This is a genomic window from Streptomyces sp. NPDC093261 (genome assembly GCF_044753645.1).
In the GTDB taxonomy this organism is placed as follows: domain Bacteria; phylum Actinomycetota; class Actinomycetes; order Streptomycetales; family Streptomycetaceae; genus Streptomyces.
In genome coordinates this window covers 1-115,343 of record NZ_JBIVNO010000016.1, presented here as the reverse complement: position 1 = coordinate 115,343, position 115,343 = coordinate 1, and the positions used below count along the sequence as shown (strand labels likewise).

Annotated in this window: 77 protein-coding genes, 2 pseudogenes and 1 riboswitch (1 of these 80 running past the window's edge); of the genes and pseudogenes, 32 read left to right on the top strand and 47 right to left on the bottom strand. The window is 71.3% G+C overall.

The annotated features are described in order from the left end of the window. On the bottom strand, positions 1–3,291 hold the 5' portion of the coding sequence (locus ACIP94_RS28380; RefSeq protein ID WP_402431598.1) for a type I restriction endonuclease subunit R. The gene continues 279 nt to the left of window position 1, outside the view; the window shows 3,291 of its 3,570 coding nt (coding positions 1–3,291); it begins with the start codon at positions 3,289–3,291; the stop codon falls past the left edge of the window. Positions 3,292–3,405: 114 nt separating this feature from the next. Next, on the bottom strand, positions 3,406–3,942 hold the full coding sequence (locus ACIP94_RS28375) for an ATP-binding protein (RefSeq protein ID WP_402431595.1): 537 nt from the start codon (positions 3,940–3,942) through the stop codon (positions 3,406–3,408). 256 nt (positions 3,943–4,198) lie between these two features. On the opposite strand from ACIP94_RS28375, the gene ACIP94_RS28370 reads away from it, so the two are divergent. Further along, positions 4,199–5,050, top strand: a complete 852-nt coding sequence (locus ACIP94_RS28370) for a Scr1 family TA system antitoxin-like transcriptional regulator (RefSeq protein WP_402431592.1) — start codon at positions 4,199–4,201, stop codon at positions 5,048–5,050. Positions 5,051–5,052: 2 nt separating this feature from the next. Beyond that, a complete protein-coding gene (locus ACIP94_RS28365; protein WP_402431589.1) occupies positions 5,053–5,259 on the top strand; it encodes a DUF397 domain-containing protein in 207 nt (68 codons plus the stop codon). A gap of 15 nt (positions 5,260–5,274) precedes the next feature. Here ACIP94_RS28365 and ACIP94_RS28360 read toward each other — a convergent pair whose 3' ends face one another. The 8 genes from ACIP94_RS28360 to ACIP94_RS28325 form a co-directional block, all read right to left on the bottom strand. Beyond that, entirely contained in the window at positions 5,275–6,339 is a 1,065-nt protein-coding gene (locus ACIP94_RS28360; RefSeq protein WP_402431586.1) for a restriction endonuclease subunit S, read from the bottom strand. Between the two features lie 124 nt (positions 6,340–6,463). Then, entirely contained in the window at positions 6,464–9,073 is a 2,610-nt protein-coding gene (locus ACIP94_RS28355) for an N-6 DNA methylase (protein WP_402431583.1), read from the bottom strand. A 101-nt stretch (positions 9,074–9,174) separates the two neighbouring features. Beyond that, on the bottom strand, positions 9,175–9,966 hold the full coding sequence (locus ACIP94_RS28350) for an RloB family protein (protein WP_402431580.1): 792 nt from the start codon (positions 9,964–9,966) through the stop codon (positions 9,175–9,177). Next, positions 9,963–11,243, bottom strand: coding sequence for an ATP/GTP-binding protein (locus ACIP94_RS28345; RefSeq protein ID WP_402431577.1), 1,281 nt, complete (start codon positions 11,241–11,243; stop codon positions 9,963–9,965). Before ACIP94_RS28345 ends, ACIP94_RS28350 begins: the two co-directional genes overlap by 4 nt. A gap of 159 nt (positions 11,244–11,402) precedes the next feature. Continuing rightward, positions 11,403–12,527: a tRNA 2-thiouridine(34) synthase MnmA gene (mnmA, locus tag ACIP94_RS28340; protein ID WP_402431574.1), complete on the bottom strand. Its 1,125-nt coding sequence runs from the start codon at positions 12,525–12,527 to the stop codon at positions 11,403–11,405. Positions 12,528–12,616: 89 nt separating this feature from the next. Continuing rightward, positions 12,617–13,780, bottom strand: a complete 1,164-nt coding sequence (locus tag ACIP94_RS28335) for a cysteine desulfurase family protein (protein ID WP_402431571.1) — start codon at positions 13,778–13,780, stop codon at positions 12,617–12,619. A 99-nt stretch (positions 13,781–13,879) separates the two neighbouring features. Beyond that, the gene (locus ACIP94_RS28330; RefSeq protein ID WP_402431760.1) at positions 13,880–14,092 is read right to left on the bottom strand and encodes a DUF4190 domain-containing protein; all 213 of its coding nucleotides are present in this window, start codon (positions 14,090–14,092) and stop codon (positions 13,880–13,882) included. A gap of 162 nt (positions 14,093–14,254) precedes the next feature. Next, on the bottom strand, positions 14,255–14,422 hold the full coding sequence (locus ACIP94_RS28325) for a hypothetical protein (protein ID WP_402431568.1): 168 nt from the start codon (positions 14,420–14,422) through the stop codon (positions 14,255–14,257). A 133-nt stretch (positions 14,423–14,555) separates the two neighbouring features. Here ACIP94_RS28325 and ACIP94_RS28320 point away from each other — a divergent pair, with 133 nt between their 5' ends. Further along, positions 14,556–15,182 carry a TetR family transcriptional regulator gene (locus tag ACIP94_RS28320; RefSeq protein ID WP_402431565.1) on the top strand — a complete coding sequence of 209 codons (627 nt, stop codon included), beginning with the start codon at positions 14,556–14,558 and terminating at the stop codon, positions 15,180–15,182. Here the strand turns inward: ACIP94_RS28320 and ACIP94_RS28315 are convergent. Further along, positions 15,179–16,159 (bottom strand): helix-turn-helix transcriptional regulator, encoded by a 981-nt coding sequence (locus ACIP94_RS28315; RefSeq protein WP_402431562.1) that lies wholly within the window; start codon positions 16,157–16,159, stop codon positions 15,179–15,181. The genes ACIP94_RS28320 and ACIP94_RS28315 overlap by 4 nt on opposite strands. Before the next feature lie 101 nt (positions 16,160–16,260). On the opposite strand from ACIP94_RS28315, the gene ACIP94_RS28310 reads away from it, so the two are divergent. Next, on the top strand, positions 16,261–16,845 hold the full coding sequence (locus ACIP94_RS28310) for a TIGR03086 family metal-binding protein (RefSeq protein ID WP_402431559.1): 585 nt from the start codon (positions 16,261–16,263) through the stop codon (positions 16,843–16,845). 75 nt (positions 16,846–16,920) lie between these two features. Here the strand turns inward: ACIP94_RS28310 and ACIP94_RS28305 are convergent, their stop codons facing one another. Beyond that, positions 16,921–17,781 carry a thioesterase family protein gene (locus ACIP94_RS28305; RefSeq protein ID WP_402431556.1) on the bottom strand — a complete coding sequence of 287 codons (861 nt, stop codon included), beginning with the start codon at positions 17,779–17,781 and terminating at the stop codon, positions 16,921–16,923. A 218-nt stretch (positions 17,782–17,999) separates the two neighbouring features. On the opposite strand from ACIP94_RS28305, the gene ACIP94_RS28300 reads away from it, so the two are divergent. Further along, positions 18,000–19,226 carry an alpha/beta hydrolase gene (locus tag ACIP94_RS28300; RefSeq protein ID WP_402431553.1) on the top strand — a complete coding sequence of 409 codons (1,227 nt, stop codon included), beginning with the start codon at positions 18,000–18,002 and terminating at the stop codon, positions 19,224–19,226. Here ACIP94_RS28300 and ACIP94_RS28295 read toward each other — a convergent pair. From ACIP94_RS28295 to ACIP94_RS28250, 10 genes are all read right to left on the bottom strand, one after another. Continuing rightward, positions 19,135–19,791 (bottom strand): trimeric intracellular cation channel family protein, encoded by a 657-nt coding sequence (locus ACIP94_RS28295; RefSeq protein WP_402431757.1) that lies wholly within the window; start codon positions 19,789–19,791, stop codon positions 19,135–19,137. The genes ACIP94_RS28300 and ACIP94_RS28295 overlap by 92 nt on opposite strands. A 68-nt stretch (positions 19,792–19,859) precedes the next feature. Next, positions 19,860–21,251: a M1 family metallopeptidase gene (locus ACIP94_RS28290; protein WP_402431550.1), complete on the bottom strand. Its 1,392-nt coding sequence runs from the start codon at positions 21,249–21,251 to the stop codon at positions 19,860–19,862. A gap of 195 nt (positions 21,252–21,446) precedes the next feature. Then, positions 21,447–23,072, bottom strand: coding sequence for an ABC transporter ATP-binding protein (locus tag ACIP94_RS28285; RefSeq protein ID WP_402431754.1), 1,626 nt, complete (start codon positions 23,070–23,072; stop codon positions 21,447–21,449). 23 nt (positions 23,073–23,095) lie between these two features. Further along, on the bottom strand, positions 23,096–24,193 hold the full coding sequence (locus ACIP94_RS28280) for an ABC transporter ATP-binding protein (protein WP_402431548.1): 1,098 nt from the start codon (positions 24,191–24,193) through the stop codon (positions 23,096–23,098). Continuing rightward, the gene (locus ACIP94_RS28275; RefSeq protein WP_402431545.1) at positions 24,190–25,188 is read right to left on the bottom strand and encodes an ABC transporter permease; all 999 of its coding nucleotides are present in this window, start codon (positions 25,186–25,188) and stop codon (positions 24,190–24,192) included. Before ACIP94_RS28275 ends, ACIP94_RS28280 begins: the two co-directional genes overlap by 4 nt. A 111-nt stretch (positions 25,189–25,299) precedes the next feature. Continuing rightward, positions 25,300–27,090, bottom strand: a complete 1,791-nt coding sequence (locus tag ACIP94_RS28270; protein ID WP_402431542.1) for an ABC transporter substrate-binding protein — start codon at positions 27,088–27,090, stop codon at positions 25,300–25,302. Between the two features lie 76 nt (positions 27,091–27,166). Next, entirely contained in the window at positions 27,167–28,174 is a 1,008-nt protein-coding gene (locus tag ACIP94_RS28265; RefSeq protein WP_402431539.1) for an ABC transporter permease, read from the bottom strand. Positions 28,175–28,515: 341 nt separating this feature from the next. Further along, positions 28,516–29,316, bottom strand: coding sequence for an enhanced serine sensitivity protein SseB C-terminal domain-containing protein (locus tag ACIP94_RS28260; protein ID WP_402431536.1), 801 nt, complete (start codon positions 29,314–29,316; stop codon positions 28,516–28,518). A gap of 279 nt (positions 29,317–29,595) precedes the next feature. Beyond that, on the bottom strand, positions 29,596–30,387 hold the full coding sequence (locus ACIP94_RS28255) for an enhanced serine sensitivity protein SseB (RefSeq protein ID WP_402431533.1): 792 nt from the start codon (positions 30,385–30,387) through the stop codon (positions 29,596–29,598). A gap of 620 nt (positions 30,388–31,007) precedes the next feature. Further along, complete coding sequence (locus ACIP94_RS28250; RefSeq protein ID WP_402431751.1) at positions 31,008–31,691, bottom strand: AAA family ATPase; 684 nt, start codon at positions 31,689–31,691, stop codon at positions 31,008–31,010. 171 nt (positions 31,692–31,862) lie between these two features. Beyond that, positions 31,863–31,974: riboswitch (glycine riboswitch) on the top strand. 183 nt (positions 31,975–32,157) lie between these two features. On the opposite strand from ACIP94_RS28250, the gene gcvT reads away from it, so the two are divergent. The 4 genes from gcvT (at position 32,158) to ACIP94_RS28230 (ending at position 36,494) form a co-directional block, all read left to right on the top strand. Beyond that, the gene (gene gcvT, locus ACIP94_RS28245; protein WP_402431530.1) at positions 32,158–33,279 is read left to right on the top strand and encodes a glycine cleavage system aminomethyltransferase GcvT; all 1,122 of its coding nucleotides are present in this window, start codon (positions 32,158–32,160) and stop codon (positions 33,277–33,279) included. A 109-nt stretch (positions 33,280–33,388) separates the two neighbouring features. Further along, positions 33,389–33,766, top strand: a complete 378-nt coding sequence (gene gcvH / locus ACIP94_RS28240) for a glycine cleavage system protein GcvH (RefSeq protein WP_402431527.1) — start codon at positions 33,389–33,391, stop codon at positions 33,764–33,766. Positions 33,767–33,778: 12 nt separating this feature from the next. Then, the gene (glyA, locus tag ACIP94_RS28235) at positions 33,779–35,041 is read left to right on the top strand and encodes a serine hydroxymethyltransferase (RefSeq protein ID WP_402431524.1); all 1,263 of its coding nucleotides are present in this window, start codon (positions 33,779–33,781) and stop codon (positions 35,039–35,041) included. Between the two features lie 85 nt (positions 35,042–35,126). Continuing rightward, a complete protein-coding gene (locus tag ACIP94_RS28230) occupies positions 35,127–36,494 on the top strand; it encodes an L-serine ammonia-lyase (protein ID WP_402431521.1) in 1,368 nt (455 codons plus the stop codon). Between the two features lie 7 nt (positions 36,495–36,501). On the opposite strand, the pseudogene ACIP94_RS28225 reads toward ACIP94_RS28230, so the two are convergent. The 4 genes and pseudogenes from ACIP94_RS28225 to ACIP94_RS28210 all read right to left on the bottom strand — a co-directional run. Further along, a pseudogene (locus tag ACIP94_RS28225) lies at positions 36,502–36,777 on the bottom strand (sugar phosphate nucleotidyltransferase); the annotation flags it as partial. Between the two features lie 1,160 nt (positions 36,778–37,937). Beyond that, positions 37,938–38,117, bottom strand: coding sequence for a hypothetical protein (locus tag ACIP94_RS28220; protein ID WP_402431518.1), 180 nt, complete (start codon positions 38,115–38,117; stop codon positions 37,938–37,940). A gap of 425 nt (positions 38,118–38,542) precedes the next feature. Next, positions 38,543–39,007 (bottom strand): phage tail protein, encoded by a 465-nt coding sequence (locus ACIP94_RS28215; RefSeq protein ID WP_402431515.1) that lies wholly within the window; start codon positions 39,005–39,007, stop codon positions 38,543–38,545. A gap of 429 nt (positions 39,008–39,436) precedes the next feature. Further along, positions 39,437–41,125, bottom strand: coding sequence for an LCP family protein (locus tag ACIP94_RS28210; RefSeq protein WP_402431512.1), 1,689 nt, complete (start codon positions 41,123–41,125; stop codon positions 39,437–39,439). Between the two features lie 343 nt (positions 41,126–41,468). Between ACIP94_RS28210 and ACIP94_RS28205 the strand changes: the two genes are divergently transcribed. Continuing rightward, on the top strand, positions 41,469–42,569 hold the full coding sequence (locus ACIP94_RS28205; RefSeq protein ID WP_402431509.1) for a TerD family protein: 1,101 nt from the start codon (positions 41,469–41,471) through the stop codon (positions 42,567–42,569). A 690-nt stretch (positions 42,570–43,259) separates the two neighbouring features. Next, positions 43,260–43,469, top strand: a complete 210-nt coding sequence (locus tag ACIP94_RS28200; protein WP_402431507.1) for a hypothetical protein — start codon at positions 43,260–43,262, stop codon at positions 43,467–43,469. A gap of 165 nt (positions 43,470–43,634) precedes the next feature. Here the strand turns inward: ACIP94_RS28200 and ACIP94_RS28195 are convergent, their stop codons facing one another. Further along, positions 43,635–43,865, bottom strand: coding sequence for a phospholipase domain-containing protein (locus ACIP94_RS28195; RefSeq protein ID WP_402431504.1), 231 nt, complete (start codon positions 43,863–43,865; stop codon positions 43,635–43,637). A gap of 315 nt (positions 43,866–44,180) precedes the next feature. Between ACIP94_RS28195 and ACIP94_RS28190 the strand changes: the two genes are divergently transcribed. Then, on the top strand, positions 44,181–45,203 hold the full coding sequence (locus tag ACIP94_RS28190; protein ID WP_402431501.1) for a phosphatidylinositol-specific phospholipase C domain-containing protein: 1,023 nt from the start codon (positions 44,181–44,183) through the stop codon (positions 45,201–45,203). Positions 45,204–45,290: 87 nt separating this feature from the next. After that, positions 45,291–45,848, top strand: a complete 558-nt coding sequence (locus ACIP94_RS28185) for a glycoside hydrolase family 25 protein (protein WP_402431498.1) — start codon at positions 45,291–45,293, stop codon at positions 45,846–45,848. Between the two features lie 96 nt (positions 45,849–45,944). Here the strand turns inward: ACIP94_RS28185 and ACIP94_RS28180 are convergent, their stop codons facing one another. After that, the gene (locus ACIP94_RS28180; RefSeq protein ID WP_402431495.1) at positions 45,945–46,607 is read right to left on the bottom strand and encodes an NADPH-dependent F420 reductase; all 663 of its coding nucleotides are present in this window, start codon (positions 46,605–46,607) and stop codon (positions 45,945–45,947) included. 191 nt (positions 46,608–46,798) lie between these two features. Continuing rightward, positions 46,799–47,011, bottom strand: coding sequence for an EF-hand domain-containing protein (locus ACIP94_RS28175; protein WP_402431492.1), 213 nt, complete (start codon positions 47,009–47,011; stop codon positions 46,799–46,801). Positions 47,012–47,146: 135 nt separating this feature from the next. On the opposite strand from ACIP94_RS28175, the pseudogene ACIP94_RS28170 reads away from it, so the two are divergent. After that, positions 47,147–47,488 (top strand): annotated as a pseudogene (locus ACIP94_RS28170) (GNAT family N-acetyltransferase); the annotation flags it as partial. Here ACIP94_RS28170 and ACIP94_RS28165 read toward each other — a convergent pair. The 6 genes from ACIP94_RS28165 to ACIP94_RS28140 all read right to left on the bottom strand — a co-directional run bounded on the left by ACIP94_RS28165 (position 47,455) and on the right by ACIP94_RS28140 (position 54,437). Next, on the bottom strand, positions 47,455–48,624 hold the full coding sequence (locus ACIP94_RS28165) for a hypothetical protein (protein WP_402431489.1): 1,170 nt from the start codon (positions 48,622–48,624) through the stop codon (positions 47,455–47,457). The pseudogene ACIP94_RS28170 and the gene ACIP94_RS28165 sit on opposite strands and share 34 nt — an antisense overlap. After that, positions 48,624–49,463: a polysaccharide deacetylase family protein gene (locus ACIP94_RS28160; RefSeq protein ID WP_402431486.1), complete on the bottom strand. Its 840-nt coding sequence runs from the start codon at positions 49,461–49,463 to the stop codon at positions 48,624–48,626. The genes ACIP94_RS28165 and ACIP94_RS28160 overlap by 1 nt, the downstream gene beginning before the upstream one ends. A gap of 318 nt (positions 49,464–49,781) precedes the next feature. After that, positions 49,782–50,285: an ATP-binding protein gene (locus ACIP94_RS28155; RefSeq protein ID WP_402431483.1), complete on the bottom strand. Its 504-nt coding sequence runs from the start codon at positions 50,283–50,285 to the stop codon at positions 49,782–49,784. Between the two features lie 344 nt (positions 50,286–50,629). Then, positions 50,630–51,397: an enoyl-CoA hydratase/isomerase family protein gene (locus tag ACIP94_RS28150; RefSeq protein ID WP_402431480.1), complete on the bottom strand. Its 768-nt coding sequence runs from the start codon at positions 51,395–51,397 to the stop codon at positions 50,630–50,632. Positions 51,398–51,480: 83 nt separating this feature from the next. Further along, entirely contained in the window at positions 51,481–52,752 is a 1,272-nt protein-coding gene (locus tag ACIP94_RS28145) for an Ig-like domain-containing protein (protein ID WP_402431477.1), read from the bottom strand. A 479-nt stretch (positions 52,753–53,231) separates the two neighbouring features. Beyond that, entirely contained in the window at positions 53,232–54,437 is a 1,206-nt protein-coding gene (locus tag ACIP94_RS28140) for an Ig-like domain-containing protein (RefSeq protein ID WP_402431474.1), read from the bottom strand. Between the two features lie 274 nt (positions 54,438–54,711). Here ACIP94_RS28140 and glgX point away from each other — a divergent pair, with 274 nt between their 5' ends. The 6 genes from glgX to ACIP94_RS28110 all read left to right on the top strand — a co-directional run bounded on the left by glgX (position 54,712) and on the right by ACIP94_RS28110 (position 64,140). Beyond that, positions 54,712–56,988, top strand: a complete 2,277-nt coding sequence (gene glgX / locus ACIP94_RS28135; RefSeq protein WP_402431471.1) for a glycogen debranching protein GlgX — start codon at positions 54,712–54,714, stop codon at positions 56,986–56,988. A gap of 313 nt (positions 56,989–57,301) precedes the next feature. Further along, entirely contained in the window at positions 57,302–59,113 is a 1,812-nt protein-coding gene (locus ACIP94_RS28130; protein ID WP_402431469.1) for an ABC transporter ATP-binding protein, read from the top strand. Beyond that, positions 59,110–60,978: an ABC transporter ATP-binding protein gene (locus ACIP94_RS28125; protein WP_402431466.1), complete on the top strand. Its 1,869-nt coding sequence runs from the start codon at positions 59,110–59,112 to the stop codon at positions 60,976–60,978. The genes ACIP94_RS28130 and ACIP94_RS28125 overlap by 4 nt, the downstream gene beginning before the upstream one ends. A gap of 352 nt (positions 60,979–61,330) precedes the next feature. Further along, a complete protein-coding gene (locus tag ACIP94_RS28120; RefSeq protein ID WP_402431463.1) occupies positions 61,331–62,080 on the top strand; it encodes a thioesterase II family protein in 750 nt (249 codons plus the stop codon). Next, positions 62,077–62,835: a 4'-phosphopantetheinyl transferase family protein gene (locus ACIP94_RS28115; RefSeq protein ID WP_402431460.1), complete on the top strand. Its 759-nt coding sequence runs from the start codon at positions 62,077–62,079 to the stop codon at positions 62,833–62,835. The genes ACIP94_RS28120 and ACIP94_RS28115 overlap by 4 nt, the downstream gene beginning before the upstream one ends. A 57-nt stretch (positions 62,836–62,892) precedes the next feature. Continuing rightward, on the top strand, positions 62,893–64,140 hold the full coding sequence (locus ACIP94_RS28110) for an ATP-grasp domain-containing protein (protein ID WP_402431457.1): 1,248 nt from the start codon (positions 62,893–62,895) through the stop codon (positions 64,138–64,140). Positions 64,141–64,184: 44 nt separating this feature from the next. On the opposite strand, the gene ACIP94_RS28105 is transcribed toward ACIP94_RS28110, so the two are convergent. Further along, positions 64,185–65,144, bottom strand: coding sequence for a hypothetical protein (locus ACIP94_RS28105; RefSeq protein ID WP_402431454.1), 960 nt, complete (start codon positions 65,142–65,144; stop codon positions 64,185–64,187). 110 nt (positions 65,145–65,254) lie between these two features. After that, positions 65,255–66,580 carry an acetyl-CoA carboxylase biotin carboxylase subunit family protein gene (locus tag ACIP94_RS28100; RefSeq protein WP_402431451.1) on the bottom strand — a complete coding sequence of 442 codons (1,326 nt, stop codon included), beginning with the start codon at positions 66,578–66,580 and terminating at the stop codon, positions 65,255–65,257. A gap of 191 nt (positions 66,581–66,771) precedes the next feature. Here ACIP94_RS28100 and ACIP94_RS28095 point away from each other — a divergent pair, with 191 nt between their 5' ends. Genes ACIP94_RS28095 through ACIP94_RS28085 form a run of 3 tightly spaced genes read left to right on the top strand, consistent with a single transcriptional unit; the run spans position 66,772 to position 69,443 of the window. Next, positions 66,772–67,722 carry an ABC transporter ATP-binding protein gene (locus ACIP94_RS28095; RefSeq protein ID WP_402431448.1) on the top strand — a complete coding sequence of 317 codons (951 nt, stop codon included), beginning with the start codon at positions 66,772–66,774 and terminating at the stop codon, positions 67,720–67,722. A gap of 1 nt (position 67,723) precedes the next feature. Then, complete coding sequence (locus ACIP94_RS28090; RefSeq protein ID WP_402431445.1) at positions 67,724–68,560, top strand: ABC transporter permease; 837 nt, start codon at positions 67,724–67,726, stop codon at positions 68,558–68,560. Position 68,561: 1 nt separating this feature from the next. Then, entirely contained in the window at positions 68,562–69,443 is an 882-nt protein-coding gene (locus ACIP94_RS28085) for an ABC transporter permease (RefSeq protein WP_402431442.1), read from the top strand. 72 nt (positions 69,444–69,515) lie between these two features. On the opposite strand, the gene ACIP94_RS28080 is transcribed toward ACIP94_RS28085, so the two are convergent. The 9 genes from ACIP94_RS28080 to ACIP94_RS28040 all read right to left on the bottom strand — a co-directional run bounded on the left by ACIP94_RS28080 (position 69,516) and on the right by ACIP94_RS28040 (position 101,078). Beyond that, a complete protein-coding gene (locus ACIP94_RS28080) occupies positions 69,516–70,691 on the bottom strand; it encodes a YqcI/YcgG family protein (RefSeq protein WP_402431439.1) in 1,176 nt (391 codons plus the stop codon). Positions 70,692–70,699: 8 nt separating this feature from the next. Next, positions 70,700–72,442, bottom strand: a complete 1,743-nt coding sequence (locus ACIP94_RS28075; protein ID WP_402431436.1) for a carbamoyltransferase — start codon at positions 72,440–72,442, stop codon at positions 70,700–70,702. Between the two features lie 21 nt (positions 72,443–72,463). Further along, the gene (locus ACIP94_RS28070; protein ID WP_402431433.1) at positions 72,464–73,600 is read right to left on the bottom strand and encodes a glycine amidinotransferase; all 1,137 of its coding nucleotides are present in this window, start codon (positions 73,598–73,600) and stop codon (positions 72,464–72,466) included. A gap of 82 nt (positions 73,601–73,682) precedes the next feature. Then, a complete protein-coding gene (locus ACIP94_RS28065) occupies positions 73,683–74,708 on the bottom strand; it encodes an isopenicillin N synthase family dioxygenase (RefSeq protein WP_402431430.1) in 1,026 nt (341 codons plus the stop codon). After that, positions 74,705–75,730: an isopenicillin N synthase family dioxygenase gene (locus ACIP94_RS28060; protein WP_402431427.1), complete on the bottom strand. Its 1,026-nt coding sequence runs from the start codon at positions 75,728–75,730 to the stop codon at positions 74,705–74,707. Before ACIP94_RS28060 ends, ACIP94_RS28065 begins: the two co-directional genes overlap by 4 nt. A gap of 42 nt (positions 75,731–75,772) precedes the next feature. Beyond that, entirely contained in the window at positions 75,773–81,859 is a 6,087-nt protein-coding gene (locus tag ACIP94_RS28055) for an aminotransferase class III-fold pyridoxal phosphate-dependent enzyme (RefSeq protein WP_402431748.1), read from the bottom strand. Between the two features lie 122 nt (positions 81,860–81,981). Then, the gene (locus ACIP94_RS28050) at positions 81,982–88,539 is read right to left on the bottom strand and encodes an SDR family NAD(P)-dependent oxidoreductase (protein ID WP_402431424.1); all 6,558 of its coding nucleotides are present in this window, start codon (positions 88,537–88,539) and stop codon (positions 81,982–81,984) included. Between the two features lie 331 nt (positions 88,540–88,870). Then, entirely contained in the window at positions 88,871–93,628 is a 4,758-nt protein-coding gene (locus ACIP94_RS28045; RefSeq protein ID WP_402431422.1) for a type I polyketide synthase, read from the bottom strand. After that, on the bottom strand, positions 93,621–101,078 hold the full coding sequence (locus ACIP94_RS28040; protein WP_402431419.1) for an amino acid adenylation domain-containing protein: 7,458 nt from the start codon (positions 101,076–101,078) through the stop codon (positions 93,621–93,623). The genes ACIP94_RS28045 and ACIP94_RS28040 overlap by 8 nt, the downstream gene beginning before the upstream one ends. Before the next feature lie 545 nt (positions 101,079–101,623). On the opposite strand from ACIP94_RS28040, the gene ACIP94_RS28035 reads away from it, so the two are divergent. The 7 genes from ACIP94_RS28035 (at position 101,624) to ACIP94_RS28005 (ending at position 110,047) form a co-directional block, all read left to right on the top strand. Next, positions 101,624–102,493 (top strand): 3-hydroxyacyl-CoA dehydrogenase family protein, encoded by an 870-nt coding sequence (locus tag ACIP94_RS28035; protein ID WP_402431416.1) that lies wholly within the window; start codon positions 101,624–101,626, stop codon positions 102,491–102,493. Positions 102,494–102,511: 18 nt separating this feature from the next. After that, positions 102,512–102,763, top strand: a complete 252-nt coding sequence (locus ACIP94_RS28030) for an acyl carrier protein (RefSeq protein WP_402431413.1) — start codon at positions 102,512–102,514, stop codon at positions 102,761–102,763. Between the two features lie 42 nt (positions 102,764–102,805). Beyond that, on the top strand, positions 102,806–103,990 hold the full coding sequence (locus ACIP94_RS28025) for a hypothetical protein (protein ID WP_402431410.1): 1,185 nt from the start codon (positions 102,806–102,808) through the stop codon (positions 103,988–103,990). 1 nt (position 103,991) lies between these two features. Beyond that, entirely contained in the window at positions 103,992–105,125 is a 1,134-nt protein-coding gene (locus ACIP94_RS28020) for an acyl-CoA dehydrogenase family protein (protein WP_402431408.1), read from the top strand. A 399-nt stretch (positions 105,126–105,524) separates the two neighbouring features. After that, positions 105,525–107,567, top strand: a complete 2,043-nt coding sequence (locus tag ACIP94_RS28015) for a M4 family metallopeptidase (protein WP_402431405.1) — start codon at positions 105,525–105,527, stop codon at positions 107,565–107,567. 244 nt (positions 107,568–107,811) lie between these two features. After that, on the top strand, positions 107,812–109,473 hold the full coding sequence (locus ACIP94_RS28010; RefSeq protein WP_402431403.1) for a M4 family metallopeptidase: 1,662 nt from the start codon (positions 107,812–107,814) through the stop codon (positions 109,471–109,473). A 67-nt stretch (positions 109,474–109,540) separates the two neighbouring features. Beyond that, positions 109,541–110,047 carry a DUF1990 family protein gene (locus ACIP94_RS28005; protein ID WP_402431400.1) on the top strand — a complete coding sequence of 169 codons (507 nt, stop codon included), beginning with the start codon at positions 109,541–109,543 and terminating at the stop codon, positions 110,045–110,047. A gap of 178 nt (positions 110,048–110,225) precedes the next feature. On the opposite strand, the gene ACIP94_RS28000 is transcribed toward ACIP94_RS28005, so the two are convergent. Further along, positions 110,226–112,850 carry a glycosyltransferase family 1 protein gene (locus ACIP94_RS28000; RefSeq protein ID WP_402431397.1) on the bottom strand — a complete coding sequence of 875 codons (2,625 nt, stop codon included), beginning with the start codon at positions 112,848–112,850 and terminating at the stop codon, positions 110,226–110,228. 280 nt (positions 112,851–113,130) lie between these two features. Here ACIP94_RS28000 and ACIP94_RS27995 point away from each other — a divergent pair, with 280 nt between their 5' ends. Continuing rightward, on the top strand, positions 113,131–114,333 hold the full coding sequence (locus ACIP94_RS27995; protein WP_402431394.1) for a S8 family peptidase: 1,203 nt from the start codon (positions 113,131–113,133) through the stop codon (positions 114,331–114,333). Between the two features lie 230 nt (positions 114,334–114,563). Beyond that, the coding region (locus ACIP94_RS27990; protein ID WP_402431391.1) for a maltotransferase domain-containing protein at positions 114,564–115,343 on the top strand (780 nt) is incomplete at its 3' end.

Genomic DNA, 115,343 nt, shown 5'->3' with positions numbered 1-115,343 from the left:
CGGGTAGTCACGACCCAACAGCCCGTGGATGGGCTGCTCGGTCCACGGGTCGAGACCGCCGGCCCCCGTCGCGTTCCCGCTTTCGGCGTCCCTCACCTCGCAGGCCAGGTTCTCCAGCGCTTCCGCCGCCTGTTCGAAATCCTCCCCCATCCGGCGGATGACCTCTTCCAGCCGCTCGCTGAACCGCTCGTAGCGGGCTCGGTCGGCGTTCAGGCGCGCGGTGATGTGGGTGCTCAGGCGGCTGCGCAGGTACGACACCCGGGCCCGGGGGTCCCGGTTCGCCCGGACGCGCTCCAGGAAGTCGTCGGCGGTGAGCTGAACGGGCGGCACCCGCTCATCGATCCCCGAGGCGATGATGTGCCGGGCAATGAGGTCACGCACCTTGGCCCCGTACCGCCGCGGGCTGAACTCGTCCCGACCATCGAGCCGGCGGGCCCGCACCAGGTACTGCAGCACGCCCACCTCATGCGCGAACGTCTCGTGCGCCAAGGCCTCCGGACGCGGGAGTACGGCGTTGAGGGCGGTGAGGAAGCCGCGGACCCGTTCGTCGAACTCCCCGCACAGCAACGGGTCGTCGTCCAGCCGGGCCAGCAGGTCCTCGCGCTCTTGTTCGTCACCGGGATCGGTGAGACCGAGCCTCCCGAGAAAGTCGGTAAGTCCTCGGTTACGGTCGGCAAGGAGGGCGTCGGCGGCCGCGTCGGCCTGGAGCCACAAGCGGTCGCGTGTGGGCTGGGGGCCGACGTGTTCCGGATCCAGATGGTCGAGCGAGAGATCCTGGTAACCGAGAACGGCCCGCAGGTGCGCCGCCTCGTACTCGGCGAAGGAGCGGGCGAGTTCGGGACCCACGCCGACGTAGTCCACGACAAGGCCGAAGTCCTTGGCGGGGTAAGGCCGGTTCGTACGGGCGATGCCCTGGAGCAACCCGGCGCCCGTCAGCATCCGGTCCAGGTACAACACCTGTTCGGGCGGGGCGTCGAAACCGGTGAGCAGCATGGAGTTGACCACCATGAAGGCGATGGGCACGCCGTTGCCCGCGCTGCCCGAACCCGTCGGCGCGGCAGTGGGCCGGGGAGTGTCGTTCCAGGCACCGGTACTGGTGACCGCCCGACGCCGGTGCGTGGAGCGCCGCGCATCGGTGTTCCAGGGCTGCCTAACACCGGGATCTCGTGCTGGCACCCCCTGCTTGAAGCGCTCGATGTGGTCGTCCTGGCACCGCTTGTCCGTCCACGGTTCCCACGCGCGGTCATCTCCCCGGCGCCCCGAGATGACGGCCGCGATCTCGATGCGGGCGAGCAGGCCGCGGTAGCTCGCGAGGCGGATCAGCTCCCGCCGCTCGGGGTCCGTCTCCCGCTCCTCGGCCTCCGGGTCGTACCGGAGGGCACCGAGCGCGTCGATCCGGCGGACGAGTCGGTCCCGAGCGGCGGTCAACTCCTGCTGGTAGAGGACGGCGGCCCGCCGGGAGACCGCGACGACCTGGGCGCTGAGACCGTCTCTCATCGCGGTGGTGGCCCAGTGCCACATCATGTGCTCGGCCTTGACCCGGATGACGGACGGGGACTGGAGGATCTCCTTGCGCCGCCCGAACTTCCGCAGCGCCCGGCGGCGCCGGTCCGGGTCGGCGGGGATTCGCTCGTCGAACCCGGCGTCCAACCGGGCCTTGTCCAGCACGTCCAACGACACGCTCTCGGCCGCGTACCGCACGGGCACGACGGCGCGGTCACGCTCGGCGTCACGCAGCGTGTAGGTGTCGAGGAACGGGCCGAAGACCTCCTCGGTGGTCTTGTGAACCCGGCTGATGAGAGGGGTGCCGGTGAAGCCGACCATCACGGCGTTCGGCAGCATGGCCCGCAGCCGGGCGTGCTGCCAGGCGTACTGACCCCGGTGGGCCTCGTCCACCAGGACGACGATGTCGTGCCCGCCGTTGGCCATATGGTTGTGGACGTGGTCGGCGCCGCCGGGCTCGGTGGCCAGGAACTCCTCACGCCCGTCGAAGGCGGTGTCGTCACGGCGCGCCTTCTGCAGCATGACCAGGACGACGTCGGGCACGTCCACCGCCAGGTAACGGCGGGCCTGCCGAACGTTCCGTGACCGGTAGATCCGCTCGTTCGCGGCGGCAAGGCTGCGGCGGATCTGCTTCTCGAGGTCGCGCCGGTCGGTGATGACGACGACCTTGTGCCCCGACAGCTCCGGCGTACTGCGCAGGTGGCGTACGAGGAACGCCATGGTGAGGCTCTTGCCGGAGCCCTGGGTGTGCCATGTCAGGCCGCCGCGGTGGTGGGTCTCCTTCCCGGCGGCATGGGCTTCCCGGCGCTCGCGCAGCATGCGGGCGATCCGGTGCACGGCGCGGAACTGCTGGTAGCGCCCGATGACCTTGACGGTACAGGGCCCGCGCCCGGCCTGCGTGGTGAAGTCCCGTACGAGACAGAGCAGGTGGGCCGGGCGCAGTACACCGGCGACGAGGATCTCCTGCGCGGTGAGCTTCCGCCCCTCGGACGCGCCCAGCTCCGCACGGACGTCCTGCTCACGGGCCGGGTAACAGGTGCGCCAGGCGGCGAAGTCGGCCGGCTCTGCGGTGACGGTGCCGATCTCGGCGTGGGTTCCGTCGGTCGCCACGAGAACCTGGGCGAATCGCGTGAACTCCGTTACGGCGTCGGCTTGGTCGGCACCGGCGTACCCGACGACCTGGCCGACGGCGGCGTCCAACGCGATCCGGCTCTCCGGGCTCGCCAGGACGGGCGCCTTGCACTCGATGACGGCCCAGGGCAGGCCGTTGACGAACAGAACGAGGTCCGGGGTAGCCCTTGGCAGTCCTCCGCGCTCGACGCGGAACTGCGAGACCGCCAGCAGGTCATTCCCGCGCGGATCGCTGTCGCTGCGGCGGACGGGCTGCTCCCAGTCGACGAGGCGTACGTGCTCGGGCTGCCCCTTCCGCCAGCCCGGCAGCGTACGGGCGTTGACGCCCTCGCGGAGCACGGCGGTCACGTGCAGATTCCCGGCGACCCCACGGGAGGCGTGGGGGTCCTGTCCCTGTCCACGCCCCATGAGCCGGTCCAGGATGAACCGCAACTGCTCATTGCCGAGCCAGGGTTCGCCGTCCGGTCCGGGGTTGAGACGGGACACGGCATCGAAAAACCGCTGCTCGTAGACCACCTCCTGAAAGGAGGCACGGCCCGAGTCGGCGGGGCCGGCGGCCGGCGCGCCGGGCGGCGCCCCCTCACAGTGCGTCCACCCCATGGCGACGAGCTGGTCGATCAGAGGTTTCTCGACCAGCTCGTACTCCGGCTGCGCCATCCCCGGAACTCCCGCCCCTCGTCACTCGGCCCGCCCCTGTGCGAACAGGGGTAGGAGCTGAGTCTAGTGACCGGGACCGACAGTGGGGGCGTGCAGCGAACAGCCGTCCGGGACTCAGGCGGCGAGCGCGGGTGGTTCGGGCTCCGGCGGGTTGAGGCGCAACTCGAACCAGATCGTCTTGCCGCCCTCGCCGCTCCACGGGCCCTCATGCGTCGCGCGGCCGCCCCACCGGTCCGCGAGCGCGTCGAGGATCAGCAGTCCGCGCCCACCGTCCGCGTGCGGCCCGACGGGCGCGGGGCGCGCTCCGGCGACCAGGGGCAGGTCCGGGCAGCTGTCGCACACGCTGACGCGCAGGACGGGATGCAGCCACTGGAGTCGGACGGATGCGGACCCCTTGGTGTGCCGTACCGAGTTGGTGGCCAGCTCGCAGGCCAACAGTTCTGCCCGATCAATCAGTTCGTCGAGCCCATGCGCGCCGAGGACCGCCCTGAGGGTGACGCGGGCGACACCGGGGCCTCGCGGGTCGCGAGGGAAGTGCAACTCGTAGTGCCAGGGCGCGGTGAAGGCGAGGGGCGGAGGGTGCGGGACTCCGGTGAGCGGGGCGAGGCACGGGAGGAGGAGGGGGTCCGAGTTCTGTTCCGTGTTGCTCACGTGGCACCTCCTGGGTGCGCGGTGGTGATGGTCAAGTGGGCTTGCGCCACGGGCATTCCGCCTACGGCCGGTGGCTCCGCCGCACGCCTGAGGCTGATGCGGTGCACTTCCGCGCTGGGGAGTGGTGGCGCGCATCACAAAGTAGCGTTGCCATTTAACCCGTGCCAGTACTTACACCTATACGAGTTAAATCCTCAATTGGGAGTGGAGCGAAGCCCAAGGCGCCCGGCACACTGTGCGCCAGCGAGGAGGACGCATGGCACCTGGAAACATCCCAACGATCCGTCAGCGACGATTCGGCTTGGAACTACGGCGATTGCGGGAGGCGGCCGGGATGTCAGCTCCGGCCGCAGCCGCTGCGTTGGGCACTGATCGGACAAACATCTCCAACATCGAGGCGGGCCGTTACGGCATCAGCGAGGAGCGGCTCCGCCGACTGGCGAGCATCTACGAGTGCAACGATCAAGCGCTCATCGACACACTCGCCTCGATGACGGGAGGGCGAAAAACAGGATGGTGGGACGAGTACCGGGGCAAGGTCCCGCCAGGGCTGCTCGACATCTCGGAGCTTGAGCACTACGCGACTCGCCTGCGCACCATGCAGACGTCCCACCTGCCGGGTCTTTTCCAGACCGAGGACCACGCCCGAGCGATGTTCGAACTGGTCGTTCCCAAACTGCCCCGTCTGGAGGTGGAACTCCGTGTCGCTCACCGCCTCGGCAGGCAGCGAGTCATCTCCGGGGACGCACCTGTGCCTTACCTGGGCATCATCCACGAAGCCGCTCTGCGCATGCAGTTCGGCGGCAGGGACGTGGCACGAGCCCAGCTACGGCACCTCCTCGAAGAGAGTGAACGCGACAACGTAACGCTGCTGGCCATCCCGTTCGCCAATGGCGGGTTCCCCATGGCAGGCGAGTCGATCCTGTACGCAGAGGCAGAGAACCCTCACTTGGACACCGTCCACATGGACTCACCCGCCGGCCCGCTCTTCTTCGACCTCCCCACCCAGCTTGAGAACTTCCGCGTGCGACTGGACTTGGCCGAGCGTGTGGCGTTGACTGCGAAGCAGTCCGTGGAGTTCATCCGCTCGATCCTCAAGGAGATGTAAGGGTGCACGTGTTGTCCGAGGCGGAGTGGCGCAGGTCGTCCTATTCGGGAGACGGCGGGAACAACTGTGTCGAGGTCGCCGTGATACCACACGGCATAGCCATACGCGACAGCAAGCGCCCCTCCCCGATCCTGACGTTCAACCCGAAGGCGTTCACAGCACTCGTACATGGTGTCGCCACAGGCCCACTCGGACCACCGACCGAGTGACCTTCCGACGCGTCCTCAGGCGGCACCGGCTGCGACTCGGGCGTCGAGCAAGTCTTCCACCACAGCTTGTTGAATGGTCCGGAGTTTGGCGATCTGCCGTTCCAGGGCGCGAGACCGCGATTGCACAGCACGAACCGGTTCGAGGTTCCGTCGCTGCTCCTCGATCGGCGGGACCGGGACCACCATGTCTTTGACCTGTGTTGAGTTGATCGACGCCAGATTGGTGGTCTGTTTGCCAACGCGCTGAAAATAGGCCCGTCCCTCGGCTGAGCCCGTGTACAAAGCCAGGAAGTCGGGGTCCATCCTGCTGCCGCAGCGCACCCGGAAAACATGGTTCTGGTGCAGACAGGGCGCGATACGGCCGTCCCAAACTGCACCTCTGCCGAGCTTATCCAAGTCGCCACCTTCGGTCAGGAGGAGGTCTCCCCGGCGCAGGGCGTACCGCTCCAGTTGGGTGCTGACAATGCGCACAGTCTTCAGATCGCCGGTATCGATGCGGCCGTCCAGAACATTGGCCACTCGCAGATACGGCAACTCCAAGGTTCCTTCGCCCACTGGCTCGGCACCGAGGGTAACTCCCGCCGCGACGTCCGCGATCGACTCGATCGTAGCTCGCTTCCAGTACGGCCTGGGCTCCAGTGCCTTGGCTGACAGTGCCTGCTCTGAAATGCTGAGCTTCGCTAGGACCCGCTTGAGCGCCCCGATCCGCCGCTCGAACGCGGCGTGGGCGGCGGCGATTCGATGCTGCTCTTCCAACGTAGGCAACGGGATCTCGATGTCTTCCACGAATGAGGCGCTGATCTTCACCATGCTGTCGCTGGTTCCTCGCGCCCCGGCGTGAATTTCACTGCGGACGGTGCTCGAACGCAAAACAATCTCCAGATAGGCGCCGCTGCACCGGCGCTCGTCCGGAAAAAGCCGCATCATCAGATCCGGGTAGATGCACGGCACCCCATCGCTTGCGTACCGACCGACCATTCCTACGAGGTCACGTGTATTGGCACGGCTAATAAGCAGGTCACCGTCCGCAAGAAGAAACCTGCGGGCATGCTCGCTGTCAGGGACGTTCTTGAGCTGCACTGGACGGTAGCCCGTCGGCGTCAGACATCCAAGACCCAGCGTCCGAAGCCCGGTCCACTCGGGGACGTCTTTGGGGGAGTACCCATTCCTCGGGCTCTTAAGAAGCACCTCCCCCAGCCGAATATCACCCCGCATACCCAAGCTCCCTAAGCCACCGCCCCAGCTCCCCCGCCGCCGCCCCGCTCTCCCCCTCAAGAGCGTCCAGCGAGAGCTCGTACTTCGCAGCCCACGACCGAAAAGCCGCAACCAGCTCGCGCCGCCCCGCCGCCACCGCCGCGTCCAGGCGGTCGGATAGCCCGGCGCCGAAGACCTCCAGAGCGACCCGGCGGGCGCCGTTCTCCTCCGCCTTGGCCAGGTCTGCCGCCGCCTTCAGGTCCTTCAGGAAGCGGTCGTCGAGGGCCGAGCGGCGGCGGGAGGCCACCGTGCGGTCCTTGCGCAGGCGGGCGACCTTCTTCTCCAGGCGCTCGATCTCGGCCGGATCGGCCTTCTCCTCGTCCTCGACCGTCCCCTCTTCGCTTTCCTCCTCGGCGCCATCAGCGGGCACTTCCACCGCCGCAAGTTCCGCCTGCGCCTCCTTCAGCGCCGCGTCCGCCTTGGCCAGTTCCGCGTCCGCTCGGGCCACCTCGTCCAGGAACTCCGGAATCAGCGCCCGTACGACCGGCTGGTCCAGCGCCCGGCGCCGGTCCGCCGTCGTGACCGACGGCTTGCGGCTCTTCCTGCGGCCGGTACCGCCGTTGCCCGCGTCGTCGTTCTGGTCCTCGTCTGGCAGAACCGGGTCGACCATGTTCTCCACGGAGTCGATCCAGCCGTCGAGGACCCGGTCGTACCCGCCGGCCGCCAGGGCCTTGAGGTCGTACCGCACGGCCATCCACCAGTCGGCGACGATGCCCGCCGCCTCGTAGCGGTCCAGGACACCGACGCCCCGGACAGCCTCGGTGAAGCCCTCGACCAGACGGGCGCGCAGCGGCAGAAGGGCGTTGTGGCCGACGAGAGCCGTGAAGTGAGACGCCTGCCACCCCCACCACTCCTCGAAGGTGCGGCGGACCTCCGCCTCCTTCGGCGCGGCCAGGTCCGGGATACGAGCCGCCGTCGCCTCGGGGCCCTCGGGCAGGAAGTCGACGTACGCCGGGTCGTCGTCCCTCGGGGCAAAGAGGTCGGTGATCTCCACCCCGTACGCGCCGAACGCCTTCGCCTTCGCCTCGACCTCCGCGACCGGGACACCGCCGTACAGGTGGGCCCGTACGTCCTGGGGTTCGGGCGGTGGGGAGTTGTCCACCCAGCGGCGGATGTTGAGGTTGGCGTCGGCGGCGAGCAGGGCGTCGACGTCCACGACGGCGGAGTAGCCGGGTTCCTCGCGCCACTCGCGGTAGACCGTGACGATCTTCTCGGCGTGTTCCTCGCCCAGCTCGTTCTGGTTGCGGGCCGCCCGGAACTCCCGGTCGGCGTTGATGAAGAGGACCTTTCCGGCCCGCCTGGGTGCCTTCCGGCCCGGTCTGCGCAGGACCAGGATGCAGCCGGGGATCCCGGTGCCGTAGAAGAGGTTGGGGCCGAGGCCGATCACGGCCTCGACGCAGTCGGCCTCCAGAAGCCCGACGCGGATGTCGCGTTCCTTGCCGCCCCGGAAGAGGACACCGTGCGGCATGACCGTGGCGGCCACGGCCTCCTGGTTCTCCTCCAGCACCGCGATCATGTGCTGCACGAACATCAGGTCGGCCTTCTTGCCGCTCTCGGGGGCGTATCCCCAGCGCATGCGGCGGCCGTGGTCCTCGTCGGCCTTGTTCACCAGTTCGGCGTCGTAGTTCAGGGAGAACGGCGGGTTCGACAGGACCTTGGTGAAGGTGTCCAGGCGGCCACCGGTGAGGTGCAGGGGCTCGGTGAGGGTGTCGCCGTGCTGGAGGTCGAACTCACGGATGCCGTGCAGCACCATGTTCATGCTGGCCATGGCCCAGGAGGGGCCGCTCTTGTCCTGGCCGTTGACCGACAGGTCGTCCGGCCCGCCGCCGCTCTCCTCCACGTACTCGTGCGCGGCGATCAGCATGCCGCCGGAGCCCGCGCAGGGGTCGTAGACGCTGTCGCCCGGCTTGGGGTCGACGAGGCGGACCATCATGCGCACGACCTCGCGGGGCGTGTAGAACTCGCCGCCGCGCTGGCCGGCGCTGTCCGCGAACCGGGCCAGCAGGTACTCGTAGGCCGCCCCCAGCATGTCGGGGAACTCGAAGTCCTCGTTGCGCAGCCGGTAGAGGCTGAAGTGCCGGATGAGGGTGCGCAGTTCCTTGTCGGTGAAGCGGGGCCTGGTGCCGACGACCTCGTTGAAGCTGATGTGGCTGGCGATGCCGCCGAGCTTGTCGTTGCTCTCCTGGATCGCCGCGAGCGCCTGGTCGAGGGCCTCGCCCACCCGCTCGGTGAGGGCGGAGATGCCCGGTGCGGGGCTGCCGGGGGTCGCGGGGTCGATGTGCGGGCCCTTCCACCAGCGGGCCCTCGGCGGAACGTAGAAGACGCGGGGGTACTTGTCCGGGTCGTTCGCCCGGGCCAGGGCCTTCCGCTCGTCCTTCTCCCGGTCCAGGGTCTGGGCGTGCACCCGCTTCCACTCCGGTTCGAACTCGTCGGAGGCCCGCTTCAGGAAGAGCATCCCGAAAATGAAGTCCCGGTACTCCGAGGCGTCCATCCGGCCGCGCAGGATGTCGGCGGCGGAGAAGAGATGCCGCTCCAGCTGGGGCAGGGTGATACGGGCCAAGGTGAGCCAGTCCTTCGTACGTGAGCAGTCACGGTGGTGAACCCAGGCAGCCTAGTCGGAGTGGCGGGGTCGGCGGAAACCGTTCGTCCGGTGCCCTTCCATTACCGGCTTTCGTCCGCTCCGATGCCGAGGCTGACCAGCAGGCGCCACACATCGGACGAAGGATCGCGCTCGGCCGGATCGCAGCCGAGTGCGTGCCCCGTACGTCTGGTCCATGCGTCGTACGGCTCATTCGGCTCGGGGATGGGTACCACCGTGAGGCCGCGGGCCGAGCAGCCGCCGTGCGGGTGCGGGCACTGCCGGACCAGTGCACGCGCGTTTCGGATCGCGGTGCCCTCCCGGCGGAGCAGGGCTTGGCCGCGTCGGCCCCCGAGGCTCTTGCCCCGGTCGCCCGACTGGGTGTCGTAGTCGGCGTACCCGTCGGCGTCGGGGTGTCGGCGCAGCTTGTCGATGACGACGGCGTTTCGGCCGTTCTCGGGGCTGGTGTGCTGCTGGAAGTGGAGCAGGAGCCACAGCTCGAAGGACGGGTGGGAGAGGGCCACCTGCACTCCGTGCCGGGCGGCGAGCCGCATCGCATCCCGGATCTCTTGCGCGGTCTTGTCGCCTGAGTCGCGATCGAAGAGCGCCCACATCTCGGCGCCGGTTCCGCGCGCCGCCTCGACGACCGTCTCGACGACCTCCTTCGGTCGCAGGCCGTTGCGGTCGGGATGCGGGCAGAACCGCAGGAAGAAGCCGTTGTCCCTGGCGTAGACGTCGTTGAGGAGCTTGACGTAGTCCTGCTCTGTCCTGGCCCCCTCCGTGGCCACGTACACCACACGCTGAGAGAGGTCCCGATAGGAGGCCGGGGAGCGACGGACCGCTCCGCCCGCCTGCCGCTGTCGTCTACTGCTCACGCCGTGGCCTTCAGCCCCTCTTCGAGCAGGGCGAGCTGCCGGGCGACCTCTCCGCTGGTCAGACGGGGCACGCCCCCGTAGCTTCCCTGCAGGTAGCGGCGGACGAGGTTCTCGTCGTTGCGGACCTTGCGGGCGGCCGTGAGCGGGTACAGCTCGGTCTCCCCGGTGCGATTCTTGAGTGTGATCCACACCTGGTCGCGGTCCAGGGGCCGCTCGGCGACCGTGGGGCCGAGCAGAGTCGCGTCGTGTGTGGTGAAGACGAGCTGGGCCGAGCGCGGATTGACCTCGGGGTCCTGGAGGATACGGATGACCTCGGCGGCCAAGAGCGGGTGAAGACTGGAGTCCAGTTCGTCGACCAGGAGTGTGCCGCCCCTGTCCAGGACATGCAGCAAGGGGCCCAGGAAGGCGAACCAGGCGTGTGTGCCGAGCGACTCCTCGGTCCAGAAGTCGAGGGGCTTGCTTCCTCCGTCGGCGGCCTGGTGAAGAAACACCGGGTCGCCGGTCTCAGGGTCGACCGTGAGGTCAGCGATACCGAGGTCCGCTGCCCGTAGCCAGGTGGCGAAGCGATCCCTGAGATCGGAGTCCGCTCCGCCGATCAGTTCCCTGGTCCAGTGGGTCCGTTCCTCCACGTCCTCACCGCCGGCGACGAGCCACAGGTTGTCCTGGAACCAGCGGTGGATCGCCGACAGCTGCGGGTGGTTCATGGCGGCGGCCACCGTCAGGAAGAGGGAGTCCGGCCGGGTGAGGCTCACATAGGCCTCTTTGGCCCCGCGCAGCCCGCGGCTCGGAAACCTGATCTCGCCGCCGTCCTCAGCAGGTCGGTCCGCCTCTCGGTCGAACCACACCTGGCGGCGCCCACTGGGATAGGCGTGCAGCCACTCGGCTTCCACACGCTCGTCCGACAGTTCGAAGCCGTAGGTGTAACGGATCCGCTCGCCTCCCGTCGGCAGCAGCAGATCAACCTCGAACAGGCTGGTGTCCTGGCGTGCACGGGGATCCAGTGTGAAGGGCTCACGGGGCACGCCGGGATCCTTGCCCCATTCGGCGAAGGACTCGCGGACGGCCCTGCGCATGAAGTGCATCGCCAGGAGCACGTTCGACTTGCCGGAGGCGTTGGCGCCGAAGATCCCGACCACGGGCAGGGTCTTCAGCTCCTTGCCGCGTGAGCGGACGCCGGTGTCCCGGGCGAAACGGCCGTCCAACTCCGACGCCGCCAGCGACAGCTCCATCTCGTCTCTGATCGACCGGTGGTTGGCCACGCGAAAGCTGAGCAGCACAGCTAATGGCTTCCTTTCCGGTGGGAGAGCGTCCGATTGATCTGTTGCTTCACGCCTTTTTGCACGGGTAACCCGTACGAGTCAGCTTATGACGAGCGGCGGGGTGTGGCCAGAGGGCGTCAGCGCATGCTGACGGCAGGATTGGTGAGTTTGGCCGAGTCAGAGGGCGGCAGCCGTCGCCCGCACCGTGGTCGCGATCGTCGCCGAGCCGACGACACGCGTGCCGTCGTACAGGACGATCGCCTGGCCGGGGGCCACCCCGCGGACCGGCTCGGTGAAGCGCACCCGCAGTTCGCCGTCGACCAGTTCCGCCGTCACCTCCGTCTCGCCGCCGTGGGCGCGGAGCTGGGCCGTGTAGGTGCCGGGGCCGGCCGGGGCGGTGCCGCACCAGCGGGGCTTGACGGCGGTCAGCGCGTCGACGTCCAGGGAGGACGCCGGGCCCACCGTCACGGTGTTGGTGACCGGCGAGATGTCGAGGACGTAGCGCGGCTTGCCGTCGGGCGCCGGGGTGCCGATCCTGAGGCCCTTGCGCTGGCCGATCGTGAAACCGTAGGCGCCCTCGTGGCTGCCGATCCTGCTGCCGGACTCGTCGACGATGTCACCCTCGGCCTTGCCGAGCCGCTCGGCCAGGAAGCCCTGGGTGTCGCCGTCCGCGATGAAGCAGATGTCGTGCGAGTCGGGCTTCTTGGCGACCGCGAGGCCACGGCGCTCGGCCTCCGCCCGGATCTCGTCCTTGGTGGTGACCGTGTCGCCGAGCGGGAACATCGCGTGGGCCAGCTGCTTCCCGTCGAGCACGCCGAGGACGTACGACTGGTCCTTGGCCATGTCGGAGGCGCGGTGCAGCTCGCGCGTGCCGTCGTCGAGGGTGACGACCTTGGCGTAGTGGCCGGTGCAGACGGCGTCGAAGCCGAGCGCGAGGGCCTTGTCGAGCAGCGCCGCGAACTTGATCTTCTCGTTGCAGCGCAGGCACGGGTTGGGGGTGCGCCCTGCCTCGTACTCGGCGATGAAGTCCTCGACCACGTCCTCACGGAACCGTTCGGCGAGGTCCCAGACGTAGAACGGGATGCCGATGACGTCCGCGGCGCGGCGCGCGTCGCGCGAGTCCTCGATGGTGCAACAGCCGCGCGCGCCCGTGCGGAAGGACTGCGGGTTCGCGGACAGCGCGAGATGGACGCCGGTCACGTCGTGGCCCGCTTCGGCGGCGCGGGCGGCGGCGACGGCGGAGTCGACTCCGCCGGACATCGCGGCGAGGACGCGGAGGGGGCGCTGCGGGGTGTCAGTCATAGCCCTTCAAGAGTACGGGGCGTCCGGTGCCCCCGGCTCGCGAGTATCCGCCGCCGTGCGCGCGGGGCCGGAGGGCGGCTCGGGCCGGCTCAGGTCAGCCCCGCGCTGCGCGCCCGCTCCACCGCGGGGCCGATCGCCTTCGCGACCGCCTCCACGTCCGCCTCCGTGGAGGTGTGGCCGAGGGAGAAGCGGAGCGTGCCGCGGGCGAGGTCGGGGCCGGCACCGGTGGCGAGGAGGACATGGCTCGGCTGGGCCACCCCGGCGGTGCAGGCCGAGCCCGTGGAGCACTCGATGCCCTGCGCGTCCAGCAGCAGGAGCAGGGAGTCGCCCTCGCAGCCGGGGAAGCTGAAGTGGGCGTTGGCCGGGAGCCGGTTCACCGGGTCCCCACCGAGAAGGGCGTCCGGAACCGCCGTACGGACCGCGGTGATCAGGGAGTCCCGCAGCGCGCCGATCTCCCGGGCGAACCACTCGCGCTGCTCGGCGGCGAGCCGTCCGGCGACCGCGAAGGAGGCGACGGCCGGCACATCGAGGGTGCCGGAGCGCACATGGCGCTCCTGGCCGCCGCCGTGCAGCACGGGCACGGGGCTGTACTCGCGGCCCAGGACCAGCGCGCCGATCCCGTACGGGCCGCCGATCTTGTGGCCGGAGACCGTCATGGCGGCGAGGCCGGACGCCTCGAAGTCGACCGGAACCTGACCGAAGGCCTGGACCGCGTCTGAGTGCAGCGGGACACCGAACTCGGCTGCCACGTCGGCGAGTTCACGGACCGGCATGATCGTGCCGATCTCGTTGTTGGCCCACATGACCGTGACCAGGGCGACATCGCCGGGGTTGCGCGCTATGGCCTCGCGCAGGACCTCGGGGCGGACGCGGCCGTAGGAGTCGGCGGGCAGGTACTCGACCGTGGCGCCCTCGTGTTCGCCGAGCCAGCGGACCGCGTCGAGGACCGCGTGGTGTTCGACGGGGCTGGCCAGCACCCGGGTGCGGGCCGGGTCGGCGTCGCGCCGGGCCCAGTACAGGCCCTTCACGGCGAGGTTGTCGGCCTCGGTGCCGCCGGAGGTGAAGACGACCTCGCTGGGGCGGGCGCCGAGGGCCTCCGCGAGGGTCTCGCGGGCCTCTTCGACGGTGCGCCGGGCGCGGCGGCCGGATGCGTGCAGCGAGGAGGCGTTGCCGGTGAGGGCGAGCTGGGCGGTCAGTGCCTCTGCCGCCTCGGGGAGCATCGGGGTGGTCGCGGCGTGGTCGAGGTAAGCCATGGTGGGCCAATTCTATGGCCGGTGGTTTTGCGGGCGGGGCGCGCCCCGTTCCCGGGCGGCGGGCGCCGGGCCTTCCGGCCGCCGCGCCGTACCGCCCCCTCAGAAGCTCCAGGACACCGTGTGGTCCATCTGCATCACGCTCACCAGGACCACCAGGTCCGCGATGCCGAGACCGAGGCCGAGATAGGCGCGGCCCCGGCGCTGCGTGCCGCGCCACAGGGCGACGGCGGCGAGGACGATGGCGAGCGGGCCCAGGAAGACATTGAGGACCAGCAGGCCGAGGAGGCCCAGGATGAAGGACGCCACGGCCATGCCCTCGGCGTCCCGCGTGCCGGTGCGGGGTTCCGGAGCCGTGGTGTTCCGGCGCGCCGGAGTCGTGGTGCTCCCGCCGGCCGGAGTGGTGGTGCTCTCGTTGCGTGTCGCGGTGAGGTTCATGATGCGGTCATCTCCCGACGGTCGGATGGCGTACGGCGATCAGTGGGCCGATGGGCGCCGGCGGCGTCCGTGCCGCTCACGGACCGCGAAGATCAGGAGCCAGACGGCGATACCGGCCGCGGCCACGAGGGTGACGGGCAGCGGGGCATGGGCGACGGTGCCGAGGACGGTCCCCAGCAGCAGAAGTGCGGCGACGAGGAACAGCATGAGTGAGATCCCCCTCCGAGAGGCCTCTCGTGACATTTCGGTGAACGCTTGTAGTTACACTCGTTCACTGACTACCCAGTCTAACGTGTCCGATGGCTTTGCAATTCCAGAGAACAGTTGTTAACTGCATGGCATGAGTCACACCCTCGGGATCCGGCAGGCCCAGAAGCAGAAGACCCGGCAGGCCCTCCTGGACGCGGCGCTCGGGCTGCTGGAGGAGCAGAGCCTGAGCAGTCTCGGCCTGCGCGAGGTCACCCGTGCGGTGGGCGTCGCCCCCACCGCCTTCTACCGGCACTTCCGGTCGACGGCGGACCTCGGCGTGGAACTGGTCGAGGCGGCCCTCGGCAGCCTCCACCCGATGATCGACTCCACGGTCGCCGCGGCCGGCGACAGCGAGGAGCGCATCGCGCGCGCCGTCGACCTGATCGCCCGCCATGTCGACGCGTACCCCGCACACGTACGGTTCATCGCGCGCGAGCGGCACGGCGGTGTCCAGCCAGTGCGGGAGGAGATCCGGCGTCAACTGGCCCGATTCGCCCGGGAGGTGCAGGTCGCGCTGGCCGGGCACCCCGAGTCCGCGGGCTGGAGCGAGGAGGATCTGCTGATGCTCGCCGGCCTGTATGTCGACCAGATGCTGGCGACGGCCTGCCAGTTCCTGGAGGCGATGGAGGGCCCGCCCGATGAGCGGGACCGGGTGGCCAGGATGGCGACCCAGCGGCTGCGGCTGATCAGCATCGGCCGCCATCACTGGAAGTCCTAGCGGCCCGCCCCCGCGGCGCGCCGCCGGTACAGCTCCATGACGGAGGCCGCCGCCCGCGCCAGTTCCTCGCGCGCCTGCGGCGGCGTCAGCACCTCGAGCCGGTCGGCGAAGACCAGGAGCGCGCGCACCTCGCGCAGGACGCGATACGACAGCCGGGCGGTGACCCAGGCGCCGTCGCCGTCCTCCTCCGGCGGTGCCACCAGCGCGGCGGCGGCCAGGCGACGGAACATGTCGGCGTGTTCGCGGCGCACCCGGACGGTCACCTCCACACCGCCCGGCCGCTCCTCCACCTCCCGCCGCAGGACCTCCCAGGCGTCGGCGAGTTCGACCCCGGGGCGCCGCCGGACGGGATCCGTCAGCAGGGTCGCCGCACGCACCCGGTCCGCGCGGAAGAGCCGCGGCCGGCCGCGCCGGTCGGCGACCAGGTACCAGACGCCCGCCTTCGAGACCAGCCCATAGGGGTCGACGGTGTACATGTGCGGCTCGGTGTCCCCGCTGTGCCGGTAGCACAGCCGCAGCCGGCGGTCGCTGAACACCGCGTCGTGCAGGGTGTCCAGGTCGACGGCGGCCTGCGGACCGCCCTTCCAGCGCGTCGCGTCGACGAGGATGCGGCGGCTGGTGGCCTCGGCGGCGGGCCGGTGCGGTACGGGCAGAGCCGCCATCACCTTGCGCAGCGCGGAGCCGAGGGCCGCGTCCAGACCGAGCGCGGCGTGCGCGCCCTGCGCGGCCAGGACGAACAGGGCGCGGGACTCGTCGGCGGTCAGCCCCGTGACGTCCGTACGGAATCCGGCGAGCAGTTCGATGCCACCGTGCCGTCCCCGCTCGGCGTAGACGGGCACTCCGGAGGCCGACAGGGCCTCGACGTCGCGGTAGATGGTGCGCACCGACACCTCGAGCCGCTCGGCGAGTTCGCGGGCCCGAACGCGTCCGCGGGTCTGGAGCAGCAGCAGGATCGACAGCAGGCGGTCCGACTTCACCGTCCCAGCATCGCGGCGGCGCGGGGCTCTCCACAAATGTTGACGGCAACTGTCAGGTTTGAGGGGGAACCTCGGGGCACCGACTCACCGAGAGGACCGTTATGAACATCGATCCCCGTCCCGTGTACGCCCGCGCGGCCGAGCAGGCCGCCGCGCTGGTGGCGACCGTACGACCGGAGCAGCTCTCCGGTGCCACGCCGTGTACCGGGTTCGATGTGCGGACGCTGCTGTCGCACATCGTCGGCGGCACGCGCCGGATCGCCGTGGTCGGCGCGGGAGGCGACGGGCTGGCCGTGCGCCCGTTCGTGGACGGCGTCGCGGACGACGGCTGGGCCGCCGCGTACGACGCGGCCCGCAGCGAGGTCCGGCGCGCCTGGGCGGACGACGCCCGGCTGGAGGCGGCGGTGCGGGTGCCGTGGGGCGAGACGCCGGGGCGCAACGCGCTGTCGGGGTATGTGATGGAGACGGCCACGCACACCTGGGATCTGTGGGAGGCTCTCGGCCGGCCGCTCGAACTCGATCCGGAGGTGGCCGAGTTCGCGCTCGCCGTCGCCCATGCCGTTCTGCCGGAGCCCGAGCGCGGCGACGACGTTCCCTTCGACTCGGCCCGTCCGGCTCCCGAGGGGGCCGACGCCTACGGTCGGCTGGCGGCCTGGCTCGGCCGCCGGCCGACCGAGGCCCGCTGACCGCGCGCGACCAGGCCGCGGAACGTCCGGGACCGCATCCCGCACCAGGGTGCGGTCCCGCTTCCGTGGGTGCGCTCAGCCCAGCCTGACCCGCGCCAGCTGACGGGACTGCGCGACCAGGCGGTCCCGGCTGTCCCAGACCTCGGCGTCCTCCTCGAGGAAGCCGCCGGCGAGATTGCGCGTGGTGATCGACACCCGCAGCGGTCCCGGCGCCGGACGGCACCGCACATGCACGGTCAGCTCGACGGTGGGCACCCAGCCCGAGATCCCCATCTCGAAGGCGGTGGGCGGCAACGCGTCCACCGCGAGGAGCAGCGACAGCGGGTCCGCGTCGCGGCCGTCGGCGAGCCCGAACCACGCACGCATCTCGCCCTTCCCGGAGGGCGCCCCAAGGGCCCAGCCCAGGGTGGCCGGGTCCAGCTTGAGCATCAGCCGCTCGGTGATCGCCGAGCTGCCGGAGACGGGCGCCGGGCCGTCCTCGGGGCCGAAGCACCGGTCCATGGGCGGGAAGAGGGGCGGCTGCGCGGTCGTCCGCACATCGTCGGGCAGGGAGTCCAGATCGCCGTACGAGGCGAGGACGCGGATGCGCTCGATCTCGCGGCCCTCGTCGTCGTACTGGAACAGGGACGCCTGGCCGGTCGAGAGGGTACGGCCGGTGCGCACCACGTCGGTGCGGATCACCGCGGGTCCCGGCTGGGAGGCGGTGAGGTAGTGGGCGGAGATCGTGAACGGGTCCGCGTGCGGCAGGGCGTCCGCGAGGGCGCGGCCGAGGACGGCCAGCAGATAGCCGCCGTTCACGGCGCTGATGATGGTCCAGCCGGCGGAGAGGTCGATGTCGTAGACGCCGGGTTCCCGGAGGGTGACCGCGGTGTCGCGGTCGAACTCGCTGTCGCCGATCGTGGCCGTCACGGCCTGCGCGGTAGCTGCTTCTGGCATGCCGAAACGGTACAACAGCAAACTACTAAGCGGTAGCTTTGCCCTGTGTCGAACGCGTGACACCCTCGGGAACACCCGTACGGATCCAGCCATTCTCAGGTGAGGTTTTGGCAATTTCTCGGTAAGTGTCCGCACTCGTCCGTGACCGAGCGCCCCCCGCTCCCCTCTGAGAAGACGTACAGCCAGATCCGCCCGTTCACAGGAAGACCACCACGCCGATGAGTCTGACCGGGACGCCGTTCCTCCTCACGTCGATCGTCCTTGTGGCGGTCGCCCTCGTCCTGCCTCTGGTCCTGTGGTCCCGGATCCGCGGCCCGGTGCTCCTGCGCCACGCCGCCAGAGTGATGATGCTGCTGTTCGCGCAGGTCACCGCGGTCACGCTGGTCTTCGTCCTGGTGAACAACGCGAACAGTCTCTACGACAACTGGTCCGACCTGCTCGGCACGGGCAACCATGTGCGCCAGGCCGCCGACCTGGGCAAGGACGGCACCGGCGGCATCCAGATCAAGGCCCTGCCCAAGATCCACCAGACGTTCACCCCGGCCGACGGGCCGGGTATGCGCGCGGCCGGAGGCGTGCGCGTCACCCAGCTCAAGGGCCAGGTGTCGGGCGTCGACGCCGAGGTCTACGTCTGGCTGCCGCCGCAGTACGACGACCCCGCCTACAAGAACAAGAAGTTCCCCGTAGTGGAACTGCTCTCCGGCTACCCGGGCTCGGCGAAGGCGTGGTTCGGCTCCCTCAAGGCGCACGAGCAGCTGCTGCCGCTGATGCGCACCGGGCAGGTGGCGCCCTTCATCCTGGTGGCGCCGCGCACGAACCTCATCGCCAAGGTCGACACGGGCTGCGCGAACATCCCCGGCGTGGTGAACGCCGACACCTGGCTCAGCATCGACGTGCCGAAGATGGTGATGGACAACTTCCGCGCCGAGTCAGCGCCGAACGGCTGGGCGGCGGCCGGCTACTCGGCCGGCGCACACTGCGCCGCGAAACTCGTGACCGCACACCCCGACCGCTACCGGGCCGCGATCAGCCTGTCCGGCTACAACGACCCGATCGGCGAGCGCAAGTCGCTCGCCGCGCGCAGCGCCTCGCTGCGCCGGGCGAACAACCCCTACTTCCTGCTGAAGGGCCGGCACACCCCGCCGCGCATCTCCCTCTACCTCTCCGGTCAGCTCGGTGACGGCTACCAGGCGGCCGCCGCGCTGGAGCAGATCGCCAAGCCCCCGACCGTGGTACGCGCGGTGCTGATCCCGCGCAGTGCGGGCGGACACAGCATGGCCCTGTGGCGGCCACAGATCCCGTATGTGTTCACCTGGCTCACCCAGCAGATGAGCGGGAAGGACGCCGCCGCGACTACTCCTCGGCAACCGTTGACCGGCGATTCCAGGCGCGCGGCGCTCGCCAGTGGAACCGCATCGCCAAAAGGCGTAGTACGAAAGCGGTGACGACCGCGAGCCCGGTCGTCAGCGGGGTCAGCGCGTGGTAGCGGATGCAGAGCACGACCATGGCGGAGCCGACGATCGCCGGAACCGCGTAGAGGTCGCGGTCCCAGCGCAGCAGTGAGGGCACCTCGTTGGCGAGGACGTCGCGCAGGACGCCGCCGCCCACCGCCGTGGCGAGCCCGAGGGCCGCGCTCGCGGTGAGGCCCAGCCCGTAGTCGTAGGCCTTGGTCGTCCCCGCGACGCAGAAGAGGCCGAGGCCGGCCGCGTCGAAGACGTTGACCGCCGCCTGGATCCGCTCCACCTGCGGGTGGAGGAAGAAGACCAGGAGGGCGGCGAGCAGCGGGGTCAGGAAGTAGCCCAGGTCCGTGAACGCGGCCGGCGGCACGGAGCCGATGATCACATCCCGGAACAGCCCTCCGCCCAGCGCCGTGACCTCGGCGAGCACGGCGATGCCGAACACGTCGAAGTTCTTGCGGACGGCCAGCAGCGCACCGGAGATCGCGAAGACGAAGATGCCGACGAGATCCAGCGTGTGCTGGACGGAGGGGCTGAACAATTGCTGGAGCACCTTTACATTCTCACCCATTCAGGTGAATGCACCTTGCAAAGCAAGGCCAGGTCTCCGGAGGGTCGAGGTTACAAGGCCGGGCGTTCCGTGCTGTAGATCCACTTCTGGAACAGGTCGTCCAGCGGCTGCCCGGAGATCCTCTCCGCGAGCCGGACGAAGTCCGCGGTGTTCGCGTTGCCGTAGCGGTGGAGCCTCGTCCAGGCGGGCAGGAGCCTGAAGAACGCGGTGTCGCCGATGCGTTCGCGGAGCGCCTGGAGGGCCATCGCACCGCGCTGGTAGACCGCGGAGGCGAACATGGTGTCGCGCTGCGGGTCGGCCACTTCGGTCTGCCAGAACGGGTTGTCGGCCGGGCGGGCGTTGTACGCCGCGAGGAACGAGTCGTGCGCGGAGCGGGTGCCCTTGTGCTCCGCCCACAGCCACTGGGCGTAGGTCGCGAAGCCCTCGTTGAGCCAGATGTCCTTCCAGCGTTCCACGGACACCGAGTCGCCGAACCACTGGTGGGCCAGCTCGTGCACGATCGTCGACTCGGAGCGGACGGCCGAGTACGCGGGCTTGGACTGGACCTCCAGCGAGAAGCCGGCCTCGGGCATGTCGTCGACGATGGCGCCGGTCTCCTCGAAGGGGTACGGGCCGAAGACCTTCGACCAGTAGTCGGTCGCCTCGGCGGTGACGGCGTACACGTCGACGGAGTTGCCGTTCGCGAGGGTGGGGTCGATGGCGACGTAGATCGGGATTCCCGAGGGCATCCTGCCGGTGCGCACATCGAACCTGCCGATGGTGGCCGTCGCCAGGTAGGTGGCCATCGGCCGCGACTCCCGCCAGTGGGTGATCGTCTTGTCGCCCTTGTCGTACGTCGACACCAGCCGGCCGTTCGACACGGCGGTCAGGCCCTTCGGCGCCTTGACGCGGATGTCGTAGGTGGCCTTGTCGGAGGGGTGGTCGCTGGAGGGGAACCAGGTGGAGGCGGCGTTGGGCTCGCAGGCGACGAAGACGCCGTCGGCCGTCTTCATCCAGCCGTACCGGGAGCCGAAGACGATGGGGCCGCCGAGCGGCTCAGGGACCCCACCGTAGGTGACGGTGACCGAGAAGTCCCTGCCCCGGGGAAGGACGCCGCGCGGGGTGATCCGGATCTCGTCGCCCTCGCGCGTGAACGCGGCCCGTCTGCCGTTCACCTCGATCCGCGTGACCTGAAGCTTCTGAAGGTCCAGATCGAAGGAGGTGAGGTTCTGCGTGGCCCGGGCCGTGAGCGTCGTACGGCCGTCGAGACGGCCGCTGCCCGGGTCGTACGCCACGTCGAGGGCGTAGTGGCGGGCGTCGAAGCCGCCGTTGCCGAGCTCCGGGAAGTAGGAGTCGCCGATTCCGGGGGCCCCGGGCGAGGGGGCGGAGGAGGCCGCGATGACGAGGAAGGAGGCCGCCGAGACGGCGAGGGCTCCCAAGCGTGCCGAACGGGAGAGTGCCATGAGTCATCCCTTCGAGCGTGCTGTCGATCAGACGGACACGCCAGACTCTGCGCTCTCTCGTTCGGGCATGTACATGACTTTACCGATCCGTCATGTGCCATCCCTCGCGTTGCCCCTGACGAAACGGGTATGCCCCGGTGACCGTCCCTCGGTCACCGGGGCATACCCGTGGGTGCGGCAGCGGCTGTCCGCTCGCTACTTCCCGCCGTCGGCCTTCGGCCGCTTCGCGGACTCCGACGACACCGGGGTCTCGTCGGAGGCGGCTTCCGCGGGCTCATCGGAGGCGGGCTCGGCCGACTCCTCGGGGGCCGCGGACTCGGCCTCCGCGGGCTCCTCGGAAGCAGCCTCCGCGGTCTGCGCGGTCTCGGCCTCCGCAGGCTCCTCGGAAGCAGCCTCGGCCGGCTCGTCGGCAGCGGTCTTCTCCGCCGTAGCCTCCGCCGGCTCCTCGGAAGCCGCTTCCGCCGACTCCTCCGGGGCAGCCTCCGCGGGCTCCTCGGTGGAAGCCTCGGCCGGCTCCTCGGCAGCGGCCTCCTCAGCCTCGGCGGTCTCTGCCGCCGCCGGCTCCTCGGAAGCAGCCTCCGCGGTCTGCGCGGTCTCGGCCTCCGCGGCCTCCTCCGCCGGCTCCCCGGAAGCAGCCTCCGCCTGAACCTCCGCGGCCACCGCCGCCGACGTCTCCGCCGACTCCTCGAGAACCGCGTCCGGCACCAGCTCCGCCGCCTCCTTGGCGTCGGACAGCAGCACGGTGTCCTGCGGGGCCTGGTCCTCGAAGTTCTCCGGGTGGTGGCACGCCACACGCTGACCGGGCTTCAGCTCCAGGAGCAGCGGCTCGGTGGTGCGGCAGATCTCCGTCGCCTTCCAGCACCGCGTGTGGAAGCGGCAGCCGCTCGGCGGAGAGATCGGCGAGGGGACGTCGCCCTTGAGCAGGATGCGCTCGCTCTTCGCGTCCTTGCGCCTCGGGTCCGGGATCGGCACCGCCGACATCAGCGCCTTGGTGTACGGGTGCATCGGCGCCTTGTACAGCGAGTCCCGGTCGGCCAGCTCGACGATCTTGCCCAGGTACATCACCGCGATCCGGTCCGACACATGCCGGACGACCGAGAGGTCGTGCGCGATGATCACGTACGTCAGGCCCAGCTCCTGCTGGAGGTCGTCCATGAGGTTCACGACCTGTGCCTGAACCGACACGTCCAGCGCGGAGACCGGCTCGTCCGCGACGACCAGCTTCGGCTTCAGGGCCAGCGCCCGGGCGATGCCGATGCGCTGGCGCTGACCGCCGGAGAACTCGTGCGGATAGCGGTTGTAGTGCTCGGGGTTGAGACCGACCACCGACAGCAGCCGCTGCACTTCCTTCTTGATGCCGCCCTCGGGCTCGACGCCCTGCAGCCGGAAGGGAGCGCCGACGATCGTGCCGATGGTGTGGCGCGGGTTCAGCGACGAGTACGGGTCCTGGAAGATCATCTGCACATCGCGGCGCAGCGGACGCATCCCGCTCACCCCGAGGTGCGTGATGTCCTTGCCCTCGAACTCCACCTGGCCGGCGGTAGGTTCGAGCAGCCGGGTGATCAGTCGGCCCATCGTCGACTTGCCGCAGCCCGACTCGCCCACGACGCCCAGGGTCTCACCGGCCCGCACCTCGAAGTCGAGGCCGTCGACCGCGCGCACCGCCCCGACCTGCCGCTGGAGCAGGCCCTTCTTGATGGGGAAGTGCTTCTGCAGCCCGGTCACCTTCAGCAGGACCTCGCCGGGAGCGGCGTCCTTGTCGAGGGTGGCCGTGCCGGAGGCCTTGTCCTCGGCGCCGTCGCTCTGGGCAGGGATGCTCACTGCCTTGTCCTCTGCGTTCTCGCTCACAGCTTCGGCGCAATCTCTTCGGTCCAGATCCGCTCCCGCTGCTCCTGCGACATGTGGCAGGCGGCCCAGTGCTTGCTGCCGACCTCGGTCAGCTCGGGGCGGACCGTGCGGGTGACGTTGTCCTTCGGGATGTCCGCGTACGGGCAGCGCGGGTTGAAGGCGCACCCGGACGGGATGTTGATCAGCGAGGGCGGGGAGCCCTTGACCGGGATCAGGCGCTCCTGCTGCTCGCGGTCCAGGCGCGGCATCGAGCCGAGCAGGCCCCAGGTGTAGGGGTGGCGGGGCTCGTAGAACACCTTCTCGGCCGGCCCGCGCTCGACGCAACGGCCGCCGTACATCACCAGGATGTCGTCGGCGAGTTCGGCGACGACGCCCAGGTCGTGGGTGATGATGATGACCGCGGAGCCGAACTCCTTCTGCAGGTCCCGGATCAGGTCGAGGATCTGCGCCTGGACGGTCACGTCCAGGGCGGTCGTCGGCTCGTCCGCGATGAGCAGTTCGGGGTTGTTGACCAGCGACATCGCGATCATCGCGCGCTGGCGCATACCGCCGGAGAACTCGTGCGGGTAGTTGTCCACCCGCTTGTCCGGCTGGGGGATCCCCACACGGTCGAGCATCTCGATCGCCCGCTTGCGGGCGGTCTTCTTGTCGACGTCGTGGTGGATGCGGTACGCCTCCACGATCTGCTGGCCGATCGTGTAGTACGGGTGCAGCGCGGACAGCGGGTCCTGGAAGATCATCGACATCTGACGGCCGCGCAGCTTGCGTACGTGGTCCGGGTCGGCAGACAGCAGCTCGGTGCCGTCCAGCCAGATCTCGCCGGAGATCCGCGCCTTGCGCTTGCCGTACTGGCCGGCGGTGTGCAGGCCCATGATGCCGAGCGAGGTCACCGACTTGCCCGAGCCCGACTCGCCCACGATGCCGAGGGTCTTGCCCTTCTCCAGCTGGAAGCTGAGTCCGTCGACGGACTTGACCAGGCCGTCGTCGGTCGGGAAGTGCACCTTCAGGTCGCGTACTTCCAGGAAGGAGGCGGGCGCGGGCGAGGCGCTCGTGGGCTCGCTCACGGCCGCTCCCGTCTTGCTGAGTTCGGTCATGACAGCCTCACTCGGGGGTCGATCACGGCGTACAGGACGTCCACCACGAGGTTGGCGATGAGCACCGCGAGGGAAGTGATCAGGGTGACGCCCAGGATGATGGGCAGGTCCTGGTTCTTGATGGCGGTCAGCACGGCCTGGCCGAGGCCCGGGATGCTGAACGTGGTCTCGGTCAGGATCGCGCCGCCGATCAGGGCGCCGAGGTCCATGCCGAGCATGGTCAGGATCGGGGTCATCGTCGAGCGCATGGCGTGCTTGCCGATGACGACCTGCTCCTTGAGGCCCTTGGCGCGGGCCGTACGGATGTAGTCCTCACCGAGGATCTCCAGCATGGTGGCGCGGGTGATCCGGGCGTACATCGCCGCATAGAGGAAGGCGAGGGTGATCCAGGGCAGGATCATGCCGCCGAACCAGCCGCCGACGCTCTGGCTGAGGGGCACGTACTGGCCGTTGATCCAGTTCAGTCCGTAGCTGAAGATCGCCAGCGACAGCAGGCCGGTGAAGTAGATGGGGAGGGACACACCGCTGAGCGCGACGACCATCGCACCGCGGTCCCACAGGCTGCCCCGCTTGAGGGCGGAGAGGACACCCGCCGCGACACCGAGGACCAGCCACAGCACGGCGGCACCGAGCGCCAGGCCCAGGGTCACCGGGAAGCGGTCGGTGAGCACCGGCCAGACGGCCTGCTCGCTGCGGAAGGAGTAGCCGAAGCACGGCGCGGCGCAGTGGGTGACATCGCCGCCGGCCGCGTAGGTGCGGCCCACGAAGATGCCCTTGAAGAAGTGCCAGACCTGCGAGTAGATCGGGTCGCTCAGACCGAGCTTCTCGCGCACCGCCTCGACGGCGTGCGGGTCGGCCTGCTTGCCCACGAAGCTCGTGGCGATGTCCACGCCCGCCCACTTGGGGACGAGGAAGAAGATGCTGAAGACCACCAGGATGATGACCACGAGCATCACTGCGGCGGCGAACAGCCGCCTGATCAGGTAAGCGAGCACAGCTTACGGCCCGCCGCGGACCGCGGGCCACCGGAGGTCTTCCGGTGGCCCGCGATCACGCCGCGCCGGCCTTCACCTGCCTTTCGTGCCGTACGGCGGGTGTGCCGGGGTTTACTTCGTGGACTTCAGGCCGAGGTTGACGAAGTCGTAGTAACCGCTGTACGCGTTCGTCGTGTACACGTTGGCCAGACGCGAGGAGCGGATGTTGAGCAGCCGCTCGAAGGTGAAGGGCAGGTAGTACGCGCCCTCCATGATCTTGTGGTTGATCTCGGTGGAGATCTGGGTCTTCTTCGACTCGTCCAGCGTGGTGCTGTACTGGTCGAACAGGCCGTCGATCGTCTTGTCCTTGATCAGGGCGTAGTTGTTGTTACCGCTCTGCAGGATGGCCTTGCTGTCCCACAGCGGGTAGCCATAGCCCTGGACGGTCGGGAAGTCCGGACCCCAGCCCATGATGACGATGCCGAGCTTCTTCTTCGCGACGTTCGAAGGGCTGCCGATGATGCCGGCGATCTGCGAGCCGTCGTACTGGTAGATGTCGGCGTTGATGCCGACCTTCTTCAGCGCGGCCTGCAGGGACTCGGCGGTGGCCACTTCCTGCGACTTGTTGTTGCGGACGGCGATCGTGGTGGAGAAGCCGTTCGGCTGACCGCAGGCCTTCAGCTCCTGCTTGGCCAGGTTCACGTTGCCGTTCTTGTTGGCACCGGCGATCTGATACGGGTCGTACTTCTGGCCCTCGCCGCCGGCGACCGACGGCGGGAGCATGTTGGTGCCGATGTCACCACCGGCGATGGGGCCACCACGCGCGGTCTGCAGCGACACGTGGTCGGCCGCGTAGATCACGGCCTTGCGGCAGTGGACGTTGTCGAACGGCTTGACGCTCGTCGGGAAGGTCGCGTAGCGGATGAAGCCGGAGACCGGGTTGTCCAGGTTGGCCTTGTGCTCCTTCAGGGCGATCTGGCGGCCCTGCGGGCCCAGGCCGGTCTGGCTCGCGTCGATGTCGTAGTCGCCGTTGATCAGACGCTGGTCGGAGTCGGCCTGGTTGGTCGAGATGTCCAGCGTGATCTTGTCCGGGTAGGCCTTGCGGACCGGGTCCGAGGAGGCCTTCCAGTCGGTGTTGCGGACCAGGACCAGGCTCTTGCCCGGGGCGTAGGACTGGAACTTGTACGGACCCGAGGAGAACGGGTGCAGGCCGTACTTGGACTTGGTGTCCTTGTCCTGGCGGACCGGGGAGGACACGACCATGGCGAGCACCTGCAGGAAGTCCGAGTTGGCCTTCGGGAGGTGGAAGACGATGGTCTTGGCGTCCGGCGTCTCGACCGCCTTCAGGCCCAGGTGGTCCTTCGAGGAGTCCTTGTAGGGCCCCTTGTAGGTGTTGTTCGGGTCCAGCATCGCCTGGAGGTAGGGCGGACCGCCGGAGAGGACGTCCTGCGCCCAGGAACGCTCGATGCCGTACTTGATGTCCTGCGAGGTGATCGGCTTGCCGTCCTCCCAGGTGACGCCGTCGCGCAGGTGGAACGTGTAGGTCTTGCCGCCGTCCGTGACCTGGCCCATGTCGGTGGCGAGGTCCGGGGTGAGCTGGGCACCCTCGGCACCCGGCGCGGTCTTGTAGGTGATCAGCTGACGGCTGTAGTAGCGGGAGAAGTCCCACATGAAGCCGTAGTAACCGCGCGTGGTGTCCCACGAGTCGGCGTCCTGCGTGCTCACGAACTTCAGAGTGCCGCCCTTTTTGACCTGGTCGGCTTGGGCGACCTTGTTGACCGCCGCGTTGAAGCCGGCCGCGCCGTTCTTCGAGCCGCTGTCACCGTTGCCACCGCCGCACGCCGCCGTGGTCAGCAGCCCGGCGACCACTGCGGCAGCGGCAAGGGCCTGCTTGCGCCGCCCTGAGGTGCGTTGGGTAGTCACGATCTCGGATCCTCCGGATTAGATGAGAGACCCCGTGGGAGAGCTCACGGGACGCTTTGGGTAAGGCACTTCGGCCTCAGCGGGAACCCTTCGGGTCGAGCGCGTCCCGCACGCCGTCGCCGAACAGGTTGAAGGCAAGAACCGTGATGAAGATCGCCACGCCCGGGATCACCATGTACATGGGGTCCGTGTCGTAGTAGTCGATCGCGTTCGAGAGCATCTGCCCCCAGGAGGCGGTGGGCGGCTTGACCCCCACGCCCAGGAAGCTGAGTGCCGCCTCGGTCAGGATGTTCGTCGGGATCATCATCGTCGTGTACACGATGATCGGCGCGACGAGGTTGGGCAGCAGCTCCTTGAAGAGGATGTAGAACCGCCCGGCGCCGAGCGAGCGGGCCGCCTCGACGTACTCGCGCTCACGCAGCGACAGCGTCTGACCGCGCACGACACGTCCGATGTACGGCCAACCGAAGAAGCCGATGACCAGGATCATCACGAAGATGCGCACCGACGAGCCGCCCAGGCCCAGCATCTCGTTCGGCATGACCGAGACCAGGGCGATGATGAACAGCAGCTGCGGGAAGGCGAGCAGACCGTCCATGACGCGGCTGATGACCGAGTCCACCCAGCCGCCGAAGAAGCCGGCCAGAATGCCGAGGACCGTGCCGAGCACGACGGCCACCAGGGCCGACAGGAAGCCGACGAGCAGCGAGATCTGGGCGCCATAGAGGATGCGGGCGAAGATGTCGCGGCCGTTGACCGGTTCGACACCGAGCAGGTGGTCGCCACTGATGCCGCCCAGCGAGCCCTTGGGGGTACTGAACAGCGGGTCGACCAGGTCCTGGTGGTAGACGTCCGGGTCCTGCCCGACGAGGTTCGAGATCACCGGGGCGAGCAACGCGATCACGATGAGGACGAGCACGACGACGCCACCCGTCAGGGCGAGCTTGTCCCGCTTGAGGCGCTCCCAGGCGATCCGGCCCAGGGAACGTCCCTGTACAGCCTTCGCGTCAGCACTGGCTACGGCCGCTTCCTCGGCAGCACTCGGTGCCGCTTCCGCGGTCGGCTCGTGCAATGGTGCCGTCATCTGGCAGGGACCCCTCTCAACCGGCGGTGACCGGCCCGCACTTGCCGCTGTGGCGGCATGATCAGTCCGTCGTACATCAGGGGCGGAACCCCTTGAAGCCGGAGTCTTCAACGCGACGGCGATCAGTTGCCAGACTTGACGGTGAATGGATGCGCAAACGTGATACGGCTAGGAGGGTTCCGTTATCCGGACGCGGGGTAACGGGGTGCGGACATGCACCAACCGGGGCACATCACACGAGACTTGGATCATCCACCCGGATCTACGCGCGAAGACGGCCTTCCGGCACTGCTTGACCAAGGCCCGCCAGCCCGGGACGGGTCACCCCGCGCGGTCCATGGTCAGTACGCCCCGCGCACCGGCGGATAGCCGTACCCCCCGGCCGCCTGGGCCTGGGCCGGGGCGGCGTGGGCCTCGCGGTCGTAGAACGGACGGGCGCGGGCGCGGAGCCACATCGCGACCGGGTCGTACTCGTCGGACATCGCGACGGTGGACACGGGCAGCCCCTCCGGGACCGCCACGACGGACTGCTGCATCATCGCGCGCACCGAGTCGACGGCGGGCGGCGAGGTGTCGTAGACGTCCAGGCCGATGGCCAGATAGGGGGCGCCGAGGGCGGGCTGCACCCAGGCGCGGCGCAGCGAGCGCACCGCGGGCGTGCGGTGCGCGTTCTGCGTGAGGACGGCGTAGAACTGCGGGATCTCGATGACCGGCTCCGCGAGCCGGAGCGGGCCGGCGGGCTGGCGCTCCAGGCCGGTCGCTATACGGCGCAGATCCAGCCAGGGGATGCCGACGCCGCCGCCCGGCGCATGCGGGTTCAGCCACAGGCCGTAGTGGTCCGAGTAGAGGGTACGGGCCACGTCGAGGGCGTCGACCACCTCGTACGAGCGGTTCCAGCCGCTGGCCGAGAGTTCCTGGGCGGAGGTGACACAAGGCGCGTAGCCGTAGCCGTTCACCTGCATGTTTCCGTACTGGGCGTCGGGCGAGCCGGCCTGGCCGTGCCACAGCAGCATCCAGACCTGGCCCGAGGACGGGGTCGCGAGTACGCGCAGCAGCGCCTCGTAGGCGTCGTAACGCCCGGGCGTCACCTGGCGCAGCATCTGCTCGACCTGTCCGGCCGCGGCCGTGCCCGACGCGCTCACCCTCTACCGCCCCTTCACGACAAACCTGACAACCTCGACGGAGGTCTTCGGTGCGTGGTGCACGGATTTTCAGCCGCGCCACCCCGACCGAGCCATTCTCTCCTGTCCGCGGGACACCGCACTCCCCCGCGGCCGCGCCGGGGCCGGGCCCCCGCCCCGGGCCGGAAACCGGCTTGTTCCGTCCCGGCCATGAAACCAGGTTAAGGCGCCATACTGACAGCACCTTGACGCATGCCACCCCACATCGCCTCGGCATCGCGGGCCGCGTCCACGGGCGGCTCAGTAACCGTGCTGGTAGAAGGGCCGCACCTGTTCCCGCAGCCACTCCCCGACCGGGTCCTGCGCCACATCCAGGAAGACCATGTTCACGGGCATGCCGACCGGCACCTTGCCGAGCGCCCGGCCGAGCGCGTCCAGCGGGAGCGTGCGTATATCAACCTCCGGGCCCGCCAGTTCGACGCCGATGAACATCACCGGGTCGGCGGTCTCGATCGCGGCCAGGCAGCGGCGGGCCGTGAGCACCACCCCGGTCGCGGCGAACTCGGCCGACGCCGCGGCGAGGAAGTCCACCGGGTCGTCCTGCCAGTCGGGCTCGAAGAGCCGGACGCGTCCGCCGCTCACGGGGCCGTCCAGCGGGGTGCGCCCGCCGCGGCACAGCTCGGCCACCGCGTCCGGCGGCAGCGGCACGCCGACCACCCCGCCCGGGTTGACCGCGATGCCCGCCTGCGGGGGCAGGCCGCGGGCGAACTCGACGGCGGGCGCGATCGTGTACGACATGTGGTTGCCGACGACCTGGCGGAACTGCTCCTCCGAGCTGAACACCGGCACGAACGCCTGCCCCTCGATCTCCAGCGTGGGCAGGTCGAGCGGGCCGGTGTGCGGGCCCCCGCCGTTCGGCAGCGGCACCCACAGGAAGCTGCGTCCGAGGACCTCCACGATCCGACCGCCGGCCGAGGGGATGCCGAGCGACGCGGAGAGCACCTCCTCCAGTTCGTTGCCCGGCCATCCACCGTGCGGATGAGGGTGTGCCTGCGCGGGGAAGTCCGCGGGAAGGTTCGCCGGGAAGTCCATCTGCCACCGCCTGCGAAAGAGCTGAGAAACCACTGCTGAGACCCGAAGGCTAGCGGGTACGGGGGCCGCACCCCGCAGGCGGCGAAAGTCGCCCTCGGCACGCGTGGGCCCCGTCCGCACTTCGGCCTCGGTCCGCACTTCGGCCTCGGCACACACATCAGCGTCGGTCCGCACTTCGGCCTCGGCACGCATATCCGCCTCGGCACACATCAGCGTCGGTCCGCACTTCGGCCTCGGCACGCATATCCGCCTCGGCACACACATCAGCGTCGGTCCGCACTTCGGCCTCGGCACGCAGATCCGCCTCGGCACACACATCAGCGTCGGTCCGCACTTCGGCCTCGTCCGCCCATCGGAGCCCCGGTCCGCGATCGGCCTCGGTCCGCGAAGTCGGCGTCAGTCCCCCGCGGGCCGCTTTGGGCCCGCCAGGACAGCGCCGGTCCCCGAACCGGCCTCCGTCCGCACATCCGCCGACCCGCGAAGACGGCGCCAGTCCCCGTCGGCGTCAGTCCCCCGCGGGCCGCTTCGGCCCGCCAGGACAGCGCCGGTCCCCGAAATCGGCATCACTCCGCGAAGACGGCTACGGCCCCCGAAGACGGCGTCAGGCTGCGGCGGCTGGGTCAGTCCGTGAAGCCGATTCGGTGGAGAACGTCCGCCGCCTCCCGATCCAGGAGGACCACCGAGCCGCAGCCGTCCGGGACGGTGCCCCGCTCGACCAAGGCCAGCAGGCGCCGGGTGGCCCGGCGGTGCCTGAGGAAGGCGTACCGCGAGACGCCCCGGCCGCGCTCGCGCTGCCCCGTCAGGGCCGCGTCCGCCGTGACGTCGAGCACGAGCAGATGGAGGGTGCCGCCGCGGCGGCGGGCCGCGCGGGCCAGCCAGGCGCGCACCCAGCTGTGCGTTCCGCAGTCGTGGACGACGACCCCCGTGCCGGTGCGCAGGGCACGGCGGAGTCCGGCGTAGTGCGCGAGGCGGACGAGGGGGCGGTAGACCGCGTACGGCAGGAAGCGGGCGAGGCGCTCGTCCCAGCGGTCCCGGACGTCCTGGGAGTCGACCCGCAGCCCCTCCACGGCACGGCGCATGAGGGTGGACTTGCCGCTGCCGGGCAGCCCGGTGATCACGACGACATCGCCCGCGTCGAAGGTGAGCCCCCGGGGGCCGCGGCCGGCCCGGTCGCGCAGGTCCCTCACTCCGGCACCCCGGGCCGCCCGCGGCCGTCGGCGGGCCTGACGGGCGGGGGCGGCCTGCCGGCCGGGCACCGCGAGGCCCGAGGTCGTCGCGTACACCGTCGTCCTGTTCACCGTGATCGTCCTCCCCTGGGTGGTCAGGAAGTCCCTCCCCGTCGAGCGTAAAGAGAAGGTAATGCGCGGTGTCTCGTGATTCCGTCGCCGTAGCGCCACAAGCCGGTCACGGATGCGGCCCTGCCATGATCGGACGAGGCGTGCAATGATGTGCCCGCCAACTGCATACCGGCCGCTTGAATCCGCGCGGGAGAGTCCCGGGTCCGTACGTCCGCCGTACGTCCGCCCGGGCGCCGAAGGAGCAAGTCCCTCCCTTGAATCTCTCAGGCCCCGATACCGCGCGGGCGAGGCACATCTGGAAAGCGGGCCGCTTCAGGTGGCTCCACCCAAGGTGCAAGCCGTGACGCCCGCCCGCGGGGTCATGGCGAACCTCTCAGGTTCCGATGACAGATGGGGAGGAAACGACCTCGCCCTCCCCCATGCCCGGCTTCGCTCGCGCGAGGGGGACCCCATCGCCCTGGGAGCACAACCGATGAGCAGTAGCAGCCCCCTGCGCCGTACCGCGCTCGATGCCCTGCATCGTTCGCTGGGCGCCACCATGACCGACTTCGCCGGCTGGGACATGCCCCTGCGGTACGGCTCCGAGCGCGACGAGCACCTCGCCGTCCGGACGAAGGCGGGCCTCTTCGACCTCTCGCACATGGGCGAGATCACGGTGACCGGTCCCGAGGCGGCCCGGCTCCTCGACCACGCCCTGGTCGGCAACATCGGCTCGGTCGGCGTCGGCCGCGCCCGCTACACCATGATCTGCCAGGCGGACGGCGGCATCCTCGACGACCTGATCGTGTACCGGCTCGGTGAGCGGGAGTACATGGTCGTCGCCAACGCCTCCAACGCCCAGGTCGTGCTGGACGCGCTCGTGGAGCGGTCCGCCGGCTTCGACGCCGAGGTGCGCGACGACCGGGACGCCTACGCGCTCATCGCCGTCCAGGGCCCGGAGTCCCCCGGCATCCTGAAGTCCCTCACGGACGCCGACCTGGACGGCCTGAAGTACTACGCGGGCCTGCCCGGCACGGTCGCCGGCGTCCCGGCGCTGATCGCCCGCACCGGCTACACCGGCGAGGACGGCTTCGAGCTGTTCGTCGCCCCCGAGCACGCCGAGAAGCTGTGGCAGGCGCTGACCGAGGCGGGCACCCCCGTCGGCCTGGCCCCCTGCGGTCTGTCCTGCCGGGACACGCTCCGCCTGGAGGCGGGCATGCCGCTGTACGGGCATGAGCTGACCACCTCCCTGACCCCCTTCGACGCCGGTCTCGGCCGGGTCGTGAAGTTCGAGAAGGACGGCGACTTCGTGGGGCGCGCGGCGCTCCTGGAGGCCGCCGAGCGCGCGGCGCAGAACCCGCCGCGTGTCCTGGTCGGCCTGGTCGCCGAGGGCCGGCGTGTGCCGCGGGCCGGGTACGCCGTCGTCTCCGGCGGCGAGGTGATCGGCGAGGTCACCTCCGGCGCGCCCTCTCCCACGCTGGGCCGGCCGATCGCGATGGCGTACGTCGACGCCGCGCACTCCGCGCCTGGCACGGCCGGGGTCGCGGTGGACATCCGGGGCAGCCACGAGCCGTACGAGGTCGTGGCGCTGCCGTTCTACAAGCGCCAGAAGTAGACACTGGGCCGGGGCCGGACACGGCACCGCCCCCGTCCGCCCCGCTCACGAGCGTCTTCAGCAGTCCCCCCTTCACCAGCACTCCCGCGCGTACAGGAGAATTCAGGCCATGAGCAACCCCCAGCAGCTGCGTTACAGCAAGGAGCACGAGTGGCTGTCGGCCGCCGAGGACGGCGTCGCGACGGTCGGCATCACGGAGCACGCGGCGAACGCGCTCGGCGATGTCGTGTTCGTCCAGCTCCCGGAGGTCGGCGACTCGGTGAGCGCGGGTGAGACCTGCGGCGAGCTGGAGTCGACCAAGTCGGTCAGCGACCTCTACTCCCCTGTCTCCGGCGAGGTCACGGAGGTCAACGAGGACGTGGTGAACGACCCGTCGCTGGTGAACTCCGCCCCCTTCGAGGGTGGCTGGCTGTTCCGGGTGCGTGTGTCGGAGGAGCCCGCCGACCTGCTCACCGCGGACGAGTACACCGAGTTCTCCGGCAGCTGAGGAACCGTATCCATGTCGCTTCTGAACACCCCCCTGCACGAACTCGACCCGGATGTCGCCGCCGCCGTCGACGCCGAGCTGCACCGCCAGCAGTCCACCCTCGAGATGATCGCCTCGGAGAACTTCGCTCCGGTCGCGGTCATGGAGGCCCAGGGCTCGGTCCTCACCAACAAGTACGCCGAGGGCTACCCGGGCCGCCGCTACTACGGCGGCTGTGAGCACGTCGACGTGGTCGAGCAGATCGCCATCGACCGCGTCAAGGCGCTCTTCGGCGCCGAGCACGCCAATGTGCAGCCGCACTCGGGTGCGCAGGCCAACGCGGCCGCGATGTTCGCGCTGCTCCAGCCCGGCGACACGATCATGGGTCTGAACCTGGCGCACGGCGGGCACCTGACCCACGGCATGAAGATCAACTTCTCCGGCAAGCTCTACAACGTGGTCGCGTACCACGTGGGTGACGACGGCACCGTCGACATGGACGAGGTCGAGCGCCTCGCCAAGGAGAGCCGGCCGAAGCTGATCGTCGCGGGCTGGTCGGCCTACCCGCGGCAGCTGGACTTCGCCGCCTTCCGCCGGATCGCGGACGAGGTCGGCGCGTACCTCATGGTCGACATGGCGCACTTCGCCGGTCTGGTCGCGGCGGGTCTGCACCCGAACCCGGTCCCGCACGCCCACGTGGTGACCACCACCACCCACAAGACGCTGGGCGGTCCCCGCGGTGGCGTGATCCTCTCGACGGCCGAGCTGGCCAAGAAGATCAACTCCGCGGTCTTCCCCGGTCAGCAGGGCGGTCCCCTGGAGCATGTGATCGCCGCCAAGGCGGTCGCCTTCAAGGTCGCGGCGAGCGAGGACTTCAAGGAGCGGCAGCAGCGGACGCTGGAGGGCGCCCGCATCCTGGCCGAGCGCCTGGTCAAGGACGACGTCAGGGCCGTCGGCGTGGACGTCCTGTCGGGCGGCACCGATGTGCACCTCGTCCTGGTCGACCTGCGGAACTCCGAGCTGGACGGCCGGCAGGCCGAGGACCGCCTGCACGAGGTCGGCATCACGGTCAACCGCAACGCGATCCCGAACGACCCCCGCCCCCCGATGGTCACCTCGGGCCTGAGGATCGGCACGCCCGCCCTGGCGACCCGCGGCTTCACGGCCGAGGACTTCGCCGAGGTCGCGGACGTCATCGCCGAGGCGCTCAAGCCGTCCTACGACGCCGAGACGCTCAAGGCCCGGGTGAAGGCCCTGGCCGACAAGCACCCGCTCTACCCGGGTCTCGCCCAGTAAGTCACCTTCCGGCCGGCGCCGCGCACACTGGAAAGCGGCGCGGTGCCCGGCCGGCCCCTGCACCACCCCGTATTGAGGAGTCCCCGTGGCCATCTCGGTCTTCGACCTGTTCTCGATCGGCATCGGCCCGTCCAGCTCCCACACGGTCGGCCCGATGCGCGCGGCACGCCTGTTCGCCCTCCGCCTGCGCAACGAGGGCCTGCTGGAATCGGTCGCGTCCGTGCGCACCGAGCTGTACGGCTCGCTGGGCGCCACCGGCCACGGCCATGGCACGCCCAAGGCGGTGCTGCTCGGGCTCGAGGGCGCCTCGCCGCGCACCGTGGACGTGGAGGGTGCCGACCAGCGGGTGGAGGACATCAAGGGCTCCGGCCGCCTGCGGCTGCTCGACGAGCACGAGATCGCCTTCTCCTTCGACGACGACCTGGTGCTGCACCGCCGCAAGGCGCTCCCGTACCACGCGAACGGCATGACCCTGTGGGCGTACGACGCCTCGGGGACCGAGCTGCTCACCAAGACGTACTACTCGGTGGGCGGCGGCTTCGTCGTCGACGAGGACGCGGTCGGCGCGGACCGCATCAAGCTCGACGACACGGTGCTGAAGTACCCCTTCCGCACCGGGGACGAGCTGCTGCGGCTGACCAGGGAGACGGGTCTGTCGATCTCCTCGCTGATGCTGGAGAACGAGCGGGCCTGGCGCACCGAGGAGGAGATCCGCGGGGGCCTGCTGGAGATATGGCGGGTCATGCAGGGCTGTGTGGCACGCGGACTGTCCCGTGAGGGCATCCTGCCGGGCGGCCTGAAGGTGCGCCGCCGCGCGGCCGTCACCGCGCGCCAGCTCCGCGCCGAGGGCGACCCTCTTGCCCGCGCGATGGAGTGGATCACCCTCTACGCGATGGCGGTGAACGAGGAGAACGCGGCCGGCGGCCGGGTGGTCACGGCCCCGACGAACGGCGCGGCGGGCATCATCCCGGCGGTGCTGCACTACTACATCAACTTCGTGCCCGGCGCGGACGAGGACGGCGTGGTCCGCTTCCTGCTCGCCGCGGGCGCGATCGGCATGCTCTTCAAGGAGAACGCGTCGATCTCCGGCGCGGAGGTCGGCTGCCAGGGCGAGGTCGGCTCGGCCTGCTCGATGGCGGCGGGCGCGCTGGCGGAGGTCCTGGGCGGCACCCCCGAGCAGGTCGAGAACGCGGCCGAGATCGGCATGGAGCACAACCTCGGCCTGACCTGCGACCCGGTCGGCGGTCTGGTCCAGATCCCGTGCATCGAGCGCAACGGCATGGCAGCGGTCAAGGCGGTCACGGCGGCCCGCATGGCGATGCGTGGCGACGGCTCCCACAAGGTCTCCCTCGACAAGGTCATCAAGACCATGAAGGAGACCGGCGCGGACATGAGCGTGAAGTACAAGGAGACGGCGCGGGGCGGGCTCGCGGTGAACATCATCGAGTGCTAGGAAAACAGGCCACGGCCACCGGGTGGGCCAGCCCCAGCGGCCGCTCCTGGTGGATGTACGTGAGGTGCAGGCCGAACCGTGATCCGTCGCCGACGGCGGCGGCGATCTCCTGGGCCGTGTCCCCGACGATCACACCGACGTCGGTGAGACCGGCCTCGGCGATCGCTTCCAGCACGTGGAACAGCACCGGCTTGCCCGCCACAGGCACCAGTTGTTTGGCGGAGGAGTGGGTGATGGGGCGCATGCGGGTGCCGGACCCGCCGGCGAGGACAAGGGCTTTCACTGTGCCTTCTCACTGTGACGGCCCTCGATGAGGGCGCGAGCGGCCGCGGCATCGGCAAGGGGCACCAGGATGCTGGTGACCGGCCGCGGAACACCCAGGCGGAAGGGACCTCGACGGGTTCGTCGAGGCGGAGCGCCAGGACGTTCGACGCCCGGCCCGGCACCCGGAAGCCGTCCTCGGCCGGCCGGTTGTCGAGCCGGCCCGCGACCTGGACGCGGTTGACAAGGGCGAGGGGGATCTGCGCGCTGTGGTGCAGGCCCCACCGCAGGACGAGGTCCTCCTGGCCCAGAGTGTGCGGTCGCACCCTGCCCGCTACGGCGAAGGCGGCGGCGGCTGCGGCCGCATACAGCACAACGACGGTCCCGACGATGGTGAGCGCGCTCACTCCCACCAGGGCGAGCAGCATGACTGCGCCCACCGCGAGCAAGACCGCCAGGACGCCCGCCTGCCAGTTGACGCCCACCCGCCCGAGGGCCTTGTCGCCGGGCCGGGCCTGGGTGCGGAAGGTGACGGCCCGGGCGAGGATCCCCCATACCGACACCTCGTGGCGCACCATCTCCGCGATCGGGGGCGGCACGAGGGAGTGGAACGCCTCGCTGAGGGCTGCCCGCCGTCCCTGGCCGGCACGACGGAGCCTGCGGTACCGGCTGATGAACGCGGCACCGAACACCAGCCCCAGAACGGACAGGGTGCCTTCGGTGACGACCAGGATGCCTGCGGCGATGCGCCAGTCCAGCAGCCCTGTGGTCACCAGCAGGATCTCGATCAGCAGCACCAGAAGCCCGGCCCACCGCAGCCGGCGCAGCCACGCCGGCACCTGGCCCGGGGCCTTGGCGGAGGGCTTGGCCGAGGGCTTGACGGCCTCCGCCTGCGCCTTCCCCTCCAGTGCGTTGCGAACCGAGACCACGGCGCCAGCGGGGTCCGTAGCGTGAATGCGGATCTCCTGCACTTCACCGACGGTCCTGCCCGCTTCGACCCGGGCGGGCTCGTGCAGTTTCAGCACCAGGTTGGTGGTGGACATGACCGGGACCGACAGGACACCCTCGTTGATCACGGCCGTCCGCTGCTGGTCGGACAGAGCACGCCGCACCCCCACCTCATGGATCAGGCTCAACGGCACACGAGCGTGGAAGGAGGCGCCGTCTGCCGGACCACGCGCGTTACGTCTCGGCGGGCCGGCGTACGACGACATGGGCGACGCTCACCACACGGGGGCCTGCCCCCTCGGCCCCGTGGAGCAACGGCAGCAGGGTGTCCCGCACGTACGACAGCGGGTTCATCCAGGTCAGCGCCACGTCCGCGTGTTCCGCTACCAACCGGGCATCCTCGCCGGAGGACACCCGGTCCCGCCTCCACCTCGGGACATTCGCCGAGCGTGGGGTCGAGCCGGAGCGTGGCGTTGGCGTCCGCATCCTGGGCCCCACCGGATGTGCCCTTGAGCAGCCGGCAGACCGTGGTGATGTAGTCCCGCGCGACCTTCAACGGGCTGTCGTAGGGCGCGTCGTTCATCACCCGCTGGAACGCCGGGTGTGCCGGTACCGAAGACGGCTGTGAGGGGCTTGCCGGACAGGGCGGCTGCGGGCTCGCGGTGAACATCACCGAGTGCTGACGGAGGAGGGCCCGGACCAGGGCGTTGGTTTCTTTCGGCGCTGTCGGGGCCTTTCCCGCTCACACGGTGGAAAACTTCTGGAAAACCCCCGGAGACTCCCTGGGAAAGAGGTGAAAGTCCCGGGAGAGTCCTGGGTCCCGCCGGGTTGACTGGGGCTCAGTATTCGCCCTTGATCACGAAGAAGGAGCCGCGGATCACGCCGGCCAGCTTTGACTTCTGGCGCGCGAACTTGAAACGTGACGCCAGTTCCTCGGGAATTTCCATGCCTTCCGAGAGCTTGAAACCGACCGCGCGCTTCTTTCCGGCCTCGATGCCGTACATCACGTTGATCGACAGGCCGGACTCGTAGAACACGTAGACCATCCGAAAGCCGTCCACCTCGAAGGACGTCACCTCGAGCGGACGGGCGGAGATGACGATGTCGCGCTCGTCGGAAAGGATGCGGTTCACCCAGTCGAGCGCCTCCGGTGCCTCACTTGCGGGGCTGACGGTGAAGACGTGATCGTACTTGTTCTTGTAATAGCGCGCCTCGTTGGCGCGCAGTCCAGCGAGAGCCTCCGCCACCGGAGACGATTCCAAGCCGACGGTGGACACGTTCCCGAAGTCGACGATATACGGCATGCCACCTCCTGATAAGGATCTGTCAAGCAAATGTAGCGGATGGGCCACTCCGGTCAGGCGCACCTGCGGCACACGACGTCCGGAGGGGACCAGAAGGCGACCACAGGACCGCACTTGCGGGATGCCCGCTGTATCCGGGCCGAGCCGGATACACCGAGCACCCACGCCGTCATCTATCCGGGCAAGGCCGACTGGGAATACGTGCGGAACCCGGCGAGGGCGACCTGTGCATCCCTTGGGGATCCTTCGCCGGCTCAGTCTGGAACAGCCGACGGTGACAGGATCAAGTCGGCGGCACCACCGGGGCCGCCGAGTTCGCGAGCGAGCCGCGCGGATCCCGCACCCCCGTGTGCCGGATCTCCCGGGCATTGCCGCCGTCGGCAGCCACGGCTGGGCCGTCGCCGGGCCAGGCGTCCGCGTCGTACCCGGTCAGGCGTCGGAATCGGGCTGGTTCCGGGCGGCGGCGTAGGCCTGGACCGGGGTCATGCTGACGCCGTTGAACGAGACGGTCCTGTACGGGCTGACCTTGGCGCACGTCTTGGACTGGTCGGCGGTCTGCGCATGGGCGTTGGAGACCGCGGCGTGGGTGTCGGCGGGCGGCGGGGAGGAGGCGCCGGCGGCGTAGGTGGTGCCGTCGGTCCAGTCGCTGCCGATCACGAGGGTCAGGTCGCTGCCGCTGCCCTGCCTGAGGTGCGAGGCGGGCAGGCCGAGCGCGCCGGCCACGGCCTGTGCCTGGGGCTTTTGACCACTGCCGTAGGTGAGGGTGGTGGTGGCCGTCGTGGTCGGGGCGTTGGCCGTGGTGGTGCCCGAGCTGAAGCCCTTGCCGGTCAGGGCGGTGGCGATCACGGAGGCGCGGCCGCTGATGCCGGTGCCGTTCTCGACCTTCACCGCGACCCGGGACGGGTCGACCGGCGGTGCGGTGGCGGAGGCCGCGGCGGGCTTCTTCGCCGACGTGCCGCTCAGGGACTGGTCGTTGGCGATGGTGGCGAACAGGGCCTTGGCGCCCGGGCCCACCACCACCCGCTCGCTGTTGGCGGGGTCCGGAGCGGTCTGCATGGTGGTGAAGGTGGTCTGCTTGGAGGGCACCTTGGCCAGGTCGGAGGCCAGTCCCACCAGTTTGCTGACGCTGCCGAGGCCGCTGTCGACGGTGAGCGCCTTGGTGGCGGCATCGGCGAGGCCGTAGACGGCGGTGGGGTCGGTCAGGGTGCCCGCGCTCTTGAACTTGCGGATCATCGAGCTGAGGAACATGTGCTGGGCATAGGTGCGACCCAGGTCGCTGCCGTCGCCGAAGCCGTGCCGGGAACGGACGAACTCCAGGGCCGCGACCCCTTTGAGGGTGTGGGTGCCCTTGGACAGTTTCAGGTGCGAGTACGTGTCGTAGACGTTGTCGCTGACACACACGGGCACGCCGCCGACCGCGTCGGACATGTTGACCACACCGGCGAAGTCGAGCTTGACGAAGTGGTCGATCGGAATGCCGGTGAGGCGGTGGACGGTGGCCACCTGGCAGGCCGGGCCGTAGGACAGGGCGCTGTTGATCTGGCCGTAGTAGCCGGGGGTACTGGTCTTCGACGTGGGATCGGTGCAGGCGGGGACGTTGGCCATGGTGTCGCGGGGGATGCTCATCACGGTGGCGTTGGAGCGGTCGGCGGCTATGTGCACCACCATCTCCACATCCGCGTTGCCCCAGCCGGTCTGCACGCCGGTCCGGGAGCAGCCGCCGCCCAGATGGCAGTCGGCCTGACTGGTACGGCCGTCCGATCCCATCACCAGGATGTTGATCGGGGTACGGCCGAAGGCGTCCGCCCTTTCACTGCCGCCGCTCCCGTCGATTGCGACGCTGTGGATGTTGCCGTTCAGGTGCTCGTAGAACCACCACGCGGTGCCGCCCGCCACCAAGGTCAGAACGGTGAGGCATATCCCGACGACGCGCAGCGTCCGTCTGCCGCCCCCGGCCCGCCGGCCGCGGCGCTGTGGGGATGTGCGGCCGTGTGAGCGGGCCCCGTCCCGGCCGCCCGGCACGCGCCCACCGGGGGGCGCGTCCGTACGCTGACGGGGCACGCGGCCGGTGCGGTCGTGTGTGGCCCGGTCGGCGGCGCCGTCCCGCAGGTCGCTCATCTCCCACTCCCACAGACGGTCGGGCCCAGCCGTCCCCCGGGTGTGCGGCCTGCGGGCATGCGACCGGTCCGTCGGGCGAAGTGGGGCGTCACCTCGGTTGCGTAGTTGCGCAATCTAACAAACAAACGGCCCGATCCTCACATGCCGGTCCCGATTCACACAGTGAGCCATCTCATGCGGCCGCTCGCCGCCTCGGTGCCCGCGTCTGGAAGACGTCGCGAAGACGACGCCGGTTGCGCGGGACGGTGACAGTTCTCGGATTGCGCGGACAGGGAACCGGGACGGGCGGAACGACGTTGATCACGACGAGTGCCGAAAGCGGGAGAAGCTGCGGAGGAGCCCCATGAGTGTGCCGTTGACCAAGGGCGGCAACGTCTCGCTGACCAAGCAGGCGCCCGGTCTGACCGAGGTGACGGTCGCGCTGGGCTGGCAGGCGGAGGGCGGCTGCGAACCGGACGCCAGCGCGCTGCTGTGTGACCGGTCCGGCACGGTGCCGTCGGACGCGCACTTCGTCTTCTTCAACAACCTGAGCAGCCCCGACGGCTCCGTCCGCCACTCCGGCGGCGGCAGCCCCGCGGGCGACGACGCCCAGCGGATCCATGTCGACCTCACACGGGTCCCCGCCGAGGTCGCGAAGATCGTCTTTCTGGTCTCCCTCTACGAGGGTGCGAGCAGGGGGCAGACCTTCGGCCGGGTACACCGTGCTCACATCCGCGTGCTCGACCGGGAAGGCGGCACCGAACTGGCCCGCTACGACCTGGCCACCGGTGGCCTGTCGAGCGAGACCGCGCTGGTCTTCGGCGAGTTGTACCGGCATGGCGCCGAGTGGAAGTTCCGCGCCGTGGGCCAGGGCTACGCCTCGGGCCTCGCGGGCATCGCCACCGACTACGGAGTCGACGTCCTGCGCGAGACCCCGGCTCCGGCACCCGCCGCTCCCGCTCAAACCGGAGCGTCCGGCGGCGGCGCCGACGCATACACCTCGCCGGCGGCCGTCACTCCGGCCCCGGCCGTCGTCTCCGCGATGACGCCGGCACCCGCCGCACCACCGCAACCGACAGGGAGTCCCACCATGACGTGCTTCTTCGACCCCAACCACGGCCCCGGCATCACGACCGTGACCTGGTCCCCGCAGTGGGGCGTGCCCCGGCCCGTCCAGGCATGCGGCGGCTGCGCGCAGCGTGTGCAGACCACCGCGCCGCCGTTCTACACGCCGCCCCAGCAGGGCTATCCGCAGCCCGTGGCCCAGGGCTATCCGCAGCAGGGGTACCCCCAGCAGCCCTACGGCGACCACTACGACCACCAGCAGCAGGGCGGCGGACGCCGTTTCGGCACGGGCGCGCTGATCGGCGCCGGGGCGGCGGGACTGATCGGTGGCGCGCTGCTGAACGAGGCGTTCGACGACGACGAGCCGGATGTCGTGGTCAACAACTACTACGAGGACTGACGCGGACCCTTATGAGACCTCGGCCGCCCCGGTCCTGGCGGCCGGGTGTCCGCGCACGGCGTGAGGCCTCGGCGGCGGCCGGTCCCGGCGAGGGAGCCGAGTAGCCCGTCAGTCACCGCTGCCCGGTGAGAGTGGCGTCTTGTGCCCATCGAGGGGCCGCGGGACCCCTGCTCATCACGCGCTGCCCGAGGCCCGAGGAGTGGCGTGTCTTCGCGTGTCCACGGCTTCGTCCGGGCGACGGGGGTCCCTGCACGCCGTGCGTCGTCAATGGGCTCCCATGGCTGTGGCGCCTCCACGCCGTGAATCTGCACATCGAATGCGCAACCACGACACGGGGGGCGTCGGATCTGCACAGACCACGGCGGATGGCGCTCGGTTGGCGCCGAGCGTCGAGTCGGGAACCACCGCGACGGTCCCCGCCACCCTCCGGCCCACGCGGCTTGTAGAGAAGCTGCCCCCGAATCGTGCCCGCATCTGCACGGATGCGGAGCCCGCGCATTCAACTGCCGCGAGGTGAGATCCGCTTGACTGGATGCTCGGCGTGCTCCGTGATTTGATCCTTTGCGCCGCCGGCGGCGCGCTCGCTTCCAGGAACCGGACGTCGCGCACCTGCGGCCGCGGCTCGCCGTTTGTCCCCCCATGGGCCGCTCCTCCCCCCTGCAGAACGATCACACGAAGGGAAGTCTCACCATGAACTCCGCTCCCCAGGTTCAGACCGTTGAGATCTCCGATGCCGAACTCGACAACGTCTCCGGCGGCCTCAGCCCGCACGCCGGCGTGATCGCCGGACCCACGGCGGTCAGCGACTCGGACGTCCTGGCTCAGGTCGACGCGGTCAAGGGCGAAGCAGTGGGCACCATCAGCCAGTACCACCAGGCCGGCGTCTTCGTCTCCTTCTGACCGGTAGCCTCCCGCCGGCGAGCAGTCGGCAGTCGTCGACGCCGCTCACGCATGAGCGCCCTTCCACGGCCCCGAGCGGCCCGGGAGGGCGCTCATGCGTCCGGGGCAAGATGGGTCGGACCGGCCGTGGGCCGTGGCCCGCTGCCGGTCCCACCGGTCCGTGGCCTACGCGGCGCGGACGGTTCCCCCGTAACGCTGGGCGAAGCGGGTGCCGGTCGCCGCGGTGACCGTGAGGTCGTAGCGTCCGTCGTCGGTGCGCCATGTCAGCCGGGTGCGGTCCCCGGCCTTGACCCACACGGTCTGTTCCTTGCCGGCGAAGTCGTTCGGCGTGATCGTGAAGGCCACCTCGGTGCCGCCGGTGTCGCGCAGCTCCGGTGCGGGACGAGTGGCCGACATACCACCTCGACACCGCTTCTGAACAGGGAAGTTCCGACTGCGCCGGGCTTTTTGGCGGTCCCGTGAGGCCGACGGCACCGGTTCGCGCCGACCGGTGACCCAGGCGGACGCGAGGCTCCGCACCCTTCGGCGGCTCGCACCGAGCTGTGCACACGGCAGGGCGATTCCGGGATGCGTTGGGCGACCGCGGTGGTGTGCCCCGCGCCGGGCCCACGCGAGGCCGATGTTCCCCCTGGGGCTACCGTGCAGTAATCCGCTCCTCCTAGGCTGCTGTCACCAACTTGGTTGCGCAGAAGGGGAGTTGACGTGCGAGTGATGAGACGGCCGGCGGCACTGCTGGGTGCCGCCGCGATGGTGATGGTCGTAGGGGGCAACGCGCACGCGGCGGGGCCCACGTTCGCCGACGCGACCACGATCGGGACGCACAACGCCTACGACAAGGCCAAGTACACCTACTTCGCGCAGGCGCTGGACTCCGGTGCCTCACTGCTCGAACTGGACGTCTACACCGACAGCATCACCAAGCGCTGGCGGGTCAGCCACAGCAACCCGTTCGGCGACGACAACAACTGCGAGGCCGCGAAGACCCCGGGCGAGCTGTACAGCAAGAACCGCGACCAGGACCTCGGCAGCTGCCTCGACAACATCGCCGCCTGGCACCAGCTGCACCCCGACCACCGGCCGATCGTCTTCAAGGTGGAGATGAAGAACGGCTTCAACAACAACCGGGGCCTCGGCCCGGACGAGTTCGACGCGCTGGTGTCCTCGAAGCTCGGCAACATCGTCTACAAGCCCTCCGACCTGCTGGGCTTCACCCACCCGACGCTCGACGCCGCCGCGAAAGCCAACGCCTGGCCCTCCCGGGACGCGCTCAAGGGCAAGGTCATCTTCGAACTCATTCCCGGCACGGTCGAGATGAACAACCCGTTCGACCACTATTGGACGGACCAGGAGTACGGCGACTACCTGCGTGACCTGTCCTCGTCCGGCGCCATCTCCAAGGCCGAGGCGTTCCCGGCCGTCCTCGGCGCCTCCGCCGGGGACCCGCGCACCAGCCGGTACGACGCCTCGATCCGCCCGTGGTTCGTGTTCTTCGACGGGGACGCGGCGACGTACGTCAACAACGGCTACGACACGGCCTGGTACGACACCAACCACTATGTGCTGATCATGACGGACGCGGCGGGCGTCTCTCCGGCGATCTCGTCCACGAACCCGACGGACGCGGAAGTGGCGGCACGGCTCTCGCTGTTGGCCGCTCACCACGCGAGTGTGATCACCTCCGACTGGGCGGCCAAGTCGGCCTCGGTTCTCGGTTCGGTGGCCGACCGCGGCTGACACTCCCGCTCCGGGGGCATACCACCTGTGCCAGGGTGAACCAGGCAGCGATCCCTGCCCCCCCCACGAGCACTTCAGGGAGCCCCCATGCTGCGAGGCATCGACGTCAGCGCGTACCAGTCATCCGCCTACGACACGGACGGCCTCTCCTTCGTCTTCATCAAGGCGACGGAGGGGCGTTCGTATGTGAACCCCAAGCTCACCGCCCAGACCAAGACGGCCCGCGACGCCGGCTGCGTGGTCGGCTTCTACCACTTCCTGTGGCCCGGGGACCTCGCGGCCCAGGCCGAGTACTTCGTCGCCAAGGCCCCGGAGCGGGCGGGCGACGTGCTCGCCGTGGACTGGGAGACGACCGGCGACGGGACGCACGCGAGCAACGCCGAGAAGGACAGCTTCATCCGCCAGGTGAAGAGCCTCCGGCCCCGCAACCGCGTCGTCCTCTACACCAACCGCAACTTCTGGCTCACCATCGACACCACGTCCTACGCCGGGGACGGTCTGTGGATCGCCGACTACGTCACGGCCGGCAAGCCCCGCATCCAGGCGGCGTGGCGCTTCCACCAGTACACCTCCGACCCCGTGGACCGAAACGTCGGGAACTTCGCCGGCAAGGCCGCCCTCGAGGAATGGGCCGCGGGCGCCTGAACCGCTCGCGTTCCCTCGTCCCCGTCCGGCGGCGGCTCGACCGCTCCGGCGTCGCGTCCGTACGGGCGCACTGCGGGATCCTCCGCGCCCGCCTCCCTATCCGCGGAACTCCGGGGTGCGCTCGGGGGATGCCTCGGCGAGGGCCTTGGTGACGGCGTCGACACCGGCCCGCAGACCGTACACGGGGGTGGCGGGCTGCTGGCGCCAGGAGTCGTCGATGCCGCCGGCGTCGACGGTGTCGAAGCCCAGCTCGTCGATCAGGGCCCGGACCGTGCGCTTGGCCCTGTCGTCGTCGCCCGCGACCGGGAGCGCCATCCGGCCGGGATCGCCGGCCGGGCGGGGGCGCTCCAGGAGGTCCTGGGCGTAGGTGCCGTTGAACGCCTTGATCACGGGGTGGCCGATCTGCCGCTCGGTCCAGCGGCTCTCGGTGAGGCCCTCGTCCTCGATCTCCGCGATCCTGCCGTCGCGCTCCCGGGGGTAGTAGTTACCGGTGTCGATCACGGCGACGCCCTCGGCCGCCCCGTCCAGCAGCCCGGCCGGCAGATCCGGCACCGCCTTGACGGGAACCGTGACCACGACGACCTCGGCGCCGCGGGCCGCCTCCTCGACCGCGACGGGCGTTGCGCCCGTCTCCTCGGCCAGTGCGGTGAGCGTGTGGGGACCGCGGGAGTTCGCGACGGAGACCTCGTGTCCGAGGGCGGTGAGCCGCCGGGTGAGGTTGCCGCCGATGTTGCCCGCGCCGATGATGCCGATCTTCATGACTCGCCTCGCCTTCCAGGGGTCGGTGTCCTTGCACAACGTCCGTGAGCAGCACCAACCTCCCCACCGTCCGGCCTATTCCTGCCCGGGGCCGTCCGGGCGAGGCCTGTTCGTTCGAGACGGCGCTCGTGACGGCGAGGGGCGCCCGTCCTCGGGAGGACGGGCGCCCCGGCGCCTGAGCGGTCGTGTCCCTACTTGTTCAGGTACGTCCAGAACTCGTCGAACGACAGGACCTTGTCGCCGTTCAGGTCGCGGGTCTTGATGATGGTCTCGGCCACCGCGTCGGTGACGTTCCAGTCGCCCCCCTGGGCCAGGGCCGACTTGAACTCGGCGGCGGTGATGAAACCGTCACCGTCCGCATCGATCCGCTCGAACTGCTTGCGTGCTTCCTCGATGTCCGCCACCGATCCGCCCCTTCTTGGTGCCTTTGCCGTCCTACGGCCGTCCTACTGACGGAGGTCAGATTAACGGCCCGCGCACGCACGCAGTGCGGCGACCACCACCCATGCGAAGTCCTCGGCATGCGGGGGCCGCAGCCGGGCGGGGTGCCGAAGCCGGGGCGCGGGGTCGCCGGGGCGGCTGGAGGTCGCCGTGGAGGTGGCGTCGGAGGTACGGCACCGAGGGCTGGGGCGGGCGCTGGTCTCGGCGGTGCGGCGCTGGGCGGGGGCGAGCCGGTGTGGGCCCAGGTGGCGGCGGGGAACGCCCGCAGTCGGCGGGCGTTCCAGGCCTCCGGTTGCCGGCCGGTGGCATCGGAGGCGCTGTTCATCACCGTCCTGAACCCGGGTCCGGCCCGGGCCCGGGCCCGGGACCGGGCCGCCCCCGCGCCGGACCCGCGCCGAGGCGCGTATCAGCGGAAGACGCCCGTGTGCCCCAGCGAGTAGCGGCCCGGCTGCGGATAGACCGCGAGGCCGTGCGGACCGCTGCCCACCCTGATCCGGGCGAGCTGCTTCCCGGTGCGTGTGTCGATGGCGTACACCACGGAGTTGTACCGGCCGGACAGCCACAGCACGGTGCCGTCCGTGGAGACACCGCCCATGTCGGGGCTGCCGCCGCCCGGCAGGCGCCACTTGGCGGTCAGCTTGTTCTTCGCGAAGTCGAAGACGGAGATGGTGCCCTCGCCTCGGTTGGAGATGTACATCTCGCGGGAGTCGCGGCTGACGTAGAGACCGTGTGCCCCCTTGCCGGTGGCGAGGAAGGACGGCTTGGCGAAGGTGTCGCCGTTCAGGATCCACAGCCCGTCCGCCACCATGTCGGCGATGTAGAAGGTCTTGCCGTCCGGGGAGAGCTTGACGTCCTGCGGCATGGCTCCGTGGACCGGCAGCCTCTGCCGGCCGGTCACCTCCATCTTCGCGGTGTCGACCTTGAGCAGCTCACCGCTGAACTCGCAGGAGACGATGAAGTAGCGGCCGTCGATCGAGAAGTCGGCGTGGTTGACGCCGTAGCACGTCGCCGGCACGGCCTTGACCACCTTCATGGTGTGCGCGTCGCGGAACACCAGCTGGCGGTCCCGGGAGGCCATCACGATCGCGTACCGGCCGTCCGGCGTGAAGTACAGGTTGTACGGGTCGTGCACGGCGACGGGGTTGCCCGCCTCACCGGTCTTCGGGTCGATGGGGGTGAGGGAGTTGCCCAGGTCGTTGTTGACCCACAGGGTCTTCAGATCCCAGGAGGGCACGACGTGCTGGGGCTGACGGCCGACCGGGATGGTGTCCATGACCTTGTACGTCTTCGGGTCGATGACGGTCACGGTGTCGGAGTTGGTGTTGGGGACGTAGACCCGGGACGGGAAGTCCTTGACCACATCGGAGAGCCGGCCCGGCCGGTCGGCCGAGTAGAGGTCGCTCGGGTCGAGCACGGGCGGCATGCCCGGCAGCACCCGTACGGCGTTCTGCTGCCGGGCACGGTCGACGGGGGCCTTGGAGACGAGGTCCTTGTGGGGGGATCCGCTGCTGCATCCGGCGAGCGCGGCGAGGGCGGCGCCGGCGATCAGTACGCGCGTGACGGTCGAGAGGTGCATCAGCTCAGCAGCTCCGTGGTGGTCACCGCGGCCAGGCCGCGATGGTCGAGTTCGTGCAGGATGGCGGGGAGGGCGGCGACCGTGTCCGCGTACCCGAAGTGCAGGCTCACCACCGACCCGTTGCGGATCTCGTCGGTGACCTTGTGGGTGACGGCCGGGGCGCCCGGCGAGGTGTAGTCGAGCGAGTCGACGTCGTACGACAGCACGTGCGGGTAGCCGACGTCGCGGGCCAGCCGTTCGACGAGCGGGCTCGCGCGGGGCGCGCGCGAGGGGCGGAACCAGGTGCCGATGGATCCGGTGAGCCGGCGCAGCCGGTCCGCGCATCCCTGGATCTCGGCGCGTGCCTCGGCCTCGGCCATGGTGTTGATGGCGAGGTGGCGCTGGGTGTGGTTGCCGAGCTCGTGACCGCCTGTGAGGATCCGGCGGATGACGTCGGGGTGCTCGTCCAGCCAGGTGCCGACCGCGAGCACGGTGATCCTCGCGTCCAACCGCTCGGCCGTGTCGAGGATCGCCCTGGCGAACGAGGGGTCGCCCTGCCCGTGGAAGGTGAGGGCGACCCGGCGCCGGTCGCGCGGGCCGTGGGCGATCTGGGCGGGCTGCCCGGGGAAGGAGCGCGGCGCGGGCGCCCAGGTGCCGGAGCCGGGGGAACCGCTGCCGGCGGAAGGGGAGGGAAGCGACGGATGGACGACGGTGGGGCCGGGGGAACAGGCGGTGGCGAGCGCCCCGACGGCGAGCGCCGCGCCCGCGCGCAGCGCTGAGCGGCGGTCGGGCACCGCGCGTGCGGTGCCCGTTGCGGGGTCCGGTGGAGGGGAGGGGACGGGCGTGGTCACTCTCCCCATTTAAGAGGCAGACAGGGTCCAAAGCGGCGATTGGCCCGCCGGAGGCCGGGCGGGTCGCACCGGCGCTTGATCGGACGAACCGCCCGGACGTCTCGCACCGGTACGGTTCCATGACCGAACCCCGTTGCGGACCTGCGGTTCCCATCTGCGATAGTCGACCTTGCGGCAGCCACCCATTGACCCGGGCACCGGTCGTCGCAGGTGTCACGGTCTACACCCCAACTCCGGGCCGTGCCACCGCATGAAGCCCCGGCCGCCCGGCGGCCGGGGCTTCCGTCGTATGGGCGCATGCCCGCGGTCCCGGCCGGCAGGGCACGGTCAGCGGTCGGCGGCCCGCATCTCGAACCATGTCGTCTTGCCCCGCGGCAGCAGGTCGACGCCCCAGCGGTCGGCAAGCTTGTCGACGAGGAAGAGCCCGCGGCCGCTGATGTCCATGTCCTGCACCGGCATCAGACAGGGCAGTCCTCGGGAGGGGTCGCGGATCTCGACGCGGATCCAGCCCCGGCGCCGGTGCATACGTAATCCGAAGACGCGCGCGCCGGTGTGCCGTACGGCGTTGCCGACGAGTTCGGAGACGAGCAGCACCGTGTCCTCGGCCATCCTCGGGGAGAGTCCCCAGTGGCGCAGGACGACGACCTGGGCGAGGCGGCGCGCGGTGGCCGCGGATTCGGGGAGGGAAGGGAGCGGGATCTCCGCCTCGGCAGGGTTGCCGCACAACTCCAGTGCCTTCAGCGCCCGTTCGTCCTCGATCGCAGGCGACCAGCGTGCCGCGGTCGCACTCGCGTGCCGCCGCGGCTGTTCCATACCCTCCAGCCCCGCCATGCCCCCCATCATGGCCGCCCAGGGGCCTGCCGGGGGGTGATACGGCGGAAGACGACCCCAGGGACCACATATCCCACACGATTCGATTGACATATGCCAAGCGCAACTTGGGGACCCGTCCACCCCAACTGACCTGCGTGGAAAGGGAAGTTGGTGGCAAGAGCCGGGTGCCGGTGACGGAGCAGCCTTAAGGTTGCCTTAAGGCTGCCATAATCCGCCCCTTCGAGGGACGCCGGATGAGACGTGGCGTCAACTGCAAGTGGATCAGCGTAATTTCCTGAACAATTCTCAGGTTGTCCTGGCCGTCGCAGCTCTCGGACGAACGAGGCCGTACACGAACCCCGTCAGACGAACTTCGCCTTGCCGGGCCCCTCTTCGACGAAGCTGCGCATACCGCGCTCCCGGTCCTCGGTCGCGAACAGGCTCGCGAACCAGCTCCGTTCCACCGCGAGCCCGGTCTCGATGTCCGACTCCAGCCCCGCGTCGATGGACTCCTTCGCGGCGCGCAGCGCGATCGCGGGCCCCTTGGCGAGCCTGGCGGCCCAGGCGTGCGCCTCGGTGTACACGTCCCCGGCCGGCACCACCCGGTCCACGAGACCCAGCGACAGCGCCTCGCCGGCCTTCACCATCCGCCCGGTGAAGATGAGGTCCTTGGCCCTCGAAGGGCCGATCAGGCGGGCCAGCCGCTGGGTGCCGCCCGCTCCCGGGATGAGGCCGAGCAGGATCTCCGGCTGTCCGAGCTTCGCGTCCTCGGCGGCGATGCGGTAGTCCGCGCAGAGCGCCAGCTCGCAGCCGCCGCCCAGGGCGTAGCCGGTGATGGCGGCGACGACCGGCTTGGGGATGCGGGCCACGGCGGTGAAGCAGTCCTGCAGGGCGCGTGAGCGCAGCACCATCGCGGTGTGGTCCAGGCCCTGCATCTCCTTGATGTCCGCACCCGCCGCGAACACCTTCTCCCCGCCGTAGACGACCACGGCGCGCACGTCCTCGCGGCGCGTGACCTCCTCGGCGAGTTCCCTGATCCGGTCCTGGATGGCGACATCCAGCGCGTTCATCGGCGGTCGGTCCAGGCGCAGGGTGCCGACGCCCTCGGCGACTTCGAGATGCACAGTCATGCCAGGTAGGTTAACGGGCACTAACGCGACGGGCCCGGTGTACTCGCTCACAGCGGTACACCGGGCCCGGCCCTGGAAGGCTCCTACCTGATCCACTCGTCCCAGGACATGTTCCAGCCGTTGAGCCCGTTGTCGGGCGCGACCGTCCGGTCGTGGGAGCGCTTGACGATGACGACGTCGCCGATCATCGAGTTGTCGTAGAACCAGGCGGCCGGCGTGGACCTGTCGTAGCCGCCGCGCACATCGCGCAGACCGATGCAGCCGTGGCTGGCGTTGTAGTTGCCGAAGGCGTCGCCGCCCCAGTAGTTGCCGTGGGTGAAGGTGCCGGTGTCCGTCAGACGCTGGGCGTGCGGCACGTCCTTGATGTCGTACTCGCCGCCGTAGCCGACGGTCTCGCCGTTCATCCGGGTCACCACGAGGCGCTCGCTGATGACCATCTGGCCGTTCCAGGTGTCGTAGCCCGGCTTGCCCGTGGTGACCGGGAGGGTCTTGATGACCTTGCCGTCGCGCCTGACGACCATCTTGTGGGTCTTGGCGTCGACGGTGGAGACCTGGCTGCGGCCGATGGTGAAGCTCACCGTCTTGGCCTGCTTGCCGTAGACGCCGGGGCGGCCCTCGACGCCGTCGAGGTCGAGCTTCACGGTGACCTTGGTGCCCGGCTTCCAGTAGTGCTCGGGCCGGAAGTCGAGGCGGTCGTTGCCGAACCAGTGGCCGCGGACCTCGACGGCCGGCTCGGTCTTGATGGTGATGGCCTTCTCGACGTCCGCCGGGTGGGTGATGCCCCGGGTGAAGCGGATCGAGAACGGCATGCCGACGCCGACGGTGGTGCCGTCGTCGGGCTGGTAGATGCCGACGAAGGTGTTCTTCGGGGTGAGCGTGGTGAACGACGTCTCCTGGGCGGAGGTGAGGCCCGCGGAGTCCTTGGCGACCGCGTGGACCTTGTACGTCGTGGCGCCCGCCAGATGTGTCGAGGGCGTCCAGGTGGTGCCCCCGCCGGATATCGTCCCGGGGACCTCGTGGCCCTTGGTGTCCTCGACCTTGACCTCGGTCAGCCTGCCCTTGGCTGCCGTCACCTTGAGGGCGCCGCCGGTGTCCACGGCCTTGGCGCCGTTCTCGGGCGCGATGGTGACGACGGCCTGCGACTGCCTGCTCGCGGTCTCGCCGGAGTCCTTGCCCGTGCCACCCCCCGCCCCCGAGCCGGAGCTCCCTCCCCCGCCGCACGCGGTGGCGGTCACCAGGAGGGCACCGAGTATCAGTGCCGTGAGGCCCTTGCGCCTGCGCCCCGCACCGCCGCTCCCCTGCCCCCGTCTTTCGCGCGCATCAACCGACGCCCCCGATATCGGCCGCCCGTTCACGTTCTTTCTCCCCTCGCACGGCCTGATCAGGCCCGCACTCCCCGACATGTCTGCGCCTCAGGGACGCCCGAGCCGGTGGCATGACACCGACCGTGCCCGGCCCTTCGGGCCTGCGCGCGCCCGGTCTCCCGCCCCTGGCGCGTCCCTGCGGCCTCGGCTCGCGAGCCGCGCGCGCATTGCGCAAGATTAATCACACACCCCGACCCGATGACTCCCCGCGATTGTCACTGTTCAGTCCCAACTTGGGGCGCGCGAAGGAGCATCGGGGCCGCCGGGCGCGCACCCCCCGGTGCACCCCCGGGCACGCACCTCCCGAAGGCCCCGGGCACGCACCTTGCGTACGCCCTCGGGCACGCACCGCCCGTACACCCCCGGGCACGCACCTTGCGTACGTCCCCGGGCACGCACCGCCCGTACACCCCCGGGCACGCACCTTGCGTACGCCCCCGGGCACGCACCTTGCGTACGTCCCCGGGCTATCAGTCCGCGCCGCCGGCCGTCCACTCCGGCCAGCTCATGTTCCACCCGCCGAGCCCGTTGTCGGGAGCGACCCTCTTGTCCTGGCTGTGCACGACCTCGACCACGTCGCCGACGAGACTGCGGTCGAAGAACCAGCCCGCGGGGGTGTCCTGGCCACCGCCCTTGACATCCCGGAGACCCACACAGCCATGACTGACGTTGGCATGCCCGGGGGCGCCCGGCGCCCAGTAGTTGCCGTGCACGAAGGTGCCGGAGTCGGTCAGGCGCAGGGCGTGCGGGACGTCGGGGATGTCGTACTCGCCGCCGAAGCCGACCGTGCGGCCGTCCATACGGGTGACCTCCAGCATCTCCATGACCACCATCCTCCCGTTGTACGTGGGGGTCTTCGGGGCGCCCGCGGTGATGGGCACGGTGGCGATCAGCCTGCCGTCGCGGCGGACCCGCATGGTGTGCGCGGCCGCGTCGACGAGGGAGACCTGGCTGCGGCCGACGGTGAAGGAGAACGTCTTGTGCTGGAGGCCGTAGACGCCGGGCGCGCCCTTCACGTCCCGCAGCCGCAGGGTGACGGTGACATGGGTGCCGGGCCTCCAGTACTCCCGGGGCCTGAAGTCGAGGCGGCTTGCGCCGAACCAGTGCGGGCGGACCTCCACGGGCGGCCGCGCGGTCACCCGGATCGCGCGCTCGACGGCGGCACGGTCCTGGATCTCCCGGCTGAACTGGAGCGACACGATCATCCCGGTGCCCACCGTCGAGCGGTTCTCGGGGGTGACGTATGCGATGAACCGCCGTCCGGGGACGAACGTGGTGAAGGTGGCGTGCCGGGCGAAGCGGCGGCCGCTGCCGTCGTGGGCCACCGCGTCGACGGTGTAGCGGGCGGCGAGGGCTAGGCGGTCGTCGTCGGGCTGCCAGACCCTGCCGTCCGCGGAGAGGTGCCCGGGCACCGGGGAGTCCTGTGCGTCCTGGGACCTGACGACGGTCACCGACTCCAGGCGGCCGTCGGACACCCGCACCCGCAGCCGCCGGCCGGCGCCCACGGCCCTGCTGCCGTCGTCGGGCAGGACGCGGATGACGTCCCGGGGCGCGGGCGGCTTGCCGGGCACGTCGTCGAATCCGGGGGAGCTGCAGCCGGCCACGAGGCCCGCCCAGGTCAGTGCGGCGGCCAGGACGGCTGCCGTGCGCCGCCGTTGCGTCTGTACGTGGATCACGCCGGGCCCAACGACCCAGGCCCTCCTGGGGAAACGTGAGTGCGAGCCACGCTCTGGGCAGAACAGTGGGGAGGACGACGCGACGGGAAGCCGCGCCCGTGAGCCGCAGGGGCGCGCCCGTGCCGGAAGACCCGTGTGCGCGAGGCCCGAGGGCCCCGCACGGCCGGTCCGCCGGCACCGGCCCAGGCGCCCCGGAGGCGGGCAGGCCAGGAAAGGGCGGGATGCCGCGCGCCCTTTTTCCGTGTCGCCCCGACGAGCCGCGGGAGGCTGAACGGTGTCGAGCGCAGCCGAGCAGGAGGCAGTGGAGAGGGAGCGGGCGGACGGGGGACGGTCCGCCCGCCCGGCCGCCGTGCTCAACGGCAGGCGGCGCCCGGTGCCGGCCGTGCCGGTGTGGCCGGGTGCGCCCACCCCGCTCGGGGCGCGGTTTCGCGCGGGTCCGGACGGCGCTGTGGGCACCAACTTCGCGCTGTGGGCGGGCGGTGCCGAGGCGGTCGAGCTGTGTCTGTTCGACGGGCGGGGTGCCGAGAGCCGCGAGACACGGGTCGCGCTCACCGAGCTGACGCACGAGATCTGGCACGGGTTCGTGCCGGGCGTGATGCCCGGGCAGCGGTACGGCTACCGGGTGCACGGCCGCTGGGACCCGTGGACGGGTGCGCGCTGGAACCCGGCGAAGCTCCTCCTCGACCCGTACGCGCGCGCGGTGGACGGCGCCGTGGAAATCGGGCACAGTGGCCTGCCGCCGGAGGTGTACGGGCATGTGCGGGACTGGCCCGACCAGCGGGTCGCGGACACCGTGCGCGACGAGCGGGACTCGGCGCCGTACGTCCCCAAGGGTGTCGTCGTGCACGATGACGACGACTGGTCGGACGACCACCGTCCCAAGACCCCGTGGGCGGACTCGGTGATCTACGAGCTGCATGTCCGCGGCTTCACCCGGCGGCACCCCGGCGTTCCCCCGGAACTGCGCGGCACCTACGCGGGCCTCGCGCATCCCGCGGCGGTCGAGCACCTGGTGCGGCTCGGGGTGACGGCCGTGGAACTGCTGCCGGTGCACCAGTTCGCGCACGAGGACCATCTGCTCCGACGGGGCCTGCACAACTACTGGGGCTACAACTCGATCGGCTACTTCGCCCCGCACGCGGCCTACGCCTCCGCGGGCACGACCGGCCAGCAGGTCGGGGAGTTCAAGCGGATGGTGCGGGCGCTGCACACGGCCGGGATCGAGGTGATCCTCGACGTGGTCTACAACCACACCGCGGAGGCGGGCGAGCTGGGTCCCACCCTGTCCCTGAAGGGCATCGACAACCGCGGCTACTACCGCCTCCAGTCCGACGCGCGCCGCTACACGGACTACACGGGCTGTGGCAACACCCTGCATGTGGTGCAGCCGCAGGTGCTGCGGCTGATCACCGATTCCCTGCGCTACTGGGTGACGGAGATGGGGGTGGACGGCTTCCGTTTCGACCTGGCGGCGGCGCTCGCGCGCTCCATGCACGACGTCGACATGCTCTCCCCGTTTCTCGCGGTCATCGCCCAGGACCCGGTGCTGCGCCGGGTGAAGCTGATCGCTGAGCCCTGGGACGTGGGCTCGGGCGGCTACCAGGTCGGCGCGTTCCCCCCGCTGTGGACGGAGTGGAACGACCGCTACCGCAATGCGGTACGGGACTTCTGGCGGGGCGCGCTGCCGGACGTACGGGACCTCGGCTACCGCCTGTCGGGATCCAGTGACCTGTACGCGTGGGGCGGCCGCCGCCCGTACGCGTCGGTCAACTTCGTGACGGCGCACGACGGTTTCACGCTCCGCGACCTGGTGTCGTACGAGCGCAAGCACAACGAGGCCAACGGCGAGGGCAACCGCGACGGCTCCGACGACAACCGCTCCTGGAACTGCGGCGCGGAGGGGGAGACCGAGGACGAGGGGATACGGGCCCTGCGGCGGCGGCAGCTGCGGAACCTGCTCACCACGCTGCTGCTGTCGACGGGGGTGCCGATGCTGGTGGCGGGCGACGAGATGGGCCGCACCCAGCGCGGCAACAACAACGCCTACTGCCAGGACAACGAGACCGGCTGGGTGGACTGGAGCCTGCTGGAGGAACCGGGCTGGCGGGCGCTGTTCGAGCTGACCTCCCGGCTGATCGCGCTGCGTCACCGCCATGCGGTGCTGCGCCGCCGGGCGTTCTTCTCCGGGCGGGCCCATTCGGCGGACGGCCTCAGGGACCTGGCGTGGTTCACGGCGCGCGGGGAGGAGATGACGGAAGGCGACTGGTACGCGCCCGCGGCGACCCTCGGCATGTATCTGTCGGGCCGCGACATACCGGGCCGGGACTCCCGGGGGGCACCGGTGGTGGACGACAGCTTCCTCGCGGTGCTGCACGCCGGGGAGGGGCCGGTGGACTTCGTGCTGCCGGGCCCGCCCTGGGCGCGGCGCTACGAACTGGTGGTGGACACCGCCCGGGAGGAGCAGTCGCGTCCGCCGGGGACGCTGCACCGGTCGGGCGCGGCGGTGCGGGTGCCCGCGCGGACGGTGCTGCTGCTGCGGGTGGCGGACTGAGGGCGGACCGGGCGCCGGCTGAAACCGAGGATCCCGCGGTCGTAGGCCACCGCCACCGCCGCCGCGCGGACGTCTCGGCACGGGCCCGCATGCCGGCCGGCCCGAACCCTTCGGTGCCGCCGCGCTCGGGGAGGCGGAGCGGGTCGGCCGTCGCGCTCGAAGCGGCATCGGCCGATCGGTTGACGGCGGTGTGCGACCCGGGGCCGGGGCGGTCCCGGGGGCCTCGAACACGCAGGTCGTAGGACCAGGGGCGGAGCCGGGTCCGGCCAAAACTCGCTGGGCACTGTCGGTGCCGGTCCGTAGGCTCCCACTGATGCCCACTCAACGTGTAAGGCCCAAGGACCGTTCGCCCGTCCGGACGCTGCTGCGCCTGTGGCCCTATGTCCGCCCGGTGCGGGCGCGGCTGACGACCGCCGCGTTCGTCGCGATCGTCGCGTCGTGCGTCGGCCTGGTGATCCCGCTCGTCCTGAAGTGGATGGTGGACGGGCCGGTGGCCGACCGGGATCCGGCCGGTGTGTGGCTCGGTGCGCTGTATCTCCTGCTGCTCGGGATCGCCGAGGCGGTGCTGTTCGGGATACGGCGATGGCTGGTGGCCCGGCCGCTGTCCCGTGTCGAGGCCGATATGCGGGCGGATCTGTACCGGCATCTCCAGCGCCTGCCGGTCGCCTTCCACGACCGCTGGGCCTCGGGACAGCTGCTGTCACGCGGCACCACGGACCTGATGCTGCTGCGTCAGTTCCTCGCCTTCCCCCTGACGTTCCTGCTGGTCAACGGGGTGACCATCCTCGTAGGCGTGCTCATCATGCTGTCCCAGGACCTGACGCTCGGGCTGATCATCCTGGGGCCCGCCATCCCGGTGGTGGTCATGTGCGCCTACTTCGAGCGGCGTTACGCGGAGGTGGCGCGGCGGGCGCAGGACCAGGTGGGCGATCTGACGACCGTGGTCGAGGAGAGCGTGCTCGGCATCCGGATCATCAAGGGGTTCGGCCGCCACCGCAGCCAGGCCCGGGCGTTCCGGGAGCTGTCGCACACCCTGCGCGGGACGGAGCTGGAGAAGGCGCGGCTGCTCGCGGCGATCTGGGCCGTCATCGTCACCCTGCCGGAGCTGGCCATCGGGGCGGCTCTGGTGCTCGGGACGGTACGGGTGGCCGACGGCGCCCTGTCGGCGGGCACGCTGGTGGCGTTCCTGTCGACGGCCCTGGCGCTGCGCTGGCCGGTGGACTCGATCGGCTTCCTGCTGGCGATGAGCCAGGAGGCGGCCACGGCCACCGAGCGGTACTTCGAGGTGATGGACGAGCTGCCCGAGGACGACGCGACCGCGGGGACCCCCGCCGCCCCGCCGGCCCGGCCCTCCACGGCCATGGACGGACTGCGCTTCGACGACGTCCGCTTCCGCTACCCCGACGCGCCCCCCGGCTCCCCCGCCGTCCTCGACGGCATCGACCTCCATGTCCGCCCCGGCGAGACCATGGCCCTCGTCGGCGCCACCGGCAGCGGCAAGACCACGCTGACCGCGCTCATCCCCCGGCTGCACGAGGCGACGTCGGGCCGGATCACGCTGGACGGTGAGGACATCACGGCCCTGTCCCGCGAAGAGCTGCGGACCCGGGTGGCCGTTGCCTTCGAGGAGCCCACCCTCTTCTCCGCGACCGTCGCCGACAACGTTCTCATGGGCGCCCCGGACACCGCCGGGGACCAGGAACTGGAGCGCGCCCTCGGCGTCGCGCAGGCCGGCTTCGCGCACGCCCTGCCCCAGGGCACCCGGACCCAGGTCGGCGAGCAGGGCCTCAGCCTGTCCGGCGGCCAGCGGCAGCGCCTGGCCCTGGCCCGCGCCGTTGTCGGCACCCCCCGCTTCCTGGTCCTCGACGACCCGCTCTCCGCATTGGACGTGCACACCGAGGCCGCGGTCGAGGCGGCCCTGCGCCGGGTGCTGGATGGCACGACCGCCCTGGTCGTGGCGCACCGCCCGTCCACGGTTCTGCTCGCCGACCGGGTCGCCCTGCTCTCCGGCGGCCGTATCGCCGCCGTGGGCACCCACCAGGAACTGCTGCGCACCAACGCCGAGTACGCCCATCTGATGTCCGGACGCCCCGTGCACGGCGAGGATCGCGAGGAGGCCCGATGACGGCGCAGACGACCACCGCGCCGAACGACGAGGACGAGACGGGCGACCTGTCCGCGGCGCCGCCCGCCGCCTCCGACGACCCGTTCGACCGCGACACCCTGCCCACTCCCCCGGGCGCCACGGGCGCCTTGCTGCGCTCCCTGCTCGCCCCGCTGCGGGCCCGGACCGTGGTGACCTGTGTGCTGCTCCTGCTCCAGCAGGCCGCGGTGCAGGTGGGCCCGCTGCTGGTGGCGTACGCCATCGACCGGGCCGTGCCGGCGTTCCGGGACGGGGACCATGGTCCGCTGATCGCGGTAGGGGCCGGCTATCTGCTGTCCGCCGCGGCCGGCGGCGGGCTCCAGTACGCGTTCACCGTCGCCTCGGCCCGCGTCAGCCAGGATGTGCTGCTCGATCTGCGCGGCCGGATCTTCCGCCATGCGCAGGCGCTGAGCGTCGACTTCCACGAGCGCTACACCTCCGGCCGGCTGATCTCACGGTCCACGACGGATGTGGAGTCGCTGCGGGAACTGCTCAGCGAGGGCCTCCAGGAACTGGTCACGGTCATCCTGTCGTTCGTGTACATCTCCGTGATGCTGCTCTGGCTGGACCTCGGCCTGGGCGCGGTGGCGGTGGCATCCCTGGTGCCGTTGTACTGGCTGGTGCGGTTCTACCGGCGCCGGGCGGGCCGGATCTTCCGCCGCCGGTCGACCGCGATCGCCGCGGTCATCGTCAAGTTCGCGGAGACGATGAACGGCATCCGGCCGGTGCGCGCGTTCCGCCGCGAGGCCGCCAACGACGCCGGGTTCCGCGTCCTGAACGCCCGGCACGCGCGAACCAACGGCGACGCCCTCCTGGAGATGGCCCGCTATGTCACCGGATCCCGGCTGGTGGCCAACACGGCGGTGGCCGGAATCGTGCTGTGGGGCGCCTACCGGGTGGCGGACGGCTCGCTGGCGCTGGGTGTGCTCGCGGCGGCGGTCCTGTATCTGCGGCGCCTGTACGACCCCATCGACCGGCTCGGGATGTTCCTCAACGCCTACCAGTCGGCGGCGGCCTCGCTGGAGAAGATCGCGGGGCTGCTGGCGCAGACGCCGTCGGTGCCCGAGCCGTCCGCCCCCGTGCCGCTGCCGTCGCTCACGGGCGAACAGCCAGGCCGTGAAGTCGCGTTCGAGGACGTGCGGTTCGCGTACCGCACCGGCGGGGAGGTGCTTCCGCGCTTCTCGCTGACGCTGCCCGCCGGGCAGACGGTCGCGGTGGTCGGCGCGACGGGGGCCGGCAAGTCGACGCTCGCCAAGCTGCTCGCCCGCTTCTACGACCCCACCGACGGCCGGGTCCTGCTGGACGGCGTGGATCTGCGGGACCTCGCCCTGCCCGAACTCCGGCGCGGGGTGGTGATGGTGACCCAGGAGGCCTTCCTGTTCTCCGGCACGGTCGCCGAGAACATCGCGATCGGCCGTCCCGACGCGACCCGCGAGGAGATCGAGCGGGCCGCGAAGGCGATCGGCGCGCACGATTTCATCAGCGCGCTGCCCGAGGGCTACGACACCGACGTACGCAAACGCGGCGGCCGTATCTCGGCCGGTCAGCGCCAGCTCGTCGCGTTCGCCCGCGCCCTGCTGGCGGACCCGGCGGTCCTGATCCTCGACGAGGCGACCAGCTCCCTGGACATCCCCGGCGAGCGGGCCGTGCAGCGCGCCATGGAGACGGTGCTGCGGGGCCGTACGGCGGTCGTGATCGCGCACCGGCTGTCGACGGTGGAGATCGCGGACCGGGTCCTGGTCATGGAGGGCGGACGCATCGTCGAGGACGGCGGCCCGGCCGAACTGATCGCGGGCACGGGACGGTTCGCGGATCTGCACCGGGCCTGGCGGGACAGCCTGGCGTGACGAGGGAGGGCGACGGGGCCGTCCGGGCACGCCGGACCCCGGCCCGGTCAGTCGTGCGCGGCCGCGGACCCGCCCGGGATCCCCACCTCCGTGGTGACGCAACTCACCGCGCAGCACACGTGATTGACGTAGTTTTCGCAGAGGGCGTAGCGGTCCCGCCGGCGATGGGTCACCACGACATATGGCCGGATGCCCCCGGCACCGGTCGGACGCGCGGCCGGCATCAACCTCGTCCCCCTCGGATGGACGCCATGGTCGCGAACGCCGTCAGGCCGGGGGTGGGCGGTCTACGGCGGTTGCAATGAATCGGCATCCGGCCCCACGGGGCACGGCGAGCACGGAAGGACCACCCTTGAGCGGCACCGCGACGCGTCACACCACGGAGCTCCGGCTGTTCGGTTTCCACCATGCCGGGGGGTCGAGCAGTCTGTTCCACCCCTGGCGCCGGCTGCTCCCGGCCGGCTGGGAGCTGCGGGCGCTGGACGCTCCCGGACACGGCACCCTGATGGGGCAACGGCCGATCGACGACCTCGACGCCCTCCTCACGCACTTCCTCGACGTCGTCCGGCCCGAACCGGAGGTCCCCTACGCCTTCTTCGGGCACAGCATGGGGGGCGTCGTCGCCTATGAGCTGACTCGCCGGCTGATCGCGGAGGGACGCGTTCCGCCGGTCTGGCTCGGTGTCTCGGCCTGCCGGGCCCCCGGCACACCGCTCGCCGTGCGGCGGCACGCGCTCGACGACGAGGAACTGCGCCGGAGCGTCGCCGAGCTGGGCGGCACCCCCGCGCAACTGCTGGACGACCCGGCCCTGTGGGGGATTTTCGGCCCGCTCATCCGGGCCGATCTGCGCCTGGTGGAGACCTGGCACTCCGAGCCGGGAGAGCCGCTGCGCCTGCCCCTGTCGGTGTTCGGCGGCCGTGGCGATGTCTCCCCGCCTCCGGAGCAACTGACCGCGTGGGCCGGGCGGTCCGCCGCGTTCCTCGGCATGCGGCTGTTCGACGGGGGCCACTTCTACTTCGGCGCCGACCCGCAACCCCTGCTCACGCATGTCGTACGGGATGTGCGCACGGCCGTGGAGGCCGCCGCGCAGAGGGTCGGATGACCCCGGCCGTGTCCTGCCGGGTGTGGTGGGCCCGGGCCGGCGACTACCGGCCGGAGCTGGACGCCCTGCTGGGGCCCGCCGAGGCCGTACGCCGCGACCGGTACGCCAGGGCGGCGGACCGCCGCCGCTTCACCGTGTCCGCCACCCTGCTGCGGCTGGCCGCCGCCCTGGAGCTGGGGTGTGCCGCACGGGAGGTGCCGGTGGTGCGGGACTGCCCGGACTGCGCCGTGCCGCACGGCCGGCCCCGCGTGGAGGGGCCGCTGCATGTGTCGGTGTCGTACGCGGGAGAGGCCGTCGCGGTCGCGGTGAGCACGGGCGCGGCGGTCGGTCTCGACGCGGCGGAGGCACCGGCCTGCGGCCGGCCGCCGCGGCGGCCGGCCGCCCTCGAACGGGCGCTGCGGCCGGAGGAGCGGGCCGAGGTGCGTGAGGCACCCGAGGGGATGCGGCCCGGGATGCTGGTGCGCTGGTGGACGTACAAGGAGGCCGTTCTCAAGGCCACCGGGGACGGTCTGCGCGTCCCGCCCACGGACATCGGGGTGAGCGAGCGGTCGGGCGCCCCCCGGCTGACCGCGTATCCGGGACGTCCCGAACTCCTCGGCGAAGGCACGGCGTTGCGGCCCGCCGGGACACCCCCGGGCCTGTTCTCACATGAGGCCGTGGCGTCCGTCGCGTTCTTGGTGGATCGTGGGACCCGTGTCGATCACGTACGTGGGGAAGACGGCCGGAAACTGCTCGGCGCCGCCGCAGGGCGCTGAGGTCCTTCCCGGACGCACCGGCACGACCGCACGGGCATCATCGAGGGGAGACAGGCTGTGACGGGACAGGCGAGGCCGCGGCTGACGGTCGTGGGAAGCGGAGGGCAGCCCTACCGGGAGTACTCCTTCCACGCGCTCGTCGATGACTACGAGTTGACGGCGGTCCTGCCGACGCCCCCCACTTGGCAGTCCCGGTATCTGACGGACCACCGGGTGGCCGACTGCACGGACCCGGGCGCGATCGCCGCCGCCGTGTCCGAACTCGCGGGGCCGGACGGGCAGACCGGGGTGTTCACCTGGGACGAGTTGGTCCTGGAGGCCACCGCCGCGGCCGCCGGAAAGCTCGGGCTGCCGCATATGTCCAGCACCGCGGTGGCCCGGTGCCGGGACAAGTACCTGACGAGGTCGCTGATGGCCGAGGCGGGGCTGCCCTCGCCCCGCCACCGGCTGGTGAGGTCCGCGGACGAGGCGGCGGGCGCGGCGGCGGAGTTGGGATGGCCCGTCGTGGTGAAGCCGCGCTCCCTGGCGGGCAGCATCGGGGTGGTCAGGGCCGAGAACGAGACCGCGGTCCGTGCGGCGTTCGAGCTAGCCTCCGGGGCGGCGTACGCCACGCTGCCGGCCGGTGAGGGCATCCTCGTCGAGGAGTATCTCGACGGCCCCGAGATCAGTGTGGACAGCGTCGTCTTCGACGGTGAGGTCCGCTGTGTGCATGTGGCCCGGAAGCGGCTCGGGTTCCCGCCCTGCTTCGAGGAGGTGGGCCATCTGGTGACGGGCGTCATCTCCGAGGCGTTGCCGCCGGAGGCGGAGGAGTTGGTGCGTGCCGCGCACCGGGCACTCGGGGTCGACTTCGGTGTCACGCACGCCGAGGTCCGCCTCACCTCGGCCGGGCCCCGGCTGGTCGAGCTGAACGGACGGCTCGGCGGGGACCTGATCCCCCTGATCAGCCGGATGGCCACCGGGATCGACCTGGTGAAGGCCGCCGCCGAGATCGCCCTCGGTCGCGCGCCCCGGTTTCCGGAGGCCGCGGGCGGCGGGCAGGGCCGCACGGCGGAGGTCCGCTTCGTCTATCCCGCGCAGGACTGCGAGGTGCGCGGCGTCGATCTCCGGGAGGCGGCCGCCGTGCCCGGCATCGTCCACGCCGCGGTGCTGGCCCCGCCCGGGACCCGGCTGCTGCTGCCGCCGAAGAACCCGATTCCGCGGCTCGCGGCACTGATCGCGGTGGCCGGCGACGAGGAGGGCACGGGCCACGCGCTGGACCTCGCCGAGCAGAAGGTGGCGGCGGACACCGTCCCGCTCGCCGGCTGAGTACCGGGACCGGTCCGGGAGCGGTGGCGCGGCCCGTCTGCGGGCTACTCGCTCCCGGCCGGCGCCTTGGCGAGACGGGCGACGAAGAAGCCCTCGAAGGTGTCGGTGGGTGCCACCCGGACGGCGTTCTTGAGGCGCTCGTCGAACTTCATGCCGCGCCAGGAGGTGACCCCGGGCAGGAACGACGGCTCGGAGAAGTCCAGGGGCTCCACGCTGAGATCCTTGTGCCGTTCCAGGTTCTTGCTGACCGGGAACTCGTTCTCCTCGGGGCTGAGGGTGCAGGTGGAGTACACCATGACGCCGCCGGGCCGCAGCAGCTTGTAGGCCGCGGTGATCATCTTGGTCTGGAGGAACTTGTACTTCTCGATGCGCTCCTCGGACCAGAACCGCAGGGAGCTGGGGCGGCGCAGATCGATCCGCCCCTCGCCGGAGCACTGTACGTCCAGCAGGATGCGGTCGAAGGACTCGGCGGGCAGCGACTTGTCGATGTACTGCGCGGGGTGTGTGGTCAGCTCGGCGTAGCGCACGCCGTACAGCTCGGCCAGCTCCCCCATCTTGCGGGCACGGGGGGCCGCGCCGTCGTTGAGCCACAGCCGGCAGTCGTTGCCGACGCGCGCGGCGAGGTGGAAGGCCTTGCCGCCGGGGGCGGCGGCCACGTCGAGCAGGTCCTCGCCGGGGCGCGGCGACAGCGCGACGGGCGGGATGAGGCTGGAGGCGTTCTGGAGATAGACCCGGCCCTCGTGGGCCATCGCGAGCACGTCCTCGAAACCGTCGTTCTCCGGCCACAGGAAGGTGTGCTCGCACCAGTCGACCGGGAAGGCCTTGGGCGCCTTCTCGCGCACGGTCCGCAGCGTGTCCTGGTAGGTCTCCTCGTCGAGCAGCCGGTTGACCCTGATGGAGGTGGGGCGGGCGCCCCGGAAGATCTCCTTGACCTCGGCCGGTCGGATCCGGAGGACCTCGGCCATACGCTGCTCGAACTGGCGGATGGTCCGCGCACTGGACACGGCCGGGCTCCTTTCTGGCCGACCCCGCGGTCGGAAGGTCTCTGGGCCACCAGTCTCTCACTCGACGGTGGCCCACAGATCCGCGCGGCGGAGCGGCCGGAACCCCGAGTCTATTCGAACACGAGTTTGACGCGCTTCCGGGTCTCCTCGTGCAGATACGGGATCCGGTCGACGTCCGTGCAGTGATAGAAGGCGTCGTAGGTGTACATCCAGCCCTCACGGGTGGCCTTCGACTCCCCACGGGCCGGCACCCGGTGGCCGGGCTCCAGGTACTGCTGCTCGAAGTCGAACTCCGGCTGGGCGTGCACCCAGTCCAGTCCGGTGAACTCCTTGAAGATCCCGGACTCCTCGGCGTTGACGAACACCCCGAGCAGGAAGCCCTCCTTGGCGCGCGGGTACACCCGCGGCAGCGGCTCGCCCATCTGGAGCTTGCGACCCATGTCCCGGACGTCGACATCGAGCCACGCCATGAGCGTCTTGGCCACGCTGCCGCCGCCGATCCGCGGGTTCACCTCGATGATCGACACGCGCTCGCCGTCCCACTTCAGCTCGATGTGGACGAAGGTGTCGTCCACGCCGAGCTTGCGCAGCGCGTCCTCGAGGACCACGCGGATGCGCTCCTCCTCCTCGGCCGAGACGAAGGGGGTGGGGCAGACGTTCGCGGTCTCCAGCCGGAACCCGCCCTCCTGGGCCCAGAGCAGCTTCTCCTGGATCAGCAGCGACACCAGCCGGCCGCTCTGCATGAACGCCTCGAACGACAGCTCCCGGCCCTCGCCGATGAACGACTCCAGCAGCACCTCGCTCCGCGGGTCCCACACCCGGGTCCCGTCGTCGAACGCGCCGTGCGGATGGCCCTCCCGCAGGCTCTCGAAGGTCTCCACCAGTTCGTCGTAGGCGCGCTCCGGGTCCTGCACGATCTCCACGAAGGCGCTCGCCGTGCCCCAGATCGGCTTGATCACAAAGGGCACACCCAGCCGCTCGACCACCGCGGCGGCGTTCTCCCGGGACAGGTCCGCGGCCTTGAACACCTCGGTGCGCAGCGGCAGCACGCCGCCCAGCACCTCCCGCAGCCGGGGCTTGATACGGCAGTTCAACTGCCCCTCGAAGCCGGGGAAGTCCATACCGAGGCGACGCGCGGCCCCGAGCTGCACCGGCCAGATCTTGTCATTGATGATCGAGAACCGGTCGAGCCGGCCGCGATAGGGGGTCAGCGCCTCCACCACGGCGTCCTCGGAGAAGACGTCGGAACAGACGACCACGTCGTCCGCGCACTCCTCGTACACCGAGACGAACTCGGGTGCGCAGAGGAAGAGGACGGGAACGCCGTGCTCGCGAAGACTTCGGGCACGGTTTCGCAACTCAGGCCAGAGTTCCATTCCGGGAATGGACACCTCGACGAAATATCCCGTATCCACGGACGAGTTGTGCTGGTCCATTGCATTCACGGTCGTCACGCTAACACCGGCCCGGAGGTGCGGCAAGGTTCGATGAGGCCTTGCACGATATGATGTGACGGTCCGTCAAGCGAAGTCCGCGGACATCGGCCACGGGGCATGGAGTTCTTGCGGGGCGATCCCCGGACCTCATAGGATCCGAGCGGCCGATGGAATGATGGGGGAGGTGGCTTGTGAGCACGACCGAGACGGGCTTCGACGATACCGTGGTCGTTTCGGCCAGAGGCCTGAAAAAGCAGTTCGGCTCGTTCGAGGCGGTGCGCGGCATCGATTTCGAGGTGGCCCGCGGGGAGGCATTCGGCCTGCTCGGTCCGAACGGCGCGGGCAAGTCCTCGACCATGCGGATGATCGCCTGCACCTCTCCCCGCACCGGTGGCGCCCTGAGCGTGCTCGGCATGGACCCGCAGACGCACGGGCCGGCCATCCGGGCCCGTATCGGCACCGTCCCGCAGACCGACAACCTGGACATGGAGCTGACCGTACGGCAGAACCTCCAGACCTACGGGCGGTACTTCGGACTGTCACGGGCGCATGTGCGTGCCAGAGCCGCCGAGCTGATGGAGTTCGCCCGGCTCTCCGACCGCGCGGACGACGAGGTCCAGCCGCTGTCCGGCGGGATGAAGCGACGGCTGGCCATCGCCCGCGGTCTGGTCAACGACCCCGAGGTGCTGCTCCTCGACGAGCCGACCACCGGGCTCGACCCGCAGGCCCGGCATCTGCTGTGGGAACGGCTGTTCCGGCTCAAGCAGAGCGGGGTCACCCTCATCCTGACCACGCACTACATGGACGAGGCCGAGCAACTGTGCGACCGGCTGGTCGTGATGGACGGCGGCCGGATCGTCGCCGAGGGGTCCCCCGCGGGGCTCATCGAGCAGTACTCCACCCGTGAGGTACTCGAGCTGCGCTTCCACCCCGGCACCCAGACCGGGTACGTCTCGGCGGTGGAGGACCTCGCCGAGCGCATCGAGGTGCTGCCGGACCGGCTGCTGCTCTACACCAAGAACGCCGACGCGACGGCGACCCGGGTCTCCGAACGGGACGTCCACCCGCTGTCCAGCCTGGTGCGGCGCTCCACCCTGGAGGACGTCTTCCTGCGGCTGACCGGCCGGACCCTGGTGGACTGAGATGGCCACCGACACACCCCGGCACACCCTCGCCCCGCCCGCCCGGGCGACAGGCACCGTGGTCGGCCCCTGGCGGGCCATGGCGCTGCGCCTGGAGGTCCAGTGGGCCTGGTACCGGCGCTACTGGCGGGCGAACCTGTACTCCTCCGGCCTCCAGCCGCTGTTGTTCCTCAGCGCGATGGGACTCGGCCTCGGCTCCCAGGTCAAGGACGGCTCGTTCCTCGGCGGGCACGGCTACCTCCAGTACATCGCCCCGACGCTGCTGGTCAGCGGCATCGTGGCCACCGCGGTGAACGAGGCGGGCCACCCCGTGCTCTCCGGCTTCAAGTGGAAGCAGGACTACCTCGCGGTCGTCGCCACGCCCATCACCCCCCAGCAGCTGTACGGGGCGCAGCTGCTGTGGATCGGCCTGCGGCTGTCGATCTCCGCGGTCATCTACGGCCTCGCCGCCGCCCTCTTCGGGGCCTGGACCGGACCCGGGGTGCTGCTCGGCCTGCCGCTGGCGGTGTTCACCGGGGCGGCCTGCGCCGCGCCGGTCATGGCCTTCGCCGCCGTCACCCGCGGGGAGGGGCACGCCTTCGTCGCCCTCAACCGGTTCGTCGTCCTGCCGATGACCCTGTTCGCCGGCACCCTCTTCCCCGTCGACCGACTGCCCGGGCTGTTGCTGCCCCTGGTCTGGATCTCCCCGATCTGGCACGGCAACGAGCTGGTCAGAGGGGTCACGCTGGGCGGTCTGTCGCCCCTGCCGGCCCTCGGGCACGCGCTGTTCCTGCTGGCCATGCTGGCCACCGGCGTGCTGCTCGGCCGCCGGAGCTTCTACCGCAGACTGGTGAACTGACGTGAACGAGCCGACGACCTCCACCCGGATCCCGGCGGCCGGTGCCCCCGCCACCCGGCCGGCCGTCGGCGGGCGACCCGCCGGCCGCGGGCCGCTGCTGCGGATGCTGCCCTCCAGCTCGTACTCCGGGCTGTCCCTGCGGCTGGTCGAGCGCAGTGTGCTGCTGTACTCGCGGGCCTGGCTGGTGCTGGTCTCCGGGGTCTTCGAGCCGCTGTTCTACCTGCTGGCGTTCCGGGTCGGTTTCAGCTCCCTGATCGGCGAGGTGACCGGTCCGGACGGCCGCCCCATGAGCTACGTGGCCTTCGTCGCCCCGGCGCTGCTCGTGGCCTCCGCGATGAACGGCGCGGTCTACGAAACGCTCGGCATCTTCTACAAACTGCGCTTCGACCGGCTCTACGACGCGGTGCTGGCCACCCCCATGGGGACGCTCGACGTGGCGATCGGCGAGATCTCCTGGGCGGTGCTGCGCAGTGGCCTGTACGCGATGGCGTTCCTCGGCGTGATGGCGGCCATGGGGCTCGCCACGTCCCCCTGGGCCCTGCTGCTGGTCCCGACGGCCCTGCTCATCGCCACCGCCTTCGCGGCGATCGGGATGGTGTGCGCGACGCTGCTGAGGTCGTCCTCGCAGTTGGACTACATCCACGCCGTCGTGATGCCGATGTTCCTGTTCTCCACGACCTTCTACCCGATGTCGGTCTACCCGTCGCCGCTGCGGTGGCTGGTGGAGCTGTCACCGCTGTACCACGGCATCGAGCTGGCCCGGGGGCTGTCCGTCGGGGTCCTGGACCCGACCATGATCGGCCATGTCGGGTTCCTCGCCGTGCTGGCCGCCGGCGGGCTGTACATCGCCTCGCGCCGGATCGGGAAACTGCTGCTGAGCTGAGCCGTGGACACGCCGGAGGGCGGGGTGGCCGGGATCCGGGTCCCGGCCGCCCCGCCGTCGTCAGCGGCCCGTTCAGAGGGTGGGATCCAGCTCGTACCACCTGACGGGTGGATCGTCCGCCCGCAGCGGCAGCAGGAACCGGTCGATCTCCAGATCGGCCACAGGGTACCGCTGGAATCCGTCCCGGAATCGCCGGCGTATCGCCTCGGTCCGCGCGTGGTAGTCGTCCTTCGTCAGCACCCGCAGGATGGCCGCCTCGGGTTGGAGCATGAAGAGGAAATGACCTTCGACACCATTCATGTACCGCGAATGGTCATGCGGGTAGCACGGCGCGAACACGCTGATGAAGCATTCCTCTCCCTCCAGCACGAAGTACCACCGGGAATCGGTCGCGATCGCCGGGTCCAGACCCGCGGGAGCCGCTTCGGTGAGATTCCTGTGCAGAAACTCGACGAAATCCCGGAAAACCTGGGCCAGATCGTCGAACGTGTCGCCGAATACCCGGGTGGGAAAGGCGTAGACGAATCCGTCGATGACATCGCGGTCCAGAATTCGCAGGAAGCGGCGCAGGGGCGGCAGTGACGCCGTCATGTTGTCCTCGAACGAGCGTTGCTCGTCGTAGGACGGCGGCCCCCACAGCACCGACTTCTGGGCGAAGGGACAGAAGGTCTCCGTCTGGATGGGCCGGATGAGCCGCACCGACTCGGCCCGGGAGGGGTCGAACTCCGCCTCCGCCGCCCGTTCCCTGCCCGGGGTGGACTCCAGCAGCCGCACCAGTTCCTCGCCCAGCTCCTCGTACGAGGCGAAGCCGGCGATCGCGGCCCTCAGCAGAGCGGGCAGCGCCCGGCGCAGGGCCACCACGCTCGGATCGCTGCCCTGCCGGGCGTCGGAGCGATGGAAGGCCATGGTCCGGCGGACCGGCTCGGCGGCGGCGGCGAGCCGGGCCACGGCCTCCGGCAGCGGCAGCGGCCGCTTCGGCCACAGCGACGCCTCGGTCAGGTCGGCGGGCCACGACGCCTCGTTGAAGGCCTGCTGAAGAGGAATGCCGTAGCCGTTGGCCAGGGCCACCGCCGCGACGATCACCTCGGCGAGGTGCCGCCCCGCGGTGGACCGGTCGGCGGCAGCGCCACCGAAGGCCTCGCGCAGGGCGGCGACGCGCTCGGCGAGGTACGCGTCGGGCGGGTCCGGCGCCCAGTACGGGCCCCGGTCCTCGACCATGCGGCGCACCGCCTCCTGGATGCGCGCCATGTGCGGCCTCACTGCGCCGCCCCCTCCGTGCCTCCTTCCGAGACGTCCTTGCGCACGAGGAACGGTCCGATCGCCAGATAGTCGATCTCGGTCTTGAGGAAGGTGGCCAGGGCGTCGGCCGGCGAGCAGATGATGGGCTCCTGGTCGTTGAACGAGGTGTTCAGGACCATGGGGACACCGGTGAGCGCCTCGAACTCGCTGATGATGCGGTGGAAGCGCGGGTTGACATCGGCGCGCACGGCCTGGATGCGGCAGGTGTTGTCGACGTGCAGGACGGCACCCATCCGGTCGTGCTTGTCGGCCTTCGCCGGGTAGGCCATCAGCATGAAGTCGCCCGCGCTGGTCTCCTTGGCGACCTCGAACCACTCGGGCACCGCCTCGCTGAGCACGCTGGGCGCCAGCGGACGGAAGTACTCCCGGTGCTTGACCTTGTGGTTGAGGTCGTCGCGCATGGATCGGCTGCGGGGGTCACCGATGATGCTGCGGTTGCCGAGCGCCCGGGGACCGAGTTCCATGGCGCCCTGGAACAGCCCGATGACATGGCCCTCCCCGAGCAGCCGGGCGACCTGTCCCTCGAAGTCCTCGGGACGCTCGACGAGCAGGCCGTCGCGGGCTGCCAGTTCCTTCTCGATCTCCGCCTCGGTGTAGGACGGGCCCCAGTAGGCGTGGCGCATCTCCTCGCCTCGCTCCCGGCCGAGGATCGCGTTCCACACATGGAGGGCGGAGCCCACGGACAGGCCGCCGTCGTGCGCCGCGGGCTGGACGTACAGCTCGTCGAACGGGCCCTGCTCGAAGGCCACCTGGTTGGTGACGCAGTTGAGGGCGACACCGCCCGCGAGGCAGAGCCTGCTCGCGCCCGTCACGCTGTGCAGATGGCGCACCATGTGCAGGACCAGCTCGTTGGTCTTCTCCTGGAGCGCCGCGGCGATGTCGTGGTGGACGTCCTCCAGCGGCTCCTCGGGGCGGCGCGGCCGCACGCCGAGCACGGACTCCAGACCGGAGGTGTCGGCGGACGGCGGGTAGTACAGGATGTCGCTGAACTTCAGCAGGTCGTGGCGCATGTCGAAGCCGCCGTCCTCGGTGGTCCAGGCGAGCCGGCCGAAGCCCTCTGCGAACCGCTGCGGGTCGCCGTAGGCCGCGAGCCCCATGACCTTGGCGGCGTCGTAGACCCCGAAGCCGAGGAAGACCGACACCAGTTCCCACAGATAGCCGATGGAAGCCGGGTAGCGGACGCTCTGCACGACCTCCAGCGCGTTGCCCTTGCCGTGGTAGAGGCGGGTCGAGTACGCGTCGTCGCCGAGCGCGTCCACGACCAGCACCGCGGCGTCGGGGAAGGTGGACGCGAAGTACGCCGAAGCGCCGTGCGCGGTGTGGTGCGCCACCCAGTGGAAGTCACCGGTGAAACCCAGCTCCGTGAACTTCTTGGGGATGTTGGGCAGGGTGTCCAGGAACAGCGACTGCTTCTCGGCACTGTCCCAGGGGGAGGGCAGTCCGCCGTCCTTGACGGCCTGGATCTCCGCGGGGTCGGCCGCGCAGGTGACATGGTCCACGTCCGCCAGCGTGATCCCGGCCTTGTCCAGGCAGAACCGGATGGCGCTCACGGGCAGTTCGTCGGGGTTGTCGGCGCGCGCCTGCTTGCCGTGCTTGACGCGGTTGAAGCGCTCCTCCTCCGCCGCCGCGACCACGGTGCCGTCCTTCAGCAGGGCGGCCGAGGACTCGTGGTAGACCGAGTTGATGCCGAGGATGTACATGGGGGCTCCCATCGTGAGCGGTCAGACCAGCGGCCGGTAGGCGAGACGGGGGAAGTAGTCCTCGCGGGTGCCCTCGCGCCGCACGTCCCAGGTGGCGCAGTGCAGGGAGCCGCCGTACTCGAAGACATTGCGGAAGGGGACGGTGAAGACCTCGAAGCCGAGCTTGTCGAGCAGGTCCTGGAGGGGCTTCTCCTGCTCCTCGCAGATCAGCTTCGTCGGGGAGATGCTGAGCACGTTCATCGACAGCCACTTGGAGGACTGGCAGTACAGCGGCATCTCGTCGTTGTTCAGGACCGGCTGCGGGGCCTCGACCAGCTCCCAGTCGTTGTCCAGGAACATCCGCTCCTCGCCCTCGCGCAGCGGGCGCTCCGGGTTGGTGAGGATCAGCCCCGGGCGCAGCGGTACGAAGGTGCAGTCGATGTGCGAGGGGAAGAAATCCAGCGGGAAGTGGACCGGGTGGACGCGGAAGCCGCGCGGCTCCAGATGGCGCTTGAGCCAGTGGATGCCGGCCCGGTTGGTGGTCATCGACTCCTGGACCAGGATGTCGCGGCCCAGGCGGCTCATGTCGGCCGCGTCGAAGACGACCTCGTCCTGGGTGACGCAGAACTCGAACGAGTGCATCTTGGCGTGCCGCTCCTCCAGCGGCCACTCCCAGAACTCCTCGCGGTACATCCCGTCGGCCATCGACGGCTTGGGCGCGGTCGTCCACTCGACGCGCGGGTCGGCGTTCCAGTACTCGTACACCAGCTTGCGGTAGGGCTGGTACTCGAAGTACCGGGCGCGGCGCGACATGGTGGCCTCGATGATCTCGTGGCCCATGGTGATCATCACGTCGCGCGGGCAGACCGCGCAGTACTGGTTGTCCACCTCGAAGTCGGGGGTGCGCACCGGGGCGGAGAAGTCGTGCGTCTCGGGGCGGCGCACGGTGACGCCCTGGGACTGGAGCAGCCGGACGAGACCGTCCAGTTCCTCGTTGGCCCGGTCGATGGCCTCCTTGGACTTGGGGCCGGTCGGGAACGGGGTGTCGGGCGCGTTGCGGATGGCGGGCCGGCTGCCAGGCTCGGTGGGTTCGAAGAAGGCGTTGTCGGCGGAGCCGACCACCATCTCCTGCAGCGGGTCCCACTCGTTCCACGAGTTGACGATCAGCGGCTTGTCCATGAACGGTACCTGTCTCCTGATGTCGGATGTGCGGGAGTCGCGACGGGCCGCGCGGGTTCGGTCGCAGGCCTTGGACGAGGGCTCAGTCGTAGGCCTTGGAGAAGAGCTCCACCACATAGGGGCCGAACTGGACGGGCTCGTAGCGCGGCGGGTTGTCGTCGTCGCAGCAGACGTCCAGCGGGCTGATCACGGCGTCGTAGGCGGGCTCGAAGAAGAAGGGGATCGAGTAGCGGTCGACGGCCCCCGGGAGCTGGACGCGGTGCCAGGTGGCGCGGTAGCGGTCGTTGGTCCAGCGCTGCATCATCTGGCCGATGTTGACGAGGAAGGTTCCGGGGATGTGCGGTGCCGGGATCCACTCCCCCTCCGCGTTGAGCACCTCCAGGCCGCCCACCTCGTCCTGCTGGAGCACCGCGAGGAAGCCGTAGTCGACATGGGCGCCGAAGCCGTGGTCGACCTCCTCCATCGCCAGCTTCTCGGGCGCGGCCCCGCCGACGGTCTCGTTGTACGGCGGGTAGTGCACCATCCGCAGGTCGCTCAGCTCCACACCGTGGTACGGCGCGAAGTAGTGCTCGTCGATGCCGAGGCTGAGGGCCATCCCGGCCGCGATGCGGGCGCTCAGCCCGTAGAGCTGGTCCCAGGCGCGCATCACGGTCTCCCGGAACGACGGCAGGGCCGGGGGCCACTGGCCGGGGTCGTCCAGGGGGTGGACACCGGGGCGCCGGGCGGCCGCGGCGGCGGCGATGGTGCCGGCCTGCCGGCCGGACTCCGGCTGGAGGTCCAGGCACTCGTGCCAGTCCGTCTTGCCCGCGGTGACCTCGCCGCCCAGCGGGACATAGCCGCGGAACTGCTCGGTGACGCCGAGCCGGATCTTCATCTTCTCCTCCAGGGGGAGGGCGAAGAAGTCCCGGGCCGCGCCGAACAGGGCGCGGCTGTCCGCCTCGGAGATGCCGTGGTCGGTGATGTAGAAGAAGCCGACGTCGCGGCAGGCCTCGCCGATCCGCTCCACGGCCAGCCGCAGCTCCTCCGGGTCGGGGTCGGCCGTCACCAGCGGGCCGATGCCGATGACCGGGACTTCCTTGAAGGCCGTGCCGTGGGTGTTGTCGCTCATTGCCCCTCTCCGTTCTCGGTGCTCGTGCCGTCGTTGTTCCGCCCGGGGAAGATCACGTTCATGCGCGCCCACTCCAGCTCGCCCACGGGAGTGGTCGGGATGAGCTCCCGGCCTCCCGCGAGCCACGAGTTGCCTGCCGGCACCGCGAGGGGGCCGCTCAGCCGCGGACTGGACGCGCGGTCCACCGGCACCAGCGGCCGGCGCAGATCGGGCAGGAAGAACGACGCGTAGGAAAGTCGCTCGGCACGCAGGGCCGAGTTGTGGACCCGGTGCGGGCAGGCCCGGTAGTAGCCGTGCGTCCACACCTCCATCAGCTCGCCGCCGAACACCGAGAAGACGTCGTCGGGCGGCTCGACGGGCACCCAGCGGCCGTCCGCCGCCTCGGCCTCGAGTCCGGGCTGCTCCTGGAGGCTGACGGTCAGCAGCCCGCTGTCGGTGTGCCGTTCCAGCCGGGACTGCCCGGCGCCGAAACCGGCCGGGTCGCGATAGCGGATGAGCCGGGAGTAGGAGCACAGCTCTCCGCTCGTGACGGCGTCGTCCGTGTCGGCCGGCTGGTCCAGGGTGAGCAGCACACCGCGCAGGGTCGCCAGCGCGATGCGGTCCACGGCCGCCGAGTAGGCCTCCATCACGGGCCGGAAGCGGGGCAGCACGGACGCGTCGGGCCACTGGTTCGGCCCGTACAGGCCGGCGTGCCAGGGCTGCTCCTCGCCCTCGGGCGCCGCGGTCTCCTTGCCGAACTCGAAGGACTCCTTCAGGTCGGGCACACCGTTGGTGTACTCGGCGCCCTGCGCGACATAGCCCCGGTAGTTGGGCGACTTGTCGATGTCCAGGGCCCGCTTGGCCTCCTCGGGCAGCGCGAAGAACGCCCGCGTCTGCTCGTGGAGGGAGGGGAAGAACTCCGGGGCCGGCTCGGCCCGGGCGTCGACATGGACGATGGCGTGGTCACGGAGTGCGTCGTGCAGCCGGTCGAGCGTCGCGGGCCGGCCGGCCTCCAGGTCGGCGAGGGCGAGTACGGGTATCACGGGCTCTCCTTGTGTCGGGGCTCTGCGTGTACTCGGGGACGTTCAGCGCGGCAGCTCGTCGACACGCCGCTCCGGATGGGCGGCCAGTTCCTCCAGCAGCGCCCGGAACCGGGCGGCCCAGGCGCGCACGCGGGCGTCGTCGAAGAGGTCCGTGCGGTAGTCGAAGTCCAGGCGCAGCCCGCCGTCGTGCTCCAGGCCGTCGAGGCGGAAGTCGGTGAGCGCGAACCGTGTCGGCACGGGCCGGAACTCCGCCTGGAGCCCCTCGAAGTCGGGGCACGGTGTGGCGCGGTCGAGGTTGAAGACGGTGCGCAGCGGCAGCGGGAAGGTGGCGGGGTCCGCGCCGAGCGCGTCGCGCAGCCGCGCGAACGGCACCTCCTGGTGCTCGAAGGCGGCCAGCACGGCCGCTCGGACGGTCCGCAGATGCCCGGCGAGGGTGGCGTCCGCGGCCAGGGTGCTGCGCACCGGCAGGAAGTGGGCGCAGTAGCCGACGGCCGACTCGCTGCCCTTGAGGGCACGGCCCGCCTGGGGGGTGCCGACGACGATGTCGTCCTGCCCGGTCAGTTCGTGGACGAGCAGGCTGTACGCGGTGAGCAGCGTCATGAACAGGCTCGCCCTGTGGGCCCGTCCGGTCTTCTTGACCGCGGTGAGCAGCTCGGCGTCGAGGGTGGTGGTGAACCGGGCGCCGTGGTGGGAGCCCGTGTCGCCCTTCCGGTCGCGGTCGGTGGGCAGCAGCGTGTCCGGGAAGCCGTCGCGGAATCTCTCCAGCCAGTACGCCTGCTGCTCGGCGAGCTCGGGCCGCCGCCGCTGCTGCCACTCCACGATGTCGCGGTGCTGGAGGGGGCGGGCCGGCGTCGCGGGGGTGCCACGGCGCTCGGCGGTGTAGAGGGCGGCCAGCTCCTCGGTCAGGACGGAGACGGACCAGCCGTCCGAGACGATGTGGTGCGCGAGCAGGGCGAGGTCGTGCAGGTCGTCGGCGAGCCGGAGCACGGCGATGCGCAGCAGCGGCCCCTCGGTGAGGGAGAACGGCCGCGCCATCGCCTCCCGCCACCATGCCTCGACCCCCTCGTCCCGCCGGTCGGCGGTGACCGCGGTGAGGTCGACGGCCTCCACGGGGATGTCGGCGGCGGGCCGCACCAGGGCGGTCCCGCTCGCGCCGCCGTCGGGGAAGACCGTGCGCAGCGCCTCGTGGCGGGCGGTCAGGGCGGCCACGGCGCGGCGCAGCGCGGGCAGGTCGAGGGGGCCGCGCAGCCGGATGTCCTCGGGGACCGTCCAGGAGGGCGCGCCGTCGTCGGCGGCGCGCTCCAGGGCCAGCAGGGGCCACTGCTCCTCGCCGAGGGGAACGGGGCGTGCGGCGGCACCGGGTGCGGGCGGCAGGAACTCCCCCTCGCGCATGGCCGCGATGGACTCCTTGACGGCGGCGATGATGCCGTCGATGTCCTCGTCGGTGTGCGCGGTGGACAGGAAGCAGGTGCGTCCCTCCCAGAGATAGACGCCCCGGCTCAGGAGGTGGAAGTGGAACACCTCGATCTCCAGCGGCTGGTAGGCGTAGCTGGCGTTGCCGCGCCACGCGAACCGGAACACCGAGGAGAAGTGCAGGACCCGGATGGGCACCTCCTCCGCCTCGAAGAAGGCGTTGAGGGTCTCCGCGAGCCGGGTCGTGCGCGCGGTGAGGGCCTCCTGAAGCCCGGGGCCCTGGTCGCGCAGGTGCCGCAGGATGCCCCGGGCGGCGGCCATGGCCAGCGGGTGCATCTCGAACGTGGACCCGATATAGGTCTTCTCGCTGTCGGGGTCGGGGCCCGGCCCGTCGGCCCACACCCCTCCGTCGACGCGGTCCAGGTACTCGGCCTTGCCGGCCACGACGCTCACCGGCAGGCCGCCGCCGACGACCTTTCCGTACGCGACGATGTCGGCCTGCACACCGAAGTACGCCTGAGCGCCGCCCGGGTGGACCCGGAAGCCGGTGATCACCTCGTCGAAGATGAGCGGGATGCCGAGGCGGGCGGTCAGCTCACGCAGTTCCCTGAGGAACCCGGCGGGCTGGAGCGCCGGGTTGCGGCTCTGCACGGGCTCGACGAGCACGCCCGCGAGCTGGTCCGCGTGCTCCTCGATGGCCTTCAGGGCCGAGGCGGCGCCGTAGGTGAGGATCAGCGGGTCCTGGGCGGACTGCGGGGAGATGCCGGGCGCCATCGGGAGGGAGTGCGTGGGGTCGCCCAGCACGTCCGGCAGGGCCAGCACCCGGTCGTCCTGGCCGTGGTAGGACCCGGAGAACATCACGAACCGGGAGCGGCCGGTCGCCGCCTGGGCCATGCGCAGCGCGCCCCGGACCGCGTCGGTGCCGGTCACCGCGAAGAACAGCCGCTCCACGCCGGTCATCTCGCACACCAGCTCGGCGACCTCGTCGGACAGGGAGGAGATGGGGCCGAGCTGGAGGCCGTACTCCAGCCGGTCGGCGACGGCACCGGCGACGAAGTCGGGGTCGTGGCCGCACAGCAGCACGCCGACGCCCATGGCGATGTCGATGTACTCGTTGCCGTCGATGTCCCAGAAGTGCGCGCCGTGCGCCCGCTCTCCGATGACGGGGTACGAGACGGAGCGGGTCTCGGGCCGCACCGACCGCATCCGGGTGTCGGCCCGCCGCGCCCGGTGGTCGACGGCCCGCGCCAGCGAGCCCGCCGTCCGCTTCTTGTACGTGTCCAGCAGCTCGTCCAGGTGCGCCCGCTGGGCGGGGGTCAGCTCCCGGGGCGGCGCGCCGGCCGCGACGGGGCGCCTCGCGGGGCCGGGCCGGCCCGCGGGGGCCGGTGCGGGGGCCGTCTCGCGGCGCGGTGCGGGGACGGTGGCGGCAGCGGGGGCAGCGGCGGCGGGCAGCGCGGCGGGAGCGGACTCGCCGTGCCGGGCAAGTACTTCCAGCTGATGCTGCATCACTTCCAGTTGCGCCGCCATGAGCTGGGCGAGTCCGCCCTGGTCCGCGGCTGCGGCCGGGAGGACGGGCAGGGCGGCGGGGGCCGGCGTGACGGTGGTTCCCGCCGCGGCGGGCAGGGGCGCCGGGGCGGGTGCGTGTACGGGGGCGGGCGCGTCGCCCGGCAGGGGGTGGCCCGCCGGAAGGTGGGCGTCCAGGTGCTCGGCGATGGCCTCGGGGGTGTCCAGGTCGTCGAAGAGGCGGCCCACGGTGAGCGTGATGCCGTACAGATCGGTGATGTCCTGGATGATCCGCACCATCAGCAGCGAGTCCGCCCCGAGGTCGACGAGGGTGGTCCCGGGCACCATGTCCGAGATCTCCATCTCCAGTCCGGCGCCCACGCGTTCACGCAGGTCCGCGAGGATACGCTCGCGCCGCCCGGCCTCGGTGGCCGGCGCGGGGGCGTACACCTGGGACGAGGGTTGCTCAGGCACAGTGGGCTCTTCTCTCCGTGCGAACCAGTGGGGAGTGCGCTGGAAGGGATACGTGGGGGCCGGCACCCGGCGGCGCCCGTACGGGCCGTCGAACGCGGCCCAGTCGACGTCCACGCCCGCCGTGTACAGCTCGGCGACGCTGTGCAGGAGCTGCTTCCAGTCGTCGCGGCCCTCCCACAGGGAGGACGGCCAGCGCACCGCGGGCCCGGTCCAGCTCTGCCGGCCCAGCAGTTGCAGCACCGGCTGTGGACCGATCTCCAGGATCGCGCCGCAGTCCTCCCTGGCGAGAGCGGCCATTCCGTCGGAGAACCGGACCGGCTCCCTCATATGACGACACCAGTAGGCGGCGTCCACGGCGTCGACCGGTGCGCCGGTCACGTTCGAGATCATCTTCACGCGGGGCGCGGTGTACGTGACCCGTGCGGCGGCCTTCTCGTACGCGGCGAGCGCGGGCTCGATCATCGGGGAGTGCGGGGCGTGCGGGATGCGCAACGACCGGCCGTCCAGTCCCCGGGCCTTCAGCGCCGCGAGCGCCTCGGCCACGGCGCCGGCGGTGCCCGCGATCAGGGTCTCGCGGGGCCCGTTGAGCCCGGCGACGCCGACCTGCCCGGCGAAGGCCTCGAGCACCGGCACGACCTCGTCCGCCGGAGCGAGGACCGCCGCCGTCGCTCCGCCCGAGGTGGTGTCCTCGATGAGCCGGGCTCGACGGGCGACCAGTTCGAGGCCGTCCTCCAGGCTGAAGAAGCCCGCCACACAGGCGGCCGCGTACTCGCCCGTGCTGTGGCCGAGCACGACCTGCGGCTCGACGCCCCACGAGCGCCACAGCCGCGCGAGCGCGTACTCCAGCGCGAAGAGCGCGGGCTGGGCGTGCGAGGTGCGGTCGATCAGGCCCTGTCCCGGGCCGTCGGGCGCCGGGTACAGCACGTCGAGCAGCGGGGCCTCCAGGAGTCCGTGCCCGCGCAGGATCTCGTCGCAGGTCTCCAGGGTCCGCCGGAAGCCCGGGTGCGTGTCGAACAGCAGCCGGCCCATGCCCGCGTACTGGGAGCCCTGACCGGTGAACAGGAACGCGACGCCGGGGCGCGCGGTGGCATGGCCCGACGAGACTCGGGCGCGGCGCCCCTCCGCGTAGGCGGCCAGCAGGCCGGCCGCCTCGGCGCCGTCCGCCGCGGGGACCGCCAGCCGGTGCGGGTGGGCCGAACGCGCCGTGCCGGCGGTGTGGGCCACATCGGCGAGCGGGGGCGCGGCGGGCCCGGTGAGGAACGCGGCGTACCGGCCGGCGAGTTCGCGCAGGGCCTCGGGAGTGCGCGCGGACAGCGGCAGCACGTGGCGGGGGCGGTCGGGGCCCTGGGTGGCGGGGGCGGGGGCCGTGGAGTCGGTGACAGTTGCGGAAGCCGTGGAGGCGGTGACGGTCGCAGGGGCCGTGGAGGCGGTGACGGTCGCAGGGGCCGTGGAGGCGGTGACGGTCGCAGGGGCCGTGGAGGCGGTGACGGGCGCGGCCTCCAGGACGACGTGGGCGTTGGTCCCGCTGAAGCCGAAGGAGCTGACACCGGCGGCGCGGGCGGCCTCGGGCCAGTCCCGCAGCTCGGTGGGCACCTCCACGGGCAGGTCCGCCCACGGGATGTGGGGGTTGGGCTCCCGGAAGTTGAGGTTGGGGGGCACCTGGCCGTGCCGGAGCACCTGCACCGCCTTGATGAGCCCGGCGGCCCCGGCGGCGGCCTCCAGGTGCCCGATGTTGGTCTTCGCGGCGCCGATCAACAGCGGGCCCGCCGGACCGCGGTCGCCGAAGACCGCGCCGAGCGCCTCCACTTCGATGGGGTCGCCGAGCTGGGTGCCGGTGCCATGCGCCTCTACATAGCCCACCTCGTGCGGCGCGATCCCGGCGTCCGCCAGCGCCGCCCGGATGACCTCCTGCTGGGCGAGACCGTTGGGCGCGGTCAGCCCGTTGGTCCGTCCGTCCTGGTTGACGGCCGTGCCCCGGATCACCGCGTGCACCGGGTCGCCCGCCGCGAGGGCGTCCGCGAGCCGCTTCAGTACCACGATGCCCGCGCCCTCTCCGCGCGCATAGCCGTCGGCGCGGCTGTCGAAGGTCTTGCAGCGGCCGTCGGCGGCGAGCGCCGACCCCTTGCAGAACGCGATGAACGCGTCCGGCGAGAGCATCAGGCTGGCCCCGCCGGCGAGCGCCATGTCGCACTCTGCGGCGCGCAGGCTGCGGACCGCCAGATGCACGGCGACCAGGGCCGACGAGCAGGCCGTGTCCAGGGCCAGGCTGGGGCCGCGCAGCCCGAGGTGGTACGAGAGCCGGCCGCTCGCCACGCTCAGGGCCGTGCCCGTCACATCGTGCATCTCCACGGAGTGCGCGGCCGAGCGCTGCATCTGGTGGAGGTACTCGGCCTCCGAGATGCCGACGAACACACCGGTACGGCTGCCGCCCAGCCGGCGGGGGTCGCGCCCGGAGTCCTCCAGCGCCTCCCACGCCACTTCGAGGAGCAGCCGCTGCTGCGGATCCAGCCGCCTGGCCTCGCGCGGCGAGATCCCGAAGAAGCCCGCATCGAACCCGGCGACATCGTCGAGGAAGCCGCCCCGGCGGCAGTACATACGGTCCTCGGCGCCGGGGTCGGGGTCGTAGAGCCCGTCCACGTCCCACCGGTCGGCGGGGATGTCCCCGATCGCCTCACGGCCGGTGCGCAGCAGCTCCCAGTAGGCGTCCGGGTCGGGTGCCGACGGCAGACGGCAGCCCATGCCGATCACGGCGATCGGCTGCGACCGTTCCTGTTCGAGTTCGCGGATCCGGGTCTGCAGTCCGCGGATGGCGGTGAGCGCCTTGCGCAGTCTGAGCGCGTCGTCGCTGTCGTGGTGGTCGGTCACGGCGTGGCGTCCTCATCGTCGTTCAGCAGCAGGTCGAGTTCGCGGTCGACAAGCGCCCGCAGGTCGTCCAGGGGCAGGGCGTCCGGGCTGCCGGAGGGGTCCGGGTCACCGGAGGGGTCTGGGCTGCCGGAGGGGGCCCGGTCGCCGGCCGCCGCCGCGCTGCCGTAGGCCTCCGCGGCCGCCGCGCCGCCGGGCTTCGTGTCGAGGCCGAGCTGTTCCTCCAGGTGAGCCTGGAGCTGTTCGACCGTGGGGTGGTTGAAGGCGACGGTCGAGCCGAGCGACACCTCCAGATCGCGCTGGAGGCGGTTTCTCAGCTCGACGACCATCAGCGAGTCCATGCCGAGTTCGGAGAACGTGGTGTGCCCGTCGACGCGGTACCCGGAGGGCAGCTCCATCAGGGTGATGAGCTGCCGCTCCAGATAGCCGCGCAGCAGCCCGGGACGCTCGTCGGGCGGGGCCTGCGTCAGCCGGGTGCGCCAGGACTTAGCCCGGGCGGAGGCGGCGGACGGGGCCGGCTCGGCGCCGCCTGCGGATCCGGCCCGGCGCACACGGTCGCGTCCCGCGGTCGGCATGACGCCGATCTGCGCGACGGGTGCGCCGAGAAGGGCGATGAGCGCGTCGACGCCCTGCTCCGGAGGGATCATCGCGGTGCCGGTCCTGGCCATGCGGTCGGCCAGGTGGGCGGCCATGCCGACCTCGGCCCACGGGCCCCAGTTGATCGAGAGGCCGGGCAGGCCGTCGGCACGACGGCGGGCCATCAGCGCGTCGAGGAAGGCGTTGGCGGCCGCGTAGTTGCCCTGACCGCCGTCCTCCAGGAGGGCGGCGACGGACGAGAAGGCGACGAAGAAGTCCAGCGGCAGCTTCCTGGCCCGGACCACCCGGTCCAGCTCCCCCGCACCCCCCGCCTTCGGCCCGAACACCCGACCGAACCGCTCCCCCGACTGCGCCCCCAACACCCCGTCGTCCACCACACCCGCCGCATGCACCACACCCCGCAACGGAGCCACCGCACACACCCGATCCACCAAACGCTCCACCTCACCCGGCACCGACACATCAGCCGCCACCAGATGCACCCGCGCCCCCAACGCCTCCATCTCCGAAACCGCTTCCCTCACCCCAGCCGACGGCTCACCCGCCCCCCGACCCGCCAACACCACATGACCCGCACCCTCCACCACCAACCGGCGCGCCACAGCCAACCCCAGACCACCCAGACCACCCGTGACCAGATAGCCCGCCCCCGACGACAACCGCACCGGCCGGTCGAAGGTGAGCACGACCTTCCCGATGTGCCGGGTGTGCTGCATATGGGCATAGGCGCGGGCCGCGTCCCGGCGCGGGAACACCGTCATGGGCAGCGGGCGCAGCGCGCCGGACGCGAACAGCCCGCCCAGCGCCGTGAACAGGCCGGGCAGCAGCGTGCCGTCGCGTTCGGCGTCGTCACCGAGGTCGAACGGGAAGTAGCCGACGTCGGGCCGTTCGCTCCGCATCCGGTCGGGGGACCAGATGCCGAGCCTGCCCATCTCGACGAAGCGTCCGCCGGGCGCGAGCGCCGACAGACCGGCGGGGATGAACTCGCCGCTGAGGCTGTTGAGGATGACGTCGACGCCCTTCTGCCCGGTGAGGTCGAGCAGTTCCCCGGCGAACGAGGTACTGCGGGAGTCCAGGACATGGGTGACACCCAGGGCCCGCACCGCGTCCCGCTTCCCGGGCCCGGCCGTGGCGAACACCTCCGCGCCGAGGGCCCGCGCGATCTGCACCGCGGCCCCGCCGACGCCACCGGAGGCCGCGTGCACCAGCACCCGTTCGCCGGGCCGCAGCGAGGCCAGGCGGGCCAGGGCGTAGTAGGCGGTCAGGAAGGCCAGCGGGATCGTGGCGCCCTCGGTCATGGACAGCCCCTCGGGCAGCGGGGCGACCTGGCCGGCCGACGTGGTGACGTAGTCCGCGAAGCCGCCCTCGGTCATCGCCATCACCGCGTCGCCGACGGCCGGTTGGATCACCCCGGGCCCGACGGCGGTGACGACGCCCGCGCATTCGAAGCCGAGCGGGATGTCCTCGGCGTGTTCGAGACCGTAGGCCCCCGCGTAGTGCTCGCGCATCATGCCCAGCGAGATCAGCACATCACGGAAGTTGAGGCCGGCGGCCCGCACCTCGATCTCGACCTCGCCCGGCTGCGGGGAGCGGCGCCGGGCCGGCCGCGACCGCAGATACTCCGGGCCGCCGTACTCGGTGAGCACGAGGCGGCTCGGGGCGGGGTCGGGGGTGGGGTCGGGGGCCGGGGTCAGCTCCGGACGCAGACGCCTCCCGTCCCGTACCGCGCTGTACGACAGCCCGGTCCGCAACAGCCGCTCCAACGGCGTCGCCCCGTCACCGTCCACCACCACACACCGCAGCTCCGGATGCTCGGCATTCACCGTCCGCACCAGACCCCACAACGCACCCTGCGCCGGATCAGGCCGCTCCAGCCCCCGCACCACCTGACCCAAAGACGTCACCACATACAACCGCGGAGGCACCGCACACGCCGACAGCCGCTGCACCAACCCCAGCAACCCCACCGACAACGCCAACCCACGCGACGCATCCGAAGCGTCCGCCCCGCCCACTGACGAAACGTCACCGACGCCAGAGGCAACGAACACCACATGCTCCGCCCCCGACACCTCCCCCACCAACGTCACACCCGGCCCCAGATCCACCCCACCGGACCCACCCAATCCACCAGAGGCACCAGAGCCAGCGGACGCACCGGACGCATAGGCCCCGGACGCATCGACCACACACCACCGCCCCGACAACCCAGGACCCACACCCTCCCCACCCACCTCCGACCACTCCACACCCACCAACCACCCCGCCCACTCCGCGGCGGTGGTGAGGGCGCCACGGGGGGCGGGACGGTCCTCGAATCCCTCGACCTCGGCCAGGGGCCTGCCGTCGGCGTCCAGGAGGTCGATGTCCCACCGGCCGTCCCGGGCACGGCGGGCGTGGATCCAGTGCGCGCGTTCGTCGGCGTGCGGGCGCACCACGAGCCGGGCCACCGCGAACGGCAGCCGGGCCTCGTCCGGCGCGTCCGAGGCGAGCGCACACGCCTCGGTGGCCTGGAACAGCGCGTCCAGCAGGCCGGGGTGGACGGGGGCGAGCGGGGCGGCGCCTGGTTCCGCCGGGGTCACCTCGGCCAGTGCCTCGTCCGCGTCCGCCCAGATCCGGTCCAGCCTGCGGAAGCGGGGCCCGAGTTCGATGCCGTGGGCGGCGAGCCGCGCGTAGAGCGTGTCCCCGTCGATGCGACGGCCGAGCCGCTCCCGGACGGCGGCCACGTCCACGGTCCGGTCCGTCCCCCGGCCTTCGGGGGCCGGGTCCACGACCACCCGGCCACTGGCGAACACGGGAGCGCTCCCGGGGTCCTCGGACCCATCGGCGTCGTACTCCTCCGCCTCGGTGGCGTCGAGCAGCCGGAACTCCCGTTCGGAGGCGTCCGCGGCCGGGCTCAGCACGAGTTGGACGGTGCGCGTGCCCTCGTCGGGCAGCACCAGCGGCCCGGGGAACACCACATCGCGCAGGACGACCGTGCGCGCGCCGTGGACCGCCTCGGCGGCGCTCGCCGCCATCGCCAGATGGCAGGCGCCGGGCGACACCACGGCCCCGCCCACCCGGTGTTCTCCGAGGAAGGGCAGGGTGCCGGTGCCGAGCCCGGTCTGGAAGACCGTAGCCCGGTACAGCGGGAGGCGCACCCGGGAGTCGAGCAGGGGCCTGACCCGGGCGGCGGCGCGGGCCGCGCCCGCGCCCTGCGGCGGCGCCGTGAACCAGTGGCGCTCGCGCTGGAAGGGGTAGGTGGGCAGCGGGACCCGCCGGGCGTGGGTACGGCCGTCCACGGCCGCCCAGTCCACGGGCACGCCCCGTACATGCAGGGCGGCGGCGCCGGACAGCAGCGCAGACCACTCCCGGTCGGGCCTGAGGCTCGGCACCCAGGCCGTGGCGTCGTCCTCGTCGTCTCCGGCATCGGGCAGGCAGGCCCGGCCTAGGCCCAGCAGGACCGGCTTGGGCCCGGCCTCCACGAACACCCGGGCGCCCTCGGTGTGCGCGGCCCGTACGGCGTCGGCGAACCGCACCGGTTCCAGGACGTGCCGTACCCAGTACTCGGGGTCGCACAGCTCGTCCGCGTCCGCCGGGGCGCCGGTCAGGTCCGACACGACGGTCAGGCGCGGGGCCGAGTACCGCAGCCGCCGCGCGACCTCGCGCAGCCGCTCGGCGACCGGTGCCATGAGCGGGGAGTGGAAGGCGTGCGACACCGCCAGGCGACGGGCCTTGACGCCCTGCTCGGCGAGCGCCGCCACCGCCGACTCCACCTGGTCGGCGGCTCCGGACACGACCACCTCGCCGGGCGCGTTCACGGCCGCGACGGACACCAGCGGGTGGGGGGCGACGGCGGCGGCGACGGCGGCCTCGTCCGCGCGCAGCGACACCATCACACCGCCGTCCGGCAGCGCGCCCATGAGCCGGCCCCGCTCGGCCACCAGCAGCGTCGCGTCCTCCAGTGTGAACACCCCGGCCACACAGGCCGCGACGATCCCGCCGACGCTGTGGCCGAGCACCACGTCGGGGGTGACGCCCCAGGAGCGCCACAGCTCCGCGAGGGCGTACTCGATCGCGAACAGGGCCGGCTGGGTGTACTCGGTACGGTCCAGCGGCTCCTGCCCCGTCCCGCTCCCTCCGTCGCCCGGGACGCCGGCGCCGGTGTCCTCCGGGCGTAGGACGGAGAGCAGGGGGCGGTCCAGGTGGCGGTCGAGGAGTTCGGCGCAACGGTCGACGGCCTGACGGAACACCGGCTGCCCGGCGTACAGCTCGCGCGCCATGCCCGCGTACTGCGCGCCCTGCCCGGTGAAGAGGAAGGCCACGGTGGGCACGGGCCGGTGCGCGGGGACGTACCCGGCGGCCCCGCTGCCCGAGGTCAGCCGTTCGGCCAGTTCCCCGGGCGAGTCGCCCACGACGGCGAGCCGGTGCTCGAAGTGGTCCCGGCCGGCGTCGGCGGTGAAGCAGACGTCGGCGAGGGACGCCCCGCCCGCGCCCTCGGCCAGGAAACCGGCCATCCGGCGGCTGGCGTCGGCCAGCGCGGTCTCGGTACGGCCGGACAGGGCCAGGACGTGCACGGGACGGGAGGACTCCTCGGCGGGCCCGGGGTCGTCGGGGGCGGCGGCGAGCACGATGTGCGCGTTGGTGCCGCTCATGCCGAAGGAGCTGACCCCCGCGACCCGGGCGCCGCCCGCCGGCGGCCACGCGGTGGGCGCGGACGGCACGGTGAACGGCAGGTCCGCCCAGTCGATGTGCGGATTGGGCTCGGTGAAGTGCACATTGCCCGGGATCTCGCCGTGCCGCAGCGCCAGAACCGTCTTGATGACACCGGCGATCCCGGCCGCGCCCTCGGTGTGCCCGATGTTGCTCTTCACGGCGCCCAGCAGCACCGGGTGCGGGCTCCCGCCGAACACCGCGGCGAGGGCGCCGACCTCGATCGGGTCGCCCAGGGCGGTGCCGGTGCCGTGGGTCTCGACGAAGGACACCTCCTCCGGTGCGACGTCCGCGTTGGCGAGCGCGTCACGGATGAGGGAGATCTGCGCGGACTGGTTGGGGACGGTGAAGCCGCTCGCGGGACCGTCGTGGTTGACGGCCGAGCCGCGTACGACGGCGAGGACGGTGTCGCCGTCCCGGCGGGCGTCGGACAGCCGCTTGAGGACGACGATCCCGCAGCCCTCGCTGCGGCCGAACCCGTCCGCGCGGGCGTCGAAGGTCTTGCAGCGGCCGTCCGGGGCCAGCGCGCCGGTCCTGGCCAGCGACAGCGAGGTGGTCGGGGACAGCCGTAGGTGCACCCCTCCCGCGAGGGCCAGGTCGCACTCGCCGAGCCGCAGCGCGGACACCGCCTGGTGGAGGGCGACCAGGGAGCTGGAACATCCCGTGTCCATGGCCATGTTGGGGCCCTGGAGGCCGAGGACGTGCGAGAGCCGGCCGGAGGCGAAGCAGAAGCCGGTGCCGGTGGCGTCGTAGTGCTCCAGGCGGGTGCCGGCCGCCTCCTCGACGAGCCGTGCGTAGTCGTTCTCGGCGATGCCCACATAGACGCCGGTGCGGCTGCCGCGCAGGGTCCTCGGGGCGTGCCCGGCGTCCTCCAGGGCCTCCCAGGTGACCTCCAGCAGCATCCGGTGCTGGGGGTCGAGACGTGCGGCCTCCTTGGGGGAGATGCCGAAGAACAGCGGGTCGAACCGGTCCACGCCGTCCACGAAACCGCCGTAGCGGGTGTACAGCTTCCCCGCTGCGGCCGGGTCCGGGTCGTACAGCGCCGCCATGTCCCAGCGGTCCGGCGGGACTTCCGTGATGGCGTCCCTGCCCTCGCGCAGCAGCCGCCAGAACTCGGCCGTGTTGTTCGCGGAGGGAAACCGGCAGGACATGCCGATGATCGCGATCTCCTCGCGGCCGCGGGCGAGTTCGCTCTCCAGCTTGTCGATGACGTACACGGACTGCTGCAGCGAGGCCAGCAGCTCGTCGTGCGGCGTCGTTCCGGCCATGGTGGCGTTTCCCTCCAACAACTCGGCTGTACGGAGCGGCGGTTCAGTGCGCCAAGGCGCGTACGAGGCGCACCCCGGCGCCGCGCCGCGGCGGTGCGTCGGCCGGCGCCGTGGGATCGGTGCGGGCGGAGCGCGAACGGGTCGGCGCGCGGTCGGCAGCGGTGTCGCTCTGCCTGGCCATCAGCGGCCCGGCGGGGTGTCTGCGGGAGGGGTGGGGCGGCGCACGGTGGCGGTGAGGCTCGTCACTGTCTCGGTACCTGTCCCTTTCTCGGTACGTGTCGCTGCGCTGCGGGAGAACCCGGTCCGGTGCTCTCGCGGCCGGCCCGCCGGGTCAGGCGCGCCGGTGTGTGCGGTACTTCTCCGAGATGCGCGCCATCAGCTCGCTCGCCGACGTGTCGGCGGGAACCGTGCCGCGGGAGCCCTCCTGCTCCGCCTCGCCGGCCGGGTCCTCGGCTGGTTCGGCGGACGGGAGGGCGAGTTGCCGTGCCAGGAAGGGCACGAGGTCGTCGAGGTTCGGGTGGGTGAAGGCCAGGGTGGCGGGCAGCTTCAGCTTGAGGGCGTCCGACAGCAGCGCCCGGAACTCCACGGCCATGAGCGAGTCCATGCCGAGGGAGGCGAAGCCCTGATGCCGGCCGACCGGCCCGCGGGAACCCAGCACCTGGCGCAGCATCAGCTCGACCCGTTCCGCCAGGAGGGCGTGGGGATCGCGGGCGGCGGCCAGCTCGGAGCGCAGTGACGGCGTCCGGTCCGCGGCATGGCCCGCCGCGCCCGTGCGCCCGGCACCGGCCGCGGTGGCCGCGGTGGCCGCGGACGCGGTGGCCGGACCGGCGAGCCGGTCCAGATACCCGTCCGGCAGGGTGTCGCCGAGCGTGGCGCGGAAGGCGGCCCAGTCCGCCGGTACGACGGCGACACCCGCGGTGGCCGGGGCGGCTCGGGCCAGCCGGACCGCGATGTGGGCGCCGCTGTCGGCCGGGATCGGCCGCAGTCCGGTCTTCTCGTGGTCGGCGGAGTCCCGGGCGGCCATGCCGACCTCGGCCCAGGGGCCCCAGTTGATCGAGAGGCCGGGCAGGCCGTCGGCACGACGGCGGGCCATCAGCGCGTCGAGGAAGGCGTTGGCGGCCGCGTATCCGCCCGTCCCCAGGGTGGGGACGAGGGCGGCGACGGACGAGAAGGCGACGAAGAAGTCCAGCGGCAGCTTCCTGGCCCGGACCACCCGGTCCAGCTCCCCCGCACCCCCCGCCTTCGGCCCGAACACCCGACCGAACCGCTCCCCCGACTGCGCCCCCAACACCCCGTCGTCCACCACACCCGCCGCATGCACCACACCCCGCAACGGAGCCACCGCACACACCCGATCCACCAAACGCTCCACCTCACCCGGCACCGACACATCAGCCGCCACCAGATGCACCCGCGCCCCCAACGCCTCCATCTCCGAAACCGCTTCCCTCACCCCAGCCGACGGCTCACCCGCCCCCCGACCCGCCAACACCACATGACCCGCACCCTCCACCACCAACCGGCGCGCCACAGCCAACCCCAGACCACCCAGACCACCCGTGACCAGATAGCCCGCCCCCGACGACAACCGTGCGGCGGAGGTGGTCCGTTCGGGGTCGGAGGGGCGGTCGGGAGCGGAGTCGGCAGTGGATTCGGGGGCGGGGTCGGGGGTGGGGTCGGGGGCCGGGGTCAGCTCCGGACGCAGACGCCTCCCGTCCCGGACCGCGCTGTACGACAGCCCGGTCCGCAACAGCCGCTCCAACGGCGTCGCCCCGTCACCGTCCACCACCACACACCGCAGCTCCGGATGCTCGGCATTCACCGTCCGCACCAGACCCCACAACGCACCCTGCGCCGGATCAGGCCGCTCCAGCCCCCGCACCACCTGACCCAAAGACGTCACCACATACAACCGCGGAGGCACCGCACACGCCGACAGCCGCTGCACCAACCCCAGCAACCCCACCGACAACGCCAACCCACGCGACGCATCCGAAGCGTCCGCCCCGCCCACTGACGAAACGTCACCGACGCCAGAGGCAACGAACACCACATGCTCCGCCCCCGACACCTCCCCCACCAACGTCACACCCGGCCCCAGATCCACCCCACCGGACCCACCCAATCCACCAGAGGCACCAGAGGCACCAGAGCCAGCGGACGCACCGGACCCATAGGCCCCGGACGCATCGACCACACACCACCGCCCCGACAACCCAGGACCCACACCCTCCCCACCCACCTCCGACCACTCCACACCCACCAACCACCCCGCCCACTCCGCGGCGGTGCTGAGGGCGGTGGACCGGGCCGGTGCGGCCGGCGGTTCCTCGGTGAACCAGTGGCGTTCGTGCTGGAACGGGTAGGTCGGGAGGGCGACACGGCGCCCTGCCGGGCGCCGGTCCCGGTGGAAGGACGCCCAGTCGACGGGAACGCCCCGGACGTGGAGTGCGGCGAGGCTTGTGAGGAGTTCGGTCCCGTCACGGCCGGGGCGCAGGCTGGGCAGCCAGAGCGCGTCGGCCTCGGGGAGGCAGCCACGGCCCAGTCCGAGCAGCACGGGCCTGGGCCCGATCTCCACGAAGGCGCGGGCACCCGAGGCGTACAGGGCGCGCACGCCGTCCGCGAAACGGACCGGGGCCAGGGTGTGCCTCGCCCAGTAGCCGGGGTCGCACAGCTCCTCCGCGCCTACGGGCGCGCCGGTGACGTTGGAGATCACGGGGATACGGGGCGCGCTGAAGCGGACGGAGCGGGCCGCTTCGGTCAGGGGCGCGGTGACGGGCTCCATGAGCGGCGAGTGGAAGGCGTGCGAGACGCGCAGATCACGCCCGGATTCGCCGTGCCCGGCCAGTTCGGCGACCGCCTCGCGCACCTGCCCGCCGTCGCCCGAGACAACCACGTCCTCGGGGCCGTTGACGGCGGCGACGGACACCAGCGGGTAGCGTCGTACGACGTCCTCGACCTGTTCGGGCCGGGCGCGCAGCGCGACCATCACGCCGCCGGCCGGGAGCTGCTGCATCAGCCGGGCGCGTTCGGCCACCAGGCGCAGACCGTCGGCGAGGGAGAACACCCCGGCGACACAGGCGGCGGTGTACTCGCCGACGCTGTGCCCGAGCACGGCCACGGGCTCGATCCCCCACGACCGCCAGAGCCTGGCCAGGGCGTACTCCACCGCGAACAGCGCCGGTTGGGTGAAGCGCGTCTTCCGCAGCTCCTCGGCGGCCGCCTCCGCGTCGGCCGGATCCGGGTACAGCAGGGTGGTGAGCGGGCGGCCCAGGATCGGGTCCAGGATGTCCGCGCACTCGTCGAGGGCCCGGCGGAACACCGGCTGCCTCTCGTACAGCTCCCGTCCCATGTCCGGGTACTGGGAGCCCTGGCCGGTGAACAGGAAGGCGACCTCGGGGACCGAGCGCGCGCCCCGGACCTGCCCCTCGAAGGTGCCCGGGCCGCCGTCGGTGAGCCCTCGGGCCAGCTCGTCGGCGGAGCCGGCGACGACCGCCCGGCGGTGTTCGAGGTGGCTGCGCCCGGTGGCGGCGGTGAGGCAGACGTCGGCGAGGGACGCCCCGCCCGCTCCGTCGGCCACGAACGCGGCCATGCGCGCGCCCGCCTCGTCGAGCGCCGCCGGGGTCGCGCCCGAGACGGTGAGGACGTGCACGGCCCCGTCGGCGGGCGGCGCCGTGGGGGTTGCCTCGGACGGCCCCGTGCCGGTCGCTCCGGCGGCGGCCGGGCCCTCCAGGACCAGATGGCAGTTGGTGCCGCTGAAGCCGAACGAGCTGACCCCGGCCAGGCGGCGGTCCTCGCGCCAGGGCTCGAGGGCGGTGGGCACCTTCAGGGGCAGCTCGTCCCAGTCGATCAGCGGGCTCGGGGTGTGGAGGTGCAGCGTGGGCGGGATGACCCCGGCGCGCAGCGCGAGGACCGCCTTGATGACGCCCGCGATACCGGCTGCCGCCTCCAGGTGCCCCATGTTCGACTTGACCGAGCCGACCGCGAGGGGCCGGGGCCGGCCGGCGAAGACCGCTCCGAGCGCGGCGGCCTCGATGGGGTCGCCGAGCGCCGTGCCGGTGCCGTGCGCCTCGACGTAGCCGATCTCGTGCGGCTCGGCGCCCGCGTCCCGCAGCGCCTGCCGGATGACGTCCTGCTGCGACGGGCCGTGCGGCACCGTCAGTCCGCTGCGGTGCCCGTCCTGGTTGGTGGCGCTGCCCCGGATGACGGCGAGGACGCGGTCGCCGTCCCGGCGGGCGTCGGTGAGCCGCTTGAGGACGATCATTCCGCAGCCCTCGGCGCGTACGTACCCGTCGGCGGCGGCGTCGAAGGGCTTGCAGCGGCCGTCCGGGGCCATCATGCGCGCCTTGGAGAGGCTGATCGTCTCATGCGGGGTGACGATCAGGTTGACGCCTCCGGCGAGCGCCATGTCGCAGGCTCCGTCGCGCAGGTTCATCACGGCCAGGTGCACCGAGACCAGGGAGGACGAGCAGGCGGTGTCGACGGAGAGCGAGGGGCCGGTCAGGCCGAGGAAGTACGACAGCCGTCCGCTGGCCGTGCTGGTGGTGCTGCCGGAGCTGAAGTAGCCGTCCAGGGTGTCGGCGCCCCGGGCCACCATCGCCTCGCGGTAGTCGACGTTGCTGATGCCGACGAAGACCCCGGTGCGGGCGGGCAGGCTCTTCACCGGCATGCCCGCGTCCTCGAACGCCTCCCACGACACCTCCATCAGCAGCCGCTGCTGGGGGTCGACGCCGGCCGCCTCGCGGGCGGAGATGCCGAACAGCGCGGCGTCGAAGCCGGTGAGGTCGTCCAGGAAGCCGCCGTGCCGGGTGGACATCCGGCCGGGGGCGTCCGGGTCGGGGTCGTAGTAGGCGTCCACGTCCCAGCGGTCGGCGGGCACCTCGGTGATCGCGTCGCGGCCCTCGGCCAGCAGCCGCCAGTACGCCTCGGGGCCCTCGGCGCCCGGGAAGCGGCACCCCATGCCCACGATGGCGACCGGCTCCCGACCCGCCGCGCCGGAGCGGGTCCGGGCGACCTCCTGCTCCAGTTCCTCGATCCGGGTCAGGGCCCCCTTCAGCAGGGCCTCGTAGCGGTCGTTCTTCTCACGCATGGTCGAACTTCCCGATCCCCAGCTTCTTGGCCAGCAGTTCCGCCACGTCGTCGGCCCCCGGGCCGCCGGTGTCCCCCGGCTCCTCGGCCCCGCTCGCGGTGTCGTCGCCGCCCTCGTCCGCGTCGTCGTCGAGGCCCAGGACCTCGCCGAGGTGCCCGGTCAGCGACGACAGCGTCGGGTAGTCGAAGACGACGGTCTGGCTCAGGCGGCAGCCCAGCACGGTCTGCAACCGGTTGCGCAGTTCGATGGAGCCCAGCGAGTCCAGGCCGAGCGAGAACAGGCCCACGTCCGGCTCCAGTCCGGTGTCCGAGCCCAGGGCGTGCACCACCTGCTCCCACACCGTGTCGGCGAGCAGCCGGTGGCGCCGCCCCGGGTGCTCGGCCGCCAGCCGGTCCCGGAACGGGGCGGACGCATCGGGGGCGGCGGCACCCGTCGCGGGCCGCGGCCGGAACCCGGACAGGAACGGGACGGGACCGATCTGGTGCTCCAGGAACCGGGGCCAGTCGATGGGCAGGACGGCGACCGCACCGCCCGCGGGCCGGGCCCCGAGCAGCGCGCCCAGCGCGTCCACACCCTGGCGGAGCGGGATGACGCCCTCGCCCATGCGCTCCAGCTTCTCGTCGAGGCCCAGCCGGGCGCTCATGCCCGCCCCGGCCCAGGAGCCCCACTGCACGGCCAGGGCCGGCAGCCCGAGGCCCCGGCGGTAGGAGGCGAGGCCGTCCGCATAGGCGTTGGCGGCGGCGTAGTTGGCCTGACCGGGTGCGCCCAGCGCGGAGGACACCGACGAGAACAGTACGAAGAAGTCCAGCGGCAGGTCCCGGGTCAGCCGGTGCAGCAGCCAGGCACCCTGCGCCTTCGGCCCGTGCACCCGGGCGAAGCGTTCGGCGGTCTGCTCGCCGAGGACTCCGTCGTCCAGGACGCCCGCGAGGTGCAGCACCCCGCGCAGCGGGGGCAGTTGGGGATCGTCGGCGATCCGCCGCAGACACTCCCTCAGCGCGGCCTCGTCACCGACGTCGACGGCGGCGGTGTCCACGCGGGTGCCCGCGGCCCGCAGCTCGTCGATCGCCTCGTTCGCGGCCGGACCGGGTGCGCCGCGCCCGGCCAGCACCAGATGACGCGCGCCCCGCTCGTGCAGCAGCCGCGCGGTCTCGAGGCCGAGGCCGCCGAGCCCGCCGGTGACCAGATAGGTGGCGTCCGGGGAGACGGCCGGGCTCTCGGCGGTCGCGAGGGTCGTCCGGGCGAGCCGGGCCAGATGCCGGATTCCGTCGCGGTGACCGATCTGGTCCTCGTCCGATCCCCCGGCGGCCAGGGCCAGTTCGGCGGCGAGCGCGGCGGCCTGCGCGACGAGGGGCCGCGCCGGGTCCAGGTCGATCTGCACCGGCCGTAGATCGCTCTGCTCGAGCCCGACCACCCGGCCGAGGCCCCACAGGGCCGCCTGGGCCGGGTCGGTCACCTCGTGGCCCGCCACGGCCTGCGCGCCCCGGGTCACGACGCACAGCCGGGGTGTGCTCTCGCCCCGCCCGGCCAGGGCCTGGACGAGGTGCAGCAGCCGCACGCCGTGCCCGAGCGCCGCGTCCGCGTGGACGGGGGCCGCGGGCCCGGTGCCGTCGTCCACGGGGGCCGCGGGCCCGGGGGCGTCGTCCGCGGCGGTCCCGGGCTGTTCGGCGGGCCAGGCGGCCACGACCAGGTCGCAGCGTCCGTCCGGATCACCGAGCGCACGGTCCAGCAGGCGCGCCACGTCCTCGGGGCCGGTGGCGCCGGAGGGGTCGAGGGTGCGGACCGTGGCAGCGTGGGTCCGGGCCGCCTCGGTCAGCGCCGGGGCGAGCGGCCCCTGCGACAGGACGAGCCAGTGCCCGCCGCGGCCCCCGGGTGCCGGTGCGGCGGCCGGCTCCGGTGTCCACGAGGTCCGGTAGAGCCAGTCGCGCCAGGCGGCCCCGGGGCGGCCCAGCATGGCCTGCCGCTCGGCCCGCTTGAGCAGGACGCCCTCCATGGTGAGGACGACCCGGCCCTCGTCGTCGTACAGGTCCACGTCGCCGTGCAGGGTCTCGGGGTCGTCGCTGTCCGCGGGCCGCAGCCGGGCGTGGCACCACGCCGAGGTGCCCACCCGCTCGTGGAACAGCATGCGCTCCACGCCGACCGGAACATAGGTGCGGCGCCCGTATTTCTCCGGGTAGGTGACCGTCAGCGCCAGGAAGCACGCTTCGAGCAGCACCGGGTGGATCCGGTGCAGCGGCGCCTCGTCGGTCAGCTCGCTCGGCAGGGCGATCCGGGAAAGGCAGGCGGCGTTCTCGCGCCACAGGTGCTCGGTGGCCCAGAACAGCGGTCCGAGGTCGATCTCGCGTTCCCGCTCGCCCTGGTAGATCTCCTCGACCGGGACCTCCGCGGTGAAGCGGGCCCTGAGGTCCGCCAGGGGTTCGGCCGGGCCGGTCTGCGTCCGCGCGGGCCCCGGCGTGAGCCGTCCCGAGATATGGGTGGTCCATGGATCGGTGCCGGCCGCCCCGGCGGGCCGGGAGTGGATGCGCAGCGCGTACGCGTCCCCGGTCTGGCCGCCCTCCGGCTTCAGGACGATCTGCATGTCCCGGTCGACGTGCTCGTCGGGGAAGGTCATGGCCCGGTGGATGAAGAAGTCCCGCAGCTCGACGGCCTCGGTGCCGAAGGCCTCCTGTCCGGCCGCGAACGCCGTCGCCAGATAGGCGACACCGGGCATCACCACGGTCTGGAACACCCGGTGGCCCCCCAGCCAGCGCAGATCCCGTACGCCCACCACGGACGCGAAGCGGATGTCGTCGCTGTCGGCCAGGTCCAGCCGCCGCCCGATCAGCGGTGCGCCCTCGGCCCGCGCGGCGGGCGGAAAGACGGCTCCGGCCGGGGCGTCGATCCAGTGCCGCCGCCGCTGCCACGGGTAGGTGGGCAGGGCGACGCGCCGGTGCCGCCCGGGTTCGTAGAGCCGCCGCAGGTCGACGGGACGTCCGGCCTCCCACAGGGCGCCGGCCGCCGCCAGGAGCCGGCGCTGTTCGCCGCCCCGGCCCAGGCTCGGCACCAGCAGGGCGGGGAACCGGTCGGCGACCTGCTCGCTCACGAACGGCAGCAGCGTGGGGCGGGGCGAGATCTCCACGAAGACGTCGGCGCCGGACGCCGCCATGGCCGCCGCGCCGTCGGCGAACCGCACGGGCCGCATGATGTGCTCCACCCAGTACTCGGCGCGCGCCAGTTCCTCGCCGGCCGGCTCGCCGGTCACGTTGGAGACGACCGGGATGCGGGGCGGCGCGTACCGGACGGACGCGGCGACCTCGGCGAACCGCTCCAGCATGGGCCGCATCAGCGGTGAGTGGAAGGCGTGGGAGACCGTCAGTTCGCTGTGGCGGACGCCGCGTTCGTCCAGGGCGGCGACGATGTCCGCGACGGTGCGCCCGTCCCCGGACACGACGGTGGAGCGGGCCCCGTTGACCGCCGCGATGGAGACCGTGTCCCGGTAGGGGGCGATGAGCCGGTCCACCTCGTCCTCGGGCGCGGCCACGGACACCATGCCGCCGCCGCCGGGCAGCGCGCCCATCAGCCGGCCGCGCTCGGTGACCAGGGTCAGCGCGTCCTGAAGGGAGAACACCCCGGCGCGGCAGGCCGCGACATACTCGCCCAGGCTGTGGCCGATGACGACGTCGGGCCGTACGCCCCAGGACTCCCACAGCTCCGCGAGGGCGAACTCGAAGGCGAAGAGGGCGGGTTGGGCGTACTCGGTGGAGTCGACCGGAGAGTCCTCGCCCTCGGCGGGGAAGAGCACCTGAGGCAGCGGCCGGGGCAGCCGCCCGGCCAGCAGCCCGGCACAGCGGTCGAGGGCCGCGCGGAAGACGGGCTGGGTGTCGTACAACTCGCGTCCCATGCCCGCGTACTGGGATCCCTGGCCGCTGAACACGAACGCGGTCCGGCCGCCGGGCGCGACGGCCGCCCGGCCGGGTCCGGCCTCGGCGCCCAGGGCGTCGGCGGCCTCCTCGGCGGTCGCGGCGACGACCGCGAGCCGGTGCTCGAACGAGCGGCGGCCGGTCGCCGCGGTGAAGCACACGTCGGCGAGCGGGAGGCCGGGCCGTTCCTTGAGGTGCCGTGTGTAGCGGTCCGCCAGCTCCCGCAGCGCCTCGGGAGTGCGTGCGCTGAGGGTGAGCAGTTGCGGGGCCTCGGGCGCGGGCCGCGCGCCGGGCGCGGCCGCGGGGCCCTCCTCCAGCACGACATGGCAGTTGGTGCCGCCCATGCCGAAGGAGCTGACACCGGCCCGGCGCGGGGTCTCCCCCTCCGGCCAGGCGGTGGCGGTCGTGTTGACGTGGAAGGGTCCGGACGCGAAGTCGATGCGCGGGTTGGGTTCGGTGAAGTGCAGGCTGGGTGGCAGGGTGCGGTGCTCCAGGGCGAGTGCGGCCTTGATCAGCCCGGCGATGCCGGCCGCCTCGTCCAGATGCCCGATGTTGGTCTTCACCGATCCGATGGCACACGAACCGGCGACGGTGGGCCGCTCGGTGCTCGACCGGAACGCCTCGGTCAGCGCGGCGACCTCGATGGGGTCGCCCATCGCGGTGCCCGTGCCGTGCGCCTCGACATAGCCGACGGTCGCGGAGTCGACGCGGGCGTCGGCGAGGGCGTCCTTGACGACCTCGGCCTGCCGCTCGACGCTCGGCGCGGTGAAACCGACCTTGTCCGCGCCGTCGTTGTTGACCGCGGAGCCCTTGATGACCGCGACGATCCGGTCGCCGTCGGCGAGGGCGTCATCGAGCCGCTTGAGGACCACGAGGCCGCAGCCGTTGCCGAAGAGCGTGCCCTCCGCCCGGGCGTCGAAGGCCCGGCAGTGCCCGTCCCGCGAGCGGATCATGCCCTCCTCGTGGAGGTAGCCGCCCTTCTGCGGTACGACGATCGACACGCCGCCGGCCAGCGCCATGTCACTCTCGCCGGACCTGAGGCTGCGGCAGGCGAGGTGCACGGCGACCAGGGAGGTGGAGCAGGCGGTCTGCACATTCACGCTCGGGCCGCGCAGGCCCAGCTTGTACGAGGCCCGGGTGGGCAGGTAGTTGCGGTCGTTGCCGAGCTTCAGCTGGAACTGGATCATGTCGGCCTCGATGAACGGGCCGCCGTGCGGGTACCCGAAGTGCGGGCCGAGGTTGTTCACCAGATACGTGCTCATGCCGGACCCGGCGAACACGCCGACCGGCCCGTGCTCCTCGCCCGGCGCGTATCCGGCGTTCTCGAAGGCCTCCCACGCGCACTCGAGGAAGACGCGCTGCTGGGGGTCGATGGTGGCGGCGTCCTTGGCTGTGATGTCGAAGAACGCCGCGTCGAACAGGTCGATGTCCGGCAGCACCGCGCCGGCCGGCACATGGTCGGGATGGTCGAGCAGCCGCCGGTCGCCCTGGTCCAGTTCGTCCGCGCCGAACCGGGTGACGGACTCGATGCCGTCGCGCAGGTTCTCCCAGAAGGTCTCCGTGTCCCCGGCGCCGGGGAAGCGGCCCGCCATGCCGATGATCGCGATGTCGGCCGCGTCCGCGGCCGCGCGACGGGGGCGTCGGCGCTCGGTGGTGGGGGCCGTGGCGTCGTCGAGGTACGCGGCGAGCGCCCGTACGGTGGGGTGGCGGAACAGATCGACCACCGGGAGCGTCCGGTCCAGCAGTTCGGACAGCCGGCGCTGGACCGTGACCAGGTGCAGCGAGGTGCCGCCGATGTCGAAGAAGGTGTCGTGGACGCCGACGGTGTCCAGCCCGAGGACCTCCTGCCACACCTCGGCCACAAGGCGTTCGGTGTCCGTGTCGGCCCGCACCGGGGTGGTGTCGGAGAGCCGCTCCAACACGGCGGGCGGGGTGAGCCGGCGGCGGTCCGTCTTGCCGCTGGAGGTCAGCGGCATCGCGTCCAGCACGTCATAGGCGTCGGGCACCATGGGTCCCGGCAGCCGGTCCGCGAGGTGGGCGCGCAGCCGGCGGGCCGCGCCGTCGCGGGCCGCCCCGGGCCGCAGCACCAGATGGGCGACGAGCCGCCGGTGGCCGTGCACGTCATGGGCGAGGACGACGGCCTCGGCGACGTCGGGGTGGGCGGCGAGGGCCGCCTCCACCTCACCGGGCTCGATGCGGATGCCCCGGATCTTGACCTGGTCGTCCATGCGACCGAGGTGTTCGACGGTGCCGTCGGGCAGGGCGCGGGCGAGGTCACCGGTGCGGTAGAGCGTGCCGTCGCCGAACGGGTCGGCCACGAACCGCCCGGCCGTCAGGTCCGGCCGTCCCAGGTAGCCGGCCGCCACGCCCGCGCCGGCGACGCACAGTTCGCCCTCGGTGCCGTCGGGCACGGGCCGCAGCTCGGCGTCGAGGACGTACACCCGGACGTTGTCGAGGGGCAGCCCGATGGGCGCCGTCGACGGCCACGCGGCGGGGTCGCCGGTGAGAGTGCAGGCCGTGGCGTCCTGGAACTCCGTCGCGCCGTAGTGGTTGTGCAGCAGGGCTTTGGTGCGGCCGAACAGCTCTCTGATCGCGGGGGTGACGCGCAACCGCTCCCCGGTGGTGATCACCTCGCGCAGCGCCGGGGGCGCGGGGGCGTCCAGAGCGGCCTCGGCGAGCTGGGTCAGCACGGTGACCGGCGCGAAGAGCCGTTCGACGCGCTGCTCGGCGAGGAAGCCGGCCAGCGCGTAGGAGTTGCGGCGCACCTCCTCGTCGGCGAGGACGAGCGTGCCGCCGAAGCAGAGCGTGGAGAAGATCTCGTGGAAGGAGAAGTCGAAGCTGACCGCGCACACCTGCGCGGTCCTCGACCGGCAGCTGCCGGGGCGGCTGCGGTCGTGCCAGGTCAGCATGTTGACCAGGGAGCGGTGGGTCATCGCGACCCCCTTGGGGCGTCCCGTCGACCCGGAGGTGAAGATGACGTAGGCGGGCGTCTCGGGTCCGCCGCGCCGCCCGGCAGCGTTCCTCCCGGCACCGTCCGGTCGCGGGCCGTCCCCGGCGGCGGCTCCCCGCTCGTCCGGGACCAGGACGCGGAGCGTGTCCGCCGGGAAGGTGCGGGAACCGTCGGTGACGGCGATGCGGATGCCCGCCTGATCCACGATGTCCCGTACGCGCTCGTCCGGGTCCGCGGCGTCCAGGGGGACGTAGGCGGCGCCGGCCTTGAGGATGCCCAGCATCGCGGCGAACAGTCCGGGGCCGCGTTCCAGGCACACGGCGACGGGTTCGCCGATGCCGGCCCCGAGGTCGCGCAGCCCGGCGGCGACGCGTTCGGCCATCTCGTCGAGTTCGCCGTAGGTGGTGCGCCGTTCCCCGTGGACGACCGCGAGGGCTTCGGCGCCACCGGGGCCGCCGGCGCCCGCGGGACCGGCCGGCTCGCCGCGTACCACCCGCTCGAACAGCTCGTGCACCGTGCTGTCGGGGATGGCGGCAATGGCTCCGAGCCACGCACTGGACGGCTTCCCAGTGCCCGGCCCCCGCCTGTCGCGCGCGTCGCTCATCGCCTGGCTCCCCCGGTGCAATCAGCAATCAAAGGCTGTTGGACGAATGGTATGGAAGTCCGGCGGCCGGGCAGTATCAATTGCTCGGGCCACAGGACGATTTGGACAGGAACGGCTGTGCCGTGTGAAGCGGAGTCGACGCCAGACTAGGCATCCAAGGTGCCTTCTGCGCAAGGGCCTTCGCCAACTAATGATCCACAGTCGCCCCACTGGCGCTTCCTCGTCGTGCCGCCTGGATGACCGGCCCCTCCACGGGTTACCGTCCTCCACGGGATCTTGTTCTGTTGATCGCTTGGGGGCATGCTGTTCAACGGGTAGGCTGCCCGGCGGTCGGCGCGGTACTGGTGTTGTCGGTTCGGCGTCGGTACCGTCCTGCTCCGGTCGGTGATACTTGGCCGAAATAGCCCGGGGGGGGGAAGCGCCGTTGCGCAGTCGGCGGAGCGCTTCATTCGCCATTTGTTAAACACCGATTTCTTGCCCGACCGGCAGCTCGCGACCGGAGCCGCCAGGACGACACTCCACTGCGGGGAGACAGGGGAACAGTGATGGTGAACGTTCGTACCGTCGGTGTGATCGGGGCCGGGGTGATGGGGCGGGGTGTCACCGTCGCGCTCCGCCAGGCCGGCTACCGGGTGATCCTGGTCGACCGCACCGATGAAGTCCTGGAGCGCACCCGCACCCAACTCCGGGACGACGTGCGGCTGTACGCGATGCTGGACCCCGAATCGGCGATCACTTATGAGCAGTTGGCCGACCAGACCGTCTTCACGACGGAGATCGAGGACCTGGCCGAGGCGGATCTGGTCGTCGAGAACGCCACGGAACGCTGGTCGGTGAAGCAGCCGATTTACGAGCGGCTCGGCAAGATCTGCCGCCCGGACGTCGTCATCGCGGTCAACACCTCGGCCATCTCCATCACGCGGCTGGGCGGCCTGACGGGCCGGCCCGAGAACGTGATCGGCATGCATTTCATGAACCCGGTGCCGCTGAAGCCTACGGTTGAGGTGATCCAGGCCTTCCACACCTCCGCATCCACGGTCGACACCGCGCGCGACTTCCTGTCCTCCCTGGGCAAGAAGAGCATCGTGGTGAACGACAGCCCCGGGTTCGTGACCAACCGCGTCATGATGCTGACCGTCAACGAGGCCGCCTACCTGGTGCACGAGGGCGTCGCGTCGGCCGCCGACACGGACCGGCTGTTCGTGGAATGTTTCGGCCACACGATGGGGCCGCTGGAGACCGCCGACCTGATCGGCCTCGACACCGTGCTGCTCTCCATCGAGGTGCTGTACGACGAGTTCAAGGACAGCAAGTACCGCCCCTGCCCGCTGCTCACCAGGCTGGTGGACGCCGGCCTGCACGGCCGCAAGAGCGGACAGGGATTCTTCAGCTACCAGACCGCGAACCGCGGCTGAACGGGAGGACGGGGCACCATGGCCGACAGCGCCGGCAACAGGGAAGCCATTCGCGAGTTCATTCTCGACAACATCTCGGAGTCGAGCGTCGGCGACGACGAGGACATCTTCGAGCGCGGCCTTGTGCGATCGATGTTCGTGATGCAGTTGGTGCTTTTCGTCGAGCAGGAGTTCGGCGTTTCCATCACCGGTGAGGATCTGCAGTTCGACAATTTCCGCACGATCGGCCGGATCGACGAGCTGGTGTCCCGAAAACTGGCCACCGTCTGAAAATCGGTGGCCGAAAGAGACGACAACGGGAAGGGCCCTTCGATGCCTACCGTACATGTGCCCCTTTCACCCGGGGTTCCGGAATCCCTCGCCCCCGAGCTGATGAAGCGGCTCTTCTTCGTGTCCAGCTCGATCACGGAATTCGAGCTGACCCGCGAAGAGGGATCCGTGACCGGCGTCGAACTCACGCTGCATTCTGCCGGAGGCGCGGATTCCGCCGAGGTCGCGGCAAAGGTGAACCGCGTGGTGGCCGAGCAGATCCTGCCCCAGCGCCCGCTGGCGCCCCGGGTCGTCTGGGAGTCCCCCGTCCACCGGGACGCCTTCGCCGACACGTTCCCGGAGCTGGTGGAGCGGGGCACCGTGGTGGTCTCCGGGGAGGGCCAGGTCGGCTTCGGCGAGCCGCTGATCTCCCTCTTCGCCTACCTCGACAAGCGGCTGCGGGCCATCGCACTGAGCCTTAAGTCCGCCCGCGAGTACCAGTATCCGACGCTGCTGCCGGCGAGCGTGCTGGACCGGTTCGGCTACTTCGGCTCGTTCCCGCAGTTCCCGATGTTCGTCACCCGGCTCCACAACGACCTGGACGTCTACCAGTCGTTCGTCGAGCGCTACACCGCCGAACAGCGCCTGCCGGACGACCTGTTCGCGCACTGCTCCAACCACGACTACTGTCTGCCGCCGACGATGTGCTACCACAGCTTCCACCAGTTCCAGGGGCGGCGGCTGGAGGACGACATGGTCGTCACGGCGCGCGGCAAGGCTTTCCGGTACGAGTCCCGCTACCACACCAGCCTGGAGCGGCTGTGGGACTTCACTATCCGGGAGATCGTCTTCATGGGCTCCCAGGAGTTCGCCGCAACCTGCCGGAACTCCGTGATGCAGCAGGCGTTCTCGCTGATGGAGGAGCTGGGCCTGGCCGGCCGGTGCGAGGTCGCGAGCGACCACTTCTTCACCAACGCCGACACGGCGGGCAAGATCCTCTCCCAGCGCATGATGGAGCTGAAGTTCGAGCTGCTCCTGCCGGTCTCCGCCGACCGGTCGATCGCCGTGGGGTCGTTCAACCTGCACGGCAACTTCTTCGGGGACTGTTTCGACATCACGGGCTCCGGCGGCGGCTCGATAGCCAGCGGATGCGTGGGGTTCGGCCTGGAGAGGCTGGTCCACGCGTTCCTCAGCCAGCACGGCAGCGATCCGGCACGGTGGCCCGACGCGGTCACACGGGAGATGTGAGGTGGACACGGTGCTGTACGGACTGACACCGCGGCAGCAGGAGGACCGGGCGTCCTTCGCGGCCTTCGTCGACGACCACCTCGTACCCGAGGCGGACCGCTGGGACCGGGAGCAGAGGCTGTCCGACTCCATCGTCGAACTCCTCGGCAAGTCCCGCCTCCTCGTGCCGACGCTGCCGACCGAGGCGGGCGGCAGCGGCATGGACGTGGAGACCTACGGCCTGCTCAGCGAGGAACTCGGCCGCGGCTGCGGCAACATCCGCAACCTGGTGGCCGTGCAGGGCATGGTGGCGCACGCCATTCTGAAGTGGGGCACCAGGGAACAGGCCGACCGCTGGGTGCCGCGCATCGGCACCGGGGAGACGGTCGGCGCCTTCGCCCTGACCGAGCCCGAGGCCGGCAGCGACGCCCGCAGCGGCTCCATGACCGCCGAGCGCACCGGGGCGGGGTTCGTTCTCAACGGCCGTAAGAAGTGGATGAGTTTCGGTCAGCGTGCCGGAATCTTCCTGGTCTTCGCCCGGCTGGAGGGCGAGCCTGCGGCCTTCGTGGTGGAGCGCGGCACGGACGGCTTCCGCACCGAGCCGATCTCCGGCCTGCTCGGCCTGCGCGCCTCCGAACTGGCGGAGCTGAGCTTCGACGGCTGTGTCGTGCCCGAGGCCAACCTCATCAGCCACGGACGGCTCACCTTCGACCTGCTCGCCACCGGCTCCCTGGACTACGGCCGCTACAGCACCGCCTACGGCTCGGTGGGCCTGGCCCAGGCGTGTCTCACCGCGAGCCTGGAGTACACCCGTGAGCGCACCCAGTTCGGCGTGCCGATCAGGGACCACCAGCTGGTGCGCCGGATGCTCACGGACATGATCTCCTCGGTCGAGGCGGCGCGGCTGCTGTGCCGCCAGGCCGGTGTGCTGCGGGCCCGCAACCACAAGGACGCGATCCGCCAGACCCTGATCGCCAAGTACGTCGCCTCCCGCACCGGCTTCGCGGCCGCCAACGACGCCGTGCAGCTGCACGGCGCCAACGGCATCGGGCCGGACTTCCCGGTGCAGCGGCATCTGCGGGACGCCAAGGTGCAGGAGATCATCGAGGGCACCAGCCAGATCCAGCAGGTGCAGATCGCCGAGATGACCCTCTAGTCCCTGCGTTCCAAGGGCCCCGCCGGCTGTGCCGTCGGGGCCCTTGCGCTGTCCTGAAACGCCCGGTCCGCTGCCCCGATCCGGATGTTGCCGCCCCGCCCCGGGCCGCGCTCCCGCCGGACGTGTCTGAACAGTTCGTATAGCGAACATGACCATCCGGGCAACGAACCATTTCCAGCCAACTTCTTGATGCGATCCTGACAATCACGGCCGCCTCTGCCACGCTTCCCACGGCCACCTCACAGCAACCCCACAGCAACCCCACTGCTCCCGCTGTGCCGTGGCCCGTCACCTTCATGCACCTGGTTCCGCGTTACGCCCCCGTTCTGCCCGGACGGGCGACCCTCCGTCCGGTCTCCCCTGGCCGCGCGACCCGCGGCCACGCAGAAGGAGTCAGTGTTGAGCAGCAATTCCTCTCGCAGACGCACCTCCCACACCCCCGCATACCGCGCCGCGGCCGTCGCCCTCGTCGGCGTCTCCGCCCTGCTGGCCGCAGCCGTCGAGTCGGGCGCCGCGAGCGCCGTCCCGGTCGGCCTCCGGACGGGGAAGATCAACCCCGCCCACATGGCCCTGAAGCTGTCCCCCTCGCAGCGCGCCGAACTGCTGCGCGACGCCGACGGGGCCAAGGCGGACACCGCCCGGGCGATCGGCCTCGGCGCCCAGGAGAAGCTGGTCGTCCGTGACGTCGTCAAGGACGCCGACGGCACGGTGCACACCCGCTACGAGCGCACCTACGCCGGCCTGCCGGTGCTCGGTGGTGACCTGGTGGTCGACACGGCCAGGTCCGGGCAGACCCTGCGGGTCGTCAAGGCCACCTCGGCGTCCATCGAGGTCACCTCGCTCACGCCCGCCGTGACCGCCGCCAAGGCGGAGAAGCAGGCGCTGTCCGTCGCGCGCGCGGAGGGCTCGAAGAAGACCGCCGCCGACAGCGCCCCGCGCAAGGTGATCTGGGCGGCGAGCGGTACGCCCACCCTCGCGTACGAGACGGTGATCGGCGGGTTCCAGGACGACGGCACCCCGAACCAGCTGCACGTCATCACCGACGCGGCCACCGGCAAGGAGCTGTTCCGGTACCAGGGCATCGAGACCGGTGTCGGCAACACCCAGTACAGCGGCCAGGTCACGCTGACCACCACGCAGTCGGGCTCGACGTACACGCTCAACGACGGCGCGCGCGGCGGGCACAAGACGTACAACCTCAACCACGGCTCCTCCGGCACCGGCACGCTGTTCTCCCAGTCGAACGACACCTGGGGCAACGGCACCACGTCCAACGCCGCGACCGCGGGCGCGGACGCCCACTACGGGGCGCAGGAGACCTGGGACTTCTACAAGAACACCTTCGGCCGCAGCGGCATCAAGAACGACGGCAAGGCCGCGTACTCCCGCGTGCACTACGGCAACTCGTATGTGAACGCGTTCTGGGACGACAGCTGCTTCTGCATGACGTACGGCGACGGGTCCGGCAACGCCGACCCGCTGACCGCGCTGGACGTGGCCGGCCACGAGATGAGCCACGGCGTCACCGCCAACACCGCGGGCCTGAACTACTCCGGCGAGTCCGGCGGCCTGAACGAGGCCACCTCCGACATCTTCGGCACCGGCGTGGAGTTCTACGCCAACAACTCGTCGGACGTGGGCGACTACCTCATCGGCGAGAAGATCAACATCAACGGCGACGGCACCCCGCTGCGCTACATGGACAAGCCCAGCAAGGACGGTGCGTCCAAGGACAGTTGGTACTCGGGGCTCGGCGGCCTCGACGTGCACTACTCGTCCGGCCCGGCGAACCACTTCTTCTACCTGCTGAGCGAGGGCAGCGGCGCCAAGGTCATCAACGGCGTCAGCTACAACTCGCCCACGGCGGACGGACTCCCGGTCACCGGCATCGGCCGGGACAAGGCGCTGCAGATCTGGTACCGGGCGCTCACCACGAAGTTCACCTCGACCACCAACTACGCGTCGGCCCGCACGGGCACGCTCGCGGCGGCGGGTGAGCTGTACGGCACCACGGGCGCCGAGTACAAGGCCGTGCAGGACGCGTGGGCGGCGGTCGCGGTCGGTTCCCGCTCCGGCGGCGGCTCCGGCGGCGGGACGTCGTACGAGAGCACGACCCCGGTGTCGATCCCGGACAACGGGCCGGCGGTGACCTCGTCGATCACCGTGAGCGGCCGCACCGGCAACGCGCCGAGCAACCTCCAGGTGACGCCGAACATCACCCACACCTGGCGGGGTGACCTGGTGATCGACCTGATCGGCCCGTCGGGCACCGCGTACCGGCTGAAGAACTTCAGCTCCTCCGACTCCGCGGACAACGTGACCGACACCTACACGGTCAACGCCTCGTCGGAAACCGCCAACGGCACCTGGAAGCTGAGGGTCCAGGACCAGGCGGCACAGGACGTCGGAACGATCAACAGCTGGAAGATCACCTTCCCGTAACCCGCGGTCCAGGGCACTCGAGGCAGGGCGCCGTCCCGGAGGTTCGACAGCCGGGGCGGCGCCCGTTCACATTTCCGAAACGTTAACCAGTCAGTCGACTTCCGGCCAACATCACTTCAGGGTCCTGACATGTACGCGTCCTTGATGCGACCCTTCCAGCACCCGCCGCACGAGCACAGCCACTTCACATCCGTTCCGGCCGGCAACCCCACGCCGTTCGGACTCCCCCACATAAGGAGCTTGTGTGACTCCCCGCTACACGCGTCACAAGCGCAGCACTCTGGCCATCGCGACCACCGTCGCCGCCGGAGCGCTCCTCACCACCGGTCTGACCACCGGCGCCTCGGCCCAGACCCCGGCCGCCGCCACCGGCAGGGCTCCTCTCGCCGCCGCCCCGACCGCCCTGTCCGCGGCGGCTCGCACCTCCCTCGTCAAGGAGGCGCAGGCGAACGTGGCCGAGACGGCCCGGCAGATCGGCCTCGGCACCAAGGAGAACCTGGTCGTCAAGGACGTCGTGAGAGACGTCGACGGCACGGTGCACACGCGCTACGAGCGCACCTACGCCGGCCTCCCGGTCCTGGGCGGCGACCTCGTGGTCCACACGTCGAAGGCCGGCACGACCGAGGGCGTCACCAAGGCGACCGAGGCGGCCATCAAGGTGGCCTCCCTGAGGCCGCAGATCACCGAGGCGAAGGCGGCGAAGCAGGCCGTGACCGCCGCGAAGGCGCTGGGCTCGGCCAAGTCCACCGCCGACGGTGCCCGCAAGGTCATCTGGGCCGGTTCCGGCAAGCCCGTCCTCGCCTACGAGACGATCGTCGGCGGCCTCCAGGACGACGGCACCCCGAACCAGCTCCACGTCATCACCGACGCCGCCACCGGCAAGAAGCTCTTCGAGTACCAGGGCATCGAGAACGCGACCGGCACCGGCAAGACGCTGTACTCGGGCACCGTCAGCCTCACCACCACCCAGTCGGGCTCGACGTACAACCTGACCGACGCCACGCGCGGCAGCCACAAGACCTACAACCTGGCCCGCAAGACGTCCGGCAAGGGCACCCTGGTCTCCGGCTCCACCAACGTCTTCGGCACCGGCACCGCGTCCACCTCCTCCTCCGACCAGACCGCGGCCGCCGACGCCGCCTACGGCGCGCAGGAGACCTGGGACTTCTACAAGAACACCTTCGGCCGCAGCGGCATAAAGAACGACGGTGTCGGCGCCTACTCCCGCGTCCACTACGGCAGTGGCTATGTCAACGCGTTCTGGGACGACAGCTGCTTCTGCATGACCTACGGCGACGGCGCGGGCAACGCCGACCCGCTGACCTCACTGGACGTGGCCGGCCACGAGATGAGCCACGGCGTCACCGCCAACACCGCGGGCCTCGACTACAGCGGTGAGTCCGGCGGCCTGAACGAGGCCACCAGCGACATCATGGGCACCGGCGTGGAGTTCTACGCCCACAACGCCTCCGACCCCGGTGACTATCTCATCGGCGAGAAGATCAACATCAACGGCGACGGTACGCCGCTGCGCTACATGGACAAGCCCAGCAAGGACGGCGGCTCCGCCGACTACTGGTCCTCGTCCGTCGGCAACCTCGACGTGCACTACTCGTCCGGTGTGGCGAACCACTTCTTCTACCTGCTGTCCGAGGGCAGCGGTTCGAAGACGATCAACGGGGTGACCTACAACTCCCCGACGTACAACGGCTCCACGGTCACCGGCATCGGCCGGGACAAGGCGCTCCAGATCTGGTACAAGGCGCTGACGACGTACTTCACGTCGACGACCACCTACAAGTCCGCCCGCACCGGCACCCTCTCGGCGGCGGCGGCCCTCTACGGCTCGAGCAGTACGGAGTACAAGGCGGTGGCGGCGGCCTGGTCCGCGGTCAACGTGGGCTAGTAGGCGCAGAGCGACACAGCGGCCCCCGGCGGGAAGGCGACGCCGGGGGCCGCCCTACGCTGGGCCCATGTCCTTCACGTACGAGGATGTCGGCGCGACCCGCGACGGCCACTGCCCCGAGGGGTTCCGCCCCCTGCACGTCCGCGCCCGTATCGGCGAGGGCGAGGAGGTGTTCCGCCGAGCCTCCGAGGCCCTCCTCACCTGGGAGCTGCACCGGGCGATGGGCGTCGGCGTCCTGGCCGGCGCGGACCGGGCGGCACCAGGCGTCGACGTCACCCTCACCCTGGCCGGAGTGATCAAGGCCCCGTGCCGGGTGGTCTGGGCGGTCGAGGAGCACCGCCGAGCGGGCTGGGCCTACGGCACGCTGCCGGGTCATCCGGAGAGCGGCGAGGAGGCCTTCGTCGTGGACCGCACCGGCGACGGCACGGTCTGGCTGACGATCACGGCCTTCAGCCGCCCGGCCAAGTGGTACACGAAGGCGGGCGGCCCGGCGGCCCGGGGCTTCCAGCAGGCCTACGCCCGGCGGTGCGGATCGGTGCTGCGCAAGCTGTGCGCGGAGATCCCGCAGGGCTGACACCGCCCCCGGCGGCCCGCGCCACCGCAGCGTTGAACCGCACCCGCTCCAAGCCCGGCCGGCACCGGCGAACGCACCCCCTGACCCGTCCCTCGGACACGGCGGCCCGCTCCCACCCGGAGCGGGCCGCCGCCGTCGTCGGTGTGTGCCGGTTCGTCGTCGGTGCGTGCCGCCGTCGTCAGCGCATCAGCACCCCCGCCGCCTCCGTCAGGTCCTCCGACGGCACGGTGAGCAGGCCCAGTTCCGCGCCGGAGGCCAGAAGGGGGTGGGTGGGCAGGATGCGTACGGTGTAGCCGAAGGGGCCGGTGCGGTCCAGCGACAGGGGGCCCTCGTAGAGCCAGCGGCCCTCCAGGTCCGGGCCACCCGCCGGTTTCAGGGCGGTCGCCGAGGCGTCCGCGATGCGGTCGTCCGCGTCGACCCGGCCCGACACCGCCTGGACCTCCACGTCATCGGGTGACAGGTCGCCGAGGCCGACCCGGACCCGCAGCGAGAGCGTCGCGCCCAGCTCCGCCGTCGCCGTCGCGGCCGACGTCTCGACATGGTCGACCGTGACGGCCGGCCAGGCCGCGCGCACCCGCGCCTTCCACCCCGCGAGCTGCCGCGCCGCGTTGGGGGTCATCGCCCGGTGCGCGTGGGCCGCCGGGGTGTACAGCCGCTCCACGTACTCGCGCACCATCCGCCCGGCCAGCACCTTGGGCCCCAGGTTCATCAGGGTCTGGCGGACCATCTCGATCCAGCGGTCGGGCAGACCGCCCTGGCCCCGCTCGTAGAAGCGCGGGGTCACCCGCCGCTCCAGCAGGTCGTACAGCGCCGCCGCCTCCAGCTCGTCGCGGCGGTCCTCGTCCATGGCGGCGCCGTCCGCCGTCGGGATCGCCCAGCCGAAGTCCGGCTGGAACCATTCGTCCCACCAGCCGTCCATGACCGACAGGTTGAGGCAGCCGTTGAGCGCCGCCTTCATCCCGCTCGTCCCGCACGCCTCCAGCGGGCGCAGTGGGTTGTTCAGCCACACATCGCAGCCGGGGTAGAGCTTCTGCGCCATCGCCATGCCGTAGTCCGGGAGGAAGACGATGCGGTGACGCACCCGCGGGTCGTCCGCGAACCGGACGAGCTCCTGGATCAGCCGCTTCCCGCCGTCGTCCGCCGGGTGCGCCTTGCCCGCCACGACGATCTGGACGGGGCGTTCCGGGTGCAGCAGCAGCTCCATCAGGCGATCCCGGTCGCGCAGCATCAGGGTCAGGCGCTTGTACGACGGCACCCGCCGGGCGAAGCCGATCGTCAGCACATCGGGGTCGAGCACCCCCTCGATCCAGCCCAGCTCCGCCGTTCCCGCACCGCGCTGCCGCCAGGACGCGTAGAGCCGCTCGCGCACCTCCAGCACCAACTGTTCGCGCAGGACCCGGCGCAGCTCCCAGATCTCCTGGGCCGGGATCTCCGCGATGCCGTCCCAGCGCTCGCGCCCACCGACCGTCATGGCGTCCTCGGTGCGCTCCGCGCCGATCTGCCGCGCCCCGAGCCGGAACACCTCCGGTGCCACCCAGGTCGGCGCGTGCACCCCGTTGGTCACGGATGTGATCGGCACCTCGTCGGGGTCGAAGCCCGGCCACAGGCCGGAGAACATCTCCCGGCTGACGTTGCCGTGCAGCAGCGAGACGCCGTTGGCGCGCTGACCGAGCCTGAGACCCATCACCGCCATGTTGAACAGGTTGGGCTCGCCGCCCGGGTAGGTCTCCATGCCGAGTTGGAGGATCCGCTCCACCGCGATGCCCTCCAGCTCCGCGCCCGGTCCGAAGTGGCGGGCCACCAGCTCCCGGTCGAAGCGGTCGATCCCGGCCGGGACGGGGGTGTGGGTGGTGAAGACCGTGCCGGCCCGCACCGCCTCCAGGGCCGCGTCGAAGTCCAGGCCGGTCTCGCACAGTTCCGCGATCCGCTCCAGCCCGAGGAAGCCCGCGTGGCCCTCGTTGGTGTGGAACACCTCCGGTTCGGGGTGTCCGGTCAGCCGGCAGTACGTCCGCACCGCACGCACCCCGCCGATGCCCAGCAGCATCTCCTGGAGCAGCCGGTGCTCGCTGCCGCCGCCGTAGAGCCGGTCGGTGACGCCCCGCTCGCCGAGGTCGTTCTCCTCCACGTCCGAGTCGAGCATCAGCAGCGGCACCCGTCCCACCTGGGCGAGCCAGACACGGGCCTGGAGCCGGCGGCCGCCGGGCAGGCCGAGGGACACCCGGGCGAGGGTGCCGTCCGGCTCGCGCAGGGGTGTCAGGGGCAGTTCGTTCGGATCGAGCACCGGATAGTGCTCCTGCTGCCAGCCGTCCCGTGTGAGGGTCTGCCGGAAGTAGCCGTGCCGGTAGAGCAGGCCCACCCCGATCAGCGGGACCCCGAGGTCGCTGGCCGCCTTCAGATGGTCGCCGGCGAGGATGCCGAGGCCGCCGGAGTACTGCGGCAGCGCGGCGGTGATGCCGAACTCCGGGGAGAAGTAGGCGACGGCGGCGGGGAGATCGGACTCGGACGAGTGCGCCTGGTACCAGCGCTCGCCGCTCATGTAGTCGGCCAGATCACCCGCGGCCGCGGCGAGCCGGCGCAGGAAGCGGCGGTCCTCGGCCAGCTCCGCCAGCCGTGCGGGCGGCACGCTCCCCAGCAGCCGCACCGGGTCGCCGCCCGAGACGGCCCAGCGCTCGGGGTCGACGGACTGGAAGAGGTCGCGGGTCTCGGAATGCCAGGACCAGCGCAGATTGCGCGCGAGGTCGCTGAGCGGGTGAAGGGATTCGGGGAGGACGGGACGTACGGTGAACCTGCGGATGGCCTTCACGAGTTCCACCTTCACGTAAGGGCGTACGCGGCGTGTCACCCCCGACGGTACGCCGCGTGGCAATGGCGCGTTCGGCTTACCGCGGGTTCGCACGCGCCCCGTGCCGGGATCTCGCCCCGGAGGGCGCGGGGCCGATATGGCCGATTCCGCCCCGCCAGGCGGCCTTGTGGCGGTTCACACCGCACGAGAGGCTGCCCACCGGCGTACCGGCCGGCGGCGGTTCGGGGGCGTGGAGGATCCGTGGCCGCCGTACGCCGAGTGGAGGAGGGGAACGCACACCATGGCACGGAAGAGAACCACGCGTCCGCGTTGGGCGGGGTGCCTCGCCGCGGTCGCCACGGTGGTGGCGCTCTCGGCCACCGCCGAGCCCGCGCACGCCGCACCGGAGGGAACGATCCTCGGCGCCGGGGCTCCCGGCGCCGTCCGCGGCAGCTACATCGTGACGCTCAAGGCGGGAACGGGAGCCGGGTCGGCGGCCGGCGAAGGCATCGCCGAGAGATACGGGGCGAGAATCGGCCACATCTACGGGACGGCCCTCAACGGGTACGCGGTACGGGCCGACGCGCGGCAGGCCCGGCGTCTCGCGGCGGACTCCCGCGTGGCCTCGGTCGTCCAGGACAGCCGGGTCTCCCTCGACGCGACCTGGAAGAACCCGCCGTCCTGGGGCCTGGACCGCATCGACCAGGCCCGTCTCCCCCTGGATGGCAGCTACTCCTCGCCGGGGCCCGAGGGAGCGGGCGTGACGGCGTACGTCATCGACACCGGCATCCGTATCTCGCACAAGGACTTCGGCGGCCGGGCGAGCTACGGCTGGGACTTCGTCGACAACGACGCGACCGCCGCCGACGGCAATGGGCACGGCACACATGTGGCCGGCACCCTCGCGGGCACCGCGTACGGGGTCGCCAAGCGGGCGAAGGTGGTCGCGGTGCGCGTCCTGGACGACCACGGCTCCGGCACCACCGCGCAGGTCATCGCCGGTATCGACTGGGTGACCCGGCACGCCAGGAAGCCCGCGGTCGCGAACCTCAGCCTGGGCGGCCGCGCCAATGCCGAGCTGGACGCCGCGGTGCGCGCCTCCATCGCCTCCGGGGTCACCTATGTGGTCGCGGCGGGCAACGACGGGCTCCCGGCCGCGCGGTACTCCCCCGCCCGTGTCGCCGAGGCCGTGACGGTCGGTGCCGTCGACCGGACCGATTCCCGGGCGGCGTTCTCCAACTGGGGCCCGGCCGTCGACCTGTTCGCCCCCGGCGTGGGGATCACCTCCGACTCGAATGCGAGCGACACCGGCCATGCCACCCTCTCCGGTACGTCGATGGCGACACCGCATGTCACGGGTGCGGCCGCGCTGTACATGGCCCGCCATCCCCGGGCGAGACCGGCGGAGGTGAGCCGGGCGCTCGTCGGCCGCGCGTCGTCCGTGGAACTCACCGCGGCCGGCTCCACATCGCCCGGCAAACTCCTCAGGGTGGACCGCCCTTGAACTGCCGTTCACCGGGCACCCGTACTGTTACCGGCCTCGCCCCCGCGGGCGGGGCCGGTCCCCTTCCCTCGTCCGGATGCGGCCGGTCTTGAAGGTAGACATACGCGTGAGTAGTTAACAAAGTGCCGGAATGCCCACCCACACTTGGTGGGAAGGCTCCCCCGGTAGAACCGCCGGCCACCTTCCGACACCCTCATCCGCCACCCACGTTGACGCGGACAGGAGCGGTCATGCCCCCGACGCACCACTCGCCGACACCTACGGCACCGGGCACCGGCGCCTCCCCCTTGGGGACCTCCGACGCCGGTCCCCCCGCCCCCCGGACACCGTCCGAGGGCCAGGGGCCGGCCCCTGGCCCGGGCCCCGCCATCGGACGCATCCCCGTCCTCGAGGTACGCCCCCTCGTCCTCCAGGGCCGCCGCCCAGCCAAGGCGGTGGTGGGCGAGGAGTTCGAGATCTCCGCCACCGTCTTCCGTGAGGGCCACGACGCGGTCGCCGCCCATGTCGTCCTCACCGATCCGGAGGGCCGCCCCGGTCCCCGGAGGCCGATGCGCGAACTCGCCCCCGGCACCGACCGCTGGGGCGCCACCGTCTCCGTGCCCAGGGAGGGCAACTGGACCTACGCCGTGGAGGGATGGAGCGATCCGGTCACCACCTGGCGGCATCACGCGACGATCAAGATCCCCGCGGGGATCGACACCGAGCTGGTCCTGGAGGAGGGCGCGCGGCTGTACGAGCGCGCGGCCGCCGGGGTCCCCGAGCGCGAGGGCCCCGGTGAGGTGCTGCTCGCCGCGGCCGACGCCCTGCGCGACACCGGCCGCCCGGCCGCCTCCCGGCTCGCGGCGGCCCTCACCCCTGAGGTGGATGAGGTGTTGGGGCGGTTTCCGTTGCGGGAGTTGGTGACGTCGTCGGATCCGTTGCCGTTGCTGGTGGAGCGGGAGCGGGCGTTGTTCGGGTCGTGGTACGAGTTCTTTCCGCGGTCGGAGGGGACGGTGGAGCGGCCGCATGGG

Excerpts from the sequence above, each read along its gene's own strand:
- ACIP94_RS28290 (WP_402431550.1), bottom strand. The coding sequence starts at position 21,251 with ATGGCACTCTCCCGTTCGGCACGCTTGGGAGCCCTCGCCGTCTCGGCG.
- ACIP94_RS28215 (WP_402431515.1), bottom strand. The coding sequence starts at position 39,007 with ATGCCGTATATCGTCGACTTCGGGAACGTGTCCACCGTCGGCTTGGAA.
- ACIP94_RS28025 (WP_402431410.1), top strand. The coding sequence starts at position 102,806 with ATGCCTACCGTACATGTGCCCCTTTCACCCGGGGTTCCGGAATCCCTC.
- ACIP94_RS28040 (WP_402431419.1), bottom strand. The coding sequence starts at position 101,078 with ATGAGCGACGCGCGCGACAGGCGGGGGCCGGGCACTGGGAAGCCGTCC.
- ACIP94_RS28075 (WP_402431436.1), bottom strand. The coding sequence starts at position 72,442 with ATGTACATCCTCGGCATCAACTCGGTCTACCACGAGTCCTCGGCCGCC.
- ACIP94_RS28130 (WP_402431469.1), top strand. The coding sequence starts at position 57,302 with ATGCCCACTCAACGTGTAAGGCCCAAGGACCGTTCGCCCGTCCGGACG.
- ACIP94_RS28180 (WP_402431495.1), bottom strand. The coding sequence starts at position 46,607 with ATGAAGATCGGCATCATCGGCGCGGGCAACATCGGCGGCAACCTCACC.
- ACIP94_RS27995 (WP_402431394.1), top strand. The coding sequence starts at position 113,131 with ATGGCACGGAAGAGAACCACGCGTCCGCGTTGGGCGGGGTGCCTCGCC.
- ACIP94_RS28300 (WP_402431553.1), top strand. The coding sequence starts at position 18,000 with ATGAGTCTGACCGGGACGCCGTTCCTCCTCACGTCGATCGTCCTTGTG.
- ACIP94_RS28115 (WP_402431460.1), top strand. The coding sequence starts at position 62,077 with ATGACCCCGGCCGTGTCCTGCCGGGTGTGGTGGGCCCGGGCCGGCGAC.
- ACIP94_RS28265 (WP_402431539.1), bottom strand. The coding sequence starts at position 28,174 with ATGACGGCACCATTGCACGAGCCGACCGCGGAAGCGGCACCGAGTGCT.
- ACIP94_RS28320 (WP_402431565.1), top strand. The coding sequence starts at position 14,556 with ATGAGTCACACCCTCGGGATCCGGCAGGCCCAGAAGCAGAAGACCCGG.
- ACIP94_RS28305 (WP_402431556.1), bottom strand. The coding sequence starts at position 17,781 with ATGCCAGAAGCAGCTACCGCGCAGGCCGTGACGGCCACGATCGGCGAC.
- ACIP94_RS28255 (WP_402431533.1), bottom strand. The coding sequence starts at position 30,387 with ATGGACTTCCCGGCGAACCTTCCCGCGGACTTCCCCGCGCAGGCACAC.
- gcvT (WP_402431530.1), top strand. The coding sequence starts at position 32,158 with ATGAGCAGTAGCAGCCCCCTGCGCCGTACCGCGCTCGATGCCCTGCAT.
- ACIP94_RS28335 (WP_402431571.1), bottom strand. The coding sequence starts at position 13,780 with ATGGCTTACCTCGACCACGCCGCGACCACCCCGATGCTCCCCGAGGCG.
- ACIP94_RS28005 (WP_402431400.1), top strand. The coding sequence starts at position 109,541 with ATGTCCTTCACGTACGAGGATGTCGGCGCGACCCGCGACGGCCACTGC.
- ACIP94_RS28055 (WP_402431748.1), bottom strand. The coding sequence starts at position 81,859 with ATGGGCTGCCGTCTGCCGTCGGCACCCGACCCGGACGCCTACTGGGAG.
- ACIP94_RS28185 (WP_402431498.1), top strand. The coding sequence starts at position 45,291 with ATGCTGCGAGGCATCGACGTCAGCGCGTACCAGTCATCCGCCTACGAC.
- ACIP94_RS28200 (WP_402431507.1), top strand. The coding sequence starts at position 43,260 with ATGAACTCCGCTCCCCAGGTTCAGACCGTTGAGATCTCCGATGCCGAA.
- ACIP94_RS28030 (WP_402431413.1), top strand. The coding sequence starts at position 102,512 with ATGGCCGACAGCGCCGGCAACAGGGAAGCCATTCGCGAGTTCATTCTC.
- ACIP94_RS28325 (WP_402431568.1), bottom strand. The coding sequence starts at position 14,422 with ATGCTGTTCCTCGTCGCCGCACTTCTGCTGCTGGGGACCGTCCTCGGC.
- ACIP94_RS28080 (WP_402431439.1), bottom strand. The coding sequence starts at position 70,691 with ATGGCGCGCATCCAGGAGGCGGTGCGCCGCATGGTCGAGGACCGGGGC.
- ACIP94_RS28125 (WP_402431466.1), top strand. The coding sequence starts at position 59,110 with ATGACGGCGCAGACGACCACCGCGCCGAACGACGAGGACGAGACGGGC.
- ACIP94_RS28100 (WP_402431451.1), bottom strand. The coding sequence starts at position 66,580 with ATGGACCAGCACAACTCGTCCGTGGATACGGGATATTTCGTCGAGGTG.
- ACIP94_RS28065 (WP_402431430.1), bottom strand. The coding sequence starts at position 74,708 with ATGAGCGACAACACCCACGGCACGGCCTTCAAGGAAGTCCCGGTCATC.
- ACIP94_RS28165 (WP_402431489.1), bottom strand. The coding sequence starts at position 48,624 with ATGCACCTCTCGACCGTCACGCGCGTACTGATCGCCGGCGCCGCCCTC.
- ACIP94_RS28045 (WP_402431422.1), bottom strand. The coding sequence starts at position 93,628 with ATGCGTGAGAAGAACGACCGCTACGAGGCCCTGCTGAAGGGGGCCCTG.
- ACIP94_RS28190 (WP_402431501.1), top strand. The coding sequence starts at position 44,181 with ATGAGACGGCCGGCGGCACTGCTGGGTGCCGCCGCGATGGTGATGGTC.
- ACIP94_RS28090 (WP_402431445.1), top strand. The coding sequence starts at position 67,724 with ATGGCCACCGACACACCCCGGCACACCCTCGCCCCGCCCGCCCGGGCG.
- ACIP94_RS28310 (WP_402431559.1), top strand. The coding sequence starts at position 16,261 with ATGAACATCGATCCCCGTCCCGTGTACGCCCGCGCGGCCGAGCAGGCC.
- ACIP94_RS28280 (WP_402431548.1), bottom strand. The coding sequence starts at position 24,193 with ATGACCGAACTCAGCAAGACGGGAGCGGCCGTGAGCGAGCCCACGAGC.
- glyA (WP_402431524.1), top strand. The coding sequence starts at position 33,779 with ATGTCGCTTCTGAACACCCCCCTGCACGAACTCGACCCGGATGTCGCC.
- ACIP94_RS28210 (WP_402431512.1), bottom strand. The coding sequence starts at position 41,125 with ATGAGCGACCTGCGGGACGGCGCCGCCGACCGGGCCACACACGACCGC.
- ACIP94_RS28035 (WP_402431416.1), top strand. The coding sequence starts at position 101,624 with ATGGTGAACGTTCGTACCGTCGGTGTGATCGGGGCCGGGGTGATGGGG.
- ACIP94_RS28155 (WP_402431483.1), bottom strand. The coding sequence starts at position 50,285 with ATGGCGGGGCTGGAGGGTATGGAACAGCCGCGGCGGCACGCGAGTGCG.
- mnmA (WP_402431574.1), bottom strand. The coding sequence starts at position 12,527 with ATGACTGACACCCCGCAGCGCCCCCTCCGCGTCCTCGCCGCGATGTCC.
- ACIP94_RS28370 (WP_402431592.1), top strand. The coding sequence starts at position 4,199 with ATGGCACCTGGAAACATCCCAACGATCCGTCAGCGACGATTCGGCTTG.
- ACIP94_RS28160 (WP_402431486.1), bottom strand. The coding sequence starts at position 49,463 with ATGGGGAGAGTGACCACGCCCGTCCCCTCCCCTCCACCGGACCCCGCA.
- gcvH (WP_402431527.1), top strand. The coding sequence starts at position 33,389 with ATGAGCAACCCCCAGCAGCTGCGTTACAGCAAGGAGCACGAGTGGCTG.
- ACIP94_RS28070 (WP_402431433.1), bottom strand. The coding sequence starts at position 73,600 with ATGGACAAGCCGCTGATCGTCAACTCGTGGAACGAGTGGGACCCGCTG.
- ACIP94_RS28195 (WP_402431504.1), bottom strand. The coding sequence starts at position 43,865 with ATGTCGGCCACTCGTCCCGCACCGGAGCTGCGCGACACCGGCGGCACC.
- ACIP94_RS28050 (WP_402431424.1), bottom strand. The coding sequence starts at position 88,539 with ATGGCCGGAACGACGCCGCACGACGAGCTGCTGGCCTCGCTGCAGCAG.
- ACIP94_RS28205 (WP_402431509.1), top strand. The coding sequence starts at position 41,469 with ATGAGTGTGCCGTTGACCAAGGGCGGCAACGTCTCGCTGACCAAGCAG.
- ACIP94_RS28330 (WP_402431760.1), bottom strand. The coding sequence starts at position 14,092 with ATGGCCGTGGCGTCCTTCATCCTGGGCCTCCTCGGCCTGCTGGTCCTC.
- ACIP94_RS28150 (WP_402431480.1), bottom strand. The coding sequence starts at position 51,397 with ATGACTGTGCATCTCGAAGTCGCCGAGGGCGTCGGCACCCTGCGCCTG.